This is a genomic window from Flammeovirga sp. SJP92 (assembly GCF_001583495.1).
GTDB lineage: Bacteria > Bacteroidota > Bacteroidia > Cytophagales > Flammeovirgaceae > Flammeovirga.
The window spans coordinates 519043-634385 of sequence record NZ_LQAQ01000061.1 but is presented as its reverse complement, the minus strand read 5'-3'; the positions used below and the strand labels follow the sequence as shown (position 1 = coordinate 634385).

General features: G+C 34.8%; 96 protein-coding genes and 1 tRNA gene (2 of these 97 only partly in view). 48 read left to right on the top strand and 49 right to left on the bottom strand.

Annotated features, from left to right (window positions below; translation table 11 throughout):
• On the top strand, positions 1 to 471 hold the 3' portion of the coding sequence (locus AVL50_RS15310) for an electron transfer flavoprotein subunit beta/FixA family protein (protein WP_062617352.1). 261 nt of this gene lie to the left of the window's left edge; only the last 471 of its 732 coding nucleotides appear in the window; the start codon falls outside the window, past its left edge; the stop codon is at positions 469 to 471.
• A gap of 40 nt (positions 472 to 511) precedes the next feature.
• A complete protein-coding gene (locus AVL50_RS15305) occupies positions 512 to 1465 on the top strand; it encodes an electron transfer flavoprotein subunit alpha/FixB family protein (protein ID WP_062617351.1) in 954 nt (317 codons plus the stop codon).
• A 250-nt stretch (positions 1466 to 1715) separates the two neighbouring features.
• On the opposite strand, the gene AVL50_RS15300 is transcribed toward AVL50_RS15305, so the two are convergent.
• The 3 genes from AVL50_RS15300 to AVL50_RS15290 all read right to left on the bottom strand — a co-directional run bounded on the left by AVL50_RS15300 (position 1716) and on the right by AVL50_RS15290 (position 8994).
• On the bottom strand, positions 1716 to 2168 hold the full coding sequence (locus AVL50_RS15300; RefSeq protein WP_157491347.1) for a hypothetical protein: 453 nt from the start codon (positions 2166 to 2168) through the stop codon (positions 1716 to 1718).
• Between the two features lie 178 nt (positions 2169 to 2346).
• On the bottom strand, positions 2347 to 5952 hold the full coding sequence (gene smc / locus AVL50_RS15295) for a chromosome segregation protein SMC (protein WP_062617349.1): 3606 nt from the start codon (positions 5950 to 5952) through the stop codon (positions 2347 to 2349).
• Positions 5953 to 6192: 240 nt separating this feature from the next.
• Positions 6193 to 8994: a TonB-dependent receptor gene (locus tag AVL50_RS15290; RefSeq protein WP_062617348.1), complete on the bottom strand. Its 2802-nt coding sequence runs from the start codon at positions 8992 to 8994 to the stop codon at positions 6193 to 6195.
• 361 nt (positions 8995 to 9355) lie between these two features.
• Between AVL50_RS15290 and AVL50_RS33005 the strand changes: the two genes are divergently transcribed.
• Positions 9356 to 9499 (top strand): hypothetical protein, encoded by a 144-nt coding sequence (locus AVL50_RS33005; protein ID WP_157491346.1) that lies wholly within the window; start codon positions 9356 to 9358, stop codon positions 9497 to 9499.
• Positions 9500 to 9590: 91 nt separating this feature from the next.
• Here AVL50_RS33005 and AVL50_RS15285 read toward each other — a convergent pair whose 3' ends face one another.
• The 3 genes from AVL50_RS15285 to AVL50_RS15275 form a co-directional block, all read right to left on the bottom strand.
• Complete coding sequence (locus tag AVL50_RS15285) at positions 9591 to 10091, bottom strand: hypothetical protein (protein WP_157491345.1); 501 nt, start codon at positions 10089 to 10091, stop codon at positions 9591 to 9593.
• 183 nt (positions 10092 to 10274) lie between these two features.
• Positions 10275 to 11582 (bottom strand): lytic transglycosylase domain-containing protein, encoded by a 1308-nt coding sequence (locus AVL50_RS15280; RefSeq protein WP_082795838.1) that lies wholly within the window; start codon positions 11580 to 11582, stop codon positions 10275 to 10277.
• A 186-nt stretch (positions 11583 to 11768) separates the two neighbouring features.
• The gene (locus AVL50_RS15275) at positions 11769 to 14735 is read right to left on the bottom strand and encodes a pitrilysin family protein (RefSeq protein WP_062617345.1); all 2967 of its coding nucleotides are present in this window, start codon (positions 14733 to 14735) and stop codon (positions 11769 to 11771) included.
• A 600-nt stretch (positions 14736 to 15335) separates the two neighbouring features.
• On the opposite strand from AVL50_RS15275, the gene AVL50_RS15270 reads away from it, so the two are divergent.
• From AVL50_RS15270 to AVL50_RS15240, 7 genes are all read left to right on the top strand, one after another.
• The gene (locus AVL50_RS15270; protein ID WP_062617344.1) at positions 15336 to 15890 is read left to right on the top strand and encodes a chromate transporter; all 555 of its coding nucleotides are present in this window, start codon (positions 15336 to 15338) and stop codon (positions 15888 to 15890) included.
• A gap of 1 nt (position 15891) precedes the next feature.
• Positions 15892 to 16485 carry a chromate transporter gene (locus AVL50_RS15265; RefSeq protein ID WP_062617343.1) on the top strand — a complete coding sequence of 198 codons (594 nt, stop codon included), beginning with the start codon at positions 15892 to 15894 and terminating at the stop codon, positions 16483 to 16485.
• A 96-nt stretch (positions 16486 to 16581) separates the two neighbouring features.
• Positions 16582 to 17451, top strand: a complete 870-nt coding sequence (lgt, locus tag AVL50_RS15260; protein WP_062617342.1) for a prolipoprotein diacylglyceryl transferase — start codon at positions 16582 to 16584, stop codon at positions 17449 to 17451.
• 252 nt (positions 17452 to 17703) lie between these two features.
• A complete protein-coding gene (locus AVL50_RS15255; protein WP_157491344.1) occupies positions 17704 to 19119 on the top strand; it encodes a hypothetical protein in 1416 nt (471 codons plus the stop codon).
• 203 nt (positions 19120 to 19322) lie between these two features.
• Positions 19323 to 19658 carry a hypothetical protein gene (locus AVL50_RS15250; protein ID WP_062617340.1) on the top strand — a complete coding sequence of 112 codons (336 nt, stop codon included), beginning with the start codon at positions 19323 to 19325 and terminating at the stop codon, positions 19656 to 19658.
• A 333-nt stretch (positions 19659 to 19991) separates the two neighbouring features.
• On the top strand, positions 19992 to 22283 hold the full coding sequence (locus tag AVL50_RS15245; protein ID WP_062617339.1) for a TonB-dependent receptor: 2292 nt from the start codon (positions 19992 to 19994) through the stop codon (positions 22281 to 22283).
• A complete protein-coding gene (locus AVL50_RS15240; RefSeq protein ID WP_062617338.1) occupies positions 22283 to 23707 on the top strand; it encodes a PepSY domain-containing protein in 1425 nt (474 codons plus the stop codon). The genes AVL50_RS15245 and AVL50_RS15240 overlap by 1 nt, the downstream gene beginning before the upstream one ends.
• Positions 23708 to 23884: 177 nt before the next feature.
• Here the strand turns inward: AVL50_RS15240 and AVL50_RS15235 are convergent, their stop codons facing one another.
• From AVL50_RS15235 to AVL50_RS15225, 3 genes are all read right to left on the bottom strand, one after another.
• Positions 23885 to 24466 carry an outer membrane beta-barrel protein gene (locus tag AVL50_RS15235; RefSeq protein ID WP_082795837.1) on the bottom strand — a complete coding sequence of 194 codons (582 nt, stop codon included), beginning with the start codon at positions 24464 to 24466 and terminating at the stop codon, positions 23885 to 23887.
• An 89-nt stretch (positions 24467 to 24555) separates the two neighbouring features.
• A complete protein-coding gene (locus AVL50_RS15230; RefSeq protein ID WP_062617336.1) occupies positions 24556 to 25311 on the bottom strand; it encodes a LytTR family DNA-binding domain-containing protein in 756 nt (251 codons plus the stop codon).
• Positions 25292 to 26353 carry a sensor histidine kinase gene (locus tag AVL50_RS15225; RefSeq protein ID WP_062617335.1) on the bottom strand — a complete coding sequence of 354 codons (1062 nt, stop codon included), beginning with the start codon at positions 26351 to 26353 and terminating at the stop codon, positions 25292 to 25294. The genes AVL50_RS15230 and AVL50_RS15225 overlap by 20 nt, the downstream gene beginning before the upstream one ends.
• Before the next feature lie 215 nt (positions 26354 to 26568).
• Between AVL50_RS15225 and AVL50_RS15220 the strand changes: the two genes are divergently transcribed.
• The 3 genes from AVL50_RS15220 (at position 26569) to AVL50_RS15210 (ending at position 28260) form a co-directional block, all read left to right on the top strand.
• A complete protein-coding gene (locus tag AVL50_RS15220; protein WP_062617334.1) occupies positions 26569 to 27087 on the top strand; it encodes a hypothetical protein in 519 nt (172 codons plus the stop codon).
• Position 27088: 1 nt separating this feature from the next.
• On the top strand, positions 27089 to 27844 hold the full coding sequence (locus AVL50_RS15215) for a hypothetical protein (protein ID WP_062617333.1): 756 nt from the start codon (positions 27089 to 27091) through the stop codon (positions 27842 to 27844).
• 188 nt (positions 27845 to 28032) lie between these two features.
• Positions 28033 to 28260, top strand: coding sequence for a hypothetical protein (locus tag AVL50_RS15210; RefSeq protein WP_062617332.1), 228 nt, complete (start codon positions 28033 to 28035; stop codon positions 28258 to 28260).
• A 2-nt stretch (positions 28261 to 28262) separates the two neighbouring features.
• Here the strand turns inward: AVL50_RS15210 and AVL50_RS15205 are convergent, their stop codons facing one another.
• From AVL50_RS15205 to AVL50_RS15160, 10 genes are all read right to left on the bottom strand, one after another.
• The gene (locus tag AVL50_RS15205) at positions 28263 to 28688 is read right to left on the bottom strand and encodes a hypothetical protein (protein WP_062617331.1); all 426 of its coding nucleotides are present in this window, start codon (positions 28686 to 28688) and stop codon (positions 28263 to 28265) included.
• Between the two features lie 104 nt (positions 28689 to 28792).
• Complete coding sequence (locus AVL50_RS15200; protein WP_062617330.1) at positions 28793 to 29956, bottom strand: hypothetical protein; 1164 nt, start codon at positions 29954 to 29956, stop codon at positions 28793 to 28795.
• Positions 29957 to 30052: 96 nt separating this feature from the next.
• Positions 30053 to 30727: an ABC transporter ATP-binding protein gene (locus AVL50_RS15195; protein ID WP_062617329.1), complete on the bottom strand. Its 675-nt coding sequence runs from the start codon at positions 30725 to 30727 to the stop codon at positions 30053 to 30055.
• Positions 30728 to 30775: 48 nt separating this feature from the next.
• The gene (locus AVL50_RS15190) at positions 30776 to 31987 is read right to left on the bottom strand and encodes an ABC transporter permease (RefSeq protein WP_062617328.1); all 1212 of its coding nucleotides are present in this window, start codon (positions 31985 to 31987) and stop codon (positions 30776 to 30778) included.
• 12 nt (positions 31988 to 31999) lie between these two features.
• Positions 32000 to 33217: an ABC transporter permease gene (locus AVL50_RS15185; protein WP_062617327.1), complete on the bottom strand. Its 1218-nt coding sequence runs from the start codon at positions 33215 to 33217 to the stop codon at positions 32000 to 32002.
• 21 nt (positions 33218 to 33238) lie between these two features.
• Positions 33239 to 34000 carry an outer membrane lipoprotein-sorting protein gene (locus AVL50_RS15180; protein ID WP_062617326.1) on the bottom strand — a complete coding sequence of 254 codons (762 nt, stop codon included), beginning with the start codon at positions 33998 to 34000 and terminating at the stop codon, positions 33239 to 33241.
• Positions 33997 to 34593, bottom strand: coding sequence for a TetR/AcrR family transcriptional regulator (locus AVL50_RS15175; protein ID WP_062617325.1), 597 nt, complete (start codon positions 34591 to 34593; stop codon positions 33997 to 33999). Before AVL50_RS15175 ends, AVL50_RS15180 begins: the two co-directional genes overlap by 4 nt.
• Positions 34594 to 34822: 229 nt before the next feature.
• Positions 34823 to 35971 (bottom strand): hypothetical protein, encoded by a 1149-nt coding sequence (locus tag AVL50_RS15170; protein ID WP_062617324.1) that lies wholly within the window; start codon positions 35969 to 35971, stop codon positions 34823 to 34825.
• A gap of 60 nt (positions 35972 to 36031) precedes the next feature.
• On the bottom strand, positions 36032 to 37255 hold the full coding sequence (locus AVL50_RS15165; protein ID WP_062617323.1) for a hypothetical protein: 1224 nt from the start codon (positions 37253 to 37255) through the stop codon (positions 36032 to 36034).
• Between the two features lie 317 nt (positions 37256 to 37572).
• On the bottom strand, positions 37573 to 38436 hold the full coding sequence (locus tag AVL50_RS15160) for a 1-acyl-sn-glycerol-3-phosphate acyltransferase (RefSeq protein ID WP_082795836.1): 864 nt from the start codon (positions 38434 to 38436) through the stop codon (positions 37573 to 37575).
• Between the two features lie 396 nt (positions 38437 to 38832).
• Here AVL50_RS15160 and rplU point away from each other — a divergent pair, with 396 nt between their 5' ends.
• The 11 genes from rplU to AVL50_RS15105 all read left to right on the top strand — a co-directional run bounded on the left by rplU (position 38833) and on the right by AVL50_RS15105 (position 51317).
• Positions 38833 to 39144 carry a 50S ribosomal protein L21 gene (gene rplU / locus AVL50_RS15155; RefSeq protein ID WP_044201388.1) on the top strand — a complete coding sequence of 104 codons (312 nt, stop codon included), beginning with the start codon at positions 38833 to 38835 and terminating at the stop codon, positions 39142 to 39144.
• Positions 39145 to 39181: 37 nt separating this feature from the next.
• The gene (gene rpmA / locus AVL50_RS15150; protein WP_044201390.1) at positions 39182 to 39442 is read left to right on the top strand and encodes a 50S ribosomal protein L27; all 261 of its coding nucleotides are present in this window, start codon (positions 39182 to 39184) and stop codon (positions 39440 to 39442) included.
• A gap of 257 nt (positions 39443 to 39699) precedes the next feature.
• Positions 39700 to 41721, top strand: coding sequence for a chromosomal replication initiator protein DnaA (gene dnaA, locus AVL50_RS32740; protein ID WP_082795835.1), 2022 nt, complete (start codon positions 39700 to 39702; stop codon positions 41719 to 41721).
• 113 nt (positions 41722 to 41834) lie between these two features.
• On the top strand, positions 41835 to 44564 hold the full coding sequence (locus AVL50_RS15140) for a hypothetical protein (protein WP_172826849.1): 2730 nt from the start codon (positions 41835 to 41837) through the stop codon (positions 44562 to 44564).
• Positions 44565 to 44660: 96 nt separating this feature from the next.
• Entirely contained in the window at positions 44661 to 45209 is a 549-nt protein-coding gene (gene lptC, locus AVL50_RS15135) for an LPS export ABC transporter periplasmic protein LptC (protein WP_062617321.1), read from the top strand.
• Between the two features lie 14 nt (positions 45210 to 45223).
• A complete protein-coding gene (locus tag AVL50_RS15130; protein WP_157491342.1) occupies positions 45224 to 45448 on the top strand; it encodes a hypothetical protein in 225 nt (74 codons plus the stop codon).
• A 45-nt stretch (positions 45449 to 45493) separates the two neighbouring features.
• Positions 45494 to 45685 (top strand): hypothetical protein, encoded by a 192-nt coding sequence (locus tag AVL50_RS15125; RefSeq protein WP_062617319.1) that lies wholly within the window; start codon positions 45494 to 45496, stop codon positions 45683 to 45685.
• Between the two features lie 146 nt (positions 45686 to 45831).
• Positions 45832 to 47931 (top strand): VWA domain-containing protein, encoded by a 2100-nt coding sequence (locus AVL50_RS15120; RefSeq protein WP_062617318.1) that lies wholly within the window; start codon positions 45832 to 45834, stop codon positions 47929 to 47931.
• 280 nt (positions 47932 to 48211) lie between these two features.
• Entirely contained in the window at positions 48212 to 49720 is a 1509-nt protein-coding gene (locus AVL50_RS15115; RefSeq protein WP_062617317.1) for a hypothetical protein, read from the top strand.
• A gap of 196 nt (positions 49721 to 49916) precedes the next feature.
• Positions 49917 to 50492, top strand: a complete 576-nt coding sequence (locus AVL50_RS15110; RefSeq protein ID WP_062617316.1) for an RNA polymerase sigma factor — start codon at positions 49917 to 49919, stop codon at positions 50490 to 50492.
• A 3-nt stretch (positions 50493 to 50495) separates the two neighbouring features.
• The gene (locus AVL50_RS15105) at positions 50496 to 51317 is read left to right on the top strand and encodes a hypothetical protein (protein WP_062617315.1); all 822 of its coding nucleotides are present in this window, start codon (positions 50496 to 50498) and stop codon (positions 51315 to 51317) included.
• 61 nt (positions 51318 to 51378) lie between these two features.
• Here the strand turns inward: AVL50_RS15105 and AVL50_RS15100 are convergent, their stop codons facing one another.
• The 3 genes from AVL50_RS15100 to AVL50_RS15090 form a co-directional block, all read right to left on the bottom strand.
• The gene (locus AVL50_RS15100; RefSeq protein WP_062617314.1) at positions 51379 to 52440 is read right to left on the bottom strand and encodes a hypothetical protein; all 1062 of its coding nucleotides are present in this window, start codon (positions 52438 to 52440) and stop codon (positions 51379 to 51381) included.
• A gap of 25 nt (positions 52441 to 52465) precedes the next feature.
• Positions 52466 to 54889 carry a DUF3696 domain-containing protein gene (locus AVL50_RS15095; RefSeq protein ID WP_062617313.1) on the bottom strand — a complete coding sequence of 808 codons (2424 nt, stop codon included), beginning with the start codon at positions 54887 to 54889 and terminating at the stop codon, positions 52466 to 52468.
• Positions 54890 to 55089: 200 nt separating this feature from the next.
• Positions 55090 to 55494, bottom strand: coding sequence for a (4Fe-4S)-binding protein (locus AVL50_RS15090; RefSeq protein WP_062617312.1), 405 nt, complete (start codon positions 55492 to 55494; stop codon positions 55090 to 55092).
• Between the two features lie 294 nt (positions 55495 to 55788).
• Between AVL50_RS15090 and AVL50_RS15085 the strand changes: the two genes are divergently transcribed.
• Entirely contained in the window at positions 55789 to 57240 is a 1452-nt protein-coding gene (locus AVL50_RS15085; RefSeq protein ID WP_062617311.1) for a DUF389 domain-containing protein, read from the top strand.
• On the opposite strand, the gene AVL50_RS15080 is transcribed toward AVL50_RS15085, so the two are convergent.
• From AVL50_RS15080 to AVL50_RS15065, 4 genes are all read right to left on the bottom strand, one after another.
• Entirely contained in the window at positions 57229 to 57765 is a 537-nt protein-coding gene (locus tag AVL50_RS15080) for a hypothetical protein (RefSeq protein WP_062617310.1), read from the bottom strand. The two genes, AVL50_RS15085 and AVL50_RS15080, sit on opposite strands and share 12 nt — an antisense overlap.
• 254 nt (positions 57766 to 58019) lie before the next feature.
• Positions 58020 to 59243 (bottom strand): uracil-xanthine permease family protein, encoded by a 1224-nt coding sequence (locus tag AVL50_RS15075; RefSeq protein ID WP_062617309.1) that lies wholly within the window; start codon positions 59241 to 59243, stop codon positions 58020 to 58022.
• Between the two features lie 182 nt (positions 59244 to 59425).
• Complete coding sequence (locus tag AVL50_RS15070) at positions 59426 to 60703, bottom strand: metallophosphoesterase (protein WP_062617308.1); 1278 nt, start codon at positions 60701 to 60703, stop codon at positions 59426 to 59428.
• A 130-nt stretch (positions 60704 to 60833) separates the two neighbouring features.
• Entirely contained in the window at positions 60834 to 61853 is a 1020-nt protein-coding gene (locus tag AVL50_RS15065) for a metal-dependent hydrolase (RefSeq protein WP_062617307.1), read from the bottom strand.
• Between the two features lie 181 nt (positions 61854 to 62034).
• Between AVL50_RS15065 and AVL50_RS15060 the strand changes: the two genes are divergently transcribed.
• On the top strand, positions 62035 to 62280 hold the full coding sequence (locus AVL50_RS15060) for a hypothetical protein (RefSeq protein ID WP_062617306.1): 246 nt from the start codon (positions 62035 to 62037) through the stop codon (positions 62278 to 62280).
• Positions 62281 to 62362: 82 nt separating this feature from the next.
• Here AVL50_RS15060 and hemN read toward each other — a convergent pair whose 3' ends face one another.
• A complete protein-coding gene (gene hemN, locus AVL50_RS15055) occupies positions 62363 to 63727 on the bottom strand; it encodes an oxygen-independent coproporphyrinogen III oxidase (protein WP_062617305.1) in 1365 nt (454 codons plus the stop codon).
• A gap of 389 nt (positions 63728 to 64116) precedes the next feature.
• On the opposite strand from hemN, the gene AVL50_RS15050 reads away from it, so the two are divergent.
• The 4 genes from AVL50_RS15050 to AVL50_RS15035 all read left to right on the top strand — a co-directional run bounded on the left by AVL50_RS15050 (position 64117) and on the right by AVL50_RS15035 (position 66092).
• Positions 64117 to 64491 carry a nuclear transport factor 2 family protein gene (locus tag AVL50_RS15050; protein WP_062617304.1) on the top strand — a complete coding sequence of 125 codons (375 nt, stop codon included), beginning with the start codon at positions 64117 to 64119 and terminating at the stop codon, positions 64489 to 64491.
• A 12-nt stretch (positions 64492 to 64503) separates the two neighbouring features.
• Positions 64504 to 64866, top strand: coding sequence for a DUF2200 domain-containing protein (locus AVL50_RS15045; protein WP_062617303.1), 363 nt, complete (start codon positions 64504 to 64506; stop codon positions 64864 to 64866).
• A gap of 8 nt (positions 64867 to 64874) precedes the next feature.
• Complete coding sequence (locus AVL50_RS15040) at positions 64875 to 65447, top strand: Crp/Fnr family transcriptional regulator (RefSeq protein ID WP_062617302.1); 573 nt, start codon at positions 64875 to 64877, stop codon at positions 65445 to 65447.
• A 72-nt stretch (positions 65448 to 65519) separates the two neighbouring features.
• Positions 65520 to 66092: an NAD(P)H-dependent oxidoreductase gene (locus AVL50_RS15035; protein ID WP_062617301.1), complete on the top strand. Its 573-nt coding sequence runs from the start codon at positions 65520 to 65522 to the stop codon at positions 66090 to 66092.
• A 41-nt stretch (positions 66093 to 66133) separates the two neighbouring features.
• On the opposite strand, the gene AVL50_RS15030 is transcribed toward AVL50_RS15035, so the two are convergent.
• Both AVL50_RS15030 and AVL50_RS15025 read right to left on the bottom strand, forming a co-directional pair.
• Positions 66134 to 66769 (bottom strand): hypothetical protein, encoded by a 636-nt coding sequence (locus tag AVL50_RS15030; protein WP_062617300.1) that lies wholly within the window; start codon positions 66767 to 66769, stop codon positions 66134 to 66136.
• A gap of 110 nt (positions 66770 to 66879) precedes the next feature.
• Positions 66880 to 67668: a PhzF family phenazine biosynthesis protein gene (locus AVL50_RS15025; RefSeq protein WP_062617299.1), complete on the bottom strand. Its 789-nt coding sequence runs from the start codon at positions 67666 to 67668 to the stop codon at positions 66880 to 66882.
• Between the two features lie 110 nt (positions 67669 to 67778).
• On the opposite strand from AVL50_RS15025, the gene AVL50_RS15020 reads away from it, so the two are divergent.
• On the top strand, positions 67779 to 68216 hold the full coding sequence (locus AVL50_RS15020; RefSeq protein WP_062617298.1) for a DM13 domain-containing protein: 438 nt from the start codon (positions 67779 to 67781) through the stop codon (positions 68214 to 68216).
• Between the two features lie 65 nt (positions 68217 to 68281).
• On the opposite strand, the gene feoB is transcribed toward AVL50_RS15020, so the two are convergent.
• A complete protein-coding gene (gene feoB, locus AVL50_RS15015; protein ID WP_062617297.1) occupies positions 68282 to 70405 on the bottom strand; it encodes a ferrous iron transport protein B in 2124 nt (707 codons plus the stop codon).
• A gap of 5 nt (positions 70406 to 70410) precedes the next feature.
• Complete coding sequence (locus AVL50_RS15010) at positions 70411 to 70659, bottom strand: FeoA family protein (protein ID WP_062617296.1); 249 nt, start codon at positions 70657 to 70659, stop codon at positions 70411 to 70413.
• Between the two features lie 649 nt (positions 70660 to 71308).
• Here AVL50_RS15010 and AVL50_RS15005 point away from each other — a divergent pair.
• Positions 71309 to 72238, top strand: coding sequence for an alpha/beta fold hydrolase (locus AVL50_RS15005; protein WP_062617295.1), 930 nt, complete (start codon positions 71309 to 71311; stop codon positions 72236 to 72238).
• 46 nt (positions 72239 to 72284) lie between these two features.
• Here AVL50_RS15005 and AVL50_RS15000 read toward each other — a convergent pair.
• The 5 genes from AVL50_RS15000 to AVL50_RS14980 form a co-directional block, all read right to left on the bottom strand.
• A tRNA-His gene (locus AVL50_RS15000) sits at positions 72285 to 72358 on the bottom strand.
• 172 nt (positions 72359 to 72530) lie between these two features.
• Positions 72531 to 74681, bottom strand: coding sequence for a glutamine synthetase III (locus tag AVL50_RS14995; RefSeq protein WP_062617294.1), 2151 nt, complete (start codon positions 74679 to 74681; stop codon positions 72531 to 72533).
• Positions 74682 to 75116: 435 nt separating this feature from the next.
• Positions 75117 to 76235: an outer membrane beta-barrel protein gene (locus AVL50_RS14990; RefSeq protein WP_253764288.1), complete on the bottom strand. Its 1119-nt coding sequence runs from the start codon at positions 76233 to 76235 to the stop codon at positions 75117 to 75119.
• 213 nt (positions 76236 to 76448) lie between these two features.
• Positions 76449 to 77738 carry an ammonium transporter gene (locus tag AVL50_RS14985; RefSeq protein ID WP_062617293.1) on the bottom strand — a complete coding sequence of 430 codons (1290 nt, stop codon included), beginning with the start codon at positions 77736 to 77738 and terminating at the stop codon, positions 76449 to 76451.
• A 330-nt stretch (positions 77739 to 78068) separates the two neighbouring features.
• Complete coding sequence (locus tag AVL50_RS14980) at positions 78069 to 80462, bottom strand: type IA DNA topoisomerase (protein ID WP_062617292.1); 2394 nt, start codon at positions 80460 to 80462, stop codon at positions 78069 to 78071.
• Positions 80463 to 80742: 280 nt separating this feature from the next.
• Between AVL50_RS14980 and AVL50_RS14975 the strand changes: the two genes are divergently transcribed.
• The gene (locus AVL50_RS14975; protein WP_157491341.1) at positions 80743 to 81549 is read left to right on the top strand and encodes a hypothetical protein; all 807 of its coding nucleotides are present in this window, start codon (positions 80743 to 80745) and stop codon (positions 81547 to 81549) included.
• A 117-nt stretch (positions 81550 to 81666) separates the two neighbouring features.
• Positions 81667 to 82470 carry a hypothetical protein gene (locus tag AVL50_RS14970; RefSeq protein ID WP_062617290.1) on the top strand — a complete coding sequence of 268 codons (804 nt, stop codon included), beginning with the start codon at positions 81667 to 81669 and terminating at the stop codon, positions 82468 to 82470.
• Positions 82471 to 82558: 88 nt separating this feature from the next.
• Here the strand turns inward: AVL50_RS14970 and AVL50_RS32995 are convergent, their stop codons facing one another.
• Positions 82559 to 82795, bottom strand: coding sequence for a hypothetical protein (locus AVL50_RS32995; protein WP_044201461.1), 237 nt, complete (start codon positions 82793 to 82795; stop codon positions 82559 to 82561).
• Between the two features lie 257 nt (positions 82796 to 83052).
• Here AVL50_RS32995 and AVL50_RS14960 point away from each other — a divergent pair, with 257 nt between their 5' ends.
• From AVL50_RS14960 to AVL50_RS14950, 3 genes are all read left to right on the top strand, one after another.
• Positions 83053 to 83745: an ABC transporter ATP-binding protein gene (locus tag AVL50_RS14960; RefSeq protein ID WP_062617288.1), complete on the top strand. Its 693-nt coding sequence runs from the start codon at positions 83053 to 83055 to the stop codon at positions 83743 to 83745.
• Between the two features lie 2 nt (positions 83746 to 83747).
• Entirely contained in the window at positions 83748 to 86180 is a 2433-nt protein-coding gene (locus AVL50_RS14955) for an ABC transporter permease (protein ID WP_157491340.1), read from the top strand.
• A gap of 89 nt (positions 86181 to 86269) precedes the next feature.
• Positions 86270 to 87637, top strand: a complete 1368-nt coding sequence (locus AVL50_RS14950) for a hypothetical protein (RefSeq protein ID WP_157491339.1) — start codon at positions 86270 to 86272, stop codon at positions 87635 to 87637.
• Between the two features lie 65 nt (positions 87638 to 87702).
• On the opposite strand, the gene AVL50_RS14945 is transcribed toward AVL50_RS14950, so the two are convergent.
• Positions 87703 to 89031, bottom strand: coding sequence for a lipopolysaccharide assembly protein LapB (locus AVL50_RS14945; RefSeq protein ID WP_062617285.1), 1329 nt, complete (start codon positions 89029 to 89031; stop codon positions 87703 to 87705).
• A gap of 185 nt (positions 89032 to 89216) precedes the next feature.
• On the opposite strand from AVL50_RS14945, the gene AVL50_RS14940 reads away from it, so the two are divergent.
• From AVL50_RS14940 to AVL50_RS14925, 4 genes are all read left to right on the top strand, one after another.
• Positions 89217 to 89651 carry a hypothetical protein gene (locus tag AVL50_RS14940; RefSeq protein ID WP_062617284.1) on the top strand — a complete coding sequence of 145 codons (435 nt, stop codon included), beginning with the start codon at positions 89217 to 89219 and terminating at the stop codon, positions 89649 to 89651.
• Between the two features lie 479 nt (positions 89652 to 90130).
• Positions 90131 to 91624: an acetyl-CoA carboxylase biotin carboxylase subunit gene (gene accC, locus AVL50_RS14935; RefSeq protein WP_062617283.1), complete on the top strand. Its 1494-nt coding sequence runs from the start codon at positions 90131 to 90133 to the stop codon at positions 91622 to 91624.
• Between the two features lie 97 nt (positions 91625 to 91721).
• Entirely contained in the window at positions 91722 to 92009 is a 288-nt protein-coding gene (locus AVL50_RS14930) for a hypothetical protein (protein ID WP_063850741.1), read from the top strand.
• 367 nt (positions 92010 to 92376) lie between these two features.
• Complete coding sequence (locus AVL50_RS14925; protein ID WP_062617281.1) at positions 92377 to 93027, top strand: helix-turn-helix domain-containing protein; 651 nt, start codon at positions 92377 to 92379, stop codon at positions 93025 to 93027.
• Between the two features lie 95 nt (positions 93028 to 93122).
• Here the strand turns inward: AVL50_RS14925 and AVL50_RS14920 are convergent, their stop codons facing one another.
• From AVL50_RS14920 to cysS, 5 genes are all read right to left on the bottom strand, one after another.
• The gene (locus AVL50_RS14920) at positions 93123 to 94268 is read right to left on the bottom strand and encodes a T9SS type A sorting domain-containing protein (protein WP_062617280.1); all 1146 of its coding nucleotides are present in this window, start codon (positions 94266 to 94268) and stop codon (positions 93123 to 93125) included.
• A 282-nt stretch (positions 94269 to 94550) separates the two neighbouring features.
• A complete protein-coding gene (locus tag AVL50_RS14915) occupies positions 94551 to 95687 on the bottom strand; it encodes a T9SS type A sorting domain-containing protein (RefSeq protein WP_062617279.1) in 1137 nt (378 codons plus the stop codon).
• A gap of 434 nt (positions 95688 to 96121) precedes the next feature.
• Entirely contained in the window at positions 96122 to 97330 is a 1209-nt protein-coding gene (locus AVL50_RS14910) for a T9SS type A sorting domain-containing protein (protein WP_062617278.1), read from the bottom strand.
• 414 nt (positions 97331 to 97744) lie between these two features.
• The gene (locus AVL50_RS14905; RefSeq protein ID WP_062617277.1) at positions 97745 to 98893 is read right to left on the bottom strand and encodes a T9SS type A sorting domain-containing protein; all 1149 of its coding nucleotides are present in this window, start codon (positions 98891 to 98893) and stop codon (positions 97745 to 97747) included.
• A 310-nt stretch (positions 98894 to 99203) separates the two neighbouring features.
• On the bottom strand, positions 99204 to 100709 hold the full coding sequence (gene cysS / locus AVL50_RS14900) for a cysteine--tRNA ligase (protein WP_062617276.1): 1506 nt from the start codon (positions 100707 to 100709) through the stop codon (positions 99204 to 99206).
• A 274-nt stretch (positions 100710 to 100983) separates the two neighbouring features.
• Here cysS and AVL50_RS14895 point away from each other — a divergent pair, with 274 nt between their 5' ends.
• From AVL50_RS14895 to AVL50_RS14885, 3 genes are all read left to right on the top strand, one after another.
• On the top strand, positions 100984 to 101679 hold the full coding sequence (locus AVL50_RS14895; protein ID WP_062617275.1) for a diphthine--ammonia ligase: 696 nt from the start codon (positions 100984 to 100986) through the stop codon (positions 101677 to 101679).
• A 105-nt stretch (positions 101680 to 101784) separates the two neighbouring features.
• On the top strand, positions 101785 to 102366 hold the full coding sequence (locus AVL50_RS14890) for a hypothetical protein (protein WP_062617274.1): 582 nt from the start codon (positions 101785 to 101787) through the stop codon (positions 102364 to 102366).
• Between the two features lie 3 nt (positions 102367 to 102369).
• The gene (locus tag AVL50_RS14885; protein ID WP_062617273.1) at positions 102370 to 105033 is read left to right on the top strand and encodes a DEAD/DEAH box helicase family protein; all 2664 of its coding nucleotides are present in this window, start codon (positions 102370 to 102372) and stop codon (positions 105031 to 105033) included.
• Between the two features lies 1 nt (position 105034).
• Here AVL50_RS14885 and AVL50_RS14880 read toward each other — a convergent pair whose 3' ends face one another.
• A complete protein-coding gene (locus tag AVL50_RS14880) occupies positions 105035 to 105901 on the bottom strand; it encodes an NmrA family NAD(P)-binding protein (protein ID WP_062617272.1) in 867 nt (288 codons plus the stop codon).
• Positions 105902 to 106139: 238 nt separating this feature from the next.
• Positions 106140 to 109073 (bottom strand): FAD-binding and (Fe-S)-binding domain-containing protein, encoded by a 2934-nt coding sequence (locus AVL50_RS14875; protein WP_062617271.1) that lies wholly within the window; start codon positions 109071 to 109073, stop codon positions 106140 to 106142.
• Positions 109074 to 109435: 362 nt separating this feature from the next.
• On the opposite strand from AVL50_RS14875, the gene AVL50_RS14870 reads away from it, so the two are divergent.
• Positions 109436 to 109987, top strand: coding sequence for a hypothetical protein (locus AVL50_RS14870; RefSeq protein ID WP_157491338.1), 552 nt, complete (start codon positions 109436 to 109438; stop codon positions 109985 to 109987).
• Between the two features lie 25 nt (positions 109988 to 110012).
• Here the strand turns inward: AVL50_RS14870 and AVL50_RS14865 are convergent, their stop codons facing one another.
• On the bottom strand, positions 110013 to 110957 hold the full coding sequence (locus AVL50_RS14865; protein ID WP_062617269.1) for a hydrogen peroxide-inducible genes activator: 945 nt from the start codon (positions 110955 to 110957) through the stop codon (positions 110013 to 110015).
• A gap of 298 nt (positions 110958 to 111255) precedes the next feature.
• Between AVL50_RS14865 and AVL50_RS14860 the strand changes: the two genes are divergently transcribed.
• The 3 genes from AVL50_RS14860 to AVL50_RS14850 all read left to right on the top strand — a co-directional run bounded on the left by AVL50_RS14860 (position 111256) and on the right by AVL50_RS14850 (position 113242).
• Positions 111256 to 111666: a 6-carboxytetrahydropterin synthase gene (locus tag AVL50_RS14860; RefSeq protein WP_062617268.1), complete on the top strand. Its 411-nt coding sequence runs from the start codon at positions 111256 to 111258 to the stop codon at positions 111664 to 111666.
• Positions 111626 to 112342, top strand: a complete 717-nt coding sequence (gene folE / locus AVL50_RS14855) for a GTP cyclohydrolase I FolE (RefSeq protein ID WP_062617267.1) — start codon at positions 111626 to 111628, stop codon at positions 112340 to 112342. The genes AVL50_RS14860 and folE overlap by 41 nt, the downstream gene beginning before the upstream one ends.
• Positions 112343 to 112699: 357 nt before the next feature.
• Positions 112700 to 113242: a hypothetical protein gene (locus tag AVL50_RS14850; RefSeq protein WP_062617266.1), complete on the top strand. Its 543-nt coding sequence runs from the start codon at positions 112700 to 112702 to the stop codon at positions 113240 to 113242.
• A 100-nt stretch (positions 113243 to 113342) separates the two neighbouring features.
• Here AVL50_RS14850 and AVL50_RS14845 read toward each other — a convergent pair whose 3' ends face one another.
• The 3 genes from AVL50_RS14845 to radC form a co-directional block, all read right to left on the bottom strand.
• A complete protein-coding gene (locus tag AVL50_RS14845) occupies positions 113343 to 113705 on the bottom strand; it encodes a T9SS type A sorting domain-containing protein (protein WP_082795832.1) in 363 nt (120 codons plus the stop codon).
• Between the two features lie 97 nt (positions 113706 to 113802).
• Positions 113803 to 115110, bottom strand: coding sequence for a hypothetical protein (locus tag AVL50_RS14840; RefSeq protein WP_062617264.1), 1308 nt, complete (start codon positions 115108 to 115110; stop codon positions 113803 to 113805).
• Positions 115111 to 115315: 205 nt separating this feature from the next.
• Positions 115316 to 115343, bottom strand: partial view of a DNA repair protein RadC gene (gene radC / locus AVL50_RS14835; RefSeq protein WP_062617263.1) — the 3' end only. It continues 668 nt past the right edge of the window; only the last 28 of its 696 coding nucleotides appear in the window; its start codon lies beyond the right edge, outside the window; its stop codon occupies positions 115316 to 115318.

Sequence of the window (115343 nt, the reverse complement as noted above, 5' to 3'; positions counted from 1 at the left end):
ACAGATTCTTTATTTGTAGCTCAACAAATTGTTGAACATGCAAAATCTGAAAATTACGATATGATTTTAATGGGACGTGAGTCATCGGATTACAACTCAGGTCTTGTACATGGTCTAGTAGGAGAGCTAATGGGATGGCCTTCTATTGCCCCTGCTATGAAATTGGAAGTAGATGGATCTACAGCCAAGTTGAGTAGAGAAATTGAAGGCGGACATGAAGATGTAGAGGTAGCAATGCCTTTCGTAGCTGGATGTCAAGAACCTATTGCCGAATGGAAAATTCCAAATATGAGAGGTATCATGATGGCAAGAAAAAAGCCGCTTCAAGTGGTAGAACCTGTAGGCGTTGATGGAGTAACAACTTACAAGACATTTGAATTACCTGAGGAAAAAGGGGAATGTAAAATGGTTGATGCTGGTCAAATGGACGAGCTTGTAGGTTTGCTGAAAAATGAAGCCCGCGTTCTTTAATTTATTATCCCAACTTAACACATAAAATAATCAAAAAGACATGTCAGTATTAGTATTTATAGAAGCCGACAATGGAGTCATCAAGAAATCTTCATTAGAAGCAGTTGCATATGGATCAAAATTAGGAGAAGTAACAGCAGTAGCTATGGGAAGTATTGATGCTTCCGAATTAGCGAGTGTTGGTAAATATGGAGCGTCAAAGGTTTTACATTGTTCTGATGACAGATTGAATGATGGTGTAATTTCGGCGACAGCCAAATTAATTGCAGAAGCGGCGAACCAAGCTGGGACTGAGACTGTGATTATGTCACGTTCTTCTTTGGTTGATGCAGTAGCGGCAAGAGTAGCCATAAAAATGGGAGCAAGTGTTGTGGCCAACGTTCAGGAATTACCAGATACTTCAAATGGTTTTGTGGTAAAAAGAGGAGTGTTCACAGGAAAGGCGTTTGCTTATGTGGAAGTGCCTGAAGGGAAGAAAGTACTTACAGTAACAAAAAATGTAGTACCTCTAGAAGAAAGTGGCTCAGAAGCGACAGTGGAAGAAATTTCAGTGGCTTTTGATGATGCAGATTTTGGAGTGAAGCGTGTAGGAGTACACAAGCAGGAAGGTGATATTTTATTACCAGAAGCTGATTTAGTAGTTTCTGCAGGTAGAGGGATGAAAGGTCCTGAAAACTGGCAGATGATTGAAGATTTGGCTTCTACGCTTGGTGCAGCAACAGCATGTTCTAAGCCGGTGTCGGATATGGATTGGAGACCGCACCATGAGCATGTTGGACAGACTGGTATTAAGGTAGCTCCACAGCTCTATATTGCAGTGGGTATCTCAGGTGCTATTCAACATTTAGCAGGTGTGAACTCTTCAAAAGTTATTGTAGCGATCAACAAAGATCCTGAAGCTCCTTTCTTCAAGGCCGCTGATTATGGGGTAGTTGGAGATGCATTTGAGGTAGTTCCAAAACTGATTGAAGCATTGAAAAATAACCAGAATTAATTTATAAGTGTAAAAACAGAACTATTTTTAAGATTTATTTGTTAATTAACATTTGATCTGTTGATAATTATTAATAGTTCTATATCTTTGTAATACTTCGAAGGATTAATTGTCTTTTACGAAGATTTTTTCAACTTAGTCGGAAATTTTTCCTCATTCTGGCAAAACTACTGATGAAAATCGTATAAGAACCTTACCACGAAAGTGGTAAGGTTCAGTAGTTTATAGGTTTTTTCTAGATAAACTTTAATTATTTGTTGTACTCATTTTTTGATATTAAAAGACGACGAATACTTATTGCTTTAGTCTGAAGGTTTTTTAATTGATGCTTGTTTTTAATGTTGAAGACACAAAGCTCAATGGCTTTTTGGTATTGCTCGAAGGCGTTATCCAAATCCCCAATTTTTATATAATAATCTCCCTTGATTTCAAGGTTGGTAGAATTGACTTGTAAATCTAAACTGTGATCTATCAGTTCAAGAGCATCTTGTAAATTCTCATTGTTGAGAATCCTTTCCTTTGCTGATTCAGCGTAATAAAGCCATTCTGATTCATCAGTGAGCTTCTTATCTCTTTTACGTTCTTTGTCCTGTCGTGAACTGTCGTTTTTTGCTGAAAATGGGTTGTCAGATTTAACAGGAGAGAATGAAAGTAAGGAGATCAAAAGAGGTAATAGTAACAGAAGGGTGACTCGGTATTTCATGATTTTATGGTGTGAGTTAAATAACAACATCATATAAATACCAAAAATCACCTAAAAACACATAAATATCTTATTATCAATTATTTATGTATTTGTAAGTGATTTTGTGAATGTTCGTAAATGAACGTAATCCAAAATATTGGACATTTATGAATGAAAATCCTTAATTATCAGTGTTTTATTTTGATGTGAAAGCATCTAATTGAGGTGTATTTCTGATATCCACCGGAACTACAGTAGTAACACCCTGTTCGATCATCGTTACACCATAAATGACGTCAGTACTTGACATCGTTCTCTTGTTGTGCGTCACAATGATAAACTGTGAGTTAGAAGAGAACTTGTTGATGATTCTATTGAATTTGTCCACATTGGCATCATCAAGTGGGGCATCTACTTCATCAAAAATACAGAAAGGTGCAGGTTTGATTAGGTAAATGGCAAATAACAATGCCGTTGCTGTTAATGTTTTTTCTCCACCAGAAAGCTGATTGATCGTCAGAGGTCGTTTACCTTTCGGTTGTGCCAAAATCTCAATCTTTGCATTCAATGGATCATTATCATCAGCCAAGCGTAAATCACAGTTATCTTCATCTGTAAATAAAGACCTGAACACTTCCATAAAGTTCTCTCGGATCTGCACGAAGGCCTTCATGAACTTTTCTTGAGCTACAGCGTCAATATCTTCAATAGTTTGTAATAACTGTTCCTTGGCCTTATTAAGGTCTTCTCTTTGACTTAAGATAAATGAGTTTCTTTCCTTGATTTCATTAAAGGCATCAATAGCAGTGTGATTGATAGCACCCAATGAACCTAATTTTCTTTTAGAATCTTCGCTGATCTGCTCCAATTCTGCAATTCCCATTTCCTTATAAGGGTTCTCTTCTTCCTCCGTTTTTTCTCCTTCCTCATTTTCGGTAGAAGGGGATTTTGGATTAAACAGAAGCATTTGCTCAATATCGACTTCAAACTCAACTGCAATTTTTTCTTTTACAGAAGTTAAAGAAAGACGAAGTGCATTGATTCTCTCATTGGCTTTTAAAAGCTCTTGATCAATTTCTTCTTTATGTACTTGTTTAAGCTTGATATCGACTTCAGTGTCAGAAATCAAATCCTTGGCATCTTGATAAGCTTTTTCTGCTTCTTGGACACCGCGTTCTATATTTTGTTTTTCTTCTTCAAGTTTAATTAGCTCTTGATCACCTTCCTCATCCAAAGAATCAGCACGCAATAAATCTTGCTCTACTTTTTCTATTTCCTCTATATTCTGATCAATTCTATTCTGAGCTTTTACCAATTCTTCATCTTTAAAATCAATCTCTTTCTGAAGCCCATTGAACTGGTTTTCTTGCTGAAGGAAATTAATGTGAAGTTGATTGTATTTACTTGAGTACTCGGTCTTTTTCTCTTTTTCAATCGCCAAGTTCTCTTGCATTTCCTCCAACTGTTCAGTCATATACTCCATGGCATAGGTTTCATCTTCCAGTTGAGGTTTACCTTCGCTGATGGCGATTTCAGCATCACCAATTCTTTCCAGAATCTCTTCTTTCTTATTGGCACTTGCCTTCAGGAATTTCGCAAACTCTTCTTTCTGAGTTTTGATTTTAATTAATTCCTGAGAAACGATTTGAAGGTTGTGCTGTGCACTTTCTAATTCATGGGAGAAATTAACTTGAAGAAGATCTTTATGGAGTTGCTGTTTTTCAACTTTCTTAATATGAATCTCTTCAGCCTCTTTTTCGAGTGCATTAATTTCTTCCGTCAGGTTTTCAAGGTGTCTGATTCTACCTAAAGATTTACCTTCAAAAGAGCCTATAGAACCGCCTGTGATCGCTGACTTTCTACGAATAGCCTTACCATTTTTAGTCACCAAAATAACACTGTCGTTTTTAGGAAGGTTATTTTGATTTCTATGAACGATATAAACACCATCCAGAAGGTAAGTGATCAATGAAGCGTATTTATCATCAAAATCTACTACGTCAATAGCAGAGATAGCGTCTTCGATTGCTTTACGAGGAGAAGGAGAATAGCCTTCAAATTTATCTAACAATAAGAAGTTGGCTTTACCTTTTTTCATTTCCTCCAAAAGGTTGACTGCACGCCAAGCTTCGTCCTCATTTTCAAGGACAAAGTAATTCAAGTAAGGAGCAAGGTAGCCTTCAATGGCCACTCTGTAATCATCCTCACAGTGCAATGTATCCGATAGCATAGGAGCTTCCTTGGCCCAATCAGTTTCCTGTTTCAGGTATTTGATGGCTTCTGGATAACCTTCTAAATTATCTACTAATGATTTTGTCAAGGCATGCTCATTTCTTTTAGCATCCAATGAACGGAGGATTTCAGAAGATCTGTCTTTAATACCTTCCAGCTCTTCTCTGCAATCATGAATTTTTTGCTGGTGAAGATCATGTTTCTCTTTCACCTCTTCATATTGCATGCTCGCACTCAGTCTTTCACCTTCTAAAGAAGCAAATTGTGTATCAAACTCTGCCAAGCTTGAAGACTTTTCAGAAGACTCAACATGTGCTCTTTCCAACTCTTGCTTTAATGCAGAAAGTTGTACCTCATTGATTTCAACTTTTTGTTTGAGTTGAAAAATGATGGATTGTTTATTTTTTACTTGTTGCTCAAACTCTTTAGTTCTCACTTCAAGTTCATCAGATTTATGTGTCTGTGTATCACGTTCCTGTTGTGTTTTCGTCAATTCAGCTTCCGTTTCATTGACCATTCTTTCAATGGAACCCAACTGAATCTGCAAACTCTCAATACCCTGCTGCGCTAATGCTACAGCCTCTCTATCCAAAGTAGATTGTGTTTCGAGCGTTTGTTTTTTCTCTTCCAGAAAACGTTTTCTTTCCCCTTTGATTCTCTTTTCACTTTCTATCTGACGCATCTTTAAGATGTGTTCATTCAGTGTTTTTTGTCTTGAAGCAAAAAGAGTTTCCTTATCAATAGATTCCTTTTTTTCTTTTGCAATTGAAGCCTCAAGTTCCTCAATTGTTTTGATGGTGACATTCCTTTCCTCATTCTTGGCAGTCATGTTATCTGCCAGTTCATTTAATTCTTTCGCCTGAGAATCTACCTTTTTAAGAGCCAATTGAATACTCGACTCCTTATATGTTTTCTTGAGTTTGATGTAGCGCTGAGCCTGCTTGGCCTGACGCTCCAACGAACGCATATTTTTCTCGACCTCAAAAAGTAAATCATCTACACGCTCTAAGTCAGCATCAGTGTCTTTGAGTTTCTTGAGTGTTTCTTTCTTACTTTTCTTGAATTTTGAAATTCCGGCCGCTTCTTCAAAAAGGGTTCTTCTTGCATTTTGTGTATCGTTCAAGATTTCATCAATCATTTTCAATTCAATGATTGCATAACTATCCGAACCAATACCAGTATCTAGGAACAAACCATGAATATCTTTCAAACGGCAGGGGACACCATTTAGAGAATATTCACCTTCGCCTGATCGGTAAAAACGGCGACCAATGGTCACTTCTGTATATTCAGTAGGAAGTAAGTTTTTATTATTGATAAAAGTAAGATAGACCTCCGCCATCTGTAATGGCCTTCTACTTTTGGTGCCATTAAAAATGATGTTGTCCATTTTTTCAGAACGCAATGCCTTGGTACTTTGTTCACCAAGTACCCATCTGATAGCATCAACTACATTGGATTTGCCACTGCCGTTTGGTCCAACCACGGCTGTAATACCTTTATCAAAGTTTAGTGTAACTTTTTCACCAAAACTTTTAAAACCTTTTATCTCTAATTTACTTAATAACATTATTTACGTCCCCCGATCAAAAAATGAAGCTGTATGAGTTTTCGGTAACCCATAAAGTTTGCAAGATAGTAATTCTAGAATTTTGCCTAAGATAAATAAAATTTTAAAACTTACAGGGGTAAAATGTAAAGCAATTACACAGAAGAAGTGATTTATTATCTTAAAAAAGTTCAATAAAAAAAGAGATGCAGTTTGAAAAACCGCACCTCTACGTTTTGACTATTTGTAGTGGAATTCAGATTACTTTGATAGATCGAATTTCAATCCTAATTGAACTCTAGCATTATAGTATTCCGATTGCATAGTATATTGCTCCGATCCTTGGTAATATCTTAGTGGAGTATTTAATAAGTTATTGGCTTCAACATATAATCTCAATTGATCAGTGAATGCATATGATGCGTTGGCATCAAGGAACAATTGCTGATCATAATATCTGTCTTTGAATGCTTCATCACCTAACTCGTCGATGTAAGCAGCAGTGTAGTTCAATGAAACTCTAAAGCTTAATTTCTTTGAATCAAATGAAAGTGATCCGTTCACTGTGTGCGGTGCTGTACCCGGTAATGATAACTTCTCATCTTCTCTTTCCTCAATTCCTAAATCTTTGATTTCAGAAGAAGTGTAAGTGTAGTTAGTGTAGATGCCTAATCCTTTTAATGCACCTGGCAAGAAGTCTAATTGACGTTGGAAAGCCACTTCGAAACCTGTTAAAGTTGCCTTAGCACCATTACGAGGTTGTGAGTAACGATCATAAACATTTCCGCTTACAGGGTCAGTGTAATTACGTGCTTGATAGTTATAGATAAAGTCATTTAATGTTTTATGGAATAAACCACCTGAGATAATACCTACTGATTTGAAATAATGCTCGCCCATTAAATCAAGGTTCATAGAAGTAGTAGGTTTCAAACCTGGGTTACCTTCTGAAAGTTCATTGTCTTCTCTGCTGATTTCACGGTAAGGTACCAAATCAAAATAACGAGGTCTAGCTAAAGTGTTGGTCCAAGCGGCTCTGATGATTGTGTTCTCATTGACATTATAACGCACTTGAACTGATGGAAGAACGTTAGTATAGCTGTTTGTCCCTTCAATTGTTTTTGAAGCAGCAGGATCAAAATCTCCTTCCTCATTAAACTCTACTTGGTAGCCAGTGTATTCTACTTGCGTATTTTCAACTCTAGCACCAGCAATGAAGAACCACTTTGTACCTAAGCTTTGCTTTAACATCGCATATCCAGCAGTGATTTGTTCTTTTGCATTATAATTTCCACCTAAATATTCCTCAGGAAGATCTGATTTTTCAAAAAGAGTAGTATTGTTCAAGTCATATTTTCCAAGTGCAGCAGGATCAGTAAATTCTCCTCCTTTATATTGATTTCCAGCCAAGAAAGGATCTCTTGTTTGATCTTTCAAAGGTTGGTTTATCATAAAGTTAAAGTTTTCCTCATTGGCATTTACTGGCTCGAACTCGCTGTAGTTGTTGCTTCTCATCTTTTCCTTTCCTCTATAACGAGCTCCGATTTTAATGATGCTTTTGTTACGAGTATTGTTCAAAGGAATCTCTAAGTTGATTTTAGCGTTTTGGTCAAGCTCTTCAGTGTATTGGTACTCCTCAGTGATTTCTTTCAGATCAAAACTACCGTAATCAACACCAGCACCGTTATCATTTACATTAGGTTTTTCTGGGTTCGAAAGGTCTTGAGTTAAAACAACATCTTTCAGTCTCCAGTTAATGTAGCGTTCGTGAGGTCTTTCTTCTGAAGCTTTCGCTAAAGTACCTGACCAGTCTAATTTGAAACGATTGGCAATCAAGTGCTCACCACCTAAAGTGACATTGTAAGTTCTTTGGTCCTCTAAACGTGTATTTTTATTGTTGTTGTCATCTAAACCACCTTTTGTTTGTCTTCTGATTTCAGCAGTGTAAGTGCCATCACCATTGGATTCAATGTCTTTGTATCTGAAACGGTATCTGTTTTCTCTGTCGTCTCTGTGGTTATAAATACCACTCACATAGATTTTAGAGTTGGTTCCTAAAGCATAATCCAAAGTAGTAGAAAGTGATCTTCTGATTCTGTGTACGTCATACGTTCTGATTTGGAAATCAGTCATTTCAGGATTTGATTCATTGTCCCATTCTGCTTCAATATTGTGAGAACCTAAGTTGTGGTCAAAATAAGATCCACTTACAATCACACCTAATTTATCATTGAAGAAACGGTTGCCAATAACTACAGCACCATTCAGCATTGCTTTTTCAGAAAGGAAGTTATAACCTGTACCTAATGTACCTGAAACACGAAGATCATTTGGAGCAGATCTTAAAACCAAGTTTGCAGAACCGCCAATAGCATCCGCGTCCATATCAGGAGTCAACGTTTTTGAAACTTCAATCGACTGCACCATATCAGCAGGGATAAGGTCTAATTGTACAGCTCTTGTTTCACCTTCAGCCGAAGGAACTCTTTCACCATTAATAGTAATTGAACTCAGGTCTGGAGAAGTACCTCTGATCAAACCAAATCTTGCTTCACCTTGATCATACTGCATTGTAATACCTGGAACTCTTTTCAATGCATCACCAACATTTGAATCTGGAAACTTACCCACTTGATCAGCACTGATCACGTTCATAATGTTATTGGCGTTTTTTTGTTGTCCTAAAGCTTTTGCTTGACCTTGAAGATTAGAACCCATGATGACCACTTCGTCACCAAGGATGATACTACCCTTCATTTTAATGACTTTCAAGTTCGCTTCCTCACCTGCTTTTAATTCCACACTTTGTTTTAATGTCTCAAATCCCATGTAAGAGATTTCTAATTCCTGTGTTCCTTCAGGTACGTTTACTAAGATAAATTTACCCGATGCATCTGTCAGCGAACCTAAATACTGATGATTGGATACACGTACGGTGGCACCAATCAATGGAAGGTCGTTTTCATCAACAATGACACCTGTAATAGATGAATTTTGAGCGTTTACATAAGTTGATAAAGTGACTAAAATAGTCATTACCAATAGCTTGTAGAAATGTTTCATGTTGTATAGATTGAAAATTCGTTGATGACGCAAAACAACTACTTAAATATTATTTGGGTATTGTTCATATATGAAGAATAGATGATAAAAAACGAAGAGGTGAATTGGTTATATGAATGTACTATTACTTTCTTGAATTTGAATTCAACCCAATATGAAGTAAACAAAAAGCCACACTCATAGGGTGTGGCTTTTATGCGGATAAAACGTTCTAATTCAGAGAACTAGAATTGTGTAAATATCCTTTTTTAGAACGTATCATAGGTACGTACTACAAATTATTTCTTTGAAAAATCATAAATTATGGCTAGTTTGCAGGTACACAGTTATTTAACGTTACTTACACATTTAAATTATCAGAATGAAGAAGTCTAATACTTTTGAAACAAAAGACAATTCTTCAATGAAGCCAACAAGAGAATCTAGCTATCTCGACAAACTAATGCTTGCCCAACTAGAAGTGGCGAAACAAAAGTTATTTCCTCAGTCTAGCAAGACAAAATAATTAATAACCTTCATTGAGAAAAATGCTTTATATCCGGAGAGATATAAAGCATTTTGCATTTTATTATAAGCTTAACTTTCCATAGTATCAGTTAGCAAGCTTTATTTTTTATTTTGTTTTCAAAAACAATAGGATCAATATATTCATTGATCCAAGGAATACCTAAAAGTATTTCTTCTTTAAAGTCAATACTCTCCATTATTTTGTTGTTTAGAACACCTTTCTTCTGGTTTACATAGCTGTTGCCTTCTCTGATATAATTAGAAAAACCTGTCTTATGAATAGTATTGATATAAATACCTGCTTGGTGTATGTATTTTCCATCATCTACAACGACCTCATAATTTGTTGGAATAGCGTTCTCAAATTTCATTTCATATTTTTCAACTTTAAAAGTGTTGTCAGCATAGAAAATATAATTTTGAACAAAAAGACTTTCTTCTGTTTCATGAAACAACCCTTTATACGAAATCGGTTTTACGTTTTTAGGTGTAGAATTTATGCTGTTGAGATCAGGAGAGGTTGTACTCAAAATCGTAGACAACCTGTTGAGCCCATTAATAAGTAGCTTGAAATAAAAAATCTTCTTCATAAGTCTTTCCATTAAAATATGAATACAATACACTTTCTTTTGAAGCAGTTCACCAGAGTGGATCAGCTTTACAATAGGAGAAGCGCGTAACGCCTATGAAAGACCTATGGAGTTTAGAATTATTTAAATAAAAAAAGCCCATGAAACGAATCCATGAGCTTTTTGAAGTGAAAGTTAAAAAGATTAATTGAAGTAAATCTTGTCACCGACTTTTGCGTCAGTTTCTTTTGACATATCATTAAGTTCTTTTAAAGCTTTTAGGTCAATTCCGTATTTGATCGCAATGTAATTCAACGATTCACCTTCAGCTAAAATATGATAGGAAACAGGAATTGATGTTGGAAGAGGTTCAATATAATAATGTCTGTCTTTCATCAACATATCCTTGCCCTTAATGTAATTATATTTTTTAAGCTTACCTTTTGAAAGGTTGCCTAAAGATTTTATCAACTCTTTTTGAGTCATTTCTTCTTTCAATATCACCGCTTTTACACCGTTGACAATCGCAAACTCATATTTATTATTGTCGCTTTCAGTATTCGTATTCAATACAAATGGATAATCGTCTTTAATACTATCTGCATAGAATTGGAAGATAGAACGTGCGGCTCTTGTTTTTCTTGTCTTCGCATACGGAGAAAGCTTCGCCACCATTTGATTGATTTCATTTGGTTTTGCTTCAATCATTACAGAATAAACTTTGTCTTCTGGAATGTAGCTTCCTGATAGCCAGATATTGTTAGACGAAATAATGTTTAATGGCTGACCTGTGAATTTTGATACTTGTGATAATGAATAACCGTTAGTAGGCAACTCAATTAAAACAGTATGATTCTGATCTTGACCAATTTTATCTTTAAATGCAAAATAGTGTGCTAAGTAATGAAGTACATAAGGGTGTGTATTTTCATTAATAGTCACTTGTGAGTAATAATTTAACTTATTCTTTTTGATGTAATTCTTTGCACCCGTCAGACCGTCATGGTAAGAAATCATAGCATAGAACCAATTGCCGAGGTAATAGTGATTCTTAGAAAGGTAATCAGCGGCACCGATACTTGCTGCTACTACATTTTTTCTTTCATCAATAGTTCTATTGATGGTCATACCTCTTTCTTCAGCTGTGAAATCTTTAAACTGCCAGAAACCAACTGCAGGAGGAGTAGCATTAGAGATGGCATTTCCATCCAAAAGCGACTCTTGTAATGCCAGGTATTTGAATTCTTCCGGTACACCTCTGGTTTGAAGTTCACGAGCGATGTATGGGAAATAAGTGTTACATCTTTCTAAAAGAATATCATAATGCTTTTGTGAACGGGTAAGGCTATTGTACTTGACCATAACCTTGTCCATTCCACCTTTTGTAATCACTACCTTTGAGCCCATTAAATTTAATGTACTTGGTAGACTTACTTCAGGTTTGGCAAGTAGCGGTTGAGTAAAGAAAATACCCAATAGAATAATACAAAATAGTTTTATGCTTGTCTTCATAAACGAGTTAAGTCATTAATTAGGCAATAAAGATATTGCGAATTCTATTTAATTTCAAACAAAGTTTAAAGGAATGCTTATTCAGCGTTCATTAAGATAATAGTTAGTTGTCAAAAAATCACCTCTTTATACACAAAAAAGGCCACTCTGTTATCAGAATGACCTTTTTGTAGAATATATTCTTTGTTATTGTTCTTTTTTCACTCTTGGTTTGTTGTCAAAACCAAAAAGATCATTTAGAGACAATTCCTGTACTTGACCATATTTTGCCAATGTTTCCATATTGAGTTTACTGCGGTCACCAACAACACACACGTTGTAGTCTTTTCCTTTAATAAAATCACTGTGGAATTTCATAACATCATCAATTGTCATGGTTTTGATTGCTTCATAAACATCTTTACGGATGTCATGATCATTACCTTTTTTCAATGCTGTTTCATAGTTGAATAAAACACCACTCTTAGTAATACGCTCACTTTCTAATTTACTTAATATTGCCTTTTTTGCGGCATCAAAAGATTGATCGTTTTTAGGAGGGTTTTCCAATAAGTTTTTCATACCAGCCATTGCTTCAGTCAATTTGTCTGACTGAGTGCCAATGTAAGCTAATGTATAATCACTCTTTCCTTTTTCACTCGCAACACCGTATTTACTGAATACAGAGTAAGCCAAACCTTGTGCTTCACGCATTTCCTGGAATACAATTGCATTCATACTTCCACCAAAGTACTCATTGAATAAAGTAGCTGCAGCAATTCTTTTAGGATCATATTTTTGACCTTTTGCTAAGAAGATAACTTCTGCTTGTACCATATCATAGTGAGACCAGAATACTTTTGGTTGCTCGACATCTTTGATATAGAATTCTTTTGCAGTAGGAACCGGCTGTAATGTTGAAGGTACTTTATGTTCAGCATTTAAAGTTGAAACCACTTTATCTAATGATTCAGGTCCATAGTATAATACTCTATGTTCCATTTTTGTCAATTGATGAATTCTAGAAATTAAATCTTGTGGTTTGATCAATTCTAATTCTTTATTGGATAAAGCATTTGTGACAGGGTTGTTGTTGCCATATAAACCGTAGTTCATCAAACCTGTAAATAAGATCGCACCTTTATTTTTCTTAGTGTCCTCTCTATTTTTCTTTTCAATAGCAACCATGTTCATTAAAACACCCTCATCTGCTTTTGCATTATTCAGAAGGTCTTCAAAAAGCTTCATGGCAGGTACCATGTTTTCAGTCAATCCATTTAAAGAAACATAAACCTGATCAGAAGAAGTATTAACGCTGAATCCAGCACCAAGCTTGTAGAATTCTTGTTTGATTTGAGCTGAAGTTAATTTATCAGTTCCAAGGTACTCTAAATATTGGATAGCAGTACTTAAAGTAGGGTCGGTATCTTTTCCTACGTTAATGATATAGTATAATTCAAAAAGATCATTTTCTACATTTTCCTTGTAACGAACTGTGATATCACTGTTCATTTTCGCCTCTTGAATATCCTTAGAATAGTCTAAGAATAAAGGATTTAATGCTTCAACATTTTGTCCCTCAATTTTCTTAAAGAATTCAGATTTATCACCTCTGTTTAATTCCACTTTTGTGATAGAAGGCTTTTCAACTTGTTGTTTGTTTGGATCTTCACCTGTACGCTTGTACACAACAACATAGTTATCTTTATAGTTCTCATTTGCAAATGCTACAATCTCCTCTTTCGTGATTGTCTGCATTTCCTCTATGTCATCAATATATTTTTCCCAAGGGATATTTCTTGAAAATGCTTGAACGAAAGCATCCGCACGAGCACCATTACTTTCAAGTTTCTTGATCTCAGATTTCTTGAAATCGTTTACGATCGCATCAATCAACCAATCTTCAAAGTCACCTGCTTTTAACTTTTCAATCTCTTCCAAAAGTAAAGCTTGTGCTTCTTCTAACGTTTGACCGTCTCTTGGAATAGCATAAAGTGTGTGTACAGTATAGTCATTGAATGGATATACAAAGCTACTAGCTGTAGACACTTTTTGTTGTTGGTTCAAATCCAAGTCAATAAGACCCGCACTGCTGTTGGCAAGGATCATATCACAAAGTTGTTCTTTCAGGAGGTCCCTTGAATTAGTTTTCAAACCAGGCATTCTATAACCCATAAATACCATCCCTGCTTGAGGACCAAATACTTCTTTCTTAATTGGAGATGTTATAGGAGCTTCTTCTTTATAAGTAAACTCAGGAATATCATTTGCTTCCCAAGAACCAAAGTACTTGTCAATCAATTCAATTGTTTTATCAGGGTCTAAATCACCACTCAAACAAATGGCAACATTGTTAGGTCTGTAATATTTATTGAAATACTTTTTAATCTCAGTGATTGAAGGATTTTTCAAGTGGTCAATTGTACCAATAACAGTTTGTGTACCGTAAGGGTGATTAGGGAACATGGCTGTAAACATTGCCTCAAATACCTTACGCTGATCGCTGTCTAAAGCTCGGTTTTTCTCTTCATATACAGCTTCAAGCTCTGTGTGGAATAGACGAGGAACAATTTCTCTGAAACGGTCTGATTCAATTTCTAACCAGCGGTTCAACTCATTGGCAGGGATATCATTCACATATACCGTACGATCTTCCGTTGTATATGCATTTGTTCCTTTTGCTCCGATCATACCGATCATACGATCGTACTCGTTAGCGATAGAGAATTTTGATGCATCGTTAGAAACTTGATCAATTTTGGCGTAATAGGCAGTTCTCTCAGCAGGATCATCTAATGTTTTGTAATGCTCGAACATATTTTCGATACTGTCTAGATACACAGATTCCTGTGCCCAGTCTTTTGTTCCGAAGTGAGAAGTACCTTTGAACATAATATGCTCCAGGTAGTGAGCAAGTCCTGTAGAAGTGGCAGGATCATTTTTACCGCCCGCTTTTACGGCAATGTAAGTTTGGATTCTTGGTGCATCTTTGTATTCTGATAGATACACTTTTAGCCCATTGTCTAACGTATAAATTCTTGTTTTCAGAGGGTCGTTCTTAACAGTTTTGTAAGGGAACGAAGATTCTCCAGTACTCATTTCAGAGGCATTACAACCTCCAAATAGTAATGCACCGCCTAAGAGTGCAGTCTTAATGACATTCGTATAAGTCATGCTTAGTTAATTTATGAATATAAATTGATTTGAGAAGTATTGTTTTACCGCTTTATTATTTGACACTTATATAATATGATTGGTAAGGAGTAAAACTGTTTCAAGCGTTAAATTACTGAAATTTATTTAATTCTTTAAAATCCGGTTCTAAAAAGCTTGATGCCAATTATTTTTTAGTTATAATAAATGACAGATAATCAGATACTAAATGTGCAATACATATATGATGTTCTTTTTCAGAAAAGTGATTACGATTTAGTTAAAAATGTATGAAAACAAAAAATCATCACAAAGTATAAGCTGAGTAATGATTTCGAGGGGCCCTTAAGATTTAGACGTTTCAACCTAAATTTTATTTCCAGAAAGGTCATAGGGTTCTATGTTATTTAAAGTCTGTATTCATTTCATAGTTATCTTTCAGTTTTCTCATTTTAATATCAGTAAACACTTCATTTGTACAAGAAAAATTACTTGAGGATTTATAGCACGAACCACAAAACAAATTTCTAATAGTTATTAATAGTATCATCGGTCATTTTTATTAGCTTGTATGAATGATATAATTGCAGTTCATTATCGAACTGCTGAATTCTAAAACAAATGATCTACTTCGAATTATTTTACAGCTTTTTCAAAATTGGACTTTTTACCTTCGGAGGAGGGTATGCTATGATTCCACTTTTGGAAAAAGAATTAATAGAAAATAAAAAATGGCTGACCAACGATGAATTGTTGGAAATTATGTCCATTGCTCAAATGACTCCAGGTACCATTGCTATTAATGCGGCTACTTTTGTGGGGTATAGAGAAAAAGGGTTTCTAGGTGGCCTATTTACAACTGCTGGTGTGATTGCACCTTCTTATTTAGTGATTACAATTATCTATCACCTTTTCTCTCACAGTTTCGAACACCCAATCGCTCAAAAAGCATTTATGGGAGCAAGAGCATGTATTGTTGCACTGATTGGTCATTCTGTTTGGAAGATGTTCAAAGGAAGCGTTACAGATCGATATGGTTTGGGTATCTTCTTAATAGCATGTGTTTTGTTATTTGCATTTAATATTCACCCCATTTTATTAATTGTCATTGGTGCAGGAATGGGCCTTGGACTTTATTTATTTTTCCCAAAACAATTAAAAGATTTACTGAAATAGTATGGAAGCATTTTCATTAGAAGCGTTAAAAGTATATGCGGAATTATATTTTGTATTCTGTAAAATAGGTTTCTTTAGTTTTGGAGGAGGATTAGCGATGGTTCCACTTTTTGTCGTGGAGTTCCAAAAGCAAGGTTGGATGACCGCAGACCAGTTTTTTGATGTGTTGTCATTAGCTCAAATGACGCCTGGAGCAATCGCAGTGAACTCTGCTACTTTTGTCGGCAATGAAGCTGGAATGGCTGTAGGTGGTAGATTAGGAGGAATCATTGGTGGAGTTTTTGCAACGGCAGGGTTAGCAACTCCTTCAGTGGTTTGTATTGTGGCATTGACTGAGTTGTTGAGAAAACTAAAGAAAAATAAATTCAAGCAGGCGTTCTTTTTTGGTATTAAGCCAGTAACTATTGCTTTGATTTTATTTGCGGGATGGAAAATTGCAGAAACAACTTTCTTTGAAGACGGTTTTTCAGAGATACACTGGAATAGTATTATCCTTTGTTTGATAGTAGGAATTGTTCTTAAATTTTATGAAAAGAAGGTGCATCCAATCGCTTTGATCGCTGTATGCTCTGTTATTGGAATTTTTATCTTTTAGTCATCAAATAAGTTGAATTTACCGTAGTAAAGCAGAAGCAGAGTTTTTATATTCGCAACAACGTAAACTCAATTATCATCAGACTACAAACAACTTATGCTAAATTATATATACTGGAACCCTGATCCAGAAATCATTGATATTAATGGATTTCCATTGAGGTATTATGGACTTTTGTTCGTTACAGGAGTATTGGTGAGTTCTTATTTCCTAGGTAAGATTTTTGAAAAGGAGGGATTGCCACAGGCTAATCACGATAGATTATTGATCTACGCCGTTATAGGAATCTTTGTGGGTGCTCGTTTAGGACATTGTTTGCTTTATGAACCCGTTTATTTTCTTTCCAACCCATTAGAAATGATTTTCCCTATTCGTTTTTTAAATGATGGCTCCATTGAATTTATTGGATATAGTGGACTTGCAAGTCATGGAGGAGGTATTGGGTTGACGATTGCATTGATTTTATATTCCAGAAAGACAAAACACCGCTTTATTGATGTAATAGATTTATTGGCTGTTGTTGTCGGAGTTGGCTGTGCATTTATTCGAATAGGTAATCTGATGAATTCAGAAATTATAGGTACACCAACTAATCTTCCTTGGGCTTTTGTATTTGAAAAGGTTGATTTTATACCAAGACATCCCGCTCAATTGTATGAAGCCATTTGTTATTTTATCATTTTTGGAACTATGATGTTTCTCTATCATAAACATAGAGCTTCATTGAAAAATGGATTCTTCTCAGGAACTGTTATCATATTGATTTTTACGTCAAGATTTTTCATTGAATTTTTTAAAGAGAATCAAGTATCATTTGAAGAAGGGTTATCCCTGAATATGGGACAAATGCTGAGTGTTCCTTATGTTTTAATCGGCGTTTGCTTAATTATTTATTCTAAAAGAAAAACTTTGCCTGAGGCCGAAGAAAAAGTGGGACAGCAGGAAAATCAATCAGAGATTTTCTAGTTTGTTATAAAAATTATTTCAAAAATCAGAGGGTTACTTCCTTGAATTTACATTTTATAGGAGTGTTTTTGTTATATTTTAACCAATTAATTCTTAACGTAAATAACTAAACTAATTATTGATGCCGTATAATTAAATGTGGCATAGTGTAAACACGATCTTCAAAATATTTCTATTCCAATGACCAATTAAAGTATGCCACATTTATAGCTAAAAACAGAAATATCATTCAACTAATTAAACTACTGCGTCATGAATACTAACATTTTTAAAATATTGATATTGTCTCTGTTCCTGTATTTACCATTTATGGTCAATGCACAGGACGTGACTACAGTTACTGCTACTGATGATGAAATTAGTCAAAACTTAGATTTAGAAGTGGTTGCTGCCATCTTTGGTGAATCCAAAGATTTAGAAGATTTTGAGAAAAAATTAAATGATCCGGAACAACAGATTTCCAACTTGGATTTGAATGAAGATGGAGAAGTAGACTACTTAAGAGTAGTAGATACTTCTAAGAAAAATACACACGTTGTCACTATTCAAGCTGTGATTGGCAAAGACCAATATCAGGATGTTGCCGTGATTGATGTTGTAAAGGATGAAAAAGGAGAGACTCAAGTACAAGTTGTCGGAGATGTATATATGTATGGATCAAACTATATTGTAGAGCCTGTTTATGTACACCAACCTACCATCTATGTATGGTTTTGGGGACCATATTATCATCCATGGAGATCTCCTTATTATTGGGGTTACTATCCTCCATTTTATAGACCTTGGAGACCTTACCCGGTACCTTATTACAGGAACAATGTAAGGGTGAATATCAATATTCATCATAGACATAAGTACCGTCACACTACTGTAAGAAGAAGTAAGCATGCGGTTAAAATGCAAAAACAAGCAAGGCGAAGAGACTATGCAAAGCAATATCCGAATAAGTCTTTTGATAAAAGACATAAAGATATTTCGAATGCAAGTCAGTTGAAACAGCGACCTGCTACTTCAGATGTAAAGACAAAACCTCAAACCAAGCCAGCAGTAAAACCTGAACAAGGTGTTTCTAAGGATAAAAGGCCCTCGAATTCGAAGGAAAATGTATCAAATCCTCAGGTAAAACCAGCGGTGAAACCTGAGCAAGGTGTTTCTAAAGATAAAAGACCTTCGAACTCAAAGGAGAATATTTCAAAGCCTGCTACAAATGATAAAGCAGTAAAGCCAGCTCAACCAAGTTTGAAGGATAAACAAACAGGTCAGGTTTCTACTGGTCAGAAAGTAAATAAAGATTGGAAAACAGCCTCTGATCGATCAGGTAATAAGTCGAATGTAAAGAACAATAAGGTTTCTGTGCCTACTCAACGTCGATCAAACAACAAGAGTACGACAAGGCCGAATACATCGACCAATAAGTCTAATTCGAGTTTGAATAAGAATAAAACGAAACAAAATAATTCGAATAATTTTAATCGATCTAATTCTGCTACAAAACAGAATAAATCAAGACCAACGACAACTTCACCAAGTAATAATAAGTCGTATAACAGACCTCAAACGAAGCCGGCCACTACAAGGCCTGCAACAACGCGACCACCGAGTAATTACAATAAATCAACGCGACCTTCACCCTCAAGATCCGTTTCCCCAAGTAGATCAAGAAGGTAGTTGTGAAGAGGTTCCTAGTGAACCTCTTTTTTTATATCTCATTGGGAATGATGAATAACAATATGCATCAATAAATTATTTGTAGTAAATATTATTGAATTTCGATTCGGTTTGTATATTTGCACTGCTCTTTAAAATAGCACACCCTAATGATGAACAAACTGAACATATCAGTTACATTTTTTCTCGCAACACTCGTATTTATGCAGACGATTTATGGACCATTGGTAATGATGGACTATAAACTTCGTCAGGATTTTTATGCGAATGTTTTGTGCGTGAACAAAAACCGAACAGACCTTCCACAGGTTTGTGGGGGGCGCTGTCAGCTAAAATCCAAATTAGCGAATCAAGCTACTTCAGAGTCAAGTAGCAATGAAAACAACCTCAAAGAAGTGGTAGCAGAACCACTTTCACTCTCTATCTTTTTGTTTTCATTAAAGGGTAATCAAAGAATCATTAATCAGTTACCTGATTTAGTGGATGAAAAGGTAGATGGAGACTACATTTCTTCAATATTTCATCCTCCCATTGCGTAATTGCTCTTCATTTAACGGCTTTTTATATATCAATTTTTTGATGACTGTATTGTAGTGTCTTTACTTTTAGAATCAAAAGAAAAAAGAAGAGAATGGTGATTTTTATGGTCCATAGGATGACCCATTTTCTTTATTAAAAATGGTCTATTTCTTTTGTCTAAGTACTTAATTCAATACTGCTCAAGAGTAATTTTTACTAAAATCAACTCTCTACAAGTCGTTACACCCCATTTTTTTACAGATTTCATAACAACCTAATGCTAGGCTATTGGTCGTTATTTTTTAATAGCGTTCAAAAGTGATCGTGGTTCGTTATGTCCAAATTAAAATACAATGAAAAAGCAATTACTAGGTGCTCTACTTTTGATTTTGAGCATCACTTCTCTTCACGCTCAAAATTTAGAAATTTCAGGGACAATTACTGATCAATTATCAAAGGATCCATTGGTAGGAGCGATCATCGTCAACTTAAATACGAATGCTTATACAGTATCAGATGCAAGTGGAAACTATTCATTTCAGGCAGAAGCATCAGATCATATTGAGTTTAGAATGTTGGGGTATACTACCTTTTCTAGCGTAGCGAGTGAATTAAATTCACAAACTACTTTAGCACAAGATGATTATGTGTTGAACCAAGTGGTCGTTTCGGCGAGTAGAGATGCACAGAAAAGAGAAGAGGCTCCAATGGCAATTACTTCCATTGGAACTACAATGTTGGAGGAAACGAAGCAACAATCCCTTGAACAAGTAATTAATAAGGTTCCAGGTGTATTGATGGCAGATTTGGGAAGTGAACAACACATGATGGCGATCCGTCAACCAATGTCAACGAAGAGTTTATTCTTATACTTAGAAGATGGTTTGCCTATTCGTCCAACGGGTATTTTTAATCATAATGCTTTGAACGAAATGAACATGACGATGGCTCAAAATATTGAGGTAGTCAGAGGGCCTGCTTCTGCATTGTATGGTTCTGAAGCAATTGGTGGGGCAGTCAACTTGATTACGAAAACTCCTTCATTGGTTCCTACTGCAAAAGTTCAATTGAGAGGTGATTCTTATGGTTATAGAAGAGTTGATGCTATAGTAGAAGGAACTACTGACAATGGAAAGCTAGGCGTAAGTGTTGGTGGATATTCAGCTATCAGAGAAGATGGTTATTTAGATCACAGTGATTTTAATAAATCAATCATTACGGCTGTTTTAACTTACAAAGTGAATGAAAGTCTAAAATTGACTTCCAATACCACTTACATGAAGTACAAATCTGATATGGGATCTTCTTTAGATAGTGCTTCTTTTTATGATCGTGACTTTACTTCCCTTCATAATTTCACCAAGAGAGAAATCGAATTATGGAGATCAACTTTTACGATAGATAAGAAATGGAACGAAAACAGTAAAACTGTAGCCAAAGCATTTTTCCGCACCAATACGTTAGGTCAGATTCCTAGTTATAGAATTAGAAACGATTGGACTAACCCAAGTGTCGCGAAAGGTGAAGTCAATGAGAGTTCATTCCAAAGCTATGGTGCGGTGGTTCAACACAATCAGAAAATTCCTTCTTTGAGAACAACAGTCAGAGTAGGAGCAAGTGTGGATTATAGCCCAACTGCTTTCTGGGCCAATTATATTGATGTGGATAGAGATGAAGATGGAAGATATGTGGGGTACACTAACACAGATTCTGTATTGACTGATTATGAAACGAATCTATTGAATACAGGTCTTTATGCTCAAGTTGAAGTCAATCCCATAGACCGATTATTCATTACAGCAGGGGTTCGTTCGGATCACTTTAAGTATGATTATAAAAATAATTTGGGTGAGGAGGCATTCTCAGGAGCTCCTAATTCTGTAGATTATTTTAATGCAATCACTCCAAGGGTCGGAGCGACTTATACCCTATCAAATGGTTTAGGTTTCTACGCCAATTACAGTGTAGGTTTTATGCCTCCTCAGGTATCAGAATTGTATAGAGGAGTGAAAGTACCAACATTAGAACCATCGTATTACAATAACGCAGAAGTAGGAACTTGGTACGCTTTACCAAAAGGTTTAGGCTATGTGGAATTGGCCTATTATAACATGAAAGGTGAAAACGAAATCGTTTCGGTATTACAAGATGATGGGTCTTACAATAATGAAAATGCAGGTTCAACGAATCACGAAGGGGTAGAAATGGCATTACACTTCAAGCCGATTTCTCAAGTGTTTGTAAGAGTCGGTGGAACGTATGCAAGCCATACTTTTGATCTGTTCAATACTGGAAGTGAGGATTTCTCAGGAAATACCATGTCAAATGCTCCAAACTGGATTACCAACATGGAATTGACTTTCAAACCAAAATTCTTGAAAGGCTTTAGAACGTCATTAGAATTCCAAAAAGTGAGCGATTACTATATGGATAACCAAAACACTAAAAAATATGAGGGTTACCACTTACTCAATCTTCGTTTTGGTTACCAATTTAAAGGATTTGATGCTTGGTTAAATGTAATGAACCTAACTGATGAACTTTATGCCACTAGAGTATCAAGATCTTCATGGGGAGAAAACTATAACCTTGGTGCTCCACGCACTTTCCAATTAGGTATCGGATATACAATTAGCAAAAAATAATGAACTTATATAAAATTCATAGACAACTTAGTCTAATCGCTTTATTACCAGTTTTAGCATGGACATTGAGTGGCGTAATGCACCCTTTGATGTCCAATTTTAAACCTAGAGTCAATCAAAGACTTGCTGTAAATAAAGAAGTAAAGTCAGCAGATCAAATTCAATTATCTGTTGATTCCATTATGAAAATAAACCACTGGGAAGACATTGCGTCTTTCCGGTTGGTGACTATAGATTCGGCAATATTTTACCAATTCAAAAGAGCGGAAGGAAATACCTATATCAATGCGAAGTCTGGGGAGAAACTAATGAATGGAGATATTCATTATGCTACCTATTTGGCAGGCCTTTACTCAGGAGAGGAAGAACAAAAAATTGATGCTATTGATATTCAAAAGGAATTTTCTAATGAATATGTAAAGATTGCTAGAATACTTCCTGTATATAAGGTACAGTACAAGAGGATGGACGGTTTATGGGTATTTATCGATGTCAATACCGATAGGATGACTTATGCTACAAACACAATCAGAAGTACTTTTCAACGTGTCTTTTTATGGGCGCATAGTTGGACATTTTTAGATTTCAACAATACCTTCAGATTACTTATACTTGGGTTCTTCATTACGATATCATTTTTGGCAGGTGTAACGGGGATTTTAGTCTACACAAGGTACAGAAAGACGTATCAACGTCAACAAAAGTCGAGGGTTCCTTGGCAAAGAAGATTTCATAGAACATTAGGGATCGGACTGTCTTTTACATTATTACTCTTTGCTTTGAGTGCTTTTATGCACATGTTACCGAAGTATACAGCATTGGATAAGACAAGCTATGGGTCACCTGCTCAATACTCACAAGAAGAAATGATTTTTGATTTGGATACTGTCAAAGGCGATTGGATAAATTACCAACCTGTAAAAATTGATGGCATTAATTATTATCAGTTTCATTTTAAGGCTGGAAGAGGAATTTCTAAAAGGTATTTCCACAGTGTTTCAGGAGAAGAATTAATAAAAGGAGATAGTATTTATGCCGTTCAATTAGCAAAGCAATACAGTGGTTTGTCTTCCGTGAAAAGCATTACAGAAGTAAAGAAATTTGCCAACGAATACGGTTTTATCAATAAACTTTTACCAGTTCAAAAAGTACAGTTTGAAGGAGAAGGCAACCTTAGATGGTATATTGATACTCAAACGACTTTTGTAGGAGCAATTATCGAAGATAAAGCAGCCTTTTCAGGTTTTATATTCGCTTACTTTCATAAATACCACATGTTTGATTTTCTAGGAAAAAAGGCTAGAGATACAATTATGTCAGTATTTGCTTTAGGAAATTTCTTGGTAAGCCTATTAGGACTTTTGATGTATATCAATCAGAAAAAAGTAACAAAGAAGAGAAGGAAATCGAGAGAATTAGTATAATAAATACATTGTATTATTAGTAGAATGTTTGTGTAGCCACGTAGCCTGCTACGTGTAATTATAAAAGGTCTCAATTACTATATTTCAAATAAAGCGTAGCGGGCTACGCTACTACATAAAAAGCCACATTAAGCAACTGCTTAGTGTGGCTAATATATTTGACTATATGTGGATTCCTTACCAGATGAAGTAACCAACGCTGACCATAAATTGCTCAGAATTTATTGATACATCAGAGTTAGAAACTAGATTCGCACTTTTTTGATATTTCGCATCAATTGTGAATTTCTTAATATCAACACCAAGACCTACTTGCCATCCTAATTCGAATTTTTCTGGGTCTAACTCAGGGCTGATATCACTAAAGTTATCAATGACAACTTGCTGAGCTACAACACCTCCAAATGCTCTTGCTGTCACACCGCCAATTCCTAGTTTACCACCAAGCAAAACAGGAAGTTCAACACGATTCAATACAAGATCTTGAGATTGCTCTCCCAATTCAAAAGTTCCTCCAGTATTAGTATATAGAAGTTCTGTCTGTACATAAATTGGAAGCACTGGGATATTTGCCCTTAGCATTACACCACCTTCCCATGATTGTCTTGTGTCATCAGAAAGACCTGAAAGATTGTGTGAGAACCCTGACATACCTGCACTACCTTTTACACCGAAGTTGAGTGTTTTGTCTTGTGCAAAAACTGTTGCAGATGTCATGACTAATAAATTGAAAACGATAAATAAAATAGATTTTTTCATGATTATATGAAAGTATGATAATAAATTAATATGATTAAAAATATTGAATAACCTTCTTTTTGAAGGTGTAATGAATTACTAAATTGAGATTATTGATCCAACCAATCTTTGAAGTCTTTCACTCTGTCTCTGCTGACAATGAGGTCTTCCAAAGGGGCAGGGGTGGTATCGACTTGGAGCCTTGAATTAAACCAAGTATTGATTTTGGTAATGGCTTCCACATTGATGATATATTTTCGATTTACTCTGAAGAATTGACTTGGATCCAGTTGCGTTTCTAAAAGAGAAATACTTTTATCAATTGGATATTTTTTATCATCAAAGAGATGCAAGAATGTCAAACCTTCATCAAATCGGATAAATGCGATTTCACTCGATTGGATGGTTTTAAATTGCTCTCCGATTGAAATCAGAAAACGCTTTTTGATTTTCTTTTCACTGGTCTCTTTCAGCTCTGCCATTTCAGACGTCGAAGCAGTCATAAAGAGATTTCCATACAACGCAAACTTATCCAATACCCTTTTGATATCATCAAAGTCATAGGGTTTTACGATATAATCAATGCTGTTAAGCTTGAAAGAGTCTAATGCATATTCACTAAATGCGGTAGTGAAAATCAATGGAGATTTTACTTTTACACTCTTATAGATATCAAAGCAATTACCATCGCTCAAAGCAATATCTTGAAAGATCAAGTCCGGCTGTTCATTAGATCCAAACCAATCAATACTGTCCTCCACTGAAGATAAGATATCAATCACCTCAAAAGCTGGATTATACTGTTGTATCAGTTTGGCTAAATAATTAGCTGTAGGAAGTTCGTCCTCAATGATTAAAATTTTCATGATCGATTGTAGATAAAGCTGGTAAACTTACTTTGAATATGTCTTGATTCTTTTCAATAATAATATTTTTTCCTGCAATCAATTGGTACCTTTTATTGATATTTGAAAGTCCCATACCAGTAGATATTTCCTCCACTTCTTTTTTATCATAATTATTAGTAACTATGATCTTGTCGCCATTTAAAGTGATATGAATATTAAGCGGCTTTTTCTGAGACAGTTTATTATGTTTTACAGCATTTTCAACTAATACTTGAATACTTGCTGGTGGAATCATAATATCATCAATATACTTCTCATTAATATCAATTTGAAGTTGAATAGCCTCTCCAAATCGTGTTTTCAACAAGAAGAAATAATCTTTGACGACTTTTAATTCTTCTTCTAAGGAAACTAAAGCCCTCTGATTTTGCTCGATAATATATCTCAAGGTTTTAGAAAGCTTGATGATAAATTCCGAAGCTAGGTTTTGATCCGTATGTACGATACTTGAAAGTACACTCAAACTGTTGAATAAGAAATGAGGTTCAATCTGTGCTTTTAAAGACATGTATTGAGATTTGAACATTTCTTTCTCCAACTTCTCTACATTGAATTCTTTTTCTTTTAGCTGAAAAATCTTCTGAATATAAGCGTATACTGTAAAAATCAATAAGTAGATAATACAAAGTGCTACTGATAACTCAGGATTGTAAAAAGGAATCTCATCCCATAAATGACCATTATTGAATAAATAGGTATCACCCAACATATAAAGAACGGTTGATGAAACACCAGTAAATATTCCAATTATGACATTAATGAAAATGATAGAGGAATTAGAAAAATGACTTAATTTCTTTTGGATGTATTCTGAAACATACCAGATAAGCAACCAGTATCCCACAAAAGTAAAGGTGAAGACCATCCCTCTAAATGTCAAAGGAAATACTCCTCCAAAACTATAATCAAAAGCTTTGATAAATAATTGTAACAGATATACTACCGTTAATCGGAGTATAAAGCTGAATTTAATGGATGAACTGTTGTATGTTTTTGACATAGAATTATTACTTTTTACACTACAAATATACGGGAATACCCATTTCTACTGTCCACCTCTTCTTATGAATTGTCATATTACTGATTGAATTGTATGAATTAGACTTTAAGTTGTATTAGATTCTTTTTCAGTCTGTTCAATGACAAGATTTAATTCATTGCTAATTTAAATCAATCAACTATTCTCTTTAATCAATGCATTAGCAAGCTAAAATTATGTATCGTTACTTATTGGTCGGCTTAATAGCCATCACACTAAAATCGTGTATCAGGTTCGTCGATAGCGGCGAAGGTGAAGTGATCAGTGAGCCTTGGCCTCTCGATAACTATGAGCCTGTAATCATGTCGCGTGAAGATTTTGAAAAAGAAATCGGAGTGACAGAAGCAGTACCCTTGGAGACTACCGGTAAAATCTATGTTCATGGAAAATTCCTTTATGTAAATGAAAAGAACAAAGGTTTTCACATTTATGACAACCGATACCCCAATTCTCCACAAAAAGTGAAATTCTTAAAAGCACTAGGCGCTACAGATATTGCCATCAAAGGGCAGTATTTATACGTTAATCAGGCCACTGATTTAATTGCTTTCTATTTTAATGAAAACCAAAACACCTATGTGCTAACCAAGAGAGTGAAAAATGTATTTCCCCAAAAACTCTCTCCTGAAGGGTGGTCACATGGAGTGGATGAAAATCAAATTATTGTGGATTGGATAGAAAAAACGGATTACTAAAATGAGAATCATAACTATAATAACATTGCTGGTCGGTACATTATTTTTTGTTTCATGTACCGAAAACATGGAAGGGTCTAGTGACGCTGCAGCATTAGAAGGTAATGTGGGACAAGGTGGCTCATTAGCAACATTTGCCATCAAAGGAGATTATTTGTACACAGTAGATCATGCAGATTTGAACGTTTTTAGCTTGAAAGATCCAAATACGCCCGTTTTAGTCAATACTGTTTGGGTAGGTTTTGAGATCGAAACATTATTCGGTTATAAAGATTTCTTATACATTGGTTCTAGGAGCGGTATGTTTATCTTCAGTATTGAAAACCCAGAGGAGCCAAGAAACAGGTCTTCTGTAGAACATTTCACGGCTTGCGATCCGGTGGTGGCCAATGACTCCTTAGCTTTTATCACGCTTCACTCTAATTCATTTTGTGGCAATGAGATCAATCAGTTAGAAATTTATGATATAAAAGATGCAGACAATCCTGTACTATTAAGTACTAGAGGTTTGGTGGCTCCTAAAGGCTTGGGCTTATATGATAACTATTTGATTGTTTGTGATGATGAAATAAAAGTATTTGATATTACGAAAACGGAAGAAGTAACTTTTGTAACATCCATAGATAAAGAAGCTTTTGATGTAATTATTCAAAATGACTTATTGATTGCTGTAGGATATGAGGGTGTCTATCAATATTCACTTTCAGCCACAAAAGATACATTTTCCGCAGGATATTTAAGTACTATCAATTTTTAAAGAATAACAAGAGACATCTAAAACGCATAACGAAGGTCATTAATGTTTGTTTACATATTAATGACCTTTGTGTTTTGAAGAATTACCCTCACACACATCGCGTCAATATTATTAAGCTAATAACGGTAAACCCTATTGTTGATTAAATTAAGAGTATTAGCATAACTATCTAAACTAATCATATAAAAATGGAAAAGTATAAATTCTTCTTTATTAAAGGTGTTGTCTCAAGAAAGGGGGAATTGTTTAATGTTGTTTTCGGTACTGACCAAGAAATTGAAATCAAAGACCTTTATAATACCTTATATGAACTTTGTATCAATATAGATACAGTAAAAGGAATTGATTTCGAAGATCTAATTCACTTCAATGATCATGTCATCACAACCGACTTGGAATCTTTGAGAAATTTTTAAAGTTAACCTCTAAAAAAAACAAATGCGTTAATATTGAGCATTAAATTGATCACTTGTAATACAATTAGGAAGCAAATAAAAGCGGCTTCAAAGACATCGTCTACTTCACTTGGTTTGAAATAGAGAATCAGAAGAGAAAGTATAATTCCTAATATAGGGACTATGAAGTAGGTAGTGCGGTTGTTATAAATAACTTTGAAAGTGGCATCTTCATTTTTCATAACCAATGGATCAACCCGTCCAAATAATCTTGTTCTAAAGACAAATAGATCTTGATCTGTAAAATCAATTTTATGTCTATGGTCAGTGATTTGAACGATAAAATTGGCCGTGTTTGCAGATCTAATGAAGAGGTTTCTTCCTATGGGCTCTTGGTCATAAATATAGGCTGAGACAGTTTCTCTTGGAATCATAAAATCAAGTATCATTAGTAAATTAAGTAACAGAAAAAATGACCCAAATAGAATTTTACTTTTTGATTTATAAGAAGGGAAAAATGAATAAAATTTGTTAGAATAGTAAGATAGTTTGCTTAGAAGCTCCATTTTAAACGCCAGTTTATTTGTGATCCTCCTTGACCGTATTGTGAGTTTTCATCACCAAAGAAAAATAGGCCAAAGACAAAAATTTCAAAGTTATCACTCAATGATGTAGTTGCATTTCCACCAATATAATAAGAACCATCATTGGTATTGATGATGTTGTTTACCCCCAGTCTTGTGAGTGGTGTAAGTTGATATTGTAATTCATTGAAAAATGCAAATCTTCCTAAAGATAACGTTTTTGGCGTTAATTGAAAACTAGGGTCAATAGGTCCGATTGGACCAGTTGCTCCTGCACTGTTATAAATGCTTTCTATATGTAAGTATAAAGAGTTTTTGAAAGTGTAATCAAAAGAAATGTCCATTACTAACGAAGGATCTTCACCCGCATAATCAGGATAAAAATATGTACCTTCTACCTTAAAGCCGGCACCGCCAATTTGCCCTTCCCAACCTAATCCTACATTATAGTTTTCTCTAACATAACCGGCTAAGACTTGAAAGTCGTATTGCCATAAATTGGTTTTGTAAAGTGCGGCAAAGTTGTAGTAGTCAAATTGATTGGAAGGAGAAAACACCACTTCAATAGAGCTTACTGGTCCAAGATAATTTCTAATTAATACGGCATCTGCACCAGGTCGCTCTTCATAATCAAAGTCAAAGAAAGAATAAGTATTGAAAAGGTCATTGGGATTCCATACCATTGTCACTCCCCAATTGATTCTTTGCCGACCAACTCTCACTTGCCAATTTCCAGAAGTATAATCAAAGTACGCACGGTCTATCTCTGAATTGAATACATAAGAAGTCCCTGTTGCCCAATCATAAGACATATTAAAAGCATATTGGTTTTGGTTACCGAACTCATTGGCATAACCTGGGATATTCTTTGGACTCGCTCCATAAATCAGTCTATTTCTTCCTTCCAAGGCAATTGTAATTTTATCAGAAGCATAATACTTGAGATTGAGTCGATTATGAAATAAATTATCAATATACCACTCGTCATCAGCATCTTGATTGAGATTAACGGTCTGCATGAATTTTAAATAACCACTTGCTACAAAATTTTCTTTGAATTTGCTTTGTTCTCCTTCTTGAGCTAACAGTAAGGAGGGAAGTGATAACAAGAAGATCAATAGGCTTTTTTTCATTGCAATTAAAAAGGAAGTAGAATTTTGAAGTCTTAAAAGGAAGAGCGGTGTGCTAAAGTTTTATACAAGAGTCACCGCTTTCCTTCATATTTATAGTTACAATTGAGTGTCAATGATTTTACCATCGTCAAACTTGATTACTCTTTTGGCTCTGTCCATTACACGTTGATCGTGAGTGGCAATTACAAAAGTGATGTTTTCCTTTTCATTGAGATGCCTCATAATATCCAAAAGATCAGATGTAGCTTTTGAATCAAGGTTGGCTGTAGGTTCGTCTGCCAAAATTAGTTTAGGTTTAGAGGCTAACGCTCTGGCCACGGCTACTCTCTGTTGTTGACCTCCTGAAAGTTTTGTAGGAAACTGTTTTCCTTTATCGCCAATACCTACTGCTTCCAGCAATTCTTTTGAGCGTGCTGCTCTTTCTGCCTTCGGTCTGCTTTGAAGTTCCATGATAAATTCCACATTTTCTTCCGCTGTCAGTACAGGCATCAATGAATAATCTTGAAAAACAAAACCAATATTATCTCTTCTGTAAGTAATCATATCTGCAGAAGATCGATTATGTAAGTCTGTGCCATCAATCAAAATACTGCCGCTTGAAGGAGTATCTAGCCCTCCAAGGATATTCAGAAATGTAGTTTTCCCACAGCCAGAGGGGCCAACTACAGCAGTAAATTCTCCTTCTTCAATTTTTAATTCTACATGATCCAAAGCCTGTACTGGAATTGTATCTGCATTATATGTTTTGACTAAGTTTTTTATTTCAATCATCTTAGTATTAAATTTTAATTTGGAAATAGGAAAGTAGTGCTAAAGTGCTTAACCTTTATAGCGAACTGCTTCGGCAGGGTTTAATCGTATTGCCCTGAAAGCTGGAGGTAAGGCCGAGACAATGGCTGTCAATAGAATCATAAGGAATAATGGAATGAAAGATTCGGGCATCACTGGATGAACTATGTTGTTGAATCCTGCCATACTCATTTCTGAATATTTGATGCCATGCTCACCATAATAGTTAATCAACCCTACAGAAAGTAAAGCACCAATCACTCCACCAATCATTGAGATGTAGATGGTTTCCAGAACAATCATGTAAAACACTTTTGCTCTTTCCAAACCTACAGCCATCAAAACGCCTAGTTCTCGAGACCTTTCCCAAATGGCCATTGTCATAGAGTTGAGAATACCGAAACCAAGAGCAAAAAGAATAATGCCTAAAATGATATAACTATTCGTATTACCGGATTCTGCTAATGCACTAAGTTCAGGAACAATTTCTCTCCATGTTTGAATATTCAAATCGCTGGCTGTTATTACCGTTTTTAATTGATCTCTTAATCCTTCAGGTTTAGAACCACCTTCAATTGAAGTTAAGGCAATCTCATGAATAAACTTCTGACCGGCATTTCTCCACATATCTTTAGATTGTGTAAAGGCCACTGTTTTGTCAAAATCAGGTGAACTGGTGGCAAAGATGCCTGCTACTCTATAGGCTGTATTGACCATTTCATTGTCAGGTCCCATGTAAGCAATGACAATTTTAGATTTGATTTTGACTTTCAGTTTTTTAGCTAAACTGGCACCAATAACAATTTGATTTTTTCTTTTTCCTTCAAAATAATCTCCTTCAATCAAGAAGGACTCCATTTCTGTCACCTTCCTTTCTTTATGAGGGTCAACACCAATTATTTTGATACCTTGACTGTCGTTTGCCGAGGAGGCCATGCCATTAATGACAACTCTAGGAGAACAGCCTTTAGTTAAAGAATCCGAAACAGCAATGCGGACTATCTTTTCATAGTTAGCAATTGAATCTTTGAAGTTATTATTGATTTCAAATCCTTTTTTATGAATCTGTACATGTGCCATTTCAGTGACCAACGATTCTTTTACTTTAGATTCCATCATACCTGTAATCAAGGCCATTGTGAAAATTCCTCCTAGTAAACCAATTGCAATTGAGGCGATGAGAATACCGCTTCTTACTTTGTTTCTCCAAACATTTCGCCAGGATATTTTTGTGATCATCATAGTAAAATGGAATTAAGAGTGAATTGCCTCTACGGTTTTAAGACGAGCAACATGAATAATAGGATAGATGGTACAAATGACCATAATAACTGCCATTAAGACCGCTTGAGGCCAAATAATGTCTAAGCTAGCTGTGAATCTAAGGATTGGTTCCATTCCCATTTTTGCCATTGCTTCACCTTGTGCACCTTCAAGGTGAATAGGGTGATTTTCCATATAAAGCAGAATTGGAAAACCTGCGATGATGGAAGATGCAATACCAATCATCCCAATGAATAATGATTCTTGCAGTAGCATACTGTAGATTTTTCTGCGAACCATGCCTACCGCTATAAGAATTCCGAATTCTCTTTCTCTCTCAATAGTCATCATCAAGATGGTGCTGAATATCCCAAATGCAATCACTACATAAAGAATATAAGTCATCAGTTTTCCTCCCTCTCTGTCAGTATTGATCAGGTTGACCATCTCTGGTGATAATTCTGCCCAGCTCATTACTTCATATGTATCGAGGTCTAATTTTGTTTTTAATTCTTCTACCGTTTTATCCACTAATCTATTGTCATGGACATTCAATATATATGAATTCAACATATTGGTAGCCGAGACAAAATATTGTACAGTGGGCAATGACATGTAGACTACTTGATTGTTCATTTGAGGATTGGGATGCTTTAAAATACCTTGGATTTTATACAGTTCAGCAGCACTGGCTCCATGATAACCTTGTCCCAAAAGTGCTAAGGTGTCATTGACATTAATTCCCAGATAATTGGCTAATCCTTCACCGATAATGATATTTTTACTTTCCGAAGAAAGGTATTTTCCTTTGGTCATTTTTAAAGACAGTTTACTCAGCTGATCTTCACCTTCAGGTTCAGTACCAACTATCATCACACCTTTAGTGAGCGTATCTGTGGCGGCCATTGCATAGGTCTCCAAACGTCCGAATGCTCCTTTGATGTTTTGGTCGGAAAGAATCTTTTTTCTCTTTTCTTCAGAATCGGTCATTAGGTTATTAATAGACTTATCTTCCCAGAAGCCATTTTGATGTACTTGAGCATAGCCAAGGTAAAACCGTGCAGCAGTATCTATCATTTGTCCATAAGATCCTTCTTGTAGTGAACGCATCAAGATTGCCAATATAACTGCAAAAAATATGGAAGAGATACTGGTGATTGTTCTCCGTTTATTTCTCCATAAATTCCGCCAAGCAATTTTTGTGATCATGATTGTATTATTAAAAGTACATTATCTAACCCTTTTCATGTTCTGTTGTGTAAAGAAACTATCAGCGATTTTTTGATTGAACTTAGCATCATTGTAAATCATTACCGTTTTCTTTCCTTCTTCATCAGCTGGAACCATCTCCATTCTTGATGGTAATTTTCTTCCCCCTAATTCTTTTACATCATAACAGTTCAGTGTATTGACCAAATACATATCCTCGTCATAGTTTTCAACCTTAATTTGATTGTAGATGCCATCAGTTGTTACCCATACCATCACTTTTCCCCAAACTACTGCAGCATCTTCATGAGGAATCATCTCTATTTTGTAACATTCATACCCATTGACCTCTTCCTTTCCTAAAAGTTTGTGGCTGTAATCTTTTACTACAGAAGCACCTTTCATCAAATCGTCATTGGTGAAATCTGATCCCATCCAAGATTGAGACATCATAGAGGGCGAAATTTTGATCGTTCTCTCAATACTCGGTGTCCATGACCACATTTCCTTATATCTTTTTAAAGAGGCAGATCCTTTATCTTTTGCAGGTGCAGTTAACAAAACCAAAAAGTAATCATCTGTTCCTTTCGACCAGGATTTCATTTCCATCGTCCTCGTCCAGTCGGGGCGTATCACTTTCATGGTCATATTGATATAACTACTTTGACCTCTTTGTTGCTCTTGCATTTTGGTTATAATATCCATTGCACTTTCCTGTGCCCATAAAGCTTGATGAGCTATCGTGCACATAAACACGATAAACAATGATGTGTACTTTTTCATTTTGCTACTACAATTGAGTTATATATCTGATTTAATAGGTTTTCTAGCTCTTTCTGAGGATTTTCTAAAACACCAGAAATGGTATATAAACCATGTCCCTCTGCCGCACTAAGAATGAGGAGTACTGTGGTATCCGCTGAAATATCTTTTCTTATTGTGCCTCTTTCCTGATCATTTTTGATACAATCCACTAACTTCTTTTTGAAGGCCCCAAAATATTTTTGAGGAATAGGAAGGAGCTCTGGTGCTTTTCTTACATAAAAAAGCATGGCAATGTAAAGCTCAAAGATGCTGTCATTTGATTTCTGTCCCTCTTCAATAATCTCTGCAGATTTTAATTGAAGCAGTGACAAAACATCTTTCAAAGGCATATTTTCAATGGGAGCATTAATGATTTCCATGGTCATTTGTTCCCAAAAAGCAATTACACATGCTTTGATAAGTTCTTGTTTACTAGGGAAGTGGTGATACACAGCTCCTTTGGATAAGCCAGAAGCTTTAATAACTTGGTTGAGTGAAACATCGTTCATCCCATGATCACCAAATAGCTTCAATGCCACTTCTATAATTTGTCCTTTACTATCTTTTTCCATATTTAATATTACTAACAAACCAACCGGTCGGTATAAAGGTAATAAAAAGATTATTCAATACAATAGACAAACACATGAAAAATGAAATTGTCCATCAGAATAGTTGATTAATACAAAATGATAACAACAAAAAAAGCAGTACCGGGTTGAACTCCGGTACTGCTAATATCTTTTCGACTAGAATTATAGTATTAAAATAGTACTTGTAATAATTGGCGAGAAAATGAGGTTACTTATGAATAAATGCTGGTCTCTCTTTAAAGGAATCGATATGGAATTTTTTTACCACTTTCTTATCCTTAGTAATTGTGATATACTCATTTTGAGAGTTGACATTGTATTTATGATGTTCCATGATAACAAGGAAATCATTCTCATCTACTTCTTCCACTTTGTAACCTGACTTCGTTTTGAACTCAGTAAGCAGGATATTTTGGTAGTAAATACCCATCCACTTTTTATTGTGAGGTTTTAAAAGAATATCATGATGAACGTGATATGTTTTTAGTGCTAATTTATCACTGTTCAACATTTGGAAATATTCGTCGTCGATGTCAATCATATATTCACCATCAAAAGCAATATCATCACCAGATTTTTTCTCTTTCAAGTGAAGCCAAGAATAATAATTATTCTCAATTGTATAATCTTTTTCTAATGACTTTGCTTCTTTAGCAATTGAAGGAGGAAGATCTTTTTTAAGGCGGATTTTCTCATGATTATCCACTTTGTGAATATAATGATTGCCTAATAAGAAGTGTTCCATTTCAGAAAGGTCTGATGCAACTAATTCTTCGACAACAACAGCAACATCTTCTTTTTCTTCAACAACTTCGTCTTCTTTTTCAACAATTCGTTTTTTACCTTCAACATCAATCACTTCAAACTCTTGTTGTTGGTCGTCTACATAAATGATACTTTGTGGATCATATGCAACAGAATCTGTTTCTTTTTCAACAATAGTAGTCCTAGTTGGTGATTCATTTTCAAGTTTACCCATTCGAGCAGTAGCATTGTATACTCGATTATTGAAGTGACGGTAGTCAATAAATTGAATATGTCTTAATCTAACAGAAGATACAATTTCTCTATTCTTCTGAACGGCAATATATCCATAGTCATTTGGGTTACTTTTAAAAGTAACAACTTTGTTTTTACGTGTGATTGGATATTCTTTTTCAATATCATTAATCTTAGTAAGTAGTGATAAATGGTTTACATCATCGATTTTATCAACAAATGCATGATATTCCCCATTTTTTTCAGTAATCAGCAAAACTCCATTCCACGAATTATTTTTGTCGAAAGCACTAATGATAAATATTCCTATTGTTAGTAATACTAATCGAAAAGAGTTTAGCAAGGGCGAATTTCTCATAATACTTAATTGAAGAGATACATTTATATTTATTAAAGTAATTTTTGTAAAAATAAGGGATTATTCTCGGTAGTAAAAATGTTCTTTCTGATGAAAGATAGCTTTATTAACTTTTTGGATTTGTTTTTCCTGATTTTTTATTATCAAAAACTCATCATCATTATAAATTGAATAAGTCTGAGGGCCGGTTGTAATAAGCAATTTATTACCTTCAACTACCTTAAAATGGTAGTCTTCAGTAGATTTTAAAGCAGAAAGTTCATTTTTTTCGTAGAAAATGCCTAAGAGTTTTTTATTAAAAGGCTTAATAAAAAAGTGATTATCCTTAAAGAATTTCTTGATTTCTTTTTCGTTTTCGTAGTGAATATTGAAATAATCTATTTCGATTCTAAATATAGATTCACCATCAAAAGCATATTTCTCTTTCGTTTTCTTGTGTTCTAAGTAAAGCCAAGAATGAAAATCGTTAATAACCTTATAATCATTGTCAAAGTCTTTTGCATCTTTTGAGATATCTTTACTGATCTTCGGACGTTCTTCAAAGCTGTAAATAGGAAATCTTGATTCATGAATATATTTCTCAAACAACATAAGAGCAGAATAAAAAAGCTCTTCAGCCTCTTCAAATTTCTCTGATTTGTCTTTTGGGTCTATTTCAGCAGTTCTTCCATTTTCATCCAAAATTATTGTACTAGGGGTATAAACATAATTTTGGGTAGTATCTATCACAGCATTAATTTTATCCGGGTCACGTTCTTCCACTAAAGTAAATCCTTGATTTAGGTTTTCCGTAGATAGAATATCACTTGTTGATAATTTTTCATCCTTATTTCCGTCCTCGTTCTCCTTATAAATTGCTGCATATCTTCTAGGGATGAAAGAATGTCCAAGCCTTTTATCTTTGGATTCCATAATTGAAATACGGGCGTTCATGTAATATTCCTTTGAAGACATAGCTTCCGCCAAACGCACTGAAGCGACGACAAATCCCAACTTCTTGACTAAAATAAAGCCTTTGTGGTCTTTTTCTGGCGATATGGCAATGCTTACAAGACGTCCATAGTCTTTTACTTTATGTGTAATTCTTTTGCCATCAATATTCGCAATGATCACTAAATTGTCAATATCCTCGGTTTGGTCTATAAAAGCAGTAATTTCTTCATCTGTTTTGTGTGTCAACAAAACACCGTCCCAAAAAGGCGGGATACTACTAGCATTTAATGATAAAGAAGTGGCAAATAGTAATGACAGCAATATGATATAACTTCGAGTGTATAAGATCATTATTTAAATCCAATAATTAAGAGAAGAGTCAACTAAATAACGGTCTATGAAGGGTTATTATTTTAACATGTAATTTTTAAATGTATTATAAGTGATCTCTCTTACAAATAACGTCATCCATTGTTTATAGAAGGATGATGTTAATCAGTACAGTTAATTAATTTGGGCTTAATTTAATGAAATTGTACAATTATTATATAATATTATTCACAATGTAACAATTTATGTTTGAGTTAAGAAACCCATGTAAGAAAAAAGGGTTATAAACTCTTTCAAGTTTACAACCCCTGTCATATAATGTAACTTTCAGTAAAGTTTTATGCTTCTTTTACTTCATTTTTGAAAATTGGCTTGTCATTTGGATTCTGTCCGATAGCATCAGTAATTGTGGTTACAATCTCATCCACTGAAGCATCGTTAGAGAATTGAATAGGATCTTTGATCTCCACTTTCAATTTTGTTCCTCTCTTCTTGAAGAAAAGTCCTTTTTTATCGAAAGCTCTTCTGAAGCCGTCAATAACAATAGGAACCACTACAGGGTTGTAGCTTTTGATGATGTTGCCTGTCCCTTTTCTCACCGGAGCATATGGACTTGTTGTTCCTTGAGGGAAAGTTACAAGCCAGCCTTGATCCAATGCTTTTTTGATTTTTAATGGAGCGTTGATATCAGCACCTCTTTTTACATCTTTACCTTGTGCTCTCCAAGACCTTTTCACCGTCACTGCACCAGCCAAAGAAAAAATCTTTGGAATAAGACCACTTTGTTTCATCGTTTCTTCTGCTGCGACATAATAAGTGTTTACACGTGGGTTAAGCATGTAAATTGGTAGCGCTGCAATTCCTTTTTTGAATCCCCATTTTGCACTTGCAAAAATGTGATAGAAAGAAATCACATCGGTATAATACGTTTGGTGGTTGGATACAAACAATACATTGTTTTTAGGTAGGTCCTTCAGTTTTTCCATTCCAGTCACTTGCAAATTGTTGTGCAATTTCAAGCGAGGGTAGGTGAAAGCGGCCAATGTTCCAATAATCATTCTTTTAAGAAAAAGAATATTACCAAAGTTATCTCTTCTTATAAGTTGAAATTTCCTTTTATTCGTACTTACATCTTTCGCTTCATTAAAAACATCTGTAATTTTTGTTCCATTCTCTTTACTCCCTTTATTCTTATCTTTCATATTATATAAATAATGACGTTTTATAGCTTGATTTCATGAATTCGCGGCAATGATTATGTATGCATGCATACTAAAATGTACCTTTTAAAACTAGGTTTTATACAATTATACGAAATTATTAATGTTAAAACCGATGTTTTTTCATGTCATTTCCGCAGTATGATGACGATTGTTGATTTTTGTTCAAATTAAAGAAGAAATCATTCACTTATTGAATAAAAAAAATCTTAAGAAATGTTTATGTGAAACAAAAATCAAAAAAAAATAGCCTCAAAGACCCCGTTTAAACTCTTTAAGGATTCTTATTCAATGTTTTAGTGGGTAAATGCTTGTCTGTTATAAAAAATAGAGTTACATTTGCAGGCATTTCGAGGAAAAAACAATATCGAAGAGACAATGTACGCAATTGTAGAAATAGCAGGACAGCAATTCAAAGTAGAAGAAAATAAATATATCTATACTCACAAGTTAGACTCTGAAGAGGGTGCAGCAGTTGAGTTTGATAAAGTTCTTCTTGTTGATAACGCTGATAACGTATCAGTAGGAGCACCTACAGTAGAAGGTGCTAAAGTGACAGGTAAGGTACTTGGTCACGTGAAAGGCGAAAAAGTTATCGTCTTCAAAAAGAAGAGAAGAAAAGGATACAGAGTGAAGAACGGTCACAGACAGCACTTCACAAAGGTTCTTATCGAAGGAATCTCTAACTAATTGATTTTAGAAATCGAATCCATAACGATAAAAAAACATGGCACACAAAAAAGGAGCGGGTAGCTCAAGAAACGGTAGAGAGTCGGAAAGTAAACGACTTGGTGTGAAAATTTTCGGTGGATCAGCAGCTAAAGCTGGTAATATCCTTGTTAGACAACGTGGAACTACACACCACCCAGGTCAAAACGTAGGAATGGGAAAAGATCACACTTTATTTGCACTAGTTGACGGAACTGTAGAGTTCAAAAAGAAGAGACTAGGAAGATCTTTCATCTCAGTAATCCCAACTGCTGAATAGTAAGTAGGTTTATTGCAGATTTAGAGGTTCAAACCTAATAGCATTAGGTTTGGACCTTTTTTTGTCAAAGTTCTTGAGGTGAATTGAAATGATTTGAAATTATTTTGCGTTATTGATGTGATGCTTCTTTAAGTATTTTTTTAATTAATGTTACTGCACTATTTTAATAAGTAACATTTGATTTATTTTAGCGCAAATATTTCAGTATCTTTATAAGACCTATTAATATCTCAATCAGATTAAAGGGGAAAGTTTGAATGATTAATGATTGTGTAACAGTTTGGCGTGAATGCTTAAACATTATTAAAAATGAAATCTCAACACAGAGTTTTCACACGTGGTTTATGCCCATTAAACCCGTTAAACTGGAAAATAATGTTCTTACGATCGCAGTTCCAAGCCCTTTTTTCTATGAGTGGTTAGAAGAATACTATGTGCACGTATTGAAGAAAGCAATTGATGCTGTTCTAGGGCCAAACGGTAAGCTAGAATATTCAATTATGGTCTCAAGAAGGCCTAAAAATGCACCTTTTACAGTTCAGAGAAGACAACAGCCTGCTCCAAATAATGCAGGAGGATATGATCCATATGGTAATAATTATAATGACCCTTATGGACAACAGCAGAACCCGCCTTCTCATAATCCATCTCAAGGACAGCAACAATACAATACTGGTGGTTATCCTCCACAGCAACAAACACCTTCTCCATCTCCACAATATCCTAACAACCCTGTAAACCAGGAACCGAATGTTCCTAAGCAGAGTAGTAATATTCCTCCATATACAAATCCGCCATCTACTCCTCCACAACAGCAGGATAACCCTTTTGGTAGAAGTAATGAAGGAAGAGAAAATATTGATGGTCAGAACCCTTTTGGAAATGACGCTTTCGGTGCGAATCAAGCAACAACAGATCCACGTAATCCAATGCGAGGAAATGAGCCTGAGCAGTCTATGCCAAAACCTTCTCAAAGTTGGAGAGAAGCATCAAATCAGAATACAGCCTTTCCTAGTGAAAGTAAAAGTGAGAATTTAGGCGGTACGCAAAGTAACCGCTATCAGAATCCTCCACAATATAGAAAGAGTCAATCGCAACAATTGCCTCAATATAGATCGTCTTCTGCGCCTAAAAACAATCCTGAAGAACAACAACGTCCATATATGAATAATATGGGGGCTGAAAACCCTTCTGGTTTTGTGGATCACTTTAGAGTGCCAAATGCTCAAGAAAGTTCTTACAGGGATTCTTATTTGAATCCTACGTATACTTTTGAAACATTTATTGAAGGTGATTGCAACCGTTTAGCTCGTTCTGCAAGTATTGCAATTGCTCGCAGACCAGGAGAAACAGCATTCAACCCATTGGTAGTTTACGGTGGCGTTGGATTGGGTAAAACCCATCTTGCTCAAGCTGTTGGTAATGAAGTAAAAAGAAACGATCCCAGTAAGTTCGTGCTTTATGTTACTTCAGAACAATTTACAACACAGTTTATTGAAGCACTAAGAAATAATAATGTACAACAGTTCACTAACTACTATTTGCAGGTAGATGTGTTGATTGTTGACGACATTCAATTCTTAGCCAAAAAAGAAAAAACACAGGAAAATTTCTTCCATATATTCAACCGCCTTCACCAAAATGGTAAGCAGATTATTATGACTACTGACCGTCCTCCAAGAAGTTTGGAAGGATTGACAGACCGTCTTTTATCTCGATTCAAGTGGGGGTTGACAGCGGATATTCAGAAACCTGATTTCGAAACCAGAATTGCTATTGTAAAGCAAAAACTAATGGCAGAAGGGGTGAATGTTCCAGATGATGTGGTGGAGTATTTATCTTACAATATTGATTCAAACATCAGAGAATTAGAAGGTACTTTAGTTTCATTATTAGCCAATGCTTCTTTAATGCAAAAAGAGATTGATTTGGACATGGCTAAAAATGCCCTTCTGAATATTGTAAGAAATACAGAGAAAGAAATTACCATTGATTTCATTCAACAAATTGTATCAGAATACTTTGGTATTTCGGTGGAGGAATTGAAATCAAAAACAAGAAAGAAAGACATTGCCCAAGCAAGACAGATTGCCATGTATTTCTCTAAGGAATACACCAAAGAACCTTTAAAAACGATTGGTAATCAGTTTGGAGGGCGTGATCATAGTACTGTAGTACACGCAAGTAAGGCAGTGACTAAACGAACAGCTTCTGATTCTTTATACAATAGAATTTTAGAAGAGTTGCTGGATCAAATGAACATCAAAAGTAAAGGGTAAACCCCTATTTTAGCCCTATTTTTTAGCATTGATAATCCTATACTCTAGTGGGAAAATTTAGATTATCAGACACATACAAGCTGGTATTAACTCAACTCCTAGCTTTATCTTTTTTGCTGATAGGATTCTATTTTATAGATCTTAGCAGAAAGAAATCATACGAAACCGATATTTGGCATGTTGTGGCAAGTGAGACAATTGCACTTGTTGAAATGCAACAGCCTGAAGATTTAGTAGCTTACTTGGATTCTTCAGCTTTTATTAATGCCGTAAAAGATATGGAAGGTGGTCAAAAAGCATTTGAAACCACTGATCAACTACTGACTCTTTTAGATTCAGCCCTTCAAAACCCTTTTTTGGGTGTCAAAAAACAAGTTTACCTTTCGGTTAATGCAACAGGGAGTCAATCCTTTTCACTTTCAGTATATATTCCAATGGATGAAAGAGTCTATTTGGATCCTTTCAAGCAGTTGACTTCATTACAGAATGAAACTTATGTAAGAAAGTATAGAGGAGAGGATGTACACGAATATAAATTAGGAAATGATCAACTGAGTGTTGCAAAGATTCGTAATTTTTTAGTGGCTTCTACTGATGCAGTTTGGATTGAAGAAGCTATTAGAAATAATGGAGAGAAATTCAACGAGGAATATTATTTCGGTCTTTTAAATCAGGATTTAGCAACTCAGGTTAATGATATAAAGTTGCCGGATGGATTAAAAATGTGGATAAGACCTTCTTCAGTAGAGCATTGGTTTGCTAGAATGACTGATTTGGGAACCGAAAATCCTTTTAAATCTATTGCTGAATTTTCCAATGGAATGTTAGTAGAGAGTATTCAGGAAAGAGAAAACGAACTTTCTATTCTCAGTATCAATAGAAATCAATCTTCGAGTTATTACCATCAATTAGAAAGTGCTTTGACAAATGGGAAAACATCTGCTTATAATTTTATGGTAGATGATGTTTCTTTTTATGAACAATGTTACACTAACGACTTCTCAAACTTTGTGAAATTGGCTTTTCGTTATGATGACGAAAAAAATAACCCACAATCAGAAACAGCCTTAACACAATTTGATAATGCTGGAGTAGAGGTTGCTGACTTGGTGAAACTTGTGAAATCAGATCTCTTCAAGGCAACTATATTAAGTGTGGATGGTAGTCAATGGCAAAATATCTACGGTTTTGAATTAAAAGATCCAGTAGAGTTTGATGTGGTTTTAGATAACCTTAGAAAAGATTATAAAGAGGAAAGCAAGAAGAAAGTAAAACTGATTGGCTTAAAAGGTTTTACTGTTTATGGCTTTCCAAAAGGCAACCTTTCAGGAGCATTGGCTGGTTCAAATTTTTATGACAGTCATTCTAATTCTTATGTATTAAGAGTTGATAATTATATGATCATGGCAGGTGACCTTCCTACATTATCAAAGTGGTTGAAGGATTGGCTGTTGAAAAGAAGATGGACGACTCAGAAGCGTTATAATGTGCTGATCAATAAACTTCAAAATAACAAGGCGAAACTGTCTTATGTATTAAATACTGAAAGTTCTTGGGTTGGTTTTATACATGCATTATCTAAAAGCCATGCCTCTTTTGTAGATCGACATCGACAGTTATTATTAGGATTAAATTTTCAGGTTTGGTCATTGAGAGATCAGGAAATTGAAATTAGTGCATTGTTTAGTGGTCAATTGAGGGATGATCAGCCTAAAAAAGCAGAGAAAATTTTATCAAAAGAAATGGGTGTAGCTTTGAGTAAAGCACCGATTTTAGTAGAAAATGTATTGGGAGATGAGGAAGGTTTCTTATTGATAGATCAAGAGAATATAGTTGAAGGTTATAACTTTAAAGGAGATACGATTTTTTATCATGAATTTGATTCATTGATTAAAGCAACGCCTGAACTGGTTTGGTCTATTAATTCCGATCTGCCTTCACTCTACCTTACTCAAAATAATAAGATTCTTCAGATTGATAGATCTGGAAAATACTTAGAAGGGTATCCTGTTGACCTACCAATTTATTCTCAAATTGAATTTACCAAGTGGTTACCATGGCATTTAAGAGGAAGCACTGAAATGATTCAAGACATTGAAGGGCTGATTCTATCTGTAGATACATTAGGTAATATTTATGGAGTGGATCCAAAGGGTAAATATCAAGGAAACTGGACTCCTTTAAAAACTTTAGAACGTTTGGCATTGCCGCCTCAGGTTTTTCAGGCCAACGGTAAGAACTATGTTGTGACGCTTTCTAAAAAAGGAAAGCTGATCATATTCACTGAAAAAGGTGAGTATGTGAAGGGATTCCCAATGTTGTTCAGAGAGTCTGTATCTCCACAGTTGTTTGTGACGGAAGATGCAAGTTTAGGACAGTCTAGAATAACATTTATCACAAGTATAGGTGATATTATTGAAATAAATGGAAAAGGAGAAGTTTTACGTCGTGATAAGTTAGGGGACCGTGCTCACGGGCGCTCTTTTGATTTGTTGAAAGATGAAGCAAGAAGCAGAACTTGGATGGTGATGGAACAAATTTTTGGTACTATTAAGGTAAGAAACAGTTCTGGTAAAGTGGTTTTCCATCAGCGTTTTGATGAAAAAGGAAAAGCAATTGGTCAATATTTTGATTTTGGTATTGATGCTGAACTCATCTGCATTACTTTCCCTGATTCAGGAAAAACATATCTGTATTATCTTAATGGAAAACGATTTGTAGAAAAACCGTTTAGCAATGATAAAGAGGTGAAGATGTTTTACAATTCCGATATTCAGCAATTTATTTTTATCACTTCACTCAAAAACAGGGTGAATACATATACAATTGATCGAAGAAATTGATAGAAAAACTAAAATACTGTTAATCTATCCCTAAAGATCAATCATTTGTATATTTTTGTATCGTCGAGTATTATTGACTCAAAAAAAAGACAAACAATGATTAAGAAGATATTAATTTTAGCTCTTGCTTCTGTTGCAGTTTTTTCGTGTAGCACAAAGAAAACTCGTACAAAAAAAGAGGCAAAGCAAATTGCTATGGGTACAGATGTGCCAGATTTTACAGCTTATAATATTGAAACACTTCATACTGAGGACGCAGTTCCTAAAAACCGTATGAAGGCAAAGGTTCAAATGCGATATAAAAATGGTAATGAACGCTACCCTAATGGAATTGATATCATTACTTTCTCTAAAGAAGATGGTACGGAAGAGTCGCACTTAGTGGCTGATAGTGCAATTTATACTGCCGATAGTACATTATATACTGTTTATGGTAATGTGGTATTGGATGATTATAAGAAAGGACAGAAATTAGAAACAGATACTCTTCATTTTAATAAAGAAACTGGAGATATTTTCACAGAAGATAAAGTGAAAATGACAACAGAATCTGAAATTATCTATGGTAGAGGACTGAAGGCAAATCAAAATAACCCTGAGGAATACGAGATTATGGATATCGATGGTTATGCTGATGTCGACTAAGAATCTATAAAAATATGATAAAAACAATAATGGTAGCACTTGGTGCTGCCTTTTTCATTATAGGGGTGCACCAATCTTTTTACTACGGCATAGTAGCTAGCTATTGGCTTTTTGCACTTTCAGGTATTTGCTTTTTGATTCTTCAATTTTCTCAAAAGAAAGAAGAACAGCAAAAACAATCAGCTCCAACAAAGAAATCTAAACCTAACAACAAAAAGAAAAGCAGAAAAAGAAAATAGTCGGCAATGGCGTTGATTTATGATGCTTTTTAAATTACAACACAAATGAAAATATTAATCAGAGAACTAAAGTTTTTTGCCTTTTTTGTAATCGGCTACATTCCATTTTTCTATGCAGTAATGTTTGTCATCCAAGAAGAACCTCAGTCTTCTTACTTTTTTCAAGGCATGATTGTGGCTTTTATTGTGACCTACATTGTGAGGTTTATCTTTATGATAATGAAAAATATCAAGTAGATGCTTTTTTTACATCTGTGATTCTGTTTTCTAATAAAAGAATACAAAAAATAATCTGACTTTACTTGCTTTCCTACCTCTAAGCTTTTAACTTTTAAAAGTGAAATCAGAGAACTCTGATGACGAATTATGATAGACTGTAATCCATGAATGGACTTTATATAGAATACTCTTGGTGGTGGATGTTTTTTAGTATTCTGCTTTGTGCAGGGGCAACTTATCTACTCTATACCAAAAAACAAGTTTGGACTGTAAATATCAACAGAATATTGATTGTGTTGCGTTTTTCTGCATTAATGATCATAATGTTCCTGTTGCTTGACCCTATGTTTAAAAGTATAGAGAGGTATTTTGAGAAGCCTATTGTCTCATTTATCATTGATAATTCTGAGTCAATGACTGCTACAATTACCCAAGAAGATTTGAATGCTTCTTTGCAGTCAATTAAAACAGAAGCAGAAAAATTGGAGGATGAAGGGTATAAAACAAAGTTCTATACAATCGACGGGAATCAGCTGGACGGTCGTGAAGCACTGAACAACTTAACCTTTGATCATAAAGTAACCAATATCAGTAAGTCTATTCAACGATTGGAAGAACTCAATGAACATGAAAATCTAGCGGCAATAACGTTGGTTTCAGATGGTATATTCAACCAGGGTTTTTCCCCTTTGTACCTTCCTTCTGTAGTGCCAATTTATACAGTTGGTATTGGTGATACTATTCCCCAAATTGACCTTCAAGTGAAAGAAGTGTATACAAACAGAGTGGCTTATATGGGAAATAAGTTTCCAATATTAGCAGAAATAGTCAACGAGGGTTTTGTAGGGAAGGAAGTAGAAGTAGAACTGACTAATAGAGGGAAGATACTGTCCCGTAAGAGATATCGAATCAGCAATGAGAAAGGATTTGAGCAGGTGGAATTTATCGTTGACGCAAAGAAAAAAGGGTATCAAAAATTTACAGTCAATGTAAGAACATTAGATGGGGAATTTTCTAAAGAAAATAATTCCAAATCGGTTTATGTGGAGGTTATTGAAGGAAAAGAAAAGATTTTATTGATAGCCAATGCTCCGCATCCTGATATTAAAGCAATTCGCTCTGCGGTTGAAAAAAATAAAAACTATGAATTGCATATCTACATTCCTGGATTGAAGATGAAGGATGGTAAAGGATATGACAATAAAGCAAAGTATGATCTTGTAATTCTTCATCAGTTTCCAAACTTGAAAAGAAATGCCGCTTTACTTTTGGAAAAACTCAAAAAGCAGGACATGCCGTTTTGGTATATTATTGGAGATAATACCAACATCAATACTTTCAACAAAATGAATCCTCTTTTAACCATTCAAGGTTATAGAGGTCAGAAAGATAAGGTTACTCCTTCTTTCACTGATAACTTCACTTATTTTACTTTTCCAAAAGAGAAGAAAGATCTTATTCAAAAAATGTCTCCGATAGAAGTACCTTATGGAGAATACAAAGTCAATGCTGGTAAAGTACTGGTAAATCAACAAATTGGAAGTGTAAAATCCTCCAAACCATTATTACTGATGGGTGAAGTAGGAGATGTAAAATCTGCTGTGTTTGTAGGTACAGGCTTATGGAAGTGGAGATTGCAGGAAGGGTTACTTCAGTCAGATGAGATGGCTGTTGATGACTTAATAGGAAAAGTAATTCAATATCTTTCAACAAAGACCGATAAGAGACGCTTTAGAGTTAATACAACTACTGCTGAATATTCTGATATTGAAGATGTCATTATAGAGACAGAAGTGTATAATGATATCTATGAATCCATTTATGGACAAACTATTGATTTGACAATCACGAATGAGGAAGGTGAAAAAATGTCTTATACTTACTTAAATTCCTCACCTTATTTTAAGTATCATATTACAGACTTGGAAGAAGGGTCTTATAAGTATGTTGCTTCAACGGTTTTAGACGGAGAAAAAGAATACTCATCGGGTAACTTTGTGGTAAGAGCAATGGAGCTGGAGGCATTAAATCCAACCGCTAATTTTGCCCTTTTAAGAAGTGTATCTGAAAAAACGGGTGGAAGTTTTTATGATAATTCTACTTTGGACCAATTATCGCAACCACTGTTAAATAAAAAAGCCCCTCAAAGAATTCATTCTGAAGAAAAATACAAGGAGTTGGGGTCTAACTATTGGATAATGAGTTTGTTATTCCTTTTGCTGTTCTCAGAGTGGATCTTAAGAAAGATGCATGGAGGTTTTTAGAATTAAATTGTAAATTTCTCCAAATCATATTTTTTGGATTGTTATTCCTTCAGAATAAAAATGATTTAAAAACATTTGGTGTAAAAAATACATTAATTTAATAAGAAGGGTAGCTTTTCAAAAGTATTCGTTTACTTTTGTATCGTTAGAGCATCTTTCATCGAGAAAAGAAAAAACGCACTTTAGACATAAATACTAAAAGTGATTGAACAATTGAAATCAGAGAGGTTATTGATTTGAATGGTACAATTGCTTAAGCACTAGAATTCTTTAATTCATTATGCACTTCAACACATTAACAACAAGAGAGAAAGCACTAAAAATAAACCTTGATTCATCGGTTTATGGATCATTAGCTGAAATTGGAGCAGGACAAGACGTTGCTGCTAACTTTTTCAAGGCAGGTGCAGCATCAGGAACTATTGCAAAAACAATATCGGCTTATGATATGTCATTCTCTGACGCAATCTATGGACCTGAGCCCGGCGGACGTTATGTCTGTCAAAGTAGAGTTGAAAGAATGTTGAAAAAAGAATTTCGTTTGTTGGGAGAAAGACTTCCTAAACGAAAAGATGAGACAAGGTTCTTCGCTTTTGCAGATACGGTAGAGCAGCTAAACTTTAATAGAACCAATCAAGGTCATGGTTGGTTAGGTATCCGTTTCCAAAATCGCCCTAATACTATTCCAAATGAGGTAGTATTGCATGTGGAGTTGAAAGACAACGATCCACTTTTACAGCAAGAAACAATCGGTATTTTAGGGGTAAACCTTATTTATGCTTGTTTTTATAAAACAGATGATGTTGACGAGTTCTTGAGTTCATTGATGGATGGTTTGAATATCCATAAAATCATTGTGAACTACGTAAGAGTAAGTGGTCCAGACTTTTTGGATGTTGATAATAGATTATTGAGTTTATTATTGGTGAAAAATGGTCTTGCTAAAACAACAATGTTTGGTCCTGATGGCCAAGTAGCTCTTCCTCAAGACTTCCTGTATAAGAAAAACATATTGGTTCTTAGAGGTCGTTTTAGACCTATTACAAAAGTCAATATCGATATGATGGAGCGATCGTTTGAGCATTTTAAAAACGATCCTGAGGTTGATGAAAAGAATATTGTCACTGTAGCCGAGCTTACACTTGAAAACTTGAGAATCTCTGAGGACCGTAAGAAAGATGAGAAAGACTTCCTAGATAGGGTAGATATGCTTTGTTCATTAGGTTATACCGTAATGATCTCTAAGTATCAAGAGTATTATCGTCTGACTAACTACTTATCAAGATTTACAAGAGGCAAGAAAATAGGTGTGGCTGTAGGTATGTATAACTTAGAGTACATCTTTACTCCTGAATATTATAAGCACTTGAAGGGTGGATTGCTTGAAGCATTTGGATTCTTATTCGGAAGAAACATCAAGTTGTATGTTTACCCATCACTTGATAGAGAATCATTGAATCCTCAAGAGTTGATGACAAGTAAATCAATCCACTTAGCAGATGAGCAAAAGGCATTGTTCCAAGCAATGGTGGACAATGGTAAGATTGAGGATTTAAGAGGTTGTAATGCAGATAACCTTAATATTATCTCAGATAAAGTATTACAATTGATTAAATCAGGTTCTGATGAGTGGGAAGATATGGTTCCACAGGTAGTTGTGGAGCAAATCAAGCAATACTGCTTATTTGATTATCCATGTTCTGTAGAGGAGAAGGAGAGAATTGAGAAAGAAAGAATAGAGTTTACAAGAACAAGGCAAAGAAAGATTTTTGAAAAATCAGAATCTTAGTTTGTAAGCTTTACTTCGAAATAGTAATAAATTTTAGAAAAATGTCACCTTTCAAAGATATGAGAGGTGACATTTTTTGTTGAAAGATATTATTGAATAAGTGGTGGTATAAATACTATTTTTAATAGCTTGTAGCTTAGTGTATTAGATCTAAATTTTGTATTATTGAATAGGTGTTAATGAAATATAATTATTAATGGTCCATCAACAATATCAAAATTCAGTTGCTGTTTTATTAAGTGATCTTTCTATAAATAAAGAATCAGCTTGGTCTTACCTTTATACAAATTATCAATCTATGATTGTAAACCTTGTCAAGAAAAATGGAGGAGATGAAGAAGCAGGAAAAGAGGTTTTTCAAAATGTGATTATTGATTTACATCATAATATTGAGAGAGGGAAAGTAAGGGAAGATTCAAACCTCAAAAACTATTTGTATACACTCGCCTATAATCAATGGAGGGTGAAAATCAGAAACAGCAAAGGAAAGAATGATACATTAGAACATGATAACTCATTGATTGATGAAAGTATTAGCTTTGATGAAGAGCAATACGAACTTTTTGATGATATGACTGCTATTCTTCAGCAGTTAGGAGAAAAGTGTCAGGATTTGATCAATTCGAAGTACTCGAAGATCAAGATGTCAATGGCTGAAATTGCTGAACAGTTGGGTTTTATGAATGCAAGATCTGCCACTTCACAATTAAATAAATGTATGGAAAAGGCAAGAAAAGAAGCCGTAAAAGTACTTCAATCAAAAGAAGTGTAGAAGATGGAAAATAATGATTTGACGGCTTACATTGATGCATTCTTCGAAGGTAATTTATCTGAAGAAGAAAAGGCGTCATTTGTAACGAAACGAGAAACTGATCCAGTTTTTGATTTGGAAGTAAAAGCACATCAAAAACTAAAAGAAACAGTCCAAAAACAGGAATTGAAACATCAATTGATGCAATTTGAAGAGCAGTTTATACCAGATAAAACATCTTTGATTGATGGCTATTTAGAGCAAAGTTTATCAGATGAATTACTGGCCTATGTTGAGAATAAATTGAGGGAAGATGAAGGTTTCCAGGAAGAAATTGAAGCTCAGAAATTTATCATTGCTTCTATAAAGAGAAATGCTCTTCAAAAACGGTTACAACATTTTGAGGAGGAGAATACTTCAATACCTGAAGAGGAGAAAAAAGAAGCTGTAAAAGAAGTAAAGTTTATACCTTTTACCCCTAAAACCATTTCACTAGCCGCTTCTGTTGTTATTATAGTATTCATTTCAATTTTCTTTCTATCAAATCCTGATCAAGAAGCAGAAGTGATTTCCAGTTATAAAGTTCAAGTTGAACAAAAAAATGAAGGGCTTGGTTTTGCAGGTGATGAGCAACAAGATATTATCATTGAAGTAATTGAGGATGGAAAGCATTCTTTTCATTATAAAATGAATAAAGAAAAGCTACAAATCTATGTAGAACAAGGGAGAAATATAGGTAATGTAAGTGTAGTTTATGACGCTACTTCTTCGCCGGCATATATGATTTTAATTAATGGGAAACAGTATTATATTGCTCTTTCTGATAAAGTAATACCACTTCCATAAATCAAAAAAGGAATACAATTCAACTTGTATTCCTTTTTTGATGCTTTTAAATAAAGCTTTTCTACGCCGTTTTATTCCCGACAAGAATTGTATTTTTCAGCTCACCACCGACACCGTGTGTCGTTTGACTAGCAGTTTTGATGATATATCTAGCTTCTCTTAAACGTTGATGAACGGCTTCCCATACAGAACTTTTACTTTCAGTAGAAGTTGGCTCTTCATCATAGTAAGATTGGAAATCCTTTTGCTGATAGAAAATAGGGAAGAGCATCAGGTTGGTATTTTTACTTACTTGTTGTCTTCTAAGGTAAGTAAATGAGTGGCCTGAGTGCATCCACAAGTAATTAGTGAAAATATTTCTATCGTGGTTTTTATTACTTTCTGTTTTGATCACACAAACCTCAATCTGATATGGACGATTTAATTTTTTATTCAATTCCCACTCAATATATTTTTTCATAGAAAGAGGTTTGTCTCTCAGGTCGACCGAGATTAATGTTAATTGGAAAGTCACTTCTAATTCTTCCGGAAGTAAGGCATCCAGCATTGGAATCAGATTTTCTTCCATTTCTCCAAGATCTTTTAATAGGTAATTGTCAATGATCACCATTGAATTGTGAGGATGACGGAAACGCTCCAATTGACTCCATTTCTCAAACCTTTTTACTGCTCCTCTGTCCTTGGTAACATTATAAAGTGACCAATTGAACATAAATCCTGCTTTGGATTGAATACGGTTAGGATTGAGGGTAATGAGGCCATATTTTTTTTCAAAATCCTCACACTCTCTATTACTCTTATCTAAAAAGAACATGGTTTGAGGCATTGTTCTCTGACTTACTTCTTCTAATTGATCAAAAGCTTCTTTTTCACAACGTAATGAAGAGCCACCAGAAGAAGCATTTTTCAACATCTTTTTGATGTAAGGATTAGTCTTACTCATCATAGAAAGTTGAGTAGGATCTACATCTAATCTCAAGTCAGCTTGTTTGTTGAGAAATGAATAAAAATCCATCCATGATTTACTCCAATCCATATCATCCAATTGATCTTCTAATGAAGGTCTTTTTCGGAAGAAATCTGTCAGAGAATTTATATTTGCGTAAGTTGTTATACGTTCCATAGTTTTTTGATTCAGTAGCAGGTTATTAGATTTGTTTAAGGTGGAAAAGCTCAATAGCAATATTATCTGCTTCATCAAAGAATCCTTCCCCAAACTCGTTGTCGAGTTCTCCGTCTTTCAAAATGTTGAGTAACGCAACTTGAGATTTTCCTTCAGGTACCCTTTCAGGGTTATATAAGTAGTATATTTTAGACTGATAAGGCGTGATTTTTCGCTTAGCAGTCCAGTATTGTAATTTTCTGATTAAATATTCTGAGTGTGTTTCAATTAAGAAATCCGTCTCATAGCGTAAAGAAGCATCAATGATCAAATCGGCCAATTTTGATTGTAATCGAGGATGAAGGTTGGTCTCAGGTTCCTCAATTAATAATGAGCGGTGGTCATTTAATGCGATTTTAAGGAGAATTGGTAAAAGTTGAGAAATGCCATAGCCAAGGTCTGCAAGGTCTAATGCATGTCCTTTCTTATTTGTGATGATCACATCTGAGGCAATCCCTTTCACAGAGTTGATTTGAATATCATTTCCAATCTCAAACTCACGGATCCACTTCTTCACAAATTCTCTAGCATTTTCATCTGCGTTTTTTCCAAATTCAAAAAGGAGATCACTCAGAACATTGCCTTCAGTATGAAGCAAAATCCTTTTTGTACTACCTCTCTGAGCTTCTAACAGTCCAAAGTTGAATAGTTTGCCACAAGATTTGAAAATATGTTTGGTACCGCTTACACCTTCCTCCAGCATTTTCAAGAAACCACTTTGAAGTACTTTGTCAATATTGACTTCAAAAAGTTTTGCATACTGCTCGCTTGTCAGAGGCAATTCCGGTAGGTAATCCAATTCCTCTAAAGAGTTGTACGCCTCTTTCTTGTCCAAGATCTTACGGTCATTATGATCCAACAAAGGTAAATCTCTTAAAAGAAAACCTATTGAAGCCACTTTAAATCCTTTTCCATCTTCTTTTCTTTCTGCTAAAAGGCGTGAAAGGTCGTCTTTCTTGAAGCTGTTGATTTTTTTGACCTTAGGCTGGAACTCAGTCATAAATGAATTCAACCTAGAACCGAGAAGCACCATCAATTTTTTATGTGTTACTTCTACTAATGCATCAATCAAAGTATCATCTTTAAAGCCAAGCACCTTTTTTAATTTCTCTTTATTGATAGAGAAAAACTTTTGAGCAGGAGATTCCAGATCCATACCTGAGCCGTATTGATATAAATTTTGTATATCAAAAAAGCTTGTAAATACGGGAATTTCTCCATCTGTTTTAATATAATCTCCTCGGTGACCAGCTGCTAACAAGTAACTATTTCCATTTTCAGATCCCACATAATGTAGACTTCCATTACTCAAAGGAGAATAAAGCAGTTTTTTCTTTCTTGTAAATCGCTCTCTGTAAGCCAGTTCGATATGACACAGTTTTCCTTCTCTGCTATCGTAGTGTAATTCTAAAAATAAACTCTCGGTGGTGTTCACTCCTACAGGTTTGAAAGTGTAAACAATCTCTTTGGAATTAATATTTAAAATATCTCTCACTAAAGAAGACATGGGAATATCCATCTCCAGCCACGAAATAAGAGCAGATCTCAGTTCTTCTACATCAGTAATATCATTTTTCTCAATGACACGTTTCCACCTTTCATTATGAGCTTTTGTTTCTTCCGCATTTCTTAGTGGAGTAACCGTAGACTCTGTCAAGTGTTTTAATTTCTTGATTCCTCTCAGTTCATGTTCTCTGTGTTCTTCGTACCAAGCTTTTTTAATTAAGTCGGCAAAGAAAGCACCTGAGAGGTTTCTAGGAATCTTGAAAGTATCATCAATCGGTATTTCAAGTTCCTTCAATATATCATAGATTTTAGCTGCTTTTTCAAACAGCGTTTCTATGTTGTCAACCGTTATTCTTTCTTCAAAAGCGATGTGAAGCAATTGGTGAAGAAGGTTTTTGACGGTATCTGTACTTTCAATTTCTTTAGAGCGGGTCAGTTTTTGAATATGACGGATCATATATTGTGCCCTGTTGATCAAAATACCTCTCAAGAAATACATCCAGTTTTTCCAGTTTGGAGTTTGAAGTAAATCTTGGAAGCTTTCTACTTTCTCAAGGTCAGTATATGCAATTGAAATACTCCTTTGTCCTAATTCAAACCTTTTAAAAGGGGCAGTGCCTGGTTGAGGGGCAAACTCTAAAATAAACTTTATTGGTTTACTCTCATCTGTATCATGGTTTCTAGCCTTTGAAATGTTACCAAGGTTATGGTAAGCACCTCTAAAATCAAGTTCCTCCAACCTGTTTTTTGAACCGTTATCTTGTAATAGTAACAGTGCTTTGAATAGAGAACTTTTACCACTGCTATTGGTCCCTGTTAGAACGTTCAGAGGAGAAAAATTGAAGGTTGTACTTTCTTTGAAAACTCTAAAGTTTTCTAATGTTAGGCTTTTGATATTGGCCATGATGAGGTTTATAAATTAGTCTATAATAAGAAGGAATTCCTTTCAAGCATAAAAACGACAAAATAGATTTCAATCATGAGGTTCTTAGAGGCATATCAATCTAACAAATGTAAGATATAAAGCTAATCGAAACAAATGTTAATAGTTTAATGTTGTGCTTTTATTTTTAACGAGTGCAATATGTTATGTGTTCAATTATTTTAAGGTGCTTCAAAGTTTATTTTTGCATGAGCACCATCACAATAAGGTTTGTTGTTTGAGGCTCCACATCGGCAAAGTGCAATTTGATTCTGCTCCAGAACTTCCTTACTTCCATTACAATCAAGACTGATTTTACCTTTGACCAGTACAGGTCCATTTTTCAGAACTTGAATTTCTGTAACCGGATTATCTTCTGTTTTATCCTCTTTTAAGGAAAGTGCCTGAGAAGGACAGTTTTTGACGGTTTCAATGATTTTTTCACTCGTAGATTGTGTTAGGTCTACCCAAGGTTTTCTTTTTGGATTGAAAACTCTTGGCAGGCTTTTGAAGCATTTTTCAGAATGGATGCACTTTGAAGGTTCCCAAATTACAGAGACATCTTCATTGGTGTATGTTTTTTTCATAATGAGCGTAGTTTATTGGAAAATGTATTTTTGGTATTAAAAATTTACTAAAATATTGATGCATTAAGAAATTATTGAATTCAAATTTTAGCTTGGAGCAAAATAAATATCAGAAACCTAAAAGGATTAAATAAAAAATACCTAAATTTTCGATTTGTAATTAAAGCATCTCTCAAATACTTTCGAAACATGCTCTAATTCTGTAAGTACTAAGCCAAAAATAATTGATCATAAGAATTACTATTAACTTAGCACTTAAATACTGGCATCATCGCATAATTAAACTAATACAATATGAGTGAGACGAACACTAGGAATCTTATTTATGTTTTAAGAAAACTAGCTATTGACACATTGAGTATCCGGGAAGGATCAGACCCGGAAGCAACTATTGAAGGAATTACAAAGGACATCAGTTTTAAAGGTCATGCAGCGTGGATTTTAATTTTTTCCATCTTAATCGCCTCCATTGGCTTAAACTCCAACTCTACAGCAATTGTCATTGGGGCCATGCTTATATCTCCACTGATGGGTCCAATATTGGGTATTGGAACGGCTATTGGTATTCATGATGTGGATATGATGAGAAGAGCCTTAAAAAACTTGGGTATTGCCGTATTCATTAGTTTGGCTACTTCTACAATTTATTTTTCTCTTACTCCTCTAAATTTGGAGCAGTCTGAATTATTGGCAAGAACCAAACCTACAATTTTGGATGTTTTTGTCGCTTTCTTTGGCGGTTTCTCTGGAATTATTGCAGGTTCAAGAAAAGAGAAGAGTAATGTAATCCCCGGTGTTGCCATTGCCACAGCCCTTATGCCTCCGTTGTGTACAGCAGGATATGGTCTGGCTACAGGAATGTACAGTTATTTCTTAGGAGCATTTTACCTCTTTTTTATCAATTCAGTCTTCATCAGTTTATCCACATACATTGTTGTAAAGTTTTTAAGATTCCCAGTAAAGACATTTATTGATAGAGCACGATATAGAAAGTACAGATCCATATTATTTGCCTTTTTGATTATAGTAGTCAGTCCAAGTGCAGTGATCTTTTTTAACGTAATACAAGAGACGCGTTTTAAAATTGCAGTGGACTCTTTTATTAAAGAAAATACAACTTTTAATGGGAGTGAACTGCTGACGAATAAAGTAACTTATACTGACTCCCTTTCTATCATTGATCTATACTATATGGGGAAAAAGATTGACGAAGGACAAATAGTATTTTTGAATGAAATGATACCAAGGTACGGTCTTTCAGCTAAGGAAGATGAAATGTTTCCGTTTACCAAAAAGACAGAAGTAAGAATTCATCAGGAAGATGGACAGGATTTTGATATTGATGAAAAATTTGCTCAATACAGCAATGCTCTTCATGTGAGTCTTTTGAAGGATATTTATACTAAGAATGATGAATTAATCAAGGATAAAGATTTGAAAATTAAGCTTTTAGAAAAGAGGATCTTCAACCTTACAAAAGAGCAGGAAGATACTTTGCAAGTAGATCAAATCTCAAAGGAAATACATTTTCAGTTTCCTGATGTGAAAAGTTTTGCCATCAGCGATATCACTATTCAATCATGGGAGGGGGACAGTCTAATCAGTAAAAAAAGCCCTGTTTTACTATTGGAACTTGATGAAAAGGTCAAGAAAAAAGCAAAACAGAGCAAAGAATTACAGCAACGTACACAAGAGTGGATACGTATCCGTTTAGACAATAACGATATTAAATCATTAGTGCTTTAAGGATACTTCCTCGTATTTTTCCATTTTCAATCGTAATTGATCTTCCATGTACTTAATGTCATCTTTGGACTTGATGATATGATAAGAAATGGAAAACCTGTTTTCATGAGATGCTAATGCCTCATGTGGTTTGATCTTGATTGAAGAAGGAAAATGCCAAACGGAGTAATTGAAAGATAAGTACTTAATCATCTGTACATTATCTTTCATCTGATAGAAGTGCTCGAAGATTTCTGGTTTGTTGAATAAGTATGTGTACTTTTTTGATAACCAATAATAATAATCGGCCCAGCTTTCTATGGCATAATATTGATTCTCTGCTTCATAATACTCATAAACTAAATTAGAATTAGATAGAGAATCACTTTTAGTTCCCTTGCCTGTAATATGGGGGGGAGGGGAATTTACAAAGGCTTCATAATCGTCAAATTGATCTACAGTGATCTCTTTGTATGAAGTTTGTTGTGCTTGTGCAACGAGGTTTGTAAAATACATTAAAGCGATAATCAAAGTTAGTGATTTCATAGTTAATTGATCTAAGCATAGAGAGATAAAGATAATATTGTATCAATAAGATAGATAAAAATTTACATTTATTTAAATATTCACAATTGTAAGTCGCTTAAAATGTGTTTTTTAACATAAAAACCGTCATTATAATGTAGAATATAATGACGGTTTTGCACTTTATTGATAACATAAATAAGTGTTACTTTTACTATAGTAATTGCAATAAATACTTCATTGGTTATCCTATTTGTATTATAATTAGTTGAATATTAAATATCTCTTGGTAATAACTTATTGAGTATAACTCCGATAAGTGCAGCAATGGTAAGTCCTGAAACTGATACTTCACCATAAATAGCAACTTCTTTTATTCCAATTCCCAATACAAAAATTATAGCGGCAATAATAAGGTTTCTAGAATGCCCAAAATCCAGTTTTGCAGAGATTAAAGTCCTCACTCCAACAGCGGCAATCATTCCGAATAAAATGATAGAAATACCGCCCATCACAGGAACTGGTATTGTTTGTAAAACGGCACCTACTTTTCCAATTAAACTTAATGTTATTGCAAATACGGCTGCAATTCTGATCACAGAAGGATCATAAACCTTTGTTACTGCTAATACACCAGTATTTTCTCCATAAGTTGTATTGGCTGGACCTCCTAATAAGCCAGCCAAGATAGTTGCCAATCCATCACCCAGCATAGTTTTATGAATGCCTGGCTGTTTGAAGAAGTTTTTGCCTACAACAGCACCATTAGTGGTAATATCTCCAATGTGTTCAATGAAAACTACCAAAGCAATGGGAGCAATGGCAAAGAAACCAGAAACAGAGAATGCTGGAATAGTAAGAATTTGATCAACAGTTGTAGAAGAGAAACCGATCCAGTTGGCATCTTCAATGGCAGTGTAGTCTACAACCCCCATCATGGCAGCAATAAAATAGCCTACGGTAACTGAAATAAGAATTGGCATCAGCCTGAAGAAAGAGTTCTTCAACATAGAAGAAATGACCATTGTGATGATTACAGAAAGAGAGATAATAAGACTTTGATTGTCAAATTTTCCATCATCATAACCCGCCATGTTTAGTGCAATAGGGCTCAACCTTAAACCAATTACCATTATGGTAGGACCAATTACAATAGGAGGAAAAAAGGATTGGACTCTTTTAACTCCAAATTTTCTGATCACAAATGACATCAACACATAGATCAGCCCCGCTCCAATAATTCCCGCTTTTACAGAAGCCAAACCTTCATTTTTAAGCACAAGGCCAATAGCACCAATAAAGGCAAAAGAAGATCCCAAAAATACGGGTACGATCTTGTTTGTCACTTGGTGAAAAACTAAAGTGCCAATACCTGCTGTAAAAAGTGCTAAGACTGGATTAAGTCCAGTAAGAAATGGAACGAGTACTGTAGCTCCGAACATGGCTAATACATGCTGAATACCTAATAAATATTTCGTTTTCCCAGAGATTGAATCCATGATTGAAAAATTTTCACTGATTGTAATAACAAACTGCACAAAGGTAGGTTGGATTAATTCATTTTTGAGTGATCATGATTATAAGTTTCCTACCTTCCTTCATTTACACCAAGGTATTGACAAATATTAAGCCCTTGTCCAAACAATGAACAAGGGCTTAAATCTATTTTTTTAAAAGCCAACTATGCTGTTGCTTCCTTCTTTAATGTAATTTCTGTGATTTCAGGATCCATACCAATTCTACCAGCATAAGCATGATATCCAAATCCACGGTTGACATACAGTTTCTGTTTTCCTTTTTCATACAAACCAGCCCAACGCGGATACTTGTATTGTACTGGACTCCATTTTATACCTGGAATTTCAATACCAAATTGCATTCCGTGAGTATGTCCTGCAAGCGTAAGGTCCATATCTTTATGGTCTAGCACTTGTGCATCCCAATGAGAAGGGTCGTGCGATAATAAAATCTTGAAAGGAATGTTTTCTAAACCTTCATTGGCTTTATTGATGTCTCCTAATTGCGGGAAAGGACGCAATCCCCAGTTTTCAACACCTACAATACCGATTTTCTCACCATCAATTTCCAGTGTTCTATTTTCATTCAGAAGTAAATCAAAGCCCATTTCACGGTTTCTTTGTTTCACAAGATCAAGATTTGCTTTTTTCTCTGCAGAAGAATTCCATTGCACATAATCGCCATAATCATGATTGCCCAATATAGAATACATTCCTTTTTTGGCTTTTAATTGTTTGAAAACATCCACCCATCCATCCGTTTCTGAAGCATAGTTGTTGACAAGGTCACCCGTAAAGAAAATTACATCAGGCTTGCGATCATTGATCATTTTTACAGCTTTAGCTACAGATTCATGTCCTTTTGGAAAACTGCCAATATGAATATCTGAAATATGAATCACTTTCAAACCGTCAAATGCATCAGGCAAGTTGGGGTAAGAAAGGGATTTTCTAATAACTCTGAAATTAAAACGGCCTTTTGTTAATCCATAGGCAAATGCTCCAAGTGGAACAGTAGCCAATCCAGCACCTAATAATGTTAAGAATTTTGTTCTTGATATAGGCGTTCCGTTAGAATTTACGCTGTTAGTGGCTCCATTATTAAAGAAATGGACTAATTTATTTCCTAAGAAAGCAAGATCATCGGCACCATGGAAAATATTAAAAACCAATTTTGTGGCTAATGACATTAAAATAAAGGCATTAATAGTAAATATTGTATTGGTAAATGATGGATCTCTGAATTTATCCATATTGAAGACCATCCATCCAATTGCCATATAAATACCAATACTTTCCAGCCAGAATAATAGTGCGGAAAGCTGTTTATATATCGTTTTACTATTTTCAGTGATAAGACGGATTCCCTTAAAAGCGTATAGGTCTATCGCCAACAAAATGGCAAAAGCCACTCCTAGGAAAATTAATACTCTACTATTCATTTTGTATAATTTAATTTGACACTTTTACCTGTTTAAACAACTATTATACTAAAAGGTATAAACTGACAAATTGTCCTAATGTTTAGTAGATACTGTAAACATATTTTAAGAGAAGCGATATGTTAACAATTTATTTTTGACCAAAAACTCTAGCGAAATAAGCTTTTAAATATTCATTTGAAGGTTTAAATCTGTAATTCTCCTCTGTGTATTTTAGACTGCCGTCTTCTTGTGGAGTAATATGATAAGTGAAAACAAATCTTCCTTGGTCTTTCCCTCTCCATCCATCAAAAGTGCCAAATCGAAGATCCTTGATCAATAATTCATCTTGTTGTTGCTCTACAATGTAAAAGTCTTTTGTGATGTAAATCAGCTTGTTTGTCTTTTCATTTGAAGGCAATTGATCCAAAAGGTCATGGTGATGCGGGTAGTACCTGAAGTTTACATGGTCATCGTTATCAAAAATGGAGTAAAATCCTGTATAATAACCATTTTCCGTTTTAAAAGTGGTGGCCCAAAGCCATATGTTGAGAGGAGTGGGCTTTGTAATGAAATCTTCATATTCCACCCCAAGAGCAGTAATGTTCTTTTTAAAAACCGTATTGGCTTGATGTTGAAGTATAAAGCCTAGTAATAAGTAAGCCGTACTGATTCCAAGCCCCCAATAATTCAATTTTCTTCTTATGGAAGAGGTTTTAGGTTTACATAGGGCAATAATTAATAAAGCCATAAATGGGAGAGTATAATGTGGATCTACCACAAAAACAGTATAAGTAGCAAAACCATAAGAGGTAAACGGAAAGAGTAATTGAGTGCCCCAAGTTGTGCAAGTATCAAGAAGCGCATGAGTCAGAAAACCTAAAAAATAGAGCAAAGTCCAATCTTTCAGTGTATCGTTGTTTTTCCCGAAGAACTTATGGGTGAGATACCCAAAAATGGGGGAGGCAATAATGAAAAAAAGAAAAGAGTGAGTGATACTTCTATGGTACATCAACTTTTCAACGGCATCAAACCAAGGTGATGCTAAAACGTCTAAATCAGGTATTGTACCTGCAATTGCACCAAAAATAGCGGCTTTAATTCCTATCTTTTTTCCTAATACAGCTTCTCCTACAGAAGCTCCAAGTACCACTTGTGTAAGTGAGTCCATCGACGATTTGTTAAATAAATGTAAAAAAATAAATGAACGAAAATTGCATCTCCTCTAACATTGTGCAATGCTACTAATAGTAAAAATCGGTGAAATAATTGTTATTAACCAATATGGATCAGTGATTTTTTGAATTACTATTGATCCAACTTTTCAATCTAACTTAACTATTATTATTACTATGAAGATCAAACATTTAATTATCGCAAACATCGTTGCATTTTCGGTGATTGCTTGTGGTCAAGCTGAACAAAAGAAAGAAGAAGCAAAAGCAACTGAAGAAGTTGTTGAAGTTGCAAAAGAAGAAGTAAAAGCTGTTGAGGCTGAAGTAGCAGCCGTAGATTCTACTGTAGCTGTTGCTGATTCAACTGTTGCTGAGGAAGTAGTAGACGCTACTGCCGGTGAAGCTGAAGCAACTGCTGAGTAATTCAAAGAAAATAATCTTTGAAAAAAAGAGGTAAAAGGGTTACGTATTCCTTTTACCTCTATTTTTTATAGATGCCATCCAATTAAATTGTTGACGAGAAAATTCTAGATTGCGGTTTTGCCACTAACATTCTCGCATCAAGTGTCATGCAAATATTTCGAACAAAAGGTCGTCCCTTTTCTGTAACTTCTAATTTATTATCACTCAAAACAACCAATTGATCATTGATCATTTCTTCTAACTTCTCACCTAAAGTTTTAAATAAAGGAAGTTGAGCAGTTTCTTCATCCCAAGTAGTTTCAAAGTGACACATCACATTTAGGATATGCTTTCTTACCAATAGATCTTCTTCTGAAAGAATATGTCCTCTGTAAATAGGTAATTTTCCTTCTTCGATAACAGCCTTGTATTCTTCTACTTTTTTGATATTCTGAGCAAATGAAGTCCATGAATCAGAAATAGAAGAACACCCTAGCCCTACCATCAACTGAGTGTATGTAGGGGCATAACCCATAAAGTTTCTATGCAATGCTTTTTGATCAGCGGCAATTGCTAATCCGTCTGTTGGCAATGCAAAGTGGTCCATTCCAATTTCTACATATCCAGCTTCTTCAAACATTTCCTTGCCTACTTCATATAAAGCTCTTTTTTCTTCATTAGAAGGAAGATCTTCTTCAGAGAAACCTCTTTGACCAGGAGCCGTCCACGGTACGTGAGCATAAGAATAATAAGCAATACGGTCTGGACGGAGTGCATTGGATTTTGCGATAGTATCTTTTACACATTCCAGTTTTTGGAAAGGTAAACCAAACACAAGGTCAAAATTGACTGAAGTATATCCAATTTCTCTTGCTTTCTTTGTCACATGTTCTACCTGCTCATAAGACTGAACACGATTGATCGCCTTTTGAACTGTTGAGTCAAAATCTTGAATTCCTAAACTCAGACGAGTATAGCCCACCTCATAAAGTGCTTCTAAATGAGCATCTGTAGTATTGACAGGGTTTGCTTCAAAACCTAGTTCAGCATCTTCGCACTTATCTGCCAATTCAAAAATACCTTTAGTCAACCTTTGGAGGTTTTCAGGGCTGAAGAATGTCGGAGTTCCTCCACCTAAGTGAATTTCTTTGATTCTTGGACGCTCTTCACCAAAAATGGCAATATACATTTGCCACTCTTTAAGAAGTGCATCGATATAAGAATCTTCTACGGAGTGATTGATGGTAATTCTTTTATTACACCCACAGAAAGTACAAAGTTTCTCACAATACGGAAGATGAATATAAAGGCTGATGCCGTCTTTTGCATTGCTGGCAGAAAACGCATCTGCAACATGCTTGCTCCATTCTTCAATTGTTGGATCTTTATCCCAATAGGGTACCGTTGGATAACTTGTGTATCGTGGTCCAGGTACATTATATTTTCTGACAAGTGTCTTATTTTCCATAATCTTATTCCTCAAGAAATTGAAATACAAATGTAAGCATTAAGGAGGAGTTTATCTTGATAGAGATCACCTGTGGACTTTGTTTTTTATTAACAATGTTCAATATATAATAGTGTGAAATAGACCTTTGGGAAAGGGAATGTGGTTGATTATCTGTGTAATACAGCTCCATTATTATTGTAATAATTCTTAAAAATAGACTTTTAGTTTTTAGGGGTGATTGTATTAAATAAATCACGTTTTAAACAGCTGGAAATCATTTATTATTTACTTCAATTTTAAATTAACCTTAACGTACCTTAATTGCAGCATTGTCCCGTAAGTAAGAAGTTTAATTTTCATTATCTTTCAGTAACTATATATGTAAATTGATAAAAGGAGTTTTAAAGATGAAAAAGGAACATTTAGCTAAAAAGTTGTTGAAGTGGAATCAGAGACACTTACTCTCTTCAACTCATATTACTAAGTCAGACATTGCTCAGTGTTTTGCTCCTGATTTTGTAGTGAAGGTAAATGGTAGAGAATATCAAGTGAATTATGAAAGCTATCTTGAATTTCTAACGCATTTTAAATCAAATATTCAATCCATTAATTATGATGTACAAGAATATGTTTGTGCAGAAGATAGGGTAGTGGCCGTAATGAATGCCATCATTGTCAGAAAAGATCATTCTATTGACAAATTTGAAACGATGCTGTTATTGAAGTTTGATGAAGATGATTTAATCACTTTATGGCAAGAAGTTTACACAAAGAAAAATTAATACTTCAAAACTATGGCAGATACATCTACTCAGGATAAAAGAATAGCTGAAATGACTTTCGCTTCGATTTATCCACATTATGTCACCAAAGTTGAGAAAAAAGGCAGGACTGTAGAAGAACTGCATCAAGCCATTGAATGGTTGACAGGATACAACTCATCAGCGTTACAACATCATATTGATGAAAAGTCTACTTTTACAATTTTCTTTCAAGAAGCGAAAATCAATCCTAATGCAACTTTAATTAAAGGTGTGGTATGTGGTGTCAGAGTTGAAGAAATTGAAACGCCTTTGACACAGCAGGTAAGGTATCTGGATAAGTTAGTGGATGAATTGGCAAAGGGAAAGAAAATGGAAAAAATATTAAGAAGCTAACCTCTGAAATGTCTGAAATTCTTAAAAACTTTATTCTCTCTTCTACTTCATTCTCTAAAAAAGAGGTTGAAGAATTTACCCAAAGAATGCAACCTGCTACTTTAAAAAAGAATGAACATTTCATCACACAAGGTGAAGTGTGCCACAAAGTGGGTTTTGTAACCAAAGGAATTATCAGGAATTATTATTTGTCAAGTAAAGATGAGGAAGTCACATATTGTTTAACTTTCCCGCATAATTTTATTAATGCTTTTTCCAGCTACGTTTCCGGAAGGCCTACAAGGGAAAGTATTCATGCAATTACTGATGTGGAATTGTTTACTTTCCATAAAAGTGATTTTGAGGAATTGATGAATAAAGACCAAAGATGGCAGGTGTTTTACACACAACTTACCGAAAGGGCTTACATCAAGCTGGAGGAGTATATTTTTATGATGAATATGGAATCTGCTGAAAAAAGATATGAAGATTTGGTTAAAAACTATCCAGATTATATCAAACACATTCCATTAAAATACTTATCGTCCTATCTTGGTATAACCCAACGACACTTGAGTAGAATCCGGAAAAATATTATTTAGACAAATGTCCTATAAAACAATTGTTGGGTGAAATACTTTTGTATTGATAGATCAATCAAAAAAATACAAATTATGAAAACAACATTAGTTTTTGCTCACCCGTGGCATGGGAGTTTTAATAAAGCCATTTTAGACACTGCTGTCAGTAAACTGGAAAAGCAGGGAAAGGAATATCAGATTATCGATTTATATAAAGATAATTTTGATCCTGTATTAAGAGAAGAAGATCTGGCATTGTACTCTAAAGGAGAAACCACAGACCCAAAAGTCAAGGAGTACCAGGAAATCTTGAAGAAAACAGAAGAGCTAGTATTTATTTTTCCGGTATGGTGGTATGACTTGCCGGCTATTTTAAAGGGTTTCATTGATAAAGTCATGTTGAAGGATTTCTCTTATATAGAAACAAAAACAGGCTTGAAAGGTCTTTTGACTCACATCAAAAAAGCCAAAGTGATCAGTACTTCAGAGTCTCCTTCATGGTATTTAGTTCTTTTTGGTGGGAATGTAATCAAAAAAGCATTTATCAAAGCGACACTCAAAGGTGTTGGAATTAAAGATGTACAATGGATCAATTCTTCATTGACAACTTCGGGAAGTAAGGATAAGAAAGTCAATTTCCTAAAAAAGATTGAGAGAATATTTTAAGGATTGCTATGTAATTTGTGATCAAAATAGCCACTTAAGTTTTATAGAAATTGTTGCTTTTTCTTGTACAGGTAAATATTAGGTTGATCCCCTTTCTTTTCCATTTGAATACTAATTAAACCTGTTTTGGTTTCTCCAGGTAAAATAGTGTGGTTTATAACATTGTATTTATCAAACTCACGTTTCATTTTTTTATTGGATTGATGAGCGATGAATACGTTGTGGGCGGTGAGTATCGGACCTACAAATGCACCTACATAATAATTTTTTGGTTCTCCATAGTGATCTGTTCCGTCAGTGAATCTTAAAGGAGTCATCAATAAATACAGTAGATAATTAGGCAGGGTTTGATGAATTTTATCTACAGTCTCTACTGGAGTATACAGTTTCAAAACTTGATTGTTCTGATCTCTGAATTCAAAGTTTTTACCGATAATTACCTCATCAGATGAATTGTTGGTGATCTGCAAAGCAACGATTTGAATGTTATTCTTCTCTGCTTTTCGTCTATATTTTCTACCTTTCAATTCTTTATATTCATATTCCAATGTTACCTCATCAGGGGTGTCATATTGAGTGAAATCAATAGAAATAGGGTTTATTCTTCGGTAGAAACCAGCACAGCTTGTTACAGAAAAAGCTACAAATATTAAGAAAAGTCGTATTAAAAAGTTCATAAATAAAAAATAAGTCGCTTTCAATAATATACCTTAAGTGGTGTAAATATAGAAAGTGACTTATTTTATATCTTTAACTTAAGAGTTGATTAATGTTAATAATTATTAAATTACACATAAATATCCCCTTTTAAGTAGGTTACAGCTTTGCCAGAGATCAAAACTCTGTCATCATTTAATGCACAATGTAAAATACCGCCTCTTTTGGAGACTTGATGTGCTACCATTTCTTTCTTATCTAGCTTTTCTGCCCAGTAAGGAATTAATACTGTGTGGGCTGACCCTGTAACGGGATCTTCATTGATACCTATTCCAGGGTGAAAAAAGCGGGAAACAAAATCAACCTGATCACCTTTTGCCGTGACAATAACTCCAAGTTCAGGACTTTCTTTATTGATCAAGTTAAAATCAGGCTTCAATGACTTTAAGATTTCCTCAGCGTCAATTTCTGCGACAAGAAACATTCCTTGCCTACTGCACGAGTTGACTTTACAACCCAACGCTTTTTCTATGAAATCAGGTTTGTCACATAACTCTGGTTTTTGTGAAGGAAAGTTTAATTCCAGCCCATTTTCTTTTTTTGTAACAGATAAAGGACCACTTAAGTGAGAAAGGAAATGTATGGTCTCACCCTCAAAATGATCATGTTCAAAGAGATAATGTGCAGATGCAAGCGTAGCATGACCGCATAATCTAATCTCAGTTTCAGGGGTAAACCACCTTATAGCATATTGATCATTTTCTTTCACAAAAAACACAGTTTCGGCCAAATTATTTTCCATTGCTATGTTTTGCATTAGCTCGTCATCAATCCATTTTCCTAATGGAACAACAGCTGCAGGGTTGCCTTTGAAAATTTTTTCACAAAAAGCATCAATTTGATAGATTGTTAGTGTCATGTTTTTGGTTTGAATACGACTAATGAAAAATTTTTATGTTAAATCGAAAACAAACAACCTGTTTTCGTATTTATCATTCAGCAAATAAACAACTATAATTGTTCCGTACTATGAAAAAAGTAACTCTTATTTCTATTATTCTTGGGTGTCTATTCATTTTTTCTTGTTCAAAAAATGAGGAGCCCACACCTTTAGATTTGTCAACATTAGACACTACTGTAACAGATACCACTTCTAATGATCAAAGCGGTACTGCATTAATGGGAACTTTCAAAGGAAGTGCACACCCAACTTCTGGAGGAGCAACAATTGAGAATAATGTGTTGAAGTTGCATGATGATTTCAAATCAGATTCTGGCCCAGATTTATATATTTACCTTGCTCAAGAGCTGAATGGTGATGGCTTTATTGATTTGGGATTGATGAAAAGCACTACTGGAGAGCAAACTTATAATATACCTGCTGGGGTAGATTACACTAAGAATAAATATGTTTTGGTGTGGTGTAAGCAGTATAGCGTATTATTTGGTTACGCTGAGGTAAAGTAATCAGAAGTGAAAAATTAAGAGTGATGATTTTAAGATCTCATCACTCTTAATTCTTTTAATATCGATTAAAATATGTTGTAGGTGATCAATGCTCCAAAGTAAGCAAGTGCACTCATGTAAGCAAACTGAATGAAAGGCCATCTCCAACCTTTTGTTTCTCTTTTTACTACAGCTAATGTAGCCATACATTGCATAGCAAAAACATAAAATATCATTAAAGAATAAGCGGTTGCTTTTGTGAATTCATGTTCTCCTGTTACTGGATTTACAGATGAAGTAAGTTTTTCTCTTAAAGGTGTAATGTCATCTTCTGCAGAACCCACACTATAAATAGTAGCCATTGTACCCACAAAGACCTCTCTTGCAGCAAATGAAGTTACTAAAGCGATACTGATTTTCCAGTCAAAGCCTAAAGGTTCGAAAATTGGTTCGATTGTTTTCCCTAAAATTCCAACATAAGAGGCTTCTAATTCTTTAGATGCAATGTAATCAGCAGATGCAACTTCGTCTAAGTTCATATCTTGTAATTCAACTTCTGCTTTTGTAGCAGCTTCTTCAATAGAATTACCAGGACCGTATGTTGCCATTGCCCATAAAATAATGGAAATTACAATAATTACTTTTCCGGCCTCAGTGACAAAAGTACTTACTTTTTCACTAACAGTCAGTGCTACATTCTTCCAATATGGCATTTTATAACTTGGTAATTCCATTGCCATGAAAGAAGGTGCATCTGATTTTAATATCAATTTAAAGATCATTCCAGCTCCTAATGTGGCTACAATGCCTAATAGGTATAAGCCCATAAACGCAAGTCCCTGAAGACTGAAAATTCCCCAAACTGATTCGTTAGGAACTGCAAAAGCGACCAAAATGGCATATACAGGGATCCTTGCTGAACAAGAAATCAAAGGAGTCACCATAATGGTAATCATTCTTTCTTTCCAGTTGCTAATAGCTCTAGTAGCCATCACAGCAGGAATAGCACAGGCACCTCCTGAAATCAAGGAAATGATTGATCGTCCACTCATACCAAATTTCATCATCATGCGGTCAAACATATAAACGGCACGAGACATATAACCAGATTCTTCCATTAGTGAAATCAGGAAGAATAGAATGGTGATTTGAGGTACGAAAACTAAAACACCGCCTAAGCCTGCAAGAACACCATCTAAAAGTAAATCTGTAGCCCACCCTGAAGGTAAGATTTCTTTAAGGTATTCTCCAAGGTTAGCAATTCCACCATCAATCCAATCCATAGGAGCTGAAGCCCAAGAAAAAATCGATTGGAAAACAAGCAGTAGCAATGCAAAGAAAATAATAGGACCAAATACTTTGTGAGTAATGATCTTGTCAATTTTATCAGTTAAAGAAGAAGCGTTCAGCTGATGATTCTCCTTCACAACATTTTGAACTAATGGGCTGATAAAATTATAACGTTGCAGTGTTTCATCAATCTGAAAACGCATATCATTATAATCATGATTTGCCCTGATTGTATTGATGTTTTGTTTCGTTTCAGCTTTTAAAAATGAAAGATCATCCACATGATGTGCCCAAAGTGAAGCTTGATAAGGGTTGTCAATAGATTCACTTTGTAAAATCTCTTTGATTACAAGTTTTTCAGCTTCATTTTTTTGGAAAGCATATGCCTCTGCAGTTGAAACAGGCTGTTTTGTAACCTCAAGAACCGCTTTTTTCAATAATTCAATTCCTTCTCCAGTTCTACCATTGATAGAAATGACAGGGACATTCAATTTTTTAGAAAGCTGATCAACATCTGTTTGTTGTCCTTTTTTTACTGCAATATCACTCATGTTTAGCCCAAGCACAACAGGGATATTCAATTCCTGCACTTGAGTCAACAGCAGTAGATGTCTTTCTAAATTAGTGATATCAGCAATATAAATAATGACATTTGGGTAATCCTTTGAATTAGGATTCGCAAATGTATTCAGCACTACTTTTTCATCTGAGGAAGTAGGGTATAAACTATAGGTACCAGGAAAGTCAATAACAGTAGCATCCTGCCCTTTCCTCAAGGTAGTTGAACCCACTTTTTTATCAACCGTGACCCCAGGGAAGTTACCCACTTTTTGTCTAAGGCCGGTAAGTTGATTGAAAACGGATGATTTACCCACATTAGGATTACCTAACAGAGCAATTTGAAGTTTGTTAGTGTTCATATATGTTATTTCTCCAAGGTAGTCGTTAAAACGGTTTTAGCTTCCTGATGCCCAATTGCGAAAGATTGATTCTCAGATTTTATATATAATGCACCTTTAAATGGAGCTTTTCGAATTACTGAAACAGGTTTACCGGGGTAAAGCCCTAATTCAATAAGTCTGCTGCCGATGACTTTGTCTTTAAATTCTGAAATGATTCCAATCTTACCTAAAGGTAGGCGATCTATACTCACTAAACTGCTTGTTATACCCATTTGCCTATATGGAGTTTTATTTAGACTTATTATTGATAGGCAAATGTACGATTACATCTTTACTTTTAAAATAAAAAAGAAGGTCTAATGCAATATTAAACCTTCTTTAAGAGACTTATTGAAGGTTGCTCAATTAATATCCTGTTACTAACCCTTTGTTCTTCTCGTATTCTTCTTGTCTGGTTTGTTATTTTTAAATGACTCTGTTGATTTATCACTACGAATAATGTGAATTTTATCTTTGTCTGTATTTTGTATTTCCCTTCTCCATAATTTTCAGAACTACCCAGTAGGTTATATTGAAAACTATTTTTCTTAAGTGATGCAAGCAATCAGTTATTGTCTTTTTGATACAGATGATTTCTATTCATAGCCATTGGAATTATATTTCAGGGATTCAAAATCAGGTTGCCTTTCTACAAACCATTTTTTCTTTATTATCGAAATTCAAAAATAGTTTGGCTACAATGATTTGGTGGAATGAATGAACTCTGAAATATCCAATTTCTTTAGTCCTTAGCATTAATACAATAACGAATATAAATGTTGATAAAATATATGAGATGTAATGATTAATCTGACCGGCTTGTCTTGTTTATAATAAATATTTTCACCAATATACAGAATGGTATAATCCAATATAAACAACATGCATTCAACCACAGACTATCAATTCATCTCAGAAAATCTATACGTTCCTGTAAAAGACGATCAGCTTTTCGTTAAAAGGTATACACAAACTACAGCAAAAGAAGCCATCCTTATGATCCATGGAAGTATGGAGAGCGGAAGGATCTTTTATTCATTAAGTGATAAAGGATTAGCACCATTTCTTGCCGAAAAAGGCTTTGATGTCTTTGTGCCTGATTTTAGAGGAAGAGGAAATAGCACGCCTGCAGTTTCTAGGCAAAGTAAAAACAAGCAAATTCATGCCATAGAAGAAGAAATACCGACATTATTGCATGAGATTAGAAGTCACCACCGTTGGGATGTGCCAATACATATTGTGGCTCACTCGTGGGGTGGAGTTTGGATGCTGGCTCATATTGCAAGGCATCAGCAGTTAAACATAGCTTCAATGTGTTTGTTGGCCACTAAAAGAAGTATTGTGGTGGATTCTTTTAAGAAAAGGTTTGAGGTGGATTTTGTGTGGAGTGTCGTTGCACAGTTGATGACAAAGATCTATGGTTACTTTCCGGTGAAAAAAATGGGGATAGGGCAGGAAAACGAATCCAGAGGGATATATGAAGATTGTAAGAAGTGGGTGTATGCTACTGATGAATGGATTGACCCGAGTGATAAATTTGATTACCTCACCGCATTTAAGAAGGCTAAAAATATTCCTCCTACTTTATATATGACGGGAAAAAAGGAATATTACTTAGGGCATCAGAAAGATGTGAAGCGATTAATGAAAGAAGTAAATAATCCTGAAGATAAATTTATGTTGCTTTCAAAAGAGAACGGCTATGCTTTAGATTATGATCATGTGAATATCTGTACAGCCAAGGAAGCGGTGCAAGATCATTTTCCAATCATTTTTGAATGGTTGAAAAATAGAGGGAAAGCGAAAGCTTAGACATAAAAAAAGCACTTCCAATTGCTTGAAAGTGCTAAAACTGTTGGGCGAACGATGGGATTCGAACCCACGGCCCCCGGAACCACAAACCGGTGCTCTAACCAACTGAGCTACGATCGCCGTTTTAATGCGATGCAAATATAGCAGGTTTATTTTTAATAACACAAGCCTTTTTGCATATAAAAAGCGATTTATTTTATAAATCGCTTAGATTCAGTGGGAAAAAGTGGGCTCATGACCCTAGAAAGGGTCACGAGCTGTATAAACATCCCACATTATATTAAATCCCTAATTACTTAAGGAATAACATTTCAGAGTATTTCGGTAATGGCCACTGAGCGTCATCAACGAATAACTCAAGACGATCTACTGCTTCACGGATTGTGTCGAAGTATTTGTGCTTGATGCTATCGCAGAACTCAACAGCTTGAGCATTAGTGTCCTCGATTTCAAGAACTCTATCACGCTCGATTACCATTGCTGCAACACCTTCTTTAGCAGTCTTCATGAAACCAGTTACTTCAGAAATAGTAGTAGTGATTGCAGAAGCATCTAAACCAAGGTCTTTTAATTTAGCTGCCGAGTCAGCTAATGTAGAAACATAGTTAGCAGCAGCAGGAATTACTTTGTTAAGTACGATTTCCTCCATTGCTTTAGACTCGATATCGATCTTAGTAGAGTAGATCTCTGACCATACATCGTGACGAGCTTCGATTTCTCTTTCGCTGAATACGTTGTGCTTAGCGAAGATTTCTTTTGCTTCTTCAGCAATGAAGAAATCAAGAGCACGAGGAGTATCTTTTACATTAGAAAGACCTCTTGACTCTGCTTCGTCAACCCACTCTTGAGAGTAACCGTCACCTTCGAAACGAATAGCTTCAGATTCTTTGATGTATTGAACTAAGATCTCACGGATCGCAGCTTCTTTGTCTTTACCGCCAGCGATAGCAGCGTCAACTGAAGCTTTGAATTGAGTTAATTGCTCAGCTACGATTAAGTTCAACACTGTCATTGGAGTTGCAGTGTTTTGAGTAGAACCTACTGCACGGAATTCGAACTTGTTACCAGTAAATGCAAATGGTGAAGTTCTGTTACGGTCAGTGTTGTCTAACTTAAGACCAGGGATCTTGTCGATACCTAATTCGATGAACTCATCGCCACCTTCAGCATAAACAAGTTTACCAGACTCAGTAACTTCGTTTAAGAAGTCAGTCAAAGTAGAACCTAAGAATACTGACATGATTGCTGGAGGAGCTTCGTTTGCACCTAAACGGTGATCGTTACCCGCTGAAGCAATTGACGCTCTCATTAAGTCACCATAAACGTGAACTGCTTTGATAGTGTTAACTAAGAACGTTAAGAAATATAAAGAACCTTCCGGTTGGAATAAGTTACGTCCTTTATTAGTGATTAATGACCAGTTGTTGTGCTTACCAGAACCGTTCAAGTTAGCGAAAGGCTTCTCGTGAAGTAAAACAGCTAAGTTATGCTCACTAGCAACTTGTTCCATAACATCCATCATCAACAAGTTGTGATCTACAGCTGTGTTGATTTCTTCGTATAATGGAGCTGCTTCGAATTGACCTGGAGCTACCTCATTGTGACGTGTAGTTACAGGAATTCCTAATTTATGACATTGTAATTCAAAGTCTTTCATGAATGCTGCAACACGTGGAGCAATAGAACCGAAGTAGTGGTCATCTAATTGCTGTCCGTGAGGAGGCTTAGCACCAAATAAAGTACGACCTGCAATGTATAAGTCAGGACGTGCAGCGTAGAAAGCTTTGTCTACTAGGAAGTACTCTTGCTCACAACCTAATGAAGCAGAAATACTTGTAACACCTTCTTCGAAATATTGACAAACATCAATTGTCGCTTTGTTAATAGCTTCTTGTGCTTTTAACAAAGGAGTTTTGTAATCCAATGTATCTCCAGTGTAAGAAACGAAGATAGTAGGGATACAAAGCGTTTTGTTTGTAATGAAGATTGGTGATGAAGGATCCCAACCAGTATAACCACGTGCTTGGTTTGTTGCACGGATACCGCCGTTAGGGAATGAAGAGGCATCTGGCTCTTGTTGAGTAAGTGTTGAACCTTTGAAAGTTTCAATACCTTTTGTGTAATCAAAGAAAGAGTCGTGCTTCTCTGCAGAAGATCCAGTTAGTGGTTGGAACCAGTGAGTGTGGTGTGTAACACCTTTAGAAACGGCCCATGTCATTACTGCAGATGCAACAGCGTCAGCAGTAGCTTCGTCGATTTTAGTACCATACTTTACTGCAGATTCTACTTTCTTGTAGATAGCTGGAGCAAGTGCAGCTTTCATTTGAGGAAGACCGAAACAGTCCTCGCCAAAATAATCTGAGATTTTGTTAGACGGTGCTTCAACTTCTTTTGCTGTTCTAGCTGAAGCTGTCTCAAGGGCGTTAAAACGAAGATTTGTCATTGTAATGTGAGATTAAAAAACTATTGCTAGAACGCTCTAAATAACGCTAATAGTAGGTTAGGAAGTTTGTTCATTAGCAGAAGTCGTTATAATTTGTTTACGGTGTAAATATCACTCCGATTTTTAAAAAAATCAAGAAAAAATTGAATTTATGGGTAAATTCTAATCTAAGTAGGTGCTAATTAATGATTTTTTTAAAAAACACTGTGAATTTTTGAAGATTTTGATTGAAGGTGAAATTTCTTTAAAAAATATCTTTTTGCAGTTTAAAAAGTAAGTTTTTAGGGATATGTGATTATAAAATTACCCTATTTGTTTGAAATGTAATTGTAAATTTTGTGGGTTAGGGTGTTTTTTATAGGAGATAGGGTAAAAAAGAAAGCCGATGCGAAAATTCGCACCGGCTTCTATTTATGTATCTATAATAATTAATTACTAGAATGCATATACAACTGCTAAAGTACCTTGAGTAGCTGAACCAGTTGCTTCGTTGTCACTGTTAGAGAAGATATCCATATCAGCAGAATCCATTCTTAATTCTGGAATTACCATTAATGGACCTAATGCAATGTTTCCTGATAAAGTGAATGCGTTAACAGCTACAAAGTTGTCAGTGCTTGAATTTTTTGCTTCTGAGTCATATACTTTAGCATTGTCTTTGAAATACTCATAACGAGCACCTAAAGCAAATGTCTCAGAGAATGCATATTGTAAGTAAGTTGCTACACCTGTGTATAATTGATCAGCGTAAAATCCTTCGCTTGCATCTGTGTAAGCATCAGACTTGTCAGCCCAAGCTGCGTTTAATCCTAAGTAGAACTCGTCAGAGATTTGGTAACCTGCTGTTAAATCAACAACAGTTCTTGTTGAAGAGTAGAAACCATTGAAGTATAAATCTAAACCGTCAGCTGGAGCAACATATAATTGAGCACCTAAACCACTCATACCTAATTCTGGAGATGCACTGTATGAATCCCACTCGTTAGTGAATACACCTAACATTAATGCTACTTTGTCTGAGAAAGAATAATCAAACTTTAAACCAGCATTTTGGAAAGGACCATTCGAGAATAAGTAAGAAGTAGAGTAGTTGAAGTTACCTGTTGGAGAAATTACTTCATAACCAACAAATGTACCCATGAAACCAGCTGTAGCTGAAAGTTTTTCGCTTAATTGGTATGAAGCATATAAGTTTTGGATGTGGAAGTTTCCGTCACCAATTGAACCATTACTTCTTGGACCGAAAGATAAATCAGCCACAAATGATGCTTTACCTAGAGACTGTGATAGAATAACATTTGCCATACCTAACCCAATTGAATTTTGAGCTTCATTGAATGATACAGGAATGTTTGGACTTTGTAATCCAGCAAAGTCATAGTTGTAGTATAAATCTACTGAACCTGAAATAGATAATTTATCAGCTTCTTCTTCAGTTGCTTCCTCGGTAGTTTCTGTTGCTTGAACTTCAGCGTTGTCATAGTTATCTTGAGCAAAAGCCATTGAACCTGCTACCATTAGAGGAGCGATCAAAGAGAATAATTTAGTCTTCATTGTAGAAAAATTATAGAGGTGAATAATAAATTTTTTGAAGTAAATACAATGCACACAAAATGTAAATACTTGATTTTAAATGTCATTACCTGTTGGAGTAATGAGGTATAATATAAGTGAGGTGAATAATAATTGTAACGGAACTAACGGGTTGCGTATACAATATCTTGAAGGGAAGGAGGGAAGTTGAACTCCCTCCTTAATGTTTATGTCTTAGTTGTCGAAAGTGATAGTATAACCACGGATACCGTGCTCATGACTGTCAAGACCTTCAGATTCATGCTCTTCAGATACTCTTACGCCAACTGTAAATTTCAATCCGTAGAAGATTGCTAATGATGAAGTGAATGCTACCGCACCGTATGCTGCCACACCGATTAATTGTGTAACGAATTGATCCATACCTGCTTTTGCACCTAAAACACCAATTGCTAATGTACCGATGATACCACAAGTTAAGTGAACTGAAACTGCACCAACACAGTCATCAAGCTTGAACTTGTCCATTGTAACAGCAGAGAATACTACTACAATACCACATACGATACCGATTAGGATAGCTTCGTTTGGAGACATTTGGTCAGCACCAGCAGTAATACCTACTAAACCAGCTAAGATACCGTTCAATACCATACCTAAGTCATAACGCTTAAACATGATGTAGCCACCGATCCAGCCACCAACACCACCTGCAGCTGCAGCTAAAGTTGTAGTAACTAATACTAATGAGATTGATTGAGGGTCTGCTGAAAGAACTGATCCACCGTTGAATCCGAACCATCCGAACCATAATAAGAATACACCAATTACTGCTAACGGAACTGATGAACCTGGCTTGTCAACAACTTTACCGTTTACATACTTACCTTTACGAGCACCAATTGCAATGATACCTGCTAATGCAGCCCATCCACCAACTGAGTGTACTACTGTAGAACCGGCGAAGTCATAGAATCCCATTTGAGATAACCATCCGCCACCCCAGTGCCATGAACCTAGTACAGGGTAGATAAATCCTACTAAGAAGAAAGTAAAGATGAAGTAAGAAGTGATTTTGATTCTTTCTGCTACAGCACCTGAAACGATTGTTGCACAAGTTGCAGCGAACATTGCTTGGAATAAGAAGTCTGTCCAGTAAGTGTAAGCACCGCCTGCATAGCTAGGAGATAAATCTGGAGTTAAACCCCATCCTGCGAAACCGAAAATTCCATTGAACTCTCCTGGATACATAAGGTTGAATCCGAACCATGCGTAAGAGATTAATCCTACTGATAAATCCACAGTATTTTTGAAAAGGATATTTACTGTGTTTTTAGCTTGAGTAAAACCAGCTTCCACACACGCAAAGCCTAAAGCCATGATAAATACTAGCATAGTAGAAACTAGCATCCATACGTTACTCGTTGTTAAACTTACTGTTTGTAGTTGTTCTGCAGTAACTGCTTGCGTTACTGCCTCAGTTGCCAATGTTGCGTCGGCAAGTAGGTGAATTGTTGAGAACATTGCAGTCAAAAATTAAAAATTATAGATAGTATTTAAAATTCTGTCGTTGAGAGTGAAACACCCGCTTATTGAGGGATACTCAATAAACGGATCACTCACATCTATAAAAGGAAACGACTACTCAGATGGATATCTTTTCGTTATGTCTCCCTTGATTTCTAATACAATTGTAGAGGTAAAGATCTATGTTTGCAAATCTTAACATGAAAAATTGACCTATTCTTATAAAAAAATAGATAATTTTTAAAAAACAGGGTGTTTTTTTAACGATGTTTCAATGGAAAGTGATAATTAATTGAGGTTGTTGGTTGAAAATTAAGCTTATAAGTGTTAATTGGTAATTATAATTGAGAAGTTAGGGTTAAATTTTAACCTTCCTTCTGAAATTTTGTGTGGATTTTCTGAAAAACCCTTGATTTTAGAGGTAGACCCCTTCTGGATTAGTGATTTTAACTGTGCTTTTGTGATTTTTTTACCGAAAATCTCATAGTTTACCCTAAAATCACACCCATTTTTCCAATTTCCACAGCCAAAAGCTGTTTTTCCCTCTAAAATCTGACCTTTTTGACATTTTGGACAGATTAACGGTTTTTCTTCAACTTTTTGGAAAACGATTTTATATTCATCATTTAATTTGAGAATACCGTTGACAGTAGCTCCCTCTATTTTGATACCTTTAATTTCTGGAGTGCTTCCTTTTATAATTAAGGATTGTATTTGCTTATCAGTAAGTTTTTTATTTTCATATTTAAAAGGAATAAGAAAATCACATTCTTTATTCTTCCATCCCAAACAACCATATGCCGCATTCCCTTTCAATACTTCTCTTGTTTTACACTTAGGACAAGTCAGGTTGATTTCCTTTTTCTCTGCTTTCTTTTTACTTGCGGTAGTGGAAACTTTAGGTAAAGACGAAGTAGGTGTTTCTATTTTGAAATTGGAACGACGCATTTTTACATTTTGTACCACTTCTGTTACCATCTCTTTAATTTCATTCATAAAAAGATTGATATCATAATCACCATCTTCAATTTGACGAAGCTTTTTCTCCCATATACCCGTCAGTTCGGCTGATTTTAATAATTCGTTTTGAATCGTCTGTATCAGACTTAAGCCTGCTTGAGTAGGAACCAATGACTTTCTTTGCTTCTCTATATATTTTCTTTTAAACAATGTTTCAATAATATTGGCCCTTGTGGAAGGACGCCCAATACCATTTTCTTTCATTGCTTTTCTTAACTCTTCATCATCAATGCTTTTACCGGCAGTTTCCATCGCTCTCAGTAGCGTAGCTTCTGTATAAAGTTTTGGAGGTTTTGTCTCCTTATTATTAATGAATGGTTTGTGAGGTCCTTTTTCACCTTGCTGGAAAGTCGGTAAAGTTTGTTCTTCTTCCTCTTCTCCCTTTTTCTTCTTTCTTTTCTTTTCCTCCTCTTCTTCTTTTTTGAAAAGTATTCTCCATCCAGGTTCTAAGATTTCTCTACCTGTTGTTTTGAAATTCACCTTTTCCACTTTACCTAACACTTCAGTCTTTGCTACTTTACAGTCTGGGTAAAAAGCGGCAATAAAACGAATAGCCACTAAATCATATACGGCCGCTTCCTGACTTGTCAATCCTCTAGCCGCTATTTTAGTAGGTATAATAGCGTGGTGATCGGTTACTTTCTGATCATTAAATACCTTTTTGGTTTTTCTGAAAGGTTTGCCAAAAAGAGGTGCCGTTTCCTGAGCAAACTTTGTCAATGCCTTTAAAGTAGGACCAATTTCTGGATATAAGTTATTAGGGAGGAAAGTAGTATCTACACGGGGGTAAGTAAGAAACTTCTTTTCATACAGGCTTTGAGCAATTTTGAGAGTCTGTTCTGCAGAGAAACTGAACTTTTTATTGCACTCCACCTGCAAAGAGGTCAGGTCAAATAAATAAGGGTGTGTCTCATTGCCTTCTTTTCTCTTAAAAGAAACAATTTCAAACTCTTTATCCTTTATATATTCAAAAGTAGCCTTTACTTCCTCTTCTTTTTCGAATCTTCCCTTAGTCGCACTAAAAGTGACCTCTCTGTATTTGGTTTTCAGTTCCCAGTATTTTTCACTTTTGAAATTCTGAATTTCCAAATAGCGGTTTGTGATTAAGGCAAGAGTAGGGGTTTGTACCCTTCCTATAGAAAGCAGTTGTTTATAGCCTCCATACTTAATAGTATATAAACGTGTAGCATTAATTCCTAACAGCCAATCACCGATAGCTCTTGCACTTCCGGCAGCATATAATAAGTCAAATTCTTTTTCAGACTGAAGATTTTGAAACCCTTTGCGAATAGCTTCTTCTGTCAGCGATGAAATCCAGAGACGTTTTACAGGAACTTTACATTTTGCCTGATGAAGCACCCATCGTTGTATTAATTCTCCTTCTTGGCCGGCATCACCACAGTTAATGACCTCAGTGGCATTTGTAACAAGATTTTCAATGATTTTAAACTGCTGCTTTGTGCCGTCATTATCAATCAGCTTAATGGCAAATTTCACAGGAACAATAGGAAGCGTGACTAAATCCCACCTTTTTAAAGTAGAATCATAATCGTGTGGCTCCTTTAAAGTACATAAATGACCAAAAGTCCAAGTGATTTGATAACCGTTCCCTTCAAAATACCCGTTCTTTTTTTGAGAAGCACCTACAATTTTAGCGATTTCTCTTGCTACACTTGGTTTCTCGGCAATACAAACTTTCATTTCCTTAATTCGCTTCGTTTAGAATCTATTTCTTATCTGAAATCGTGAAAAAATGGAAAATATATCCTGTTTTCTTAAAAAACAAGCAGTAAATAAATATTCACTATAAATAAGGAAAGTACTTTATTAAAATAGACGTTATGAAATTAATAATGATGGAAGCCTGGTTTTGATTTGAGCTGACATAAACATGTGAATAATTGAAAACAGAACAAACATGTGGAAAGAGCCCTCGTATACTTTATTATTCAAACGTTCAATCGATAAAAAATTATTCATTATGAGATCATTATCTAACATTATATTTGTATTTATACTCGGTTTTTTCACAATGCATAGTTCATTGGCTCAAACTAATAAAGATATAGAGAGAATTATTAAAGATGCTGTTGAAAACAGAAAATCCAAAAATCCCATGGCAGAGTTACAAACTGTAATGGATAATTTCAGTGAATCAGCTTTAATTAATGTTACTCATGTTTCTTTAGATGAAAGAAAGTACAAAGAGACAATGACAAAAAGCGAATATCAATCGCTATATGAAAATATGTATAAGGAAAACATCAGAAGAGATTACCAATTAGAAATACATGATATTCAAGTTCAAAGAAATACGGCTGTAGCTATTTTTACATTAGATTATACTTTAATGAATGCTTCAAATGGCAAAGTGATGTCAAAAGGAACGGAGTTTATTGTTTCTACATTAATTGTAAAAGGGTCTACTTGGAAATTTCTAGAACTCAATGTCACAGATGTTGAAAGTGAAAAATATCAAGGGACATGCTCATGTGAAGTTCTTTCTAATGAAAAGACAGGAAATGTGGTAGCGAGAGTAGTGGCACCGAAAGGGGATCATTTTCAAAAGGATATCCATAGTGTCCATAGAAAAAAGATCAATGATAGAGACCTGTTTATGGTGCAGGGTGTGAAATTTGAATGGACGGAGAATTTGGAAGTTTATGTTCTGGATCAGGAATTGAAAACAATTCATTTATTAGATACAGCAAAAAATTATGAAGAAGTGGTGCAGAAAATTATAGCGTATCTTTATAAAGATGAATGTTTTGGCCTAAAAGTTCAATAATGATTTGATGAAAAGGAATTATATGAAGAATATGATTCCTTTTCTTTTTTATAAAAAAAAATAACTCCTAACTTATATTATTATTAAGCTTGAATAAAAAAATTAACCGAACTAATTATGAGAAAACTATTTCTATTCACTTTTCTTACTGTTCTAGTTTCTGTTTCTTCTTTGTATGCTCAATCTGGAAAAGATTTGGAAAAACTGATCACAACAATCATTGAGAAAAATAAGAAAGGACACAGTAAGGAGAATGTGGATCAAATGATGGAGTATTTCCGTGCTGATGCCATTATTAATATCTCCCGCATTTCAGTGGATAACAAAAGGTACCACAATGTACTAAGAAAAGGAGATTACAGAGCTATTTTCGTCAATCAGTACAATCAAAATGTACATAGAGAATCTGAAGTAGAATTCCATTCCACAAAACTTCAAGGAGGTGTAGGTGTCTGTGTTTTTTCATTAAAATACACTCTTTTGGCTGATGGTAATGGAAAAGTATTATCAAAAGGAACAGAGTACATCACTGCTACTTTTCTTGCAAAAGAAGGGAAGTGGTACATTTTGGAATTAAATATCACGGATATTGAAGAAGAACAATTCCAAGGAAAATGTACTTGTGAAGTTTATTCTAATCCGAACACAGGTAGTGTGATTGCAAAAGTAGGTGCACCGAAAGGAGATCGTTTTCAAAGTGAAAATCACAACATCTATTCAAGAAACATTAAAGGAGAGACTTTTTATATGGTAAAAGGTGTCATTTTTCAATGGTATAATAAGAAAGAAGTTTGGACAGTGGACTCTTCTTACAAAAAGGTAGAGAAAATTGGAAAAGCAAGCAACAAAAATGAAGCAACAAAAATCTTGATGATGTACACTTATAAAGATGAGTGTTCAGATATGCAGATGATATTCTAAAGTCACAGTTTGATTGAATTTGCTCTAAAAAGAAATCCCACAACATGTATTAATGTTGTGGGATTTTTAGTGGTGGTGAATTTTTATTTTAGGCTCCTTTTTTATTTGGATTAGGAACATATAAATGGTCAGAGAGGATATAATTGATATCCATGTTTTGAAGCTTATTGGTGATATCAAAGTAGGTCTTATTAAAATCCTGATAACTTTTTGCGAAGAACTCAATTTCGTAATGTGGTCTATAATCAATTACTCTGAAGTTGTATTTTTCAATGATGTGATAGACCTGTTTCCGGTTTTCTATAAGCAGTTTAAAGGTTAACATAAATTAAAAGGTTAGTGATTTGGGTTAATACGACTTTTGTACTTATAAGAATAATAAAGATTTCTCAATTTATGTTCATTTATCTAAAAAGAATAAAATAGATTAATAGATTTGTACAGTATAATGTAACCGAACATATAGTTCAGATGTGAACAATGCAAAAGTACTTTAGAAATCCTTAACTAACTGATAATGAAAAGTGCTTGAAATTATGAATGGTTGTTGTAGATACTTGTTTTTATAATACTTTTTAAACTATGAAGTCGGTTATCCAGTTAAAAGACATATCAAAGTCCTATTCCACAGACGAAAACGAAACACAAGTTTTGAGTCATGTCACACTAAATATTCACGAAGGTGAGTTTGTGTGTATCATGGGACCGTCTGGATGTGGTAAAACAACCTTGCTCAATATTGCAGGTTTATTAGATGTGCCTTCAAATGGTAATGTATTATTTCAAGGAGAAGAAGTAAGTAAAGCGTCTTCCAAAAGAAGAGCTGAATTGAGAAGGTCTAATATTGGTTTTGTATTCCAAAGCTTTAATTTAATTGACGACCTCACAGTATTCGAAAATATTGAACTTCCATTGGTCTATCAGCATGTTTCTCCTAATGAGAGAAAATTCAGAGTGGATAAGATCATGGATCGTTTGCAATTATCTCATAAAAAGAATGCTTTTCCAACACATATTTCCGGAGGATTGCAACAAAGAGTGGCTGTAGCCCGAGCAGTCGTTTCACAGCCAAAATTGATTCTGGCTGATGAACCAACCGGAAACCTGGATTCTGAAAGAGGAAGAGAAGTAATGGAAATGCTGACAAATTTAAATGAACTAGGAACTACTATTTTAATGGTGACGCATTCGACTGCGGCATCTGATTATGCTTCCAGAGTCATCCATTTATTTGATGGACAAATTGTAACCGAAAACTTAAATAAAGGGAAGTAAGAGTGTTACGTAATTATATAATCATAGGAATTAGAAACTTAGCAAAACATGGCTTGTACTCATTGGTCAACATCGTTGGTATGTCAATGGGAATTGCCTTCTTTGCTTTACTTTTTTTGATCGTTAAATACGAATTGTCCTTTGATAATAATCACGTTGACTCTGAAAGAACCTACAGAATTGTTGAAGTGATTGATTCACAAGATATTGGTGAGCGCTCAGCAAGTGTACCTATTGCTTTAGGTCCTACTATCAATGATTTGTATCCTAATTACGTAGAAAGTACCGTCCGTTTTTTCAATCATCAGGTGTACTCTCATATGATTTTTGCGAATGGTCAACAGTACAACGAACCTAGTTTATATTTTACCGATAAAGATTTTTTCAAAATATTTGATTTTCCTCTTGTAAGAGGGAAAAAGTCAAACGCTTTAGCTGATCCTCAGAGTGTAGTGATCACTACAGAAATTGCCCAGAAATATTTTGGCGAAGAAGATCCATTAGGAAAGAAAATCCTTTATGATAATCAATTCTACTTAACAGTTACCGGTGTTGTTGATAAATCAAAAGTACCTACTCACCTTGATTTTGAGCTGTTAGTTTCCTTTTCTACATTATTGATTACCAATAAGAATATTATGAAAGGGGATCTCTGGCAATGGAATCCATGCTGGACTTACGTTTTATTGAAAGATGATGTGAAGCCTGAGGAATTAGAGGCTGATTTTGATATACTGCTTCAAGACGAAACAAAATTTCCTGAATATTTAAGAGATTATGTGCAGTTGTATCTTCAACCTATTGAAGAGATACATTTGTACTCTGATTTGGATTACGAAATGTCTCATAATGGGGATTACATGTACATCTACATCTTTTCTGCAATTGCACTTCTTGTATTGATTATTGCTGCCATCAATTTTATGAACCTTTCAGCTGTAAGGTATTCTACTAGAGTACGAGAAGTGGGCATCAGAAAAGCAATTGGTGCAGATCAATTTGAAATAATCATTCAATTTTTGGTAGAAGCTTCTATATTGAGTGTGCTTTCTATGTTTGGAGCATTGGTCTTCATGGAATTATTATTTCCGTATATCTATCAAATATTAGGAGATAACACCATTAAAATCAATCAGATTGATACAAGAACGCTGACCTTGTTGATTGGAGGCAGTGGTCTGTTTGTAGGAGCTTTGTCGAGTTTTTATCCAATGTATTATCTATCAGGCTTCAAACCGATAGATGGACTGCAAGTCACAAGGATGCTGGGTGTAAAGCAGAAGAAGTTTAGAAAGTGGAGCGTGATAATTCAGTTTGTGATTGCCATGTTTTTACTTTTCAGTACCTATGTTGCCCGCAAACAGCTTAACCTATTGAAAGATGCTGACCTTGGTTTTAATATTAAAAATATTGTAGTGGTCCCATTAGGTGAAGTGAGGTATTCTTTAGAGCAATATAATAATATAAAGAAAGCTTTCTTATCCGTTGATGGGGTGGAAGCTGTCAGCGGTATGGATGAAGTATTGGGTGTTTTGGTACAGACATTCCCTTATGAATTTTTGAAAGAAAATATCACTTTGCCATCTTCTTTTTATTCAGGATTGATCATAAGAAATGATTTCTTCGATGTCTTTAATTTTGATTTGCTAGCTGGGGAATACATTCAGAATAACAATCAATGTGATCATGGAGAAGTGCTCATCAATGAATCTATGGTGAAGTATTTAGGTTACAAAACACCAGAAGAGGTGATCGGAAAGGCTTTTTACAACAGGGCAGGAGAACACATCGTAAAAGGTGTATTGAAAGATTTTCATTATGAATCTGTTCACAAGGAAATAGAACCTTTTATTATAGTGAAAAATGACACTAGACTTTGGAAATCTTTCAATGTGAAATATATGGTGTTGAGGTTGGATAATATTAGAAACTGGGAGCTTATAGAAGGTCAACTTTCTATGAAATGGTCACAGCACATTCCTTATACATTAATGGATTCGTTTTTATTGAAAGATAAAGTAGAAGCATCTTATCAAAAAGAAGAGCGTTTAGCAAAAGTTTCACTGATCTTTTCAATTATAGGTGTCATAATTGCCAACCTAGGTTTATTTGGCCTGGCATCCTTTATTACGGTTCAAAAAAACAAAGAAATTGCTATTCGAAAGGCACTCGGAATGGAAAATTTTGAAGCCATGCTATTTATATCAAAAGAATTCTTTTTCCTGGTAGGAAGTGCTTGTTTTATTGCATGGCCATTATCCTACCTCGCTATGAAATTATGGCTGGAAAATTTCCCACAGCAGATTACCATTGATATTTATGCTTATTTGTTTTCTGGAGGGGTCACGTTATGTCTTACTTTCGTGACGGTAAGTTATCATGTTATCAAAGCTGGAATAAAAAATCCTGTAGCAGACTTAAAATCAAGTAATTAGAAGAGGTGCTTTGTTGAGGTCTAAATTATTAGTTTAAATTTCTTAAATTTGCTTAAATTTGATTTCTATACCTTAATATTCTCCAGCTTGTGGGACACGACAAATATACTCAATCAGCAATACGCAATCTTACATTGGAACAATACCAGCAATCCTTTGATGAGATTTTTGCCTTTGCATTAAATATAGAAGATACTAAAGATCAAGCTAACTACTTATCCAATTTAATGGCTGTTTCAACACAGTTTATTGATATTAATCAATGGTATGACTTACTGGAAGAAGTATTGCAGTTTATTGAATACCCAATTCCTCAAGACGTAGGTCGTTTACATAGAGATTTATCTTTACAGCAATTAAGGTTATTAGAAAATATAGGAGAGAATTCCATTACGGATACTTTAACTAACTTAGACCGCTATGAACTTCAAGAAAGTGAGTTAGGTCTGAAATTGATGGCTCCTATTGCCTTGTACGCTAGAATTGAGAATTGGGAAAAGTTTAAATGGATCGCTCTTGAACTTGTTAACCATGCTATAGAAAATGGAAAATCTGATGTGACGGCATTAGGATGTATGGCCTTATCCAAATATATGATTGCAAGGTATGAAAGTGTACCTGAAGCAATGGAATATGCGGAGTCTTGTATTTCTTTTATAGAGCATACCAATGACAAATGGCTATTATCACGTTTAAAATGTGATTTTGCTACTTTCATTATACCATGGGCCACTCTGACAGCAAGATCTTTTGAAGTATTAGAACAGGCTTTTGACTTGGTGAAAAACACGGAAGATGAATATCAAAAAAGTGTGATTAAACTAAGATATCTTCAATACCAAGTTTTCTGTGGGTATAGTCTTGAGAGCGCTCAAAAGTTGCTTACAGATAAGTTTGGTGATGCTGAAATGAAAACGATGCCTGCCACTGTTCTCTCTCTCCTTCAATTGATACAGCTTAATAATATCACTAGAGAAGAAAGTAAAGAGAAAGTTATCATGATTTTGGATAACGAACCTTCTCTTTATGAAGGGAACTTGCTTCACCCTATGTTATTGCTTTTGAAAGCAGTACATTTAACAACGGTGAGTGATGATCAAAAAAATAATTTAGATGCGCTTAGGAGGATTTTGGACCGTTTTAAGTATTGGGCAGGATATTCTAATGAGGTGTTCCAAGGATGGGTGTTTTTTATGGAAGCAGAATGGAGATGGGAAAGTAAGGAGTTTGATAAATCAGACCAGCTCTATTCTTCTGCTTTTGAAACTATCGCTATTCAGCAAAGTGCTATGAAGTGCCTGATTAAACTCCGACAGCTATCTCAGTGGGTGAAAAAGGAAGGTAAAACAGAAAGGACATTATCTTTATTTCAAACCACTTTGAAGCAGTATGAAATCTTTGGTGATGCTGAAGCAACAATAGCTTTAAAAGACCGTTTCAAAACAATATTTGATTAATAAAAAAGCCTTCCCAAGACATGAAGAATTGTGAAGGCTTTTAGAGGGACTACTGATGTAATATTTTATTTGTTTTGAACTAGAATATCTTTTTCTTTTTGCTTGATCAATTTTAACTGCTCTTTTGCAGCAACGCTGAATTCAGCAGGAAAAGGTTGGTTGAAAGCCAATTTAGCTTCCTTATATTTCTTTTCTTTGATTAGAATCATTCCTTTTAGAAATGAACTTCTGTATTTTACTTTTGGTCCATTGTAATTGATTAATTCTTCTAAAAGTTCCATCGCCTTTTCGTTGTCATTGATGGCATGATATGCTCTTGCCTGCATAAATTTAACATCTGGAAGAGGGATGCCATTCTGATTGAATTCCTCAAGATGTTTAAAAGCATTGTCAAAATCTCCGAACTTCAACTCAAAGTCAATCAGATCAGCCAGAATTTTAACCTTTTCAGTATTGTCTTTTTGTATGCTTACTTTATGCTCCAAAAGTTTAATTACCTCAGAACGATTAAGTTTATTTTCTTCTAACTCAATGAGCAGGTCGTAAGCGGGTTCAAAAGTATCATTCATTTTAATGATAGAATGAAGAATACTGCTGGCTTCATCAAGGTTGTAAATTTGATAATAAGCAGATGCAACCTGATAAAGGTATTCTGGTGTCATTGCTGACAGTTTACTTCTTAATTTGTCATCTCTGATTTCCTTAAAAGCAATATTGGCGTTTTGGTAATCTTCTAATGAATGATGAGCCACTCCCAACTCATAATAATAATGTTCGTGCGCCTTTCCTTTTTCTTCCTCCATCTGTGCAATTGCCAACTGCAGACTACTTTTGGCCAATTCATAATTCTTTGTAATGTAATTATGGTATTTGGCGTCCATGTATAAAATATAATTATTGTTAGGAGCAATTTTTTTAGCGTCTTCTATATGTGGACCCGCCTCATCAAAGCGTTTCTTCATTTCAAGAATATTGATAATTCGGGTTTTATAGGCCAATTGTTTATCCTCATTTGTTGTAACCCTATATGCTTCATCAAGATGCTTGATACAATTATCATAATCCTTTTTTTCCTTATAAAGTAAGGCCAATTTAAGATGAGCATCAATATAATTGTCATCTACTTCAATGGTCTTGAGGAAAGTCTGTTCAGCTTCACTAATCTTATTGGACTTCAGATAAACCATTCCTAACTTATATAAGTATTTTGGATTCTGATCATCTTTAGCAATGGCTACCTCATAAGACATTATTGCTTGTTCATATTTTCCAGTCTCAGCAAATACCTCACCTTTTACATAATAATCTTCGGCGTCATTTTGAGCGAATGTAAGTGTTGTAGCACAGAAATATAAAATTACCAATGGTATGAATTTAAAGTAATAGTTTCTCATTAGGGTTTCTTTTGTGAAAGTAATTGGGTATCATTCGATTATCCTTATATAATTAACGATTTTAATAAGAATAACTACCCAAAAGTTAGTAATATTTTTTGTTGGAAGTATGTTTTTATGGAAATTCTTACTTTTTTAAATTTGCTGATTGAAGAATAATTAGAATTAATTGAATTATTAAAATAGTGGAAAGTTCAGTACATCATAAGTGGAAAGATCACTTTTCGGCATTGGAAGTGAAAGTAAATAATAATGCAACATTGGAGAAAGTATTGGATCAAATCATTGATATTCTCATTCAAAGAGCCATCAATATTGATACAGTAAAAGCAGGGATGTGGGCCTCTTTACTGGAAGAGAATTCAAGAGCTTTTGGTGTATTATTACTGTTTGAAAATAAGTTGGAATACATAGGTGCAATTCCTGGAGAAGGGAAGCTTAAAAATTGGGAATGGGACTTTAAACTGTCACATATAGAGAAAGTGGAAGACGCAAAACTGGGTATTGTGAGAGAAATGCAACTTCAATATCAAGGAAAGAAATTCTCATGGAATGGTATGAAAGGTTTCGTTCCTTCAACATTTATTTCCACTCTTGAAAAATATTGGTTTAACCAATAGTACTTTTCTGAAGTCTTTGTCTTAACTTAGAATAAGTACGTTGTACGCTAAGTTTTTACAGCTTTTTAGTTTCTAGAGGTTAGGAATCTTTGATGCTTTATAAGCTATAGTTGATATTATGTTGAACATTTATGCCACCGTTTTCTATGGTCTAAGTGGTACAGTATAGCTATTGACATTGAAGAATAAAACGTTAAGAATTTCATGATTTGGAGCCGTAATCAATGATTTTTTGATTGAGCAAAACGAGTTTAATAGCATTGATGCAGGAGGAATGGAATTTAGTTTTTGCTTTCTAAGCCTTGAATTTTACATCGTTTTGTTTCAAGACAAAGTGAAAAAGAAGGCGAGTTGAAAGTAGATCTTGAAAAGCTTATAGAACTGTTTGATTTGAAGCTGATAAAAAGCTAGTTTGTAACGTATTGAGTACTTAGTACTTTCACAACACCAAACAATAAACAATCACTAACCATTCAAAGATGAAAAAGATCAAAAGACTTCTAATTGCCAACCGTGGTGAAATTGCCGTAAGAATTATCCGTTCCGCGAAGGAATTGGGGATTTTTACTCTGGCAATTTACAGTGAAGCTGATGAAGAAGCACCTCACGTATCCCTAGCAGATCAAGCGGTTTGTGTCGGTGAGGCTACGGCGGCAAAATCCTATTTGAATATAGATTTGATCATCAAAATATGTCATGAACACCAGATAGACGCTGTTCACCCCGGTTATGGTTTCCTTTCAGAAAACGCCACATTTGCACAGAGAATCACAGAAGAAGGGATCACATTTATAGGTCCTTCAGCACATGCTATTGAGGTGATGGGTAGTAAGCTTGAAGCTAAAACTACTGTAGCAAAATACAATGTGCCTTTAGTGCCCGGTGGAGATGAAGCAATTGAAGATATTGAAGCAGCAAAGAAGATGGCTGACGATATCAAATATCCCATTTTAATCAAAGCAAGTGCTGGCGGTGGCGGTAAAGGGATGAGGGTCGTAGAAGATCCTAAAGATTTCGAATCTCAAATGAAAAGGGCCGTTTCAGAAGCAACGTCTTCTTTCGGTGACGGAGCTGTTTTTGTGGAAAAATACATTCAAAATCCTCGACATATTGAAATTCAAATACTTGCAGATCAACATGGTAATGTAGTGCATCTGTTTGAAAGAGAATGCTCTATACAACGAAGACATCAAAAAGTAATTGAAGAAGCTCCTTCGGCTGTGCTTACATCAGCATTGCGTCAGCAAATGGGAGAAAGTGCAGTGAATGTAGCAAAGGCATGTGATTATGTAGGAGCGGGTACAGTAGAGTTTATTTTAGATGAAGATAACTCTTTTTACTTTTTAGAAATGAATACCCGTCTGCAAGTCGAGCATACTGTTACTGAAGAGATCACACAGATAGACCTTGTGAAAGAGCAAATCAGAGTAGCTGAAGGTGAAGAATTGGGTTATACACAAGAGGATTTGAAGATGAATGGACATTCAATTGAAGTCAGAGTATACGCGGAAGATCCTTCTCAAAACTTTTTGCCCGATACAGGAGTTTTACACAGGTACATTGAGCCTGCAGGAAGAGGAGTGAGAGTAGACAGTGGTTACACTCAAGGAATGGAAGTTAGCACTCACTATGATCCAATGATGAGTAAATTGATTGTTTGGGGAAAGGATAGAGCGGAAGCTATTCAAAAAATGTTGAGAGCCATTGACGATTATAAAATCACAGGACTTGAAACTACACTTCCATTTTGTAAGTTTGTACTCCAGCACGAAGCTTTTACTTCTGGTAACTTTAGTACAAACTTCGTCAGTAATTTTTATAAACCTGAATATTTAACCTCAGCACTTACAGAAGAGGAGGAAAAAGTGGGAATAGCTTTGGTTTCTGAATTGATTTTTGCTGAAAAGAAAGCAGAAGAGACCTCAGAATTACACAACTTGCTAACTCCTTGGAAGCTGAGAAGATTGACTTAATAAAGTAATGATAAAGAGACTTTTTTTTCTTTTTGTTCTAACAAACGTATTTTTTTCTTGTGCTAAGTCCACAGAGATTTCTCAAGAAGAATTTGATATGAATACTTGGAAAGCAGACCCTATGGCATGTAACGGTGATCGTGAGAAGCTAGAGGATGATTTTCTTGCTGTAAAAGATAGGTTGATAGGAACAAGTATCACAGATATCAGAAAGGTACTAGGTAAGCCTGATAGAGTAGATTTAGACAATAGATCTACAAAGCAATATGTATATTTTGTCAATTCAGGTGGACAGTGTGATGGGATGGAAGGAGAAGTTGGAAAGTCTTATAAAGTATTTTTTGATGCATTGGAGTTAGTGAAAGAAGTAACTCCTATACTATAAGTATCAAAGGTATATTTTCTTTTTTTAATTTAGATTTTCCAAGTATAAAATTTGGAAACAAGTACTAAGTCTGGTACTTAATATGAAAAAGAGTGTCAAAATAGAAGTTGACACTCTTTTTCTAATTTCAATTGTAAGTAAAATAGAGTATAAATTACTAAATTCAGTGAATTGTGATCATTGGCCTAAACAACTGTGTATAGAAAGTTGATAAATGGAAAATGGTGTTAAGTACTGGAGTGTAATATTTTCATGTACTTAGTAATTTGTTAATAGTAAATAGTGTCCTTTTTTATCCTGCCTAAAAATAATTAGGTAGACAAGAAGTATTGATGAATAGGGATGTTACTCGAAAATAAAGCAGAAGTTGGATTATAAGTTTTTAAAACAGCTAGTAAAGCAAGGGGAGGGACAGACGATCGAGTTTAAGAAAAAAGCTGCCGATCCAATCAAAATAATGAAAGAAGTAGTTGCTTTTGCGAACAGAGAAGGTGGCTATTTGATTGTTGGTGTGACAGACAATGGACGTATTGACGGATTTATAGATATAGAAGGAGAGAAGTTTGTTCTGGAAAAGGCAATTCATGAACATATTTCTGAGAAGATTGATTATGTGATTCATGAAGTGAGTATTTCAAGTACACATCAAGTGCTGGTTTTTGAAATTCAACCTAACGAAAAGAAACCTGTTTTTTTGTGGTATAACTTAAAAAGAAGGACTGGCAGGGCCTATATAAGAGTAGTTGATAAAAGTATTCAGATGAGTCGTTTGATCAGAAGGTTGTTGAAAGAAAAATCCAAAAACCAAGTGAATACTTTGGAGTATGGTGAAAATGAACGCTTGGTTTTGCAGATGCTTGACCAGACAAAACACATCACATTATCTGATTTTATAAGAGCTTCCAAACTGGAAGAAAATCAGGCAATGAGCGTATTGATCAATATGTGTCTCACCAATGTGATTGTACCGATGCCCATGGACCCAGAAGACAGATTTATCATGAATATTGTGAATTAATTACTGTCCTCTATTGATTTTAATAAAAAATAAAAAACACCTCAATGTACATAACCTAAAATACATTGAGGTGTTTTTTTTGAAGTGCAAAGGAATTACTTGATAATCAATTTCTCAATACTTTGTTGTTTCCCAGAATTGACTTTAATGATATACATCCCTGTGGTAAATAAAGAAGAAAGGTCCAAACGATAGTTGAAAGCTATATCGTTGCTACCGTTAATAACATCACCGAAAATCAACTTACCTTCTTTATTTAAAATTTGGATTGTGGTCTGACTTCCTATGTTCAAACCACTGATTTGTAAGCTGACATTTCCATTATCTGCGGGATTAGGAAAAACAGAAGTTCTTAATACATTTTGATTATTTGAAGGGTAAACCACCAAAGGACCAAAAGATTCATTGATACCATCAAAATCATATTGTATAAGCTTGTAATAGACTTCATTTTGATATTCATTTTCATCAATAAAAGTATATTCAATCAAAACATTAGAGTTGCCACTTGCCTCAACTTTACCCAGTAGATTCCAATTTCTTCGGTCCGTTGAAGAATAGACTTCAAAGTGAGAAGCATTAATTTCTGTAGCAGTAGCCCAATTGATCTCAATTGCATTGTCTAAAATTGACGCTGAAAATGAAATTAATTCCACAGGTAAATCGTAACCATCATCTTTCAGTTTGTCAGAAATATATGAAGGCAGGTCATCAATATTGTTGCCTTCTCCGCCTTTATGATCACCGTCAATGTCAATTGAGCCCGAAGCATAAGGAGGTTGATCATGTGATCCATTACCACCTGTAATTGTACCATCACCTGAAATATTACCCAAAACAATCAGAAAGACATGCTTAGAGTTACCATTGCTATTGTTGTATTGCAGTGTACCATCAATGAAAAGATTGCCGTTGATGACCAAAACAGAAGATTCTTCAATAATTACAGTTTGACTTTCATCAATTGTTAGATCTCCTTCAATTACACTGTAATGCGACAATATGTTGTTATTCACGTTGCCACTTCTTCCGTCTAAGTGATTGAAAATGACAGTTGTGTTTGCTCCTCCATTAGAAGCTGTAACTTGGACATTGCCTAGACTTGATGAAATATCAGGCCAAAGGGCACCTCCAATAATAATATCGCTATTGATTGTAGCAGGAATGTTCTGTGCCCACGAATAATTGAATAAACTTATAAGTAGAAACAGAGATTTAATAAGTAGAAATTTGTTCATCATCTTTTAGTTTAAATCGGAAATGATTGAAATCGGTTTTATTAGATTTATGTGCTAAAAGTGGATAAAGAATATAGGTAAAGCACATTAAAATCTTAATATAATTCAAAATTAGTATTGAAAAGTGTTAACAACAAGCAGTTCATTAAGTATTTTTAGTTAAAGTGAAACTTTTATAAGTGACGCCTAACTATGTGAATTATATTTTTTATTGATTAGGAAGTTTGCTGTAATAAAAAACTCCCGTAGAAAGATTATTCTCACGGGAGTTTGGTTTGTCTATCGTTACTTTATAATGATCTTTTTGGTATTTTGTATAGTGCCTGAGTTGATTCTTAAAATATATAATCCTGGCTGTAAAGCGACTTTGTCACCGATTTGGTAGACAGTTGAGGTTACAGCGTTGTTATCAATAGTGTCATTTAATAATACCTTTCCGTCTTTATTCATTAATTGAAGAGTAGTGGTGGCTCCTAAACTCATACCACTGATCTGTAATGACGTTTGGCCTGTAGTACTTGGGTTTGGAAAAACAGTAGTTTCAAAATTATTCTGCGCATTGGATAGCTTTACCGCCAAAGGACCAAAAGTTTCGTTTTTTCCATCAAAATCATATTGTACCAATTTGTAGTATACTGTTGTATGAAGTCCGTTGCTCTCATCCGAAAAAGAGTAGTCAATGCGTGTTGAAGTATTCCCATTGGCTTCAACTCTTCCTTTCAAATCCCAGTTTCTTTTGTCGGTTGATGAATAAACTTCAAAATGAGAAGCATTAATTTCTGTAGCAGTAGTCCAGTTTATTTCTATGTTATTTTCTTCTTGAGTAGCCGTAAAAGAAACAAGCTCTACTGGTAAATCATAACCATTCAATCTTAATATATCTTTAATGTATTCGTCCAGGTCATCAATGTTATATCCTGATCCTCCTTTGTGATCACCTGTTACAACAATTTCACCCGATGCATACGGTGGTTTATCATGTGTACCTAAGCCTCCTCTGATTGTTCCGCTTCCACTGATATTACCTAATACAATCAAATAAACATGTTTAGTGTTACCATTGTGGTTATTAAACTGAACAGCACCATTAATAGTAAGATCGCCATTCACAATAAGATAAGATGACTCTTCTATAACTAGGGTCTGATCAGCATCAATTACTAAATCTCCCTCAATTACACTGTAATATTTCATGTCGTTGTTATTACCTCCTCTTCCATCTAAATGATCGAAAGTAACAGTGGTATTAAAAGGTACACCTTGTTTGATTTCAACATCACCAGTACTAGAAGATACTTCAGGCCATGAAGATCCTCCAATTGTAATATCTTGATCAATGATAGAATCGATAGTTTGGGCAAAAGAGGTATTAGAACTGATAAATACAAGGGTAATTAATTGCGTAAGTAAGAATTTGTACATTTTGAAATATTTATAACTGGGTTTCTTAATAAAATCGGTTTCGTGATACTTGCTTAAGGATTATAAATTAGGTTTAATCATGGATATTTAATATTTAATCCTTAGTAAAGTGCAACTAACTCTCAAACATGGCTTTTTTATAAAAAGTTCAGAGTGGATGGTATTTTAATGTCAATTTTAGAGTAAATCGTCTTTTTTGTAGAAAAAAATCTTTCTTTGACTGTTTTTTCGGGAATAATCACTTGTGTAATAAATGTGTAAGAGTTGATTGTTGTGAAGGGAATTGGATTTTTTATATGAAAAAAGCCCCCAAAAAGCGACAACACTTTTTGAGGGCAACTATATATAACTCGTAAAATTGAAATAAACCTTTAGATCACTCTATAGTTTGCGATAAGTACTTAGTAATGATTCACAGGCTTTTTCTATTCATATTATTGTATCATAACCTTCTCAATACTCTGAGAAGTACCTGAATTGATTTTCAAAATATATAATCCTGGTTGTAGGACAGTTTTGTCTCCTAGTCGATAGAGTGTAGAAGTAATGTTATTGTTCTCTATAATATCATCCAAAATAATTTTCCCGTCTTTATTAATCAATTGAAGAGTAATGGATGCACCCGAATTGATCCCCCCGATCTGCAGTTGAGCTTGTCCTGAAGAACTAGGGTTTGGGTATATAGAAGTGTTGAATGTATTTAATTCATCAGAAAAATGAACAACTAAAGGGCCGAATGTTTCATTTTTTCCGTCAAAATCGAACTGAACTAATTTATAATATACAGACGAGAAATGTTCTTGATCGTCTGTAAAAGAGTAATCAATACGTGTTGTGGTGTTGCCATTTGCATCCACAGTACCAATTAAATTCCAATTGCTTTTATCAGCTGACGAATAAACTTCAAAATGTGATGCATTTTCTTCAGAAGCTGTTGACCATTCTAATTTGCATGTATTATTGATTTTAGAAGCGGTAAACGAAATCAGTTCGACGGGAAGCTCATTTTGCCAATTTTCAGGCAATTCGTCATCTAAGATATCATTGACTGTATTGTCAGTAATATTTAATGGGCTATCTACATTACCAGAAGTGGTGACATTGTCAGTGTCTAATGTACCTCCAATGTAAGCTGGCAGTGCACTTCCACCAGGGCCAGATGAAACACTTCCATTTCCAGTTACATCTCCAATGATTACAACGTAGCCATTATTGTGAAAACTGATGTCCCCGTTGATGATTACATCACCTGTAACAATAAAAAGAGAGGCATTGCTAATGGTAACACTAGCTCCATCTTCAACGGTTAAATTTCCTTCAATAATTACATAGTTGTCATAGGTGTCATCTCCACCGCCAATTCCTAATATTGTCTCTGCTTGGAGTTTGTTAGAAAAGTTAACACCGCTTGTAAATGTGATATCTCCAATGTGTTCATAGATGCCACTATCACCAGCTCCTTGTAGATCTTCATGAGTGTCTCCACTGCTTAGATCATTATCGTTGTCATCATCAAGACTGATGTTTTGTCCATAAATGGTAGGAGAAAAGAATAGAAGTGTTGCAAAGGTAATAAAAACACGAAGCTGAGTGTTCAGTGTTGTTAGAGTGTTTTTTATTACATGTGTAAATGAGTGAATCATAAGTGTTTGGGTTAATAAAGGTTAAAGCCTTGAACTTTTTTGTGTGTACGTTCAATATACTGATATGTTATGAAATATTTAATTTATCTAAGAATTGTGATATTGATTTCTTCATTAAATACAACTGAAATAGAAACAAATTTTATTTTCAAATAGTTCACTTATTTTCTTATTTAACACATTTACAGAGTTGTAATGTCGATTGCTATTGTGTGGAAATCTACTATATGTTACATTATATTGCTTCGTAAGTTCATGCTGTAAACTGTAATTTTATGTGATTATTTAAATTGATCTGAGCTTACTAATGAATGCTGAAGCTATGATGGCATAATCGTATTAGATGAAAGGGTATAAAAAAAATTCCAGAAGAGTTGATGTTTCTTCTGGAGTTTTGATCAGATATATTCTGTTTTATTGAACTATAATCTTCTTTGTATCTTGGAGTACACCTGAGTTCACTTTTAATACATACAAACCTGGTTTCAACTCTACTTTATCACTTAATTGATAAATAGCTGAAGTGATGTTATTACTGTCAATTGTATCGAATAGAATTACTTTGCCTTCTCTATTAATTAATTGAAGAGTTGTAGTAGCACCAAGGTTCATTCCTCCAATTTGAACAGAAGTGTTTCCTGTGTTGCTTGGATTAGGGAAAACGGCTGTAGTGAAGGTGTTCTCATCGTTAGAGAATTGTACAGCTAAAGGCCCAAACGTTTCATTTTTACCATCAAAGTCGTATTGTATTAGCTTATAATAGACTGTTGTTTGATAGTCTTCATCATCGGAGAAAGTATAATTGATTCGTGTAGACGAATTCCCATTCGCATCAACACTGCCAATTAAATCCCAATTTTTATTGTCTTTTGATACATAAACTTCAAAGTGTGAAGCATTTTCTTCAGAGGCTGTAGACCAATTCAATTTTACTTCACTTTCAGTTTTAGAAGCTGTAAATGAAATAAGTTCTACAGGAAGTGAAGTGTCAACATCTTCAAAATCTAATATATTATTTACTGTGTTGTCTGCAATGTTTGCAGGACTGTCTACATCTGCATCAGCAATAATATCAGAGTTTTCAACATCACCGGCAATATATGCAGGCAAAGCACTTCCTCCACTACCATTGTCTATGGTTCCACTTCCACTAACGCTTCCCATTACGATAAAATAACCACTGTTGTGAAAACTTGCTGATCCTTGTATGATCAAATCTCCTGTAATGATCAATAAGCCATTGTTGTTAATTGATACAGTAGCACCACTTTCTACAGTTAGGTTGCCTTTAATAATCACATAATTACTATAGGTATCATCTGCTCCTCCAATGCCTGGAGTAGTAGACATTTGCAGTTTGTTGACGAAGTCGAGACCATCTTTGAAGGTGAGGTTTCCAGTGTGTTGATAGACTCCACTATCTCCCGCACCTTGAAGCGTTTCGTGAGTATCACCATTGCTTAGTTCGTTGTCATTGTCATCATCAAGTTCAGTTTGTCCAAAAACAACAATAGGAAAAAATAAAAAAACGGCAAAGAAAGAATTAAGTAATATTTTAGACATAGTGAATTTATTTTGTTAAGTAAAGCTTAATCGAAATTTAAAGTAAATACGCGGGTCTGTTAAGATTTGTTTTGAAAACTTGTCGTATTTATTAGAAATGTAGCTTATGATTCTTTGTATTGTGCAATATTAGTGTAAACAATTATTAACAACAAAAAGTTCCAAATCTTTATTGTTAATAAAGAGACTGTTGTAATGTTTTGTAACAATTGCATGTTATTTTATTTGAAAATGACTGACAAACAGAAGGAAAAGAAAAAAGGCCTTCAAAATTGAAGACCTTTTTATTTAACAATATGTTTTTCAGAGACTATGCCTCATCATAAGCCCATTCCACACCGGCTTTGGTATCTTTTACCACTACACCCATGTCTTTCAGTTGTGCTCTGATAGCATCTACTTTATCATAATCTCTTACTTCTTTAGCATTAGAATAATCTTTGATAATATAATCCAAAGCCTGGAAGAAGTGATCAGGAGTTTCTTCTTTTAATCCCAATACATCCTCAATAAAAGTGATATAATTAGAAATCATATCATTGAATGCCTTTTCACCGAGTTGAGCAGCAGGAATATTACCTCCATGAACAGCATTGATTTTTTTCAATAAGTTGAAAATACCAGCCATTGCCACAGCAGTATTGAAGTCGTCATTCATTCCTCTGTAAATAGAGTTAACGATGCTTTCAATATTTTTGGCTTGCTTTTCATTGATTTCAACACTGTCATCAGCCTTGTATTCCATACTTTTCGCTAGGCGAAGGCCATTCATTACTTTTCTGTATCCTTTTCTTGCCGCTTTCAGTGCATCATTAGAGAAATCCAATGTACTTCTGTATTGTGCTTGAAGAATAAAGAAACGGATAGTCATTGGTGAATACGCTTCTTCTAACAAGTCATGCTTTCCTTCAAATAACTCTTCTAAAGTGATAAAGTTACCTAAAGACTTACCCATTTTCTGACCATTAATAGTGATCAGATTGTTATGTAACCAGTATTTGGCTGGCTCCACATGATTACAAGCATGAGATTGTGCAATTTCGGCTTCATGGTGAGGGAATTTTAAATCCATACCACCACCGTGAATATCAAAATGATCACCTAAGTACTTTGCACTCATTGCAGAACATTCAAGGTGCCACCCAGGAAAACCATCAGACCAAGGAGAGTTCCAACGCATAATGTGTTCTGGTTCTGCTTTCTTCCAAAGTGCAAAATCCACTTGGTTTTTCTTATCACTTACCCCATCAAGATTACGAGTACCTTCAAGCATTTCATCAATATTTCTGCCTGATAGTGCACCGTACTCCTTGTCTTCATTGTATTTTACGACATCAAAGTATACCGAACCATTCGACTCATAAGCATAACCTGATTCCATAATTTTCTGAATCATCTCAATTTGCTCAATGATATGTCCAGTGGCACGAGGTTCAATACTTGGAGGAAGAACATTCAATGAGTTCATGTCATTGTGGTAGCGGTCAGTGTAGTACTGTACTACCTCCATTGGTTCAATTTGCTCCAGCTTTGCTTTTTTTGCAATTTTATCTTCACCCTCATCGGCATCTCCTACAAGGTGTCCAACGTCTGTGATATTACGCACATAACGTACCTTATAGTCTTGGTGCTTCAAGTATCTAAAAATAACGTCAAAAGTAATAGCAGGTCTTGCATGCCCTAAATGTGCATCACCATATACGGTTGGACCACATACGTACATTCCAACAAAAGGAGGATTAATTGCTTGAAACAGTTCTTTTTTACGTGATAACGTATTGTATACTTTTAGTTGTTTTCTTAAATCTGGTTGCATGAGCGCAATATTTATTTTGAACCTTATGGCGTCACAAAAATGCAAAATATTCCCTTAAGAAAAAGAGAAAATACACAGTGATCCATGCAGGAAATTTGTTTTTATGTAAAAATAGGATAGGGGTAATTGAATTTATACGGGGATGCATAAATTTAAACATTGACAATCAACAACATCGTAGGATGGTGATTTTTATCGGGGCGATATTTAAAATGCTTTTCATAAATTACCTTCAATTGATAGTCAAAAGTAATAAAATAAAGTTTAGAAATAAATGAAAAAAGCATTATTTCAATGGAGTGGTGGAAAAGATTCTTCATTTGCTTTGTTTAAAGCCTTGAAAGAGTGGGAAATTAAAGGTTTGCTCACATCGCTTTCTGCAGAGTATAAGAGAATTAGTATGCACGGAGTGAGAGAAGAACTGTTAGACCTACAAGCTGAATCAATTGGTATCCCTTTGTATAAAATGCATATAAAGGAAGATACTTCACATGGCACTTATGACAGAGAACTAGCAAAAAGTTTAACCCCTTTTGTAGAAAAAGGAATCAAAGACCTTGTATTGGGTGATATTTTTCTGGAAGACCTGAGACAGTATCGTGAAGAAAAAATGACTAAAGTAGGATTAAAATGTCATTTTCCACTTTGGGGCGGTGATACCGACCAATTGTATAAAGAATTTGTAGCTGCAGGATTTAAGGCTATTGCGGTAGCTGTAAATGACACGTTGGGAGAAAAGTTCAACGGCAGGGTGTTGGATATGGATTTTTATAATGATCTGCCAGAAGGAATTGACCCTTGTGGAGAAAATGGAGAGTTCCACACATTTGTATTTGATGGTCCTATTTTTTCTGAACCTGTAAATTTTAAAGTCGGGGAAAAAACAATTAGAGAATACAATTATAAAGATGCAGATGGAAATGATATTAATTCAAAATTCCATTTCTGTGACTTACTGCCTGCTGAATAAATAACTATTATTCCAAAATTATTTTAAAAAATATGCTTTATAAAATGTTTAAATTAGTCATTTGTAAGGCATATTTTTTATGGATCAGTACCAAACTAAACACTTATGTTAAAAACACTTCAGCATATATTTTATTTCACTTTCGCATTGTTTTTTGGATGTCAGTCGTCCACTATTGACAAAGAAGCCATTATCAAAGAAGTTTCTGCACTAGATACTATTGAGAAAAGGGAGTGGTATTTATTGAAAGTTTTGGAGGAAGATCAGAAAGTGCGTAATGCTACGTTTTTTCAAGAGGTGGTTACAAAGTATGGTACTGATTCTCCAGAATATCAAGAATTAGGACAAAAAATGATGGATGTTGATCAGGTAAATCAATATAAAATTGATGTTTTTATTCGTCAGCATGGCTTTCCATCTCCGGAAAACTATACAGGAATGGCCATTCGGAGTCCTTTCTTTGTTTATCAGCACATTACTGATATTGATAAGAGAAATAATAAAGCTGTCGTTTTGTATAGAGCATATCAAAACGGAAAAATAGATATTGACTTATTCAACCTTTACCTTGGGAGAACTTATTTTCATGTATTTGGTAAAAACCTTGTAATGGAAAATCCCTATACATCTGAGCAAGAACTAGAAGAATTAATTAAAACACTGGATTTAGCTGAAAAACTAAAATAATCAATGAAGGAAACTGTAAATAATCAACTGAATATTTTCCCAGAAAACATCTCATTTAAATACTCTTGGCGATCCTATCAGAAAAGGGTTCTAGATGAACTGAATACCCATCTTACAGATGATCATTTACATGTGATAGCTCCTCCTGGATCTGGAAAAACAGTTTTAGGATTGCAAGTAATGCTGGAAATCAACCAACCTACCCTTATTCTTACTCCTACTATCGCAATTAGAAATCAATGGATTCAACGGTTTTGTGATTTATTTCTTCAAGTTTCAAACATTCCTGATTGGATTTCTAATGATATAAAATCGCCCAAATTCCTTACAGTTTCTACTTACCACGCATTACATGCACTGTCAAGTAAAGAAGACGAGTCTGAAGAGAAAGAATTTCAAGAAAATAATTTTGAAGGATTCAATTTTGGAACCATAGTATTGGATGAGGCACATCACTTGAAAAATGCTTGGTGGCAAACTTTGATCGCTTTAAAAGCAAAATTGAAACCCAAGGTGGTAGGACTTACTGCAACGCCTCCTTATGATGTCTCTTTTTCTGAATGGGAAAGATATATTGAATTGAACGGTCCGATTGATACTGAAATCAGTGTTCCAGAGTTGGTCAAAGAACATAACCTGTGTCCTCATCAGGATTATATTCACTTTTCTCAGCCTACACAAAGTGAACTGTCCCTTATTTATAACCATAGGGAAAGTAGAAAAACAATAGAAAATGAAATAGCATCAGACGGTTTTCTCATCGATTACTTATTACGTTACCCGGCAATCGAAGATCCGAAATCAAACTTGGAGTGGATTTATGATAATATAGAAATCTATTCTTCAATTTTAATCTACCTTTCCTCTAACGATGAGGAGCTCTCTGCGTTTCATTTCGAATTGACAGGAAATAAAAAGAAAACATTGCCTCAACTGGATAAGTATTGGCTCGAAGTGCTTTTTAATTATTTGATTTTTAATGAAAAAAGGAATGATAAGTTGTTCTCTCAACATATCAAGAAAGTGGAGCAGTTTATCAGAATGCACGGCGGTATTTCAGGGCGGAAAGTAGTGTTAGAAAGTGATGCCGAAATAGCTCAGCAACTAAAATCAAGTATTGGGAAAATCGAAAGTATTTTGTCCATTGCTCAATTTGAGAACAACACATTGGGGGAAAGTTTAAGAATGGTAGTCTTAAGTGATTATATCAGAAAGGAATACCTAAATGAACAGATTGAAATTGACAAATTGGGTGTAGTTCCCATTTTTGAGTATTTGAGGCGAAATCTTAATACCAAATTATGTGTGCTGACAGGTTCATTGATTATCCTTCCTGAGGGAGCAGTGAGTCCATTGAAAGAAAAATTAGAGGCGTTGAATATTGAATTGATAACAACTCCTGTCAAGCATGATTCTAATTATGTCTTGATTCATTTGTCTGAAAAACTAAAACACGATATAGTAGAAATAGTAACGCAGTTGTTTGAAAAAGGATGTTTCAATGTAGTGATTGGTACAAAGGCCTTATTAGGAGAAGGCTGGGATGCACCTTGTATTAATTCATTGATTTTAGCAAGTGTTGTAGGTTCTTATGTATTATCCAATCAAATGAGAGGAAGAGCGATCAGAACGTCACAATTGGATAAAAGTAAAACCAGTAATATTTGGCATTTGGTTGCTGTTGACCCAACAAACACGAATGGAGGCAGTGATTTTCAAGTCTTGAAAAGACGATTTAGAGCTTTTGTCGGGATTTCAGAAAGAGAAATAAAAACCATTGAAAACGGTATTTTGAGAATGGAAATTCCAAATAAATTTACTCCTCAAACGGCTGAAGAAATGAATCAGAAAATGTTTCAATCAGCCGATGAAAGAGACTTGCTTCGTGAGCAATGGGAAGAGGCTATTGAAAATGGAGTGGAAATTACGGAGGAAATTAAAATGCCATTTGATAGAAAAGAGAAGGATTTCCACCGTCAGAAAAAGTTCTATTTCAATGTAACTATGGGTTATATGCTGTTGGAATTAGGACAGTTGTTTTTACTTCATTTCTTAGACATTTATGAAATAATAGATGGCCTAATGTATGCAGAGAGTAGAAATGACTTGTTGATGATACTTTGTTTTCTTGATATTGGTGGACTTTTTTACTTTGGGAAAAAGCTTTTTAAAACTGCTAAAATCTACTTGAAATATAGAGATGTAACGAAAGATATTCAGAAAATAGGCAATGCACTTTTGCGTTCTTTGATTGAGACTAAGATTTTTTATTCAGACCCTGATAGTTTATCTGTAAAGACTTTTGTGAATAATTATGGTGAGTCTTTTTGTTATTTGGAGGGCGGAAGTACTTTTGAGAAGAACTCTTTTATCAGTGCCTTGGAGGAGATTGTGAATCCAATTCAAAACCCGAGATATATCGTTGAAAGGTCTAATTCTTTTTTCCATTTCTTTTCTCAAAAAGATTATCATGCAGTACCTGAACAATTAGGAAAGAAAAAAGGAACAGCTGAAATATTCCATAAGAACTGGAATAAATACGTCAATCAATCAAAACTTTATTTTACGAGAAGTGTAGAAGGTAGGAAACGCTTACTTCAATTTAGATTTAATGCATTTTCTTCAGCAGTATTGGAGAAAGCAGAAAGAGTAAGCAGGTGGAAATAAATTATTCATTATTGGCGGGTTCTAGATCTGGCAAGTGCCTCATAATGAATTCAATCAGTCTTGTGGGTTTTTTACCCGTTATTTTTTCATAGTTAGGGTGAATCTCAGTTTTATAATCCAACCTTTCCAACATCATGAAAAGCACCAATAAAGATATTTCTTTGTACTCTAGACCTTTTCTTTTGAGTGATTTTACAAACTCTTTGAAAGTAGCATTATAAACTACATCTTTCGGCAAAGTAGCAGTTAACTTAGCGGTAACTTCCATAAAGTTTTTGTTCTCATTGCCCATCAGCGGAATCGTTTGATTTTTATAATCATCAAACTTATAAATGAGATTCACAATGGCATCACCAACATTTCTTGCATCAATCCAATTCATTTTTCTGCTGAGGTGAGGAATGGCAATTTTCTGATCTTCTTGAATTTCTCTTTTAAAGAAAGTCGTCAAGTTTTGCATGAAATAAGTGGCTTGTACGATCACATAGTCAATACCACTTTTTCTGATGAGTTTTTCCACTTTATGATGTGGAAGAATCACACTGAATTTACCACGGTATACAGAAGAAAATATGATTCTCGATACTCCTGAAGATTTACAGGCATCAATAAAAGAGCTGAAAGAATGCTCAATTTGATGGATGTGACGAGGGATAATTAAAAAGACAGTCTCAATGCCAATCAACGTTTCTTGAAATGATTTGACATCATTGAAGTCAAGATAACGGTACTCAGCGTCCTGAAGGGGTAAATCAGGATCGTGTCTTTGACCAACTACAATTTTTGTTTGTGTATGACGAGCAAGGTATCGAAATACTTCTTTTCCGATAATACTGTTTAAACCAGTTATTAACACCTTGTTCTTCATTTGTAGTTGATTTATTACATTGTGTAATGCAAAAATAGAGAGTCTAGTTTAAAAAATCTTCATTCATTAACCGATATAAACACCTTCTTTAAAGTCGTTCAGATAATAATTTTGAATAAGAAGAAAGTCGAATGAAAATAGGTGGTATTGAAAGATTGAAGATAGTCTAATGTTTGATTTTCAGTTTTTTATATAAAAAAAGGAAGAGGGTAAATAAACCGCTCTTCCTTTTGTAATACTATTTTAATGCATTCAGCAATATTTCTACGGGGTGCAATGCATCCCTCTCTGTTCCATCTTTAATCTGATGCCTACAGCTCGTACCTGCCGCCGCAATAATTACATTGTCATCGAGTTTTCTAATCGTAGGGAATAATACAAGTTCTCCTACATCCATAGATACTTTATAATGCTCTTTTTCATAACCAAATGAACCGGCCATACCACAACATCCAGATGGAATAATCTGAACTTTATAATTTTTAGGTAAACCTAGCATCTGCTTGCCTGTCACTTGTGTACCTGTTGCTTTTTGCTGACAGTGAGTATGTAATTTCACAAGCTTTTCTTCTTCAGTAAACTGATCTGAAGTGATTTTTCCAGCCTTGATTTCTCTAGCTATAAACTCATCAATCATCAACGCATTTTGAGCAAGGTTGGCCGCGTCTTCTTTCTGATGAGCATGTACTAAATCAGGATATTCATCACGGAAAGCCATAATTGTTGAAGGTTCAATGCCGATCAATGGAGTTTCTTCAGAAATATAAGTTTTCAACATATCCACGTTTTGACACGCAAGGTCTTTCGCTTCTTCAACAAAACCTTTAGAAAGGAATGTTCTACCACTTTCCACGTGAGGTTGCCATTCTACTTCATAACCTAGTTTCTCCAATAAGGTGATCGTTTTCAGACCAATTGGAGTGTCGTTATAATTGGTAAACTCATCACAGAAGATATATACTTTCCCTTTGCTGGCTTTCTTTGGAGTATATTTTTGCAACCAACTCTTAAAAGTATGTTTATGCACTTTTGGAATTGATCTTTCAGGAGCAAAACCAGCGATTGACTTGAAGATACTTCCTGTCAGTGGGTTGCTGACCATCCAGTTAAATAAACCTGGAGTTAGCATCGCCATTTGTGTCAAACGAGGGAAGTAAGCAATCATCCTTGCTCTCATTGGAGCACCATTCGCCTTGTAATATTGCTGTAAAAACTCTGCTTTTAGTTTTGCAATATCTACATTTGAAGGACATTCAGACTTACAACCTTTACATGATAGACAAAGATCCATCACTTCATAAATTTCTTTATGGTTGAAACGGTTGATAGTGTAAGGAGCTCTTAAGTATTCTCTTAAAATATTAGCTCTAGCACGAGTTGTGTTTTTCTCGTTTCTAGTGGCCATGTAAGAAGGACACATTGTTCCACCAGTCACTTCTGTTTTTCTACAAGCTCCAGCACCATTACAGAACTCAGCCGCTCTGATAATACCTTGAGAAGCACTGAAGTCTAATGTAGTTTTGATTTCAGGAGTTTCAATACCTGGCATGAAACGAAGACTCTCATCCATAGGAGGAGTATCCACAATTTTGTTCGGGTTGAAAATATTATCAGGGTCCCAAGATCTTTTTGTAGCTTCAATTAATTTGAAATTCTTTGAACCTACCATATATTCAATAAATTCACCTCTGAGACGGCCGTCACCGTGCTCGCCACTTAGTGAACCTCTATATTTCTTTACAAGTTTGGCAATTTCATCAGCAATCACCTTGAACATTTTGTTACCGTCCTGTGTTTTTAAGTCTAAAACAGGTCTAAGGTGCAATTCTCCAGATCCAGCATGTGCATAGTGTACACAGAATAAGTCATACTTCTTCAATATCTCATTGAATTCAGCGATGTAGGCAGGAAGGTCTTCAACATCTACAGCCGTATCTTCAATTACAGGTGCAGCTTTAGGGTCGCCAGGTACATTTGAAAGTAGTCCAAGACCTGCTTTACGCAAATTCCAAACTCTTTTTACGTCCTCACCTTCCACAAGTTTGAAGTAGTGTCCCATACCGGCTTCTTTGTAAGCATTTTCGAGAGCGGCTGCATCAGCACGCATCTCTTCAACGGTATCTCTAGCAATTTCGGTTACCAAAACTGCTACAGGGTCTCCCTCAAGGAAAAATCTGTTTTGACGGTGTTCGATACTGTTTTTTGTACAGTCTAGAATATATTTATCCATTAATTCAACCGCTGTAGGATTGAATTTCAGGGAAATAAGGTTTGCTTTTAACGATTCGTCAATTGAATCAAATTGAGCACACAACACACCTTTGTATTTAGGAGGTGTAGGGTTGCAGTGCATTTTGATTTCAGTAATGAAAATTAATGTCCCCTCAGAACCCGCAATCAGTTCACAGAAGTTAAACGGCTTACCTTCTGGATTGAAAGGCTGCATTCTTGCAAGCAAGTCAATGGCGTATCCTGTATTTCTTCTGGGAATAGAAGGTTTCGGAAATTCTTTGGCAATTTCAGCTCTAACTTCTTCAGGAAGAAGCATTTCTTTGATTTCCTTGTACAATCTGCCTTCAAGGTTGTCTTGTTGCGTTTTAGCTTCAAATTCCTCCGCTGTTACTTCTTTGAAAACGGCCTCAGAACCATCACTTAAAAAGCCTCTTACCTCAATCAAATGGTCTCTAGCAGATCCATATTGTACTGAGTTGGAACCACAAGAGTTATTGCCAACCATACCGCCAATCATGGCACGGTTAGCCGTAGAAGTCTCAGGACCAAAGAATAGGTCAAAATCTTTAAGGTGTTTATTCAACTCATCACGAATAACGCCCGGCTGTAATCTTACCCAACCCTCTTCTTTGTTAACTTCAAGAATTTTGGTGAAAGTTCTTGAAACATCAACGACAATACCATGTCCTACTACTTGTCCTGCTAATGAAGTTCCTGCAGTTCTAGGGATTAGGGATGTGTTGTTTTGGTTAGCAAATGTGATAAGAGTTTTGATGTCTTCTTCATCTCTTGGAAAAGCGACAGCTAGGGGCAGTTCACGGTATGCAGAAGCATCAGTGGCATACAGTGTTCTCATTACGTCGTCGTAATGTAATTCTCCTTTAAGTTGTTGACTTAAACGTTGAAGTAGTGCCTTTCCAATATTCACTTTTGCTGTCATAATCTAATATTTTGAAAGTTTGAAACACAAAATAGACTGCTAAAATCTATTTAACTAAAAGCTGTTAGTTCTTTCTTTTAATTTTTTAATCAAAATTGTTCAATTGAGCCAATAAGACAGTTCTATAAAATAATATTATTTTTGAACTAGTGCTTAAGTGCAAATATAATAGTCATTGATGAATTATGTTCAATAAAATAGATTTAGTATTTTGTAAAAGGAATAGGATATTTCCTATATTTGGCATTATTTTTTCATTTTTTAGTTTGTTAATAAAATTTTAAAAGAAACTCTATCGTTATTTAAACAGTATAATATTAATGAGTAGTAGGCTTTTTTTAATCTCAAGTTATAATTTTTGGATGAATTTGATACAAAACATATTTGCTAGCTTTTTGATGTTGTCCATTATTTGGATGGTTAGCCCTACTATGTCCTATGCTCAGTATTATGATGATTCTGAAATGCTTGAAGATCCATTGGTTAAACCTCAAATATGGAAACTACTCAAGGAACGTCCTCAAGACGAGTACTTGTGGGCAAGGTATTTTGGTAAAGATCTTTTTGATATTACACCTGAAGAATATCAGATGTATGAGGTATTGAAATCAGATTTGATGAATACCGATAAGAGTTATCAAGAGGAAATTGAAAAAGCAAAAATGGAGCGTCAAATGGCGCAACAGACTTTTTCTCAAAGTGATTATGATCAATGGACTAAAAATATCAGTGTGAATTTTGGTCAGATTGAAGTTTATTTTACTGAGCGTTTCTCAGCTATGGGAAGTGAATATGTTTCTTATTATGAACTTTATCCCAACGAGGACTACAACTTGACAAAATGGGTGGATGAACACGAAGCCCGTTTGAAAGAGTTAGAAGAGTTGAAAGCCATCAATGAAGGTAATTATTAATCACTTTCTACTCTTCTAAAACTATTTATCTCCACTCCACAACATGACCTCTTTCTCTGGTCAATAGTTGTTCTGGAACACTTTCTTTAATACTATCCGATAATACTTTTATCAAACCTGCTTTTGCGTAATTCCTTGCGTAGATTAAACTTACTTCACGCATTGGTCTTTCATCCACAAAAGTTCTGATTCTGTCTTTAGCATCTTCGGGCAATTCATCCACTGCCAATTCAGGCAAAAGCGTAAATCCACCTTCTTTATCTACCAGACGTATCAACGTTTCAAGAGATCCACTTTCATAAGAAATAGGAAGAGTGCTGTTCATTTTGTTCGTATTCTGATAAGAACAAAGGTTGATTACTTGATCTCTGAAACAGTGTCCTGCACTCAAAAGCCAAATATCCGGCGATGTAAGGTCTGCAATGTTTACCTCCAACTGTTGCTCAAACTTATAATCAGGGTTGGTATAAACCACAATATCTTCATAGAAAAGAGGCTCTTCGGTAATGCCGGGTTCATGAATTGGCGTGACTAGCAACCCCACATCAATAGTGTCGTTATTGAGCGACTTAATGATTTGTTCTGATTGAAGTTCTTTGATCTTTAGTTGCAGATGAGGGAATTTTCTTGAAATGGAACCTACAAAAAGTGGAATTAAATAGGGAGCTAATGTTGGAATAATACCAATTTTCAATTCTCCACTAATTTCACCTTTGTAGTCTAGAATTAAATCATTGACTTTTTGAGCTTCCTTCAAGACAATTTTCCCTTGTTCAATAATTTTTTTACCAACATCAGTTGGGATAATGGGTTGTTTTCCTCTGTCGAAAATGACAACGTCGAGTTGTTCTTCCAGCTTTTTAATCTGCATACTCAAAGTAGGTTGAGTGACAAAGCAAGCATCTGCCGCCGCTGAGAAACTCTGGTGCTGTTCAACCGCAATTATATATTCAAGTTGTGTAATTGTCATCTGTTTATTCTTTGTTCAAAAATACCAACTTCCTTTTAATTTGAAGTAAAGATTTTAAACTTTGATAAAACAAATAATTATTTTTTTAGTTAATAATTGCAGAACAAGAAAGAATAAAGGTGCATTTTTAGTTCGTTAAACTTTGTTTGAAATTGTTTAAACATAATATGTGATAATGAGTTTAAACTATTTTAGAATGTTTTTAGATAATAGCTTCATCTCTCGTAACTTTGTGAATTGAAATTTGATACGTATTTTTCATTCTGCAAACTTCTATTATGAAGCATTTTAGTTAAAGATGAAAGTAACAGTATCACGTAAAGCACATTTTAATGCGGCTCATAGATTACACAACGAACAACTCTCAGCTGAAGAAAACCGAAAGATGTTTGGCAAATGTAATAACCCGTATTATCATGGACATAATTATAATCTCATTGTAAAAGTCACAGGTGAGATTGATCCAATATCAGGATATGTAATTGATATGAAAATATTGAAAGACATTATTCAAGAACATGTATTGGATTACTTAGATCATAAAAATTTAAATGAAGAGGTGAAGGAGTTTTCTTCTTTAAATCCAACTGCAGAAAATATTTGTGTGGTAATCTGGAATATTCTCAGAGATCAGTTAGATGACAAATTTGCCTTAAAAATTATTTTGTATGAAACAGAACGGAATTTCGTGGAATACCCTTCAGCCTAAAGAAGTGGAGATTCATAACGATACTATAATAGATGAAATAGGTGATAACCACATTGGGACTTCTCATGACACTCCAATGAAGAAAGACGCTTTTGAGCTTTCGGATGAGGAAAAAATGAAGAAGATTTCTTCTCATTTCAGAGAAATTATGGATACGTTAGGTCTTGACCTTACGGACGATAGCCTCAGTGGTACGCCTGATAGAGTGGCAAAAATGTATGTCAAGGAGATTTTCAGTGGTTTAAATCCTAAGAATCGTCCTGATATCAAGCTGTTTGACAATAAGTACAAGTATGATGAGATGTTGATTGAGAAAAACATCCATTTTTACTCCAACTGTGAACATCACTTTGTGCCAATTATTGGTTTTGCACATGTAGCTTATATCTCTAATGGAAAAGTAATTGGTTTATCAAAAATCAATAGAATTGTACAGCACTATGCTAAAAGACCTCAAGTACAAGAGCGTTTGACCGTGCAGATTGCTGAAGATTTGAAGAAAACATTAGGCACTGAAGATGTGGCAGTATTGATTGATGCAAAACACTTATGTGTTTCTATGAGAGGTATTGAAGATACCTATAGTGCTACAGTCACTTCACACTTCAGCGGAAAGTTTAAAGAAGAAGCTACTCGTAAAGAGTTTTTGGAGCTTATTCCAAAGTCTTCTGAATAATATATACTGTAAATACAGCTATTACTTACCGAAATTACATTCGAGGTTGCTTTATTTTTAAGGCAACCTCTTTTGATTTACAGCTTTTCCTTTTTATTTTTAATTAAGTACTATACAAAAATGAATTGATAATTAATTCTTGAATATTTTTAGTGAGTACAACTTTAAAAAATGCATGAATAGTAGCTCTATTGATCGTTTTTAAAAGGTAGTAATTGCAAAATAACAGAGGAATTATTAATAAGTAATTTTGTCTTGGTACTTAAAACAAGCTTATATGTTTGTTAACCCAATTTACATTTTCAAAAGAAATGTAATGGATCAAGCTAATTACTTTTCAAAGCAAAAAATTATATAATGAGAAATAAACTACTCTTCATTTTTACCTTCTTATTCATTTCAAATTTTTCAAGTGCTCAGATACATTTTGGTATTGGTGGTGGCGGATCATCAGGGGTTGGAGACCTTTCCCCTTTTTCTAGTGCAGGTTTTGCCGCTTATATTGAGTTGAGTTATAATGTCAATGAAAAATTTGATGCTGTCTTAGCGGGGCATGTTAATGGCTTGGCCGCTATTCCTTTTGATGCATCTTTATCACAAGCTTGGTATCAAGTACCAATACTTTTAGAAGGAAGATATTTTATTCTTTCAAAAGAGGCTGAAACCACTTTTCATCCTTATGTGCAAGGAGGTTTGGGAGCTGTAAGGTCTTTTTATTTGAAATCAAATGGACCAAATAAAGATCCTGAGGTCATTGATAAGTTTTGGAAATTTGGAGCAAGGATAGGGGCAGGAACTCTGATATCTATCTTTAATGTTCAGCTGAACTATAACTACGGAGGAAGTTATGAAGGCAATACATTGAGTGTGATGGACCTGACACTCGGTATCCGTTTTTAAAAAATAAAGAAGCACACATTCCAAAATTAGAAATGTGTGCTTTAAATTTATGTTTATATCTTTTATTTGATGTATAACGTCAACGGTTTATGTTTGACTTTTATACTCCGAAATGGTTTATGACCATTTTTTTTGTGTATATGCTTTTTCCATTTTCCTCAATAATCAACATGTAAGTTCCGGTTGGCAATAAACTTACATCAAACGTTGATATTTGATGGTTAATAGAATTTTGATTATCAATAGTAGTTGTGAATCCACTTTCAAGATTCACAAGTTTGTACGTGACATCCGAAAACTCGTTATTTTTAAAGTCAATATGGAATTGAGTATTGGCCGGAATCGGATATACATGTATAGGTTCATTTTCTGACGTTACTTTATTGTTTATATCGCTTGCATTTGCAACAAGACCCATAAATAACATTACAGTAGAAAGTAAAATGTATTGTAAATTTTTCATAAGTAACAATCTTATTGTTCAGAAAACTAGAGAATTACTTAGATTAACGTGTGCAGAGAAAAAAGTTAATACTTGTTTCAACTTATTCACAAAACATTTATTTTTTCTCTTCCTCCACCAAAATTGCCTGACTATTTCTGATGTTTCCTTTACTATTGGTGGCGTGTATAATGACATTTCCAGAGTAAATCAGCATATTATTCATCTTCACTTTTAAGATATAAGCACCGGCAGGGTAGTGGTGGACATCAAAAAGTGCTTTATCTCCCTCAATTTTCGGTTTAATGTCCCAAATAGATTCATTTTCAGTGTGATGAAGCTTAATATCCAAGACGTCACTTTTTTGAGATTGGAAATCTATTTTGAGATAATAATTAGTGGGGTTAGGGTGTACCTTTTCAATTCCAAACTCTTCTTTGTCTAGATGATTTGCTAACAGGTGTCTGCACCATACAAATTCTTCTCCGTCTTGCTGTACCACTCTCAGACGATAATATGTATCTTTATCCTTCTCAAAGTTGTCGTCTTTCAATTCATAAGGATTTTCTGAAGAAGATTTTCCACTAGCGGTTACTCTGCCTAATTCTGTAAAATTTTCCCCGTCATTTGACTTATCTACAATAAAATGACTTGAATTTCTTTCGGTGGAGGTTTCCCAATACACAAAGGTTTTCTCATTTTCAACCTCAATATCAAAATAATCTACTATGGTCGGCAACTTTAAATGATAAGCAGTGATTTGATTGCAAAACATTTCATTTCCTTGACAGCCAGAACTTGTGATTTTACTTAAGTTGCCCAGTATATTATCCTTGTATTTATTTTTGACTACTAAATCACTCTGGATATGAATAACAGCATTATCCCCAATTTGTAATTGAGCATTTTTATCTAGAAAATGAATATTTAGATAAGTAGAAGAAACATGTCCATTGAGTGTTGTGATGTAATTATCTATCTTAATGAAAATTTCATGGGCATCAATACTTCCGATTTCCTTTAATAAGAATTCTCCACCTGTAGCGTTGACAATTGCTTTTTGGACTTTTAAAGCACCTTCTATTAATAATGAACTTTTAGAATTAATGCTGAGCGTATTCGTAATGAAAATACTTCCGTGGTTAGTGACTACAAACTCACTTTCGTTGGAAACATCAACAGCACCTACCACAAGCTTTTCAGCATCTAGATTAAAGTCAATAATGAAGGATTTGTTTTTTACCAATATAATGGTCTCCTCAGAAGGTACAATATTCGGTGACCAGTTATTGGGGTTTTCCCATTGTTCTATACTCGTATACCTTTCCAGTGCTGGTTTTATACTTGTATAACTATGATCTGGAGTGGTAGCAAAAGTAGTGTTGAGAATAAATAGAATGATCAATAGTGTTGATACGAATTTCATAATTCAGGTTTAGTTTAAAAAACTAATAGTTACTTTTTGTTGATTCAATATCAAAGTAGATACCTAGGCACCAAAGCGTAAGTAATTTGGCTTTAGTGCCTATATTAAAATAATCATTTTTTTGATCAAAAAGTTGATATGTTACTAGAACCTTATCAAAATGATATTGAAAATTAAAAATATGCAACTTCCTAAATGACTTCCGTCATAAGATTCCCTCATCAGCAAAGCTG

Excerpts from the sequence above, each read along its gene's own strand:
- AVL50_RS15195 (WP_062617329.1), bottom strand. The coding sequence starts at position 30,727 with ATGATTGAAATAAAAAACTTAGTCAAAACATATAATGCAGATACAATT.
- AVL50_RS15170 (WP_062617324.1), bottom strand. The coding sequence starts at position 35,971 with ATGAGAAATTCGCCCTTGCTAAACTCTTTTCGATTAGTATTACTAACA.
- AVL50_RS15020 (WP_062617298.1), top strand. The coding sequence starts at position 67,779 with ATGAAAAAAGTAACTCTTATTTCTATTATTCTTGGGTGTCTATTCATT.
- AVL50_RS15040 (WP_062617302.1), top strand. The coding sequence starts at position 64,875 with ATGTCTGAAATTCTTAAAAACTTTATTCTCTCTTCTACTTCATTCTCT.
- AVL50_RS14895 (WP_062617275.1), top strand. The coding sequence starts at position 100,984 with ATGAAAAAAGCATTATTTCAATGGAGTGGTGGAAAAGATTCTTCATTT.
- AVL50_RS15025 (WP_062617299.1), bottom strand. The coding sequence starts at position 67,668 with ATGACACTAACAATCTATCAAATTGATGCTTTTTGTGAAAAAATTTTC.
- AVL50_RS14890 (WP_062617274.1), top strand. The coding sequence starts at position 101,785 with ATGTTAAAAACACTTCAGCATATATTTTATTTCACTTTCGCATTGTTT.
- AVL50_RS14985 (WP_062617293.1), bottom strand. The coding sequence starts at position 77,738 with ATGTTCTCAACAATTCACCTACTTGCCGACGCAACATTGGCAACTGAG.
- AVL50_RS14945 (WP_062617285.1), bottom strand. The coding sequence starts at position 89,031 with ATGAGAAACTATTACTTTAAATTCATACCATTGGTAATTTTATATTTC.
- hemN (WP_062617305.1), bottom strand. The coding sequence starts at position 63,727 with ATGGAAAATAAGACACTTGTCAGAAAATATAATGTACCTGGACCACGA.
- AVL50_RS14930 (WP_063850741.1), top strand. The coding sequence starts at position 91,722 with ATGAATACTTGGAAAGCAGACCCTATGGCATGTAACGGTGATCGTGAG.
- AVL50_RS15010 (WP_062617296.1), bottom strand. The coding sequence starts at position 70,659 with ATGGGTATAACAAGCAGTTTAGTGAGTATAGATCGCCTACCTTTAGGT.
- AVL50_RS15265 (WP_062617343.1), top strand. The coding sequence starts at position 15,892 with ATGGAAGCATTTTCATTAGAAGCGTTAAAAGTATATGCGGAATTATAT.
- AVL50_RS14980 (WP_062617292.1), bottom strand. The coding sequence starts at position 80,462 with ATGAAAGTTTGTATTGCCGAGAAACCAAGTGTAGCAAGAGAAATCGCT.
- AVL50_RS15085 (WP_062617311.1), top strand. The coding sequence starts at position 55,789 with ATGAGTGAGACGAACACTAGGAATCTTATTTATGTTTTAAGAAAACTA.
- AVL50_RS15220 (WP_062617334.1), top strand. The coding sequence starts at position 26,569 with ATGTATCGTTACTTATTGGTCGGCTTAATAGCCATCACACTAAAATCG.
- AVL50_RS15275 (WP_062617345.1), bottom strand. The coding sequence starts at position 14,735 with ATGACTTATACGAATGTCATTAAGACTGCACTCTTAGGCGGTGCATTA.
- AVL50_RS15290 (WP_062617348.1), bottom strand. The coding sequence starts at position 8,994 with ATGAAACATTTCTACAAGCTATTGGTAATGACTATTTTAGTCACTTTA.
- AVL50_RS15190 (WP_062617328.1), bottom strand. The coding sequence starts at position 31,987 with ATGATGATCACAAAAATATCCTGGCGAAATGTTTGGAGAAACAAAGTA.
- AVL50_RS32995 (WP_044201461.1), bottom strand. The coding sequence starts at position 82,795 with ATGTTAACCTTTAAACTGCTTATAGAAAACCGGAAACAGGTCTATCAC.
- AVL50_RS14870 (WP_157491338.1), top strand. The coding sequence starts at position 109,436 with ATGAATTTGATACAAAACATATTTGCTAGCTTTTTGATGTTGTCCATT.
- AVL50_RS15230 (WP_062617336.1), bottom strand. The coding sequence starts at position 25,311 with ATGAAAATTTTAATCATTGAGGACGAACTTCCTACAGCTAATTATTTA.
- cysS (WP_062617276.1), bottom strand. The coding sequence starts at position 100,709 with ATGCAACCAGATTTAAGAAAACAACTAAAAGTATACAATACGTTATCA.
- AVL50_RS14880 (WP_062617272.1), bottom strand. The coding sequence starts at position 105,901 with ATGAAGAACAAGGTGTTAATAACTGGTTTAAACAGTATTATCGGAAAA.
- AVL50_RS15115 (WP_062617317.1), top strand. The coding sequence starts at position 48,212 with ATGCACTTCAACACATTAACAACAAGAGAGAAAGCACTAAAAATAAAC.
- AVL50_RS14885 (WP_062617273.1), top strand. The coding sequence starts at position 102,370 with ATGAAGGAAACTGTAAATAATCAACTGAATATTTTCCCAGAAAACATC.
- AVL50_RS15240 (WP_062617338.1), top strand. The coding sequence starts at position 22,283 with ATGAACTTATATAAAATTCATAGACAACTTAGTCTAATCGCTTTATTA.
- AVL50_RS15205 (WP_062617331.1), bottom strand. The coding sequence starts at position 28,688 with ATGATACTTGATTTTATGATTCCAAGAGAAACTGTCTCAGCCTATATT.
- AVL50_RS14865 (WP_062617269.1), bottom strand. The coding sequence starts at position 110,957 with ATGACAATTACACAACTTGAATATATAATTGCGGTTGAACAGCACCAG.
- AVL50_RS15175 (WP_062617325.1), bottom strand. The coding sequence starts at position 34,593 with ATGGAAAAAGATAGTAAAGGACAAATTATAGAAGTGGCATTGAAGCTA.
- AVL50_RS15095 (WP_062617313.1), bottom strand. The coding sequence starts at position 54,889 with ATGGCCAATATCAAAAGCCTAACATTAGAAAACTTTAGAGTTTTCAAA.
- AVL50_RS14840 (WP_062617264.1), bottom strand. The coding sequence starts at position 115,110 with ATGAAATTCGTATCAACACTATTGATCATTCTATTTATTCTCAACACT.
- AVL50_RS15030 (WP_062617300.1), bottom strand. The coding sequence starts at position 66,769 with ATGAACTTTTTAATACGACTTTTCTTAATATTTGTAGCTTTTTCTGTA.
- AVL50_RS15210 (WP_062617332.1), top strand. The coding sequence starts at position 28,033 with ATGGAAAAGTATAAATTCTTCTTTATTAAAGGTGTTGTCTCAAGAAAG.
- AVL50_RS15110 (WP_062617316.1), top strand. The coding sequence starts at position 49,917 with ATGGTCCATCAACAATATCAAAATTCAGTTGCTGTTTTATTAAGTGAT.
- AVL50_RS15255 (WP_157491344.1), top strand. The coding sequence starts at position 17,704 with ATGAATACTAACATTTTTAAAATATTGATATTGTCTCTGTTCCTGTAT.
- AVL50_RS15185 (WP_062617327.1), bottom strand. The coding sequence starts at position 33,217 with ATGATCACAAAAATTGCTTGGCGGAATTTATGGAGAAATAAACGGAGA.
- AVL50_RS14990 (WP_253764288.1), bottom strand. The coding sequence starts at position 76,235 with ATGAAGACTAAATTATTCTCTTTGATCGCTCCTCTAATGGTAGCAGGT.
- AVL50_RS15120 (WP_062617318.1), top strand. The coding sequence starts at position 45,832 with ATGAATGGACTTTATATAGAATACTCTTGGTGGTGGATGTTTTTTAGT.
- AVL50_RS14905 (WP_062617277.1), bottom strand. The coding sequence starts at position 98,893 with ATGTCTAAAATATTACTTAATTCTTTCTTTGCCGTTTTTTTATTTTTT.
- AVL50_RS15300 (WP_157491347.1), bottom strand. The coding sequence starts at position 2,168 with ATGAAATACCGAGTCACCCTTCTGTTACTATTACCTCTTTTGATCTCC.
- AVL50_RS14920 (WP_062617280.1), bottom strand. The coding sequence starts at position 94,268 with ATGATGAACAAATTTCTACTTATTAAATCTCTGTTTCTACTTATAAGT.
- AVL50_RS15080 (WP_062617310.1), bottom strand. The coding sequence starts at position 57,765 with ATGAAATCACTAACTTTGATTATCGCTTTAATGTATTTTACAAACCTC.
- dnaA (WP_082795835.1), top strand. The coding sequence starts at position 39,700 with ATGATTAATGATTGTGTAACAGTTTGGCGTGAATGCTTAAACATTATT.
- AVL50_RS15100 (WP_062617314.1), bottom strand. The coding sequence starts at position 52,440 with ATGGAACGTATAACAACTTACGCAAATATAAATTCTCTGACAGATTTC.
- AVL50_RS15180 (WP_062617326.1), bottom strand. The coding sequence starts at position 34,000 with ATGAAAAAGTACACATCATTGTTTATCGTGTTTATGTGCACGATAGCT.
- AVL50_RS15125 (WP_062617319.1), top strand. The coding sequence starts at position 45,494 with ATGAAAATATTAATCAGAGAACTAAAGTTTTTTGCCTTTTTTGTAATC.
- AVL50_RS15305 (WP_062617351.1), top strand. The coding sequence starts at position 512 with ATGTCAGTATTAGTATTTATAGAAGCCGACAATGGAGTCATCAAGAAA.
- AVL50_RS15160 (WP_082795836.1), bottom strand. The coding sequence starts at position 38,436 with ATGAAAGATAAGAATAAAGGGAGTAAAGAGAATGGAACAAAAATTACA.
- AVL50_RS15200 (WP_062617330.1), bottom strand. The coding sequence starts at position 29,956 with ATGAAAAAAAGCCTATTGATCTTCTTGTTATCACTTCCCTCCTTACTG.
- rpmA (WP_044201390.1), top strand. The coding sequence starts at position 39,182 with ATGGCACACAAAAAAGGAGCGGGTAGCTCAAGAAACGGTAGAGAGTCG.
- AVL50_RS14910 (WP_062617278.1), bottom strand. The coding sequence starts at position 97,330 with ATGATTCACTCATTTACACATGTAATAAAAAACACTCTAACAACACTG.
- AVL50_RS15070 (WP_062617308.1), bottom strand. The coding sequence starts at position 60,703 with ATGAATAGTAGAGTATTAATTTTCCTAGGAGTGGCTTTTGCCATTTTG.
- lgt (WP_062617342.1), top strand. The coding sequence starts at position 16,582 with ATGCTAAATTATATATACTGGAACCCTGATCCAGAAATCATTGATATT.
- AVL50_RS14915 (WP_062617279.1), bottom strand. The coding sequence starts at position 95,687 with ATGTACAAATTCTTACTTACGCAATTAATTACCCTTGTATTTATCAGT.
- AVL50_RS14850 (WP_062617266.1), top strand. The coding sequence starts at position 112,700 with ATGAGAAATAAACTACTCTTCATTTTTACCTTCTTATTCATTTCAAAT.
- AVL50_RS15105 (WP_062617315.1), top strand. The coding sequence starts at position 50,496 with ATGGAAAATAATGATTTGACGGCTTACATTGATGCATTCTTCGAAGGT.
- AVL50_RS33005 (WP_157491346.1), top strand. The coding sequence starts at position 9,356 with ATGAAGAAGTCTAATACTTTTGAAACAAAAGACAATTCTTCAATGAAG.
- AVL50_RS15050 (WP_062617304.1), top strand. The coding sequence starts at position 64,117 with ATGAAAAAGGAACATTTAGCTAAAAAGTTGTTGAAGTGGAATCAGAGA.
- AVL50_RS15215 (WP_062617333.1), top strand. The coding sequence starts at position 27,089 with ATGAGAATCATAACTATAATAACATTGCTGGTCGGTACATTATTTTTT.
- AVL50_RS15165 (WP_062617323.1), bottom strand. The coding sequence starts at position 37,255 with ATGATCTTATACACTCGAAGTTATATCATATTGCTGTCATTACTATTT.
- AVL50_RS14995 (WP_062617294.1), bottom strand. The coding sequence starts at position 74,681 with ATGACAAATCTTCGTTTTAACGCCCTTGAGACAGCTTCAGCTAGAACA.
- AVL50_RS15235 (WP_082795837.1), bottom strand. The coding sequence starts at position 24,466 with ATGAAAAAATCTATTTTATTTATCGTTTTCAATTTATTAGTCATGACA.
- AVL50_RS15045 (WP_062617303.1), top strand. The coding sequence starts at position 64,504 with ATGGCAGATACATCTACTCAGGATAAAAGAATAGCTGAAATGACTTTC.
- AVL50_RS15035 (WP_062617301.1), top strand. The coding sequence starts at position 65,520 with ATGAAAACAACATTAGTTTTTGCTCACCCGTGGCATGGGAGTTTTAAT.
- AVL50_RS15060 (WP_062617306.1), top strand. The coding sequence starts at position 62,035 with ATGAAGATCAAACATTTAATTATCGCAAACATCGTTGCATTTTCGGTG.
- AVL50_RS14970 (WP_062617290.1), top strand. The coding sequence starts at position 81,667 with ATGAGAAAACTATTTCTATTCACTTTTCTTACTGTTCTAGTTTCTGTT.
- feoB (WP_062617297.1), bottom strand. The coding sequence starts at position 70,405 with ATGAACACTAACAAACTTCAAATTGCTCTGTTAGGTAATCCTAATGTG.
- AVL50_RS14860 (WP_062617268.1), top strand. The coding sequence starts at position 111,256 with ATGAAAGTAACAGTATCACGTAAAGCACATTTTAATGCGGCTCATAGA.
- AVL50_RS14875 (WP_062617271.1), bottom strand. The coding sequence starts at position 109,073 with ATGACAGCAAAAGTGAATATTGGAAAGGCACTACTTCAACGTTTAAGT.
- AVL50_RS15130 (WP_157491342.1), top strand. The coding sequence starts at position 45,224 with ATGATAAAAACAATAATGGTAGCACTTGGTGCTGCCTTTTTCATTATA.
- folE (WP_062617267.1), top strand. The coding sequence starts at position 111,626 with ATGAAACAGAACGGAATTTCGTGGAATACCCTTCAGCCTAAAGAAGTG.
- AVL50_RS15075 (WP_062617309.1), bottom strand. The coding sequence starts at position 59,243 with ATGGATTCAATCTCTGGGAAAACGAAATATTTATTAGGTATTCAGCAT.
- AVL50_RS15065 (WP_062617307.1), bottom strand. The coding sequence starts at position 61,853 with ATGGACTCACTTACACAAGTGGTACTTGGAGCTTCTGTAGGAGAAGCT.
- AVL50_RS15005 (WP_062617295.1), top strand. The coding sequence starts at position 71,309 with ATGCATTCAACCACAGACTATCAATTCATCTCAGAAAATCTATACGTT.
- smc (WP_062617349.1), bottom strand. The coding sequence starts at position 5,952 with ATGTTATTAAGTAAATTAGAGATAAAAGGTTTTAAAAGTTTTGGTGAA.
- AVL50_RS14845 (WP_082795832.1), bottom strand. The coding sequence starts at position 113,705 with ATGAAAAATTTACAATACATTTTACTTTCTACTGTAATGTTATTTATG.
- accC (WP_062617283.1), top strand. The coding sequence starts at position 90,131 with ATGAAAAAGATCAAAAGACTTCTAATTGCCAACCGTGGTGAAATTGCC.
- lptC (WP_062617321.1), top strand. The coding sequence starts at position 44,661 with ATGATTAAGAAGATATTAATTTTAGCTCTTGCTTCTGTTGCAGTTTTT.
- AVL50_RS15225 (WP_062617335.1), bottom strand. The coding sequence starts at position 26,353 with ATGTCAAAAACATACAACAGTTCATCCATTAAATTCAGCTTTATACTC.
- AVL50_RS15245 (WP_062617339.1), top strand. The coding sequence starts at position 19,992 with ATGAAAAAGCAATTACTAGGTGCTCTACTTTTGATTTTGAGCATCACT.
- AVL50_RS15280 (WP_082795838.1), bottom strand. The coding sequence starts at position 11,582 with ATGAAGACAAGCATAAAACTATTTTGTATTATTCTATTGGGTATTTTC.
- AVL50_RS15285 (WP_157491345.1), bottom strand. The coding sequence starts at position 10,091 with ATGAAGAAGATTTTTTATTTCAAGCTACTTATTAATGGGCTCAACAGG.
- AVL50_RS15250 (WP_062617340.1), top strand. The coding sequence starts at position 19,323 with ATGCAGACGATTTATGGACCATTGGTAATGATGGACTATAAACTTCGT.
- AVL50_RS15270 (WP_062617344.1), top strand. The coding sequence starts at position 15,336 with ATGATCTACTTCGAATTATTTTACAGCTTTTTCAAAATTGGACTTTTT.
- AVL50_RS14960 (WP_062617288.1), top strand. The coding sequence starts at position 83,053 with ATGAAGTCGGTTATCCAGTTAAAAGACATATCAAAGTCCTATTCCACA.
- AVL50_RS14975 (WP_157491341.1), top strand. The coding sequence starts at position 80,743 with ATGAGATCATTATCTAACATTATATTTGTATTTATACTCGGTTTTTTC.
- rplU (WP_044201388.1), top strand. The coding sequence starts at position 38,833 with ATGTACGCAATTGTAGAAATAGCAGGACAGCAATTCAAAGTAGAAGAA.
- AVL50_RS15090 (WP_062617312.1), bottom strand. The coding sequence starts at position 55,494 with ATGAAAAAAACATACACCAATGAAGATGTCTCTGTAATTTGGGAACCT.